Annotated in this window: 95 protein-coding genes and 5 pseudogenes (1 of these 100 running past the window's edge); 58 read left to right on the plus strand and 42 right to left on the minus strand. The window is 70.4% G+C overall.

Going from position 1 to position 115343, the window contains the following annotated elements:
* The 3 genes from ACFQVC_RS22620 to ACFQVC_RS22630 all read left to right on the plus strand — a co-directional run.
* A partial coding sequence (locus ACFQVC_RS22620; RefSeq protein WP_381831789.1) for a heme-binding protein occupies positions 1–119 on the plus strand: 119 nt, incomplete at its 5' end.
* Between the two features lie 241 nt (positions 120–360).
* On the plus strand, positions 361–957 hold the full coding sequence (locus ACFQVC_RS22625) for an ankyrin repeat domain-containing protein (RefSeq protein WP_381833194.1): 597 nt from the start codon (positions 361–363) through the stop codon (positions 955–957).
* A gap of 191 nt (positions 958–1148) precedes the next feature.
* Entirely contained in the window at positions 1149–1736 is a 588-nt protein-coding gene (locus ACFQVC_RS22630; protein WP_381833916.1) for an ankyrin repeat domain-containing protein, read from the plus strand.
* A gap of 67 nt (positions 1737–1803) precedes the next feature.
* Here the strand turns inward: ACFQVC_RS22630 and ACFQVC_RS22635 are convergent, their stop codons facing one another.
* The 3 genes from ACFQVC_RS22635 to ACFQVC_RS22645 all read right to left on the minus strand — a co-directional run bounded on the left by ACFQVC_RS22635 (position 1804) and on the right by ACFQVC_RS22645 (position 4636).
* Positions 1804–3081, minus strand: a complete 1278-nt coding sequence (locus tag ACFQVC_RS22635) for an RICIN domain-containing protein (RefSeq protein WP_381833197.1) — start codon at positions 3079–3081, stop codon at positions 1804–1806.
* Positions 3082–3306: 225 nt separating this feature from the next.
* The gene (locus ACFQVC_RS22640) at positions 3307–4092 is read right to left on the minus strand and encodes an SDR family NAD(P)-dependent oxidoreductase (protein WP_381833200.1); all 786 of its coding nucleotides are present in this window, start codon (positions 4090–4092) and stop codon (positions 3307–3309) included.
* Positions 4085–4636 carry a cupin domain-containing protein gene (locus ACFQVC_RS22645; RefSeq protein ID WP_381833203.1) on the minus strand — a complete coding sequence of 184 codons (552 nt, stop codon included), beginning with the start codon at positions 4634–4636 and terminating at the stop codon, positions 4085–4087. The genes ACFQVC_RS22640 and ACFQVC_RS22645 overlap by 8 nt, the downstream gene beginning before the upstream one ends.
* Before the next feature lie 353 nt (positions 4637–4989).
* Here ACFQVC_RS22645 and ACFQVC_RS22650 point away from each other — a divergent pair, with 353 nt between their 5' ends.
* Positions 4990–6150 (plus strand): sensor histidine kinase, encoded by a 1161-nt coding sequence (locus ACFQVC_RS22650; RefSeq protein ID WP_381833919.1) that lies wholly within the window; start codon positions 4990–4992, stop codon positions 6148–6150.
* Between the two features lie 31 nt (positions 6151–6181).
* Here the strand turns inward: ACFQVC_RS22650 and ACFQVC_RS22655 are convergent, their stop codons facing one another.
* The gene (locus ACFQVC_RS22655; protein ID WP_381833206.1) at positions 6182–6640 is read right to left on the minus strand and encodes a protein kilB; all 459 of its coding nucleotides are present in this window, start codon (positions 6638–6640) and stop codon (positions 6182–6184) included.
* Between the two features lie 71 nt (positions 6641–6711).
* Positions 6712–7130 (minus strand): annotated as a pseudogene (locus tag ACFQVC_RS22660) (GNAT family N-acetyltransferase); the annotation flags it as partial.
* A gap of 415 nt (positions 7131–7545) precedes the next feature.
* Here ACFQVC_RS22660 and ACFQVC_RS22665 point away from each other — a divergent pair.
* The 4 genes from ACFQVC_RS22665 to ACFQVC_RS22680 all read left to right on the plus strand — a co-directional run bounded on the left by ACFQVC_RS22665 (position 7546) and on the right by ACFQVC_RS22680 (position 12365).
* Entirely contained in the window at positions 7546–8523 is a 978-nt protein-coding gene (locus ACFQVC_RS22665; RefSeq protein WP_381833209.1) for a hypothetical protein, read from the plus strand.
* Entirely contained in the window at positions 8520–9869 is a 1350-nt protein-coding gene (locus ACFQVC_RS22670; RefSeq protein WP_381833212.1) for a hypothetical protein, read from the plus strand. Before ACFQVC_RS22665 ends, ACFQVC_RS22670 begins: the two co-directional genes overlap by 4 nt.
* Positions 9870–10080: 211 nt before the next feature.
* Entirely contained in the window at positions 10081–11238 is a 1158-nt protein-coding gene (locus ACFQVC_RS22675; RefSeq protein WP_381833215.1) for a hypothetical protein, read from the plus strand.
* Between the two features lie 176 nt (positions 11239–11414).
* A complete protein-coding gene (locus ACFQVC_RS22680; RefSeq protein ID WP_381833218.1) occupies positions 11415–12365 on the plus strand; it encodes an FKBP-type peptidyl-prolyl cis-trans isomerase in 951 nt (316 codons plus the stop codon).
* A 105-nt stretch (positions 12366–12470) separates the two neighbouring features.
* Here the strand turns inward: ACFQVC_RS22680 and ACFQVC_RS22685 are convergent, their stop codons facing one another.
* Together ACFQVC_RS22685 and ACFQVC_RS22690 are read right to left on the minus strand one after the other, a co-directional pair.
* Positions 12471–14984, minus strand: coding sequence for an L-type lectin family protein (locus ACFQVC_RS22685; protein ID WP_381833221.1), 2514 nt, complete (start codon positions 14982–14984; stop codon positions 12471–12473).
* A 210-nt stretch (positions 14985–15194) separates the two neighbouring features.
* Positions 15195–16670, minus strand: a complete 1476-nt coding sequence (locus tag ACFQVC_RS22690; protein ID WP_381833224.1) for a catalase — start codon at positions 16668–16670, stop codon at positions 15195–15197.
* 256 nt (positions 16671–16926) lie between these two features.
* Here ACFQVC_RS22690 and ACFQVC_RS22695 point away from each other — a divergent pair, with 256 nt between their 5' ends.
* The 3 genes from ACFQVC_RS22695 (at position 16927) to ACFQVC_RS22705 (ending at position 20125) form a co-directional block, all read left to right on the plus strand.
* On the plus strand, positions 16927–17169 hold the full coding sequence (locus tag ACFQVC_RS22695) for a hypothetical protein (RefSeq protein WP_381833227.1): 243 nt from the start codon (positions 16927–16929) through the stop codon (positions 17167–17169).
* Positions 17170–17452: 283 nt separating this feature from the next.
* Positions 17453–17992, plus strand: a complete 540-nt coding sequence (locus ACFQVC_RS22700) for a GNAT family N-acetyltransferase (protein ID WP_381833230.1) — start codon at positions 17453–17455, stop codon at positions 17990–17992.
* Positions 17993–18544: 552 nt separating this feature from the next.
* Positions 18545–20125, plus strand: coding sequence for an InlB B-repeat-containing protein (locus ACFQVC_RS22705; protein WP_381833233.1), 1581 nt, complete (start codon positions 18545–18547; stop codon positions 20123–20125).
* A gap of 54 nt (positions 20126–20179) precedes the next feature.
* On the opposite strand, the gene ACFQVC_RS22710 is transcribed toward ACFQVC_RS22705, so the two are convergent.
* Both ACFQVC_RS22710 and ACFQVC_RS22715 read right to left on the minus strand, forming a co-directional pair.
* Positions 20180–22027, minus strand: a complete 1848-nt coding sequence (locus tag ACFQVC_RS22710; protein ID WP_381833236.1) for an APC family permease — start codon at positions 22025–22027, stop codon at positions 20180–20182.
* Between the two features lie 187 nt (positions 22028–22214).
* A complete protein-coding gene (locus tag ACFQVC_RS22715) occupies positions 22215–23054 on the minus strand; it encodes a hypothetical protein (RefSeq protein WP_381833238.1) in 840 nt (279 codons plus the stop codon).
* 100 nt (positions 23055–23154) lie between these two features.
* On the opposite strand from ACFQVC_RS22715, the pseudogene ACFQVC_RS22720 reads away from it, so the two are divergent.
* From ACFQVC_RS22720 to ACFQVC_RS22735, 4 genes and pseudogenes are all read left to right on the plus strand, one after another.
* Positions 23155–23598: pseudogene (locus tag ACFQVC_RS22720) on the plus strand (aldo/keto reductase); the annotation flags it as partial.
* A pseudogene (locus ACFQVC_RS22725) lies at positions 23580–23747 on the plus strand (oxidoreductase); the annotation flags it as partial. The pseudogenes ACFQVC_RS22720 and ACFQVC_RS22725, both read left to right, overlap by 19 nt.
* Before the next feature lie 154 nt (positions 23748–23901).
* Positions 23902–24336 (plus strand): nuclear transport factor 2 family protein, encoded by a 435-nt coding sequence (locus ACFQVC_RS22730; protein ID WP_381833241.1) that lies wholly within the window; start codon positions 23902–23904, stop codon positions 24334–24336.
* A gap of 74 nt (positions 24337–24410) precedes the next feature.
* Positions 24411–25756, plus strand: a pseudogene (locus ACFQVC_RS22735) (acyl-CoA carboxylase subunit beta); the annotation flags it as partial.
* A gap of 1146 nt (positions 25757–26902) precedes the next feature.
* Here the strand turns inward: ACFQVC_RS22735 and ACFQVC_RS22740 are convergent.
* On the minus strand, positions 26903–27625 hold the full coding sequence (locus tag ACFQVC_RS22740) for an IclR family transcriptional regulator (RefSeq protein ID WP_381833244.1): 723 nt from the start codon (positions 27623–27625) through the stop codon (positions 26903–26905).
* 513 nt (positions 27626–28138) lie between these two features.
* Here ACFQVC_RS22740 and ACFQVC_RS22745 point away from each other — a divergent pair.
* Positions 28139–29257 (plus strand): HesA/MoeB/ThiF family protein, encoded by a 1119-nt coding sequence (locus ACFQVC_RS22745; protein ID WP_381833246.1) that lies wholly within the window; start codon positions 28139–28141, stop codon positions 29255–29257.
* Positions 29258–29271: 14 nt separating this feature from the next.
* Positions 29272–30495, plus strand: coding sequence for a hypothetical protein (locus ACFQVC_RS22750; protein ID WP_381833248.1), 1224 nt, complete (start codon positions 29272–29274; stop codon positions 30493–30495).
* 30 nt (positions 30496–30525) lie between these two features.
* Here ACFQVC_RS22750 and ACFQVC_RS22755 read toward each other — a convergent pair whose 3' ends face one another.
* Both ACFQVC_RS22755 and ACFQVC_RS22760 read right to left on the minus strand, forming a co-directional pair.
* On the minus strand, positions 30526–31311 hold the full coding sequence (locus ACFQVC_RS22755; protein WP_381833251.1) for a hypothetical protein: 786 nt from the start codon (positions 31309–31311) through the stop codon (positions 30526–30528).
* A 61-nt stretch (positions 31312–31372) separates the two neighbouring features.
* A complete protein-coding gene (locus ACFQVC_RS22760) occupies positions 31373–32428 on the minus strand; it encodes a DUF6528 family protein (RefSeq protein WP_381833254.1) in 1056 nt (351 codons plus the stop codon).
* Between the two features lie 368 nt (positions 32429–32796).
* Here ACFQVC_RS22760 and ACFQVC_RS22765 point away from each other — a divergent pair, with 368 nt between their 5' ends.
* Both ACFQVC_RS22765 and ACFQVC_RS22770 read left to right on the plus strand, forming a co-directional pair.
* Complete coding sequence (locus ACFQVC_RS22765) at positions 32797–33495, plus strand: TetR/AcrR family transcriptional regulator (RefSeq protein ID WP_381833257.1); 699 nt, start codon at positions 32797–32799, stop codon at positions 33493–33495.
* Positions 33496–33504: 9 nt separating this feature from the next.
* Positions 33505–34071: a cupin domain-containing protein gene (locus ACFQVC_RS22770; protein WP_381833260.1), complete on the plus strand. Its 567-nt coding sequence runs from the start codon at positions 33505–33507 to the stop codon at positions 34069–34071.
* Positions 34072–34093: 22 nt separating this feature from the next.
* Here ACFQVC_RS22770 and ACFQVC_RS22775 read toward each other — a convergent pair whose 3' ends face one another.
* Complete coding sequence (locus tag ACFQVC_RS22775) at positions 34094–34453, minus strand: DUF1801 domain-containing protein (protein WP_381833263.1); 360 nt, start codon at positions 34451–34453, stop codon at positions 34094–34096.
* A gap of 118 nt (positions 34454–34571) precedes the next feature.
* On the opposite strand from ACFQVC_RS22775, the gene ACFQVC_RS22780 reads away from it, so the two are divergent.
* The 5 genes from ACFQVC_RS22780 to ACFQVC_RS22800 all read left to right on the plus strand — a co-directional run bounded on the left by ACFQVC_RS22780 (position 34572) and on the right by ACFQVC_RS22800 (position 41089).
* Positions 34572–35456: an alpha/beta fold hydrolase gene (locus ACFQVC_RS22780; protein WP_381833266.1), complete on the plus strand. Its 885-nt coding sequence runs from the start codon at positions 34572–34574 to the stop codon at positions 35454–35456.
* 48 nt (positions 35457–35504) lie between these two features.
* The gene (locus tag ACFQVC_RS22785) at positions 35505–36434 is read left to right on the plus strand and encodes an NADP-dependent oxidoreductase (RefSeq protein ID WP_381833269.1); all 930 of its coding nucleotides are present in this window, start codon (positions 35505–35507) and stop codon (positions 36432–36434) included.
* A gap of 225 nt (positions 36435–36659) precedes the next feature.
* Entirely contained in the window at positions 36660–37463 is an 804-nt protein-coding gene (locus ACFQVC_RS22790) for an SDR family NAD(P)-dependent oxidoreductase (RefSeq protein WP_381833272.1), read from the plus strand.
* 155 nt (positions 37464–37618) lie between these two features.
* Positions 37619–38641, plus strand: a complete 1023-nt coding sequence (locus ACFQVC_RS22795; protein WP_381833275.1) for a PP2C family protein-serine/threonine phosphatase — start codon at positions 37619–37621, stop codon at positions 38639–38641.
* A 234-nt stretch (positions 38642–38875) separates the two neighbouring features.
* The gene (locus ACFQVC_RS22800; RefSeq protein ID WP_381833278.1) at positions 38876–41089 is read left to right on the plus strand and encodes an ATP-binding protein; all 2214 of its coding nucleotides are present in this window, start codon (positions 38876–38878) and stop codon (positions 41087–41089) included.
* A gap of 12 nt (positions 41090–41101) precedes the next feature.
* Here ACFQVC_RS22800 and ACFQVC_RS22805 read toward each other — a convergent pair whose 3' ends face one another.
* Together ACFQVC_RS22805 and ACFQVC_RS22810 are read right to left on the minus strand one after the other, a co-directional pair.
* Positions 41102–41941 (minus strand): endonuclease/exonuclease/phosphatase family protein, encoded by an 840-nt coding sequence (locus ACFQVC_RS22805; RefSeq protein ID WP_381833281.1) that lies wholly within the window; start codon positions 41939–41941, stop codon positions 41102–41104.
* A gap of 50 nt (positions 41942–41991) precedes the next feature.
* Positions 41992–43545 carry a serine hydrolase domain-containing protein gene (locus ACFQVC_RS22810; RefSeq protein ID WP_381833284.1) on the minus strand — a complete coding sequence of 518 codons (1554 nt, stop codon included), beginning with the start codon at positions 43543–43545 and terminating at the stop codon, positions 41992–41994.
* 108 nt (positions 43546–43653) lie between these two features.
* Here ACFQVC_RS22810 and ACFQVC_RS22815 point away from each other — a divergent pair, with 108 nt between their 5' ends.
* Entirely contained in the window at positions 43654–44874 is a 1221-nt protein-coding gene (locus ACFQVC_RS22815) for a sensor histidine kinase (RefSeq protein WP_381833287.1), read from the plus strand.
* Positions 44865–45512, plus strand: coding sequence for a response regulator (locus ACFQVC_RS22820; protein ID WP_381833290.1), 648 nt, complete (start codon positions 44865–44867; stop codon positions 45510–45512). Before ACFQVC_RS22815 ends, ACFQVC_RS22820 begins: the two co-directional genes overlap by 10 nt.
* A 16-nt stretch (positions 45513–45528) precedes the next feature.
* Here the strand turns inward: ACFQVC_RS22820 and ACFQVC_RS22825 are convergent, their stop codons facing one another.
* The 8 genes from ACFQVC_RS22825 to ACFQVC_RS22860 all read right to left on the minus strand — a co-directional run bounded on the left by ACFQVC_RS22825 (position 45529) and on the right by ACFQVC_RS22860 (position 54644).
* Positions 45529–46113 (minus strand): TerD family protein, encoded by a 585-nt coding sequence (locus ACFQVC_RS22825; RefSeq protein WP_381833293.1) that lies wholly within the window; start codon positions 46111–46113, stop codon positions 45529–45531.
* A 103-nt stretch (positions 46114–46216) separates the two neighbouring features.
* Positions 46217–46792, minus strand: a complete 576-nt coding sequence (locus tag ACFQVC_RS22830; RefSeq protein WP_381833296.1) for a TerD family protein — start codon at positions 46790–46792, stop codon at positions 46217–46219.
* A gap of 121 nt (positions 46793–46913) precedes the next feature.
* On the minus strand, positions 46914–47924 hold the full coding sequence (locus tag ACFQVC_RS22835; protein ID WP_381833298.1) for a PDR/VanB family oxidoreductase: 1011 nt from the start codon (positions 47922–47924) through the stop codon (positions 46914–46916).
* Positions 47921–48256: a hypothetical protein gene (locus ACFQVC_RS22840; RefSeq protein ID WP_381833301.1), complete on the minus strand. Its 336-nt coding sequence runs from the start codon at positions 48254–48256 to the stop codon at positions 47921–47923. Before ACFQVC_RS22840 ends, ACFQVC_RS22835 begins: the two co-directional genes overlap by 4 nt.
* Positions 48253–49326, minus strand: a complete 1074-nt coding sequence (locus ACFQVC_RS22845; protein ID WP_381833303.1) for a Rieske 2Fe-2S domain-containing protein — start codon at positions 49324–49326, stop codon at positions 48253–48255. The genes ACFQVC_RS22840 and ACFQVC_RS22845 overlap by 4 nt, the downstream gene beginning before the upstream one ends.
* Positions 49327–49526: 200 nt before the next feature.
* Positions 49527–50387 (minus strand): IclR family transcriptional regulator, encoded by an 861-nt coding sequence (locus ACFQVC_RS22850; RefSeq protein WP_381833306.1) that lies wholly within the window; start codon positions 50385–50387, stop codon positions 49527–49529.
* Between the two features lie 88 nt (positions 50388–50475).
* Entirely contained in the window at positions 50476–51690 is a 1215-nt protein-coding gene (locus ACFQVC_RS22855; protein WP_381833309.1) for a glycosyltransferase, read from the minus strand.
* A 116-nt stretch (positions 51691–51806) separates the two neighbouring features.
* Entirely contained in the window at positions 51807–54644 is a 2838-nt protein-coding gene (locus ACFQVC_RS22860; protein ID WP_381833312.1) for a type 1 periplasmic-binding domain-containing protein, read from the minus strand.
* 534 nt (positions 54645–55178) lie between these two features.
* Here ACFQVC_RS22860 and ACFQVC_RS22865 point away from each other — a divergent pair.
* From ACFQVC_RS22865 to ACFQVC_RS22875, 3 genes are all read left to right on the plus strand, one after another.
* Complete coding sequence (locus ACFQVC_RS22865) at positions 55179–56483, plus strand: cytochrome P450 (RefSeq protein ID WP_381833315.1); 1305 nt, start codon at positions 55179–55181, stop codon at positions 56481–56483.
* Between the two features lie 191 nt (positions 56484–56674).
* Positions 56675–57646, plus strand: coding sequence for a threo-3-hydroxy-L-aspartate ammonia-lyase (locus ACFQVC_RS22870; protein WP_381833318.1), 972 nt, complete (start codon positions 56675–56677; stop codon positions 57644–57646).
* Between the two features lie 258 nt (positions 57647–57904).
* Positions 57905–58654 carry a PepSY domain-containing protein gene (locus tag ACFQVC_RS22875; protein WP_381833321.1) on the plus strand — a complete coding sequence of 250 codons (750 nt, stop codon included), beginning with the start codon at positions 57905–57907 and terminating at the stop codon, positions 58652–58654.
* Between the two features lie 5 nt (positions 58655–58659).
* Here the strand turns inward: ACFQVC_RS22875 and ACFQVC_RS22880 are convergent, their stop codons facing one another.
* The 3 genes from ACFQVC_RS22880 to ACFQVC_RS22890 form a co-directional block, all read right to left on the minus strand.
* Entirely contained in the window at positions 58660–59214 is a 555-nt protein-coding gene (locus tag ACFQVC_RS22880; protein ID WP_381833324.1) for a DUF3291 domain-containing protein, read from the minus strand.
* Between the two features lie 48 nt (positions 59215–59262).
* A complete protein-coding gene (locus ACFQVC_RS22885; RefSeq protein ID WP_381833922.1) occupies positions 59263–59976 on the minus strand; it encodes a helix-turn-helix transcriptional regulator in 714 nt (237 codons plus the stop codon).
* A gap of 105 nt (positions 59977–60081) precedes the next feature.
* Complete coding sequence (locus tag ACFQVC_RS22890; protein WP_381833327.1) at positions 60082–61290, minus strand: MFS transporter; 1209 nt, start codon at positions 61288–61290, stop codon at positions 60082–60084.
* A 161-nt stretch (positions 61291–61451) separates the two neighbouring features.
* On the opposite strand from ACFQVC_RS22890, the gene ACFQVC_RS22895 reads away from it, so the two are divergent.
* The 3 genes from ACFQVC_RS22895 to ACFQVC_RS22905 all read left to right on the plus strand — a co-directional run bounded on the left by ACFQVC_RS22895 (position 61452) and on the right by ACFQVC_RS22905 (position 64491).
* Positions 61452–62360 (plus strand): LysR family transcriptional regulator, encoded by a 909-nt coding sequence (locus ACFQVC_RS22895; RefSeq protein WP_381833330.1) that lies wholly within the window; start codon positions 61452–61454, stop codon positions 62358–62360.
* A 65-nt stretch (positions 62361–62425) separates the two neighbouring features.
* Positions 62426–63100 (plus strand): TetR/AcrR family transcriptional regulator, encoded by a 675-nt coding sequence (locus ACFQVC_RS22900; RefSeq protein WP_381833333.1) that lies wholly within the window; start codon positions 62426–62428, stop codon positions 63098–63100.
* A complete protein-coding gene (locus tag ACFQVC_RS22905; protein ID WP_381833336.1) occupies positions 63097–64491 on the plus strand; it encodes a phenylacetate--CoA ligase family protein in 1395 nt (464 codons plus the stop codon). The genes ACFQVC_RS22900 and ACFQVC_RS22905 overlap by 4 nt, the downstream gene beginning before the upstream one ends.
* A gap of 49 nt (positions 64492–64540) precedes the next feature.
* Here the strand turns inward: ACFQVC_RS22905 and ACFQVC_RS22910 are convergent, their stop codons facing one another.
* Positions 64541–65821 carry an MFS transporter gene (locus ACFQVC_RS22910; protein ID WP_381833339.1) on the minus strand — a complete coding sequence of 427 codons (1281 nt, stop codon included), beginning with the start codon at positions 65819–65821 and terminating at the stop codon, positions 64541–64543.
* 340 nt (positions 65822–66161) lie between these two features.
* On the opposite strand from ACFQVC_RS22910, the gene ACFQVC_RS22915 reads away from it, so the two are divergent.
* From ACFQVC_RS22915 to ACFQVC_RS22945, 7 genes are all read left to right on the plus strand, one after another.
* Entirely contained in the window at positions 66162–67526 is a 1365-nt protein-coding gene (locus ACFQVC_RS22915; RefSeq protein WP_381833342.1) for a DUF6002 family protein, read from the plus strand.
* Between the two features lie 244 nt (positions 67527–67770).
* A complete protein-coding gene (locus ACFQVC_RS22920; protein ID WP_381833345.1) occupies positions 67771–70251 on the plus strand; it encodes a lantibiotic dehydratase in 2481 nt (826 codons plus the stop codon).
* A gap of 27 nt (positions 70252–70278) precedes the next feature.
* On the plus strand, positions 70279–71466 hold the full coding sequence (locus ACFQVC_RS22925) for a hypothetical protein (protein WP_381833348.1): 1188 nt from the start codon (positions 70279–70281) through the stop codon (positions 71464–71466).
* Positions 71463–72803 carry a hypothetical protein gene (locus ACFQVC_RS22930; RefSeq protein WP_381833351.1) on the plus strand — a complete coding sequence of 447 codons (1341 nt, stop codon included), beginning with the start codon at positions 71463–71465 and terminating at the stop codon, positions 72801–72803. Before ACFQVC_RS22925 ends, ACFQVC_RS22930 begins: the two co-directional genes overlap by 4 nt.
* Before the next feature lie 60 nt (positions 72804–72863).
* Complete coding sequence (gene gntD / locus ACFQVC_RS22935) at positions 72864–73889, plus strand: guanitoxin biosynthesis L-enduracididine beta-hydroxylase GntD (RefSeq protein WP_381833354.1); 1026 nt, start codon at positions 72864–72866, stop codon at positions 73887–73889.
* 44 nt (positions 73890–73933) lie between these two features.
* Positions 73934–74599 (plus strand): methyltransferase, encoded by a 666-nt coding sequence (locus ACFQVC_RS22940; RefSeq protein WP_381833357.1) that lies wholly within the window; start codon positions 73934–73936, stop codon positions 74597–74599.
* Positions 74596–76707, plus strand: coding sequence for a S9 family peptidase (locus ACFQVC_RS22945; protein WP_381833360.1), 2112 nt, complete (start codon positions 74596–74598; stop codon positions 76705–76707). The genes ACFQVC_RS22940 and ACFQVC_RS22945 overlap by 4 nt, the downstream gene beginning before the upstream one ends.
* A 126-nt stretch (positions 76708–76833) precedes the next feature.
* Here the strand turns inward: ACFQVC_RS22945 and ACFQVC_RS22950 are convergent, their stop codons facing one another.
* On the minus strand, positions 76834–77307 hold the full coding sequence (locus tag ACFQVC_RS22950) for a carboxymuconolactone decarboxylase family protein (RefSeq protein ID WP_381833363.1): 474 nt from the start codon (positions 77305–77307) through the stop codon (positions 76834–76836).
* A 292-nt stretch (positions 77308–77599) separates the two neighbouring features.
* Between ACFQVC_RS22950 and ACFQVC_RS22955 the strand changes: the two genes are divergently transcribed.
* The 4 genes from ACFQVC_RS22955 (at position 77600) to ACFQVC_RS22970 (ending at position 81854) form a co-directional block, all read left to right on the plus strand.
* On the plus strand, positions 77600–77836 hold the full coding sequence (locus ACFQVC_RS22955; protein ID WP_381833366.1) for a hypothetical protein: 237 nt from the start codon (positions 77600–77602) through the stop codon (positions 77834–77836).
* Positions 77837–78478: 642 nt separating this feature from the next.
* Positions 78479–79081, plus strand: coding sequence for an RNA polymerase sigma factor (locus ACFQVC_RS22960; protein ID WP_381833369.1), 603 nt, complete (start codon positions 78479–78481; stop codon positions 79079–79081).
* Positions 79078–80790: an IclR family transcriptional regulator domain-containing protein gene (locus ACFQVC_RS22965; RefSeq protein WP_381833372.1), complete on the plus strand. Its 1713-nt coding sequence runs from the start codon at positions 79078–79080 to the stop codon at positions 80788–80790. Before ACFQVC_RS22960 ends, ACFQVC_RS22965 begins: the two co-directional genes overlap by 4 nt.
* Positions 80791–80888: 98 nt before the next feature.
* Positions 80889–81854, plus strand: a complete 966-nt coding sequence (locus tag ACFQVC_RS22970) for a nitronate monooxygenase (protein ID WP_381833375.1) — start codon at positions 80889–80891, stop codon at positions 81852–81854.
* Positions 81855–81927: 73 nt separating this feature from the next.
* Here the strand turns inward: ACFQVC_RS22970 and ACFQVC_RS22975 are convergent, their stop codons facing one another.
* Entirely contained in the window at positions 81928–83133 is a 1206-nt protein-coding gene (locus tag ACFQVC_RS22975) for an endonuclease/exonuclease/phosphatase family protein (RefSeq protein WP_381833925.1), read from the minus strand.
* A 23-nt stretch (positions 83134–83156) separates the two neighbouring features.
* Positions 83157–83852 carry a M15 family metallopeptidase gene (locus ACFQVC_RS22980; protein WP_381833378.1) on the minus strand — a complete coding sequence of 232 codons (696 nt, stop codon included), beginning with the start codon at positions 83850–83852 and terminating at the stop codon, positions 83157–83159.
* A gap of 87 nt (positions 83853–83939) precedes the next feature.
* On the opposite strand from ACFQVC_RS22980, the gene ACFQVC_RS22985 reads away from it, so the two are divergent.
* Together ACFQVC_RS22985 and ACFQVC_RS22990 are read left to right on the plus strand one after the other, a co-directional pair.
* Positions 83940–84635, plus strand: coding sequence for a response regulator transcription factor (locus ACFQVC_RS22985; RefSeq protein WP_381833381.1), 696 nt, complete (start codon positions 83940–83942; stop codon positions 84633–84635).
* Between the two features lie 10 nt (positions 84636–84645).
* Positions 84646–85737, plus strand: coding sequence for a sensor histidine kinase (locus ACFQVC_RS22990; RefSeq protein ID WP_381833383.1), 1092 nt, complete (start codon positions 84646–84648; stop codon positions 85735–85737).
* A gap of 54 nt (positions 85738–85791) precedes the next feature.
* On the opposite strand, the gene ACFQVC_RS22995 is transcribed toward ACFQVC_RS22990, so the two are convergent.
* Positions 85792–86295, minus strand: a complete 504-nt coding sequence (locus ACFQVC_RS22995) for a GNAT family N-acetyltransferase (protein WP_381833385.1) — start codon at positions 86293–86295, stop codon at positions 85792–85794.
* 229 nt (positions 86296–86524) lie between these two features.
* Between ACFQVC_RS22995 and ACFQVC_RS23000 the strand changes: the two genes are divergently transcribed.
* From ACFQVC_RS23000 to ACFQVC_RS23010, 3 genes are all read left to right on the plus strand, one after another.
* The gene (locus tag ACFQVC_RS23000; RefSeq protein ID WP_381833387.1) at positions 86525–87736 is read left to right on the plus strand and encodes a kynureninase; all 1212 of its coding nucleotides are present in this window, start codon (positions 86525–86527) and stop codon (positions 87734–87736) included.
* Positions 87737–87764: 28 nt separating this feature from the next.
* Positions 87765–88334 (plus strand): HXXEE domain-containing protein, encoded by a 570-nt coding sequence (locus tag ACFQVC_RS23005; RefSeq protein ID WP_381833389.1) that lies wholly within the window; start codon positions 87765–87767, stop codon positions 88332–88334.
* 165 nt (positions 88335–88499) lie between these two features.
* Positions 88500–88685 (plus strand): hypothetical protein, encoded by a 186-nt coding sequence (locus tag ACFQVC_RS23010; RefSeq protein ID WP_381833392.1) that lies wholly within the window; start codon positions 88500–88502, stop codon positions 88683–88685.
* A gap of 90 nt (positions 88686–88775) precedes the next feature.
* On the opposite strand, the pseudogene ACFQVC_RS23015 reads toward ACFQVC_RS23010, so the two are convergent.
* From ACFQVC_RS23015 to ACFQVC_RS23025, 3 genes and pseudogenes are all read right to left on the minus strand, one after another.
* A pseudogene (locus ACFQVC_RS23015) lies at positions 88776–89660 on the minus strand (xanthine dehydrogenase family protein molybdopterin-binding subunit); the annotation flags it as partial.
* Positions 89661–90028: 368 nt separating this feature from the next.
* Positions 90029–90544 carry a hypothetical protein gene (locus tag ACFQVC_RS23020; RefSeq protein WP_381833395.1) on the minus strand — a complete coding sequence of 172 codons (516 nt, stop codon included), beginning with the start codon at positions 90542–90544 and terminating at the stop codon, positions 90029–90031.
* A gap of 165 nt (positions 90545–90709) precedes the next feature.
* Positions 90710–91768, minus strand: a complete 1059-nt coding sequence (locus ACFQVC_RS23025) for a vWA domain-containing protein (RefSeq protein WP_381833399.1) — start codon at positions 91766–91768, stop codon at positions 90710–90712.
* Positions 91769–91920: 152 nt separating this feature from the next.
* Between ACFQVC_RS23025 and ACFQVC_RS23030 the strand changes: the two genes are divergently transcribed.
* The 3 genes from ACFQVC_RS23030 (at position 91921) to ACFQVC_RS23040 (ending at position 96655) form a co-directional block, all read left to right on the plus strand.
* On the plus strand, positions 91921–92700 hold the full coding sequence (locus ACFQVC_RS23030) for a class I SAM-dependent methyltransferase (RefSeq protein ID WP_381833402.1): 780 nt from the start codon (positions 91921–91923) through the stop codon (positions 92698–92700).
* Between the two features lie 257 nt (positions 92701–92957).
* Positions 92958–94838: an FUSC family protein gene (locus ACFQVC_RS23035; RefSeq protein WP_381833405.1), complete on the plus strand. Its 1881-nt coding sequence runs from the start codon at positions 92958–92960 to the stop codon at positions 94836–94838.
* 248 nt (positions 94839–95086) lie between these two features.
* The gene (locus ACFQVC_RS23040; RefSeq protein ID WP_381833408.1) at positions 95087–96655 is read left to right on the plus strand and encodes an oleate hydratase; all 1569 of its coding nucleotides are present in this window, start codon (positions 95087–95089) and stop codon (positions 96653–96655) included.
* 87 nt (positions 96656–96742) lie between these two features.
* Here the strand turns inward: ACFQVC_RS23040 and ACFQVC_RS23045 are convergent, their stop codons facing one another.
* Entirely contained in the window at positions 96743–97237 is a 495-nt protein-coding gene (locus ACFQVC_RS23045; protein ID WP_381833411.1) for a hypothetical protein, read from the minus strand.
* A 181-nt stretch (positions 97238–97418) separates the two neighbouring features.
* Positions 97419–98558: an SGNH/GDSL hydrolase family protein gene (locus tag ACFQVC_RS23050; RefSeq protein WP_381833928.1), complete on the minus strand. Its 1140-nt coding sequence runs from the start codon at positions 98556–98558 to the stop codon at positions 97419–97421.
* A gap of 148 nt (positions 98559–98706) precedes the next feature.
* Here ACFQVC_RS23050 and ACFQVC_RS23055 point away from each other — a divergent pair, with 148 nt between their 5' ends.
* The gene (locus ACFQVC_RS23055; protein ID WP_381833414.1) at positions 98707–99141 is read left to right on the plus strand and encodes a VOC family protein; all 435 of its coding nucleotides are present in this window, start codon (positions 98707–98709) and stop codon (positions 99139–99141) included.
* Positions 99142–99156: 15 nt separating this feature from the next.
* Here ACFQVC_RS23055 and ACFQVC_RS23060 read toward each other — a convergent pair whose 3' ends face one another.
* Positions 99157–99378, minus strand: coding sequence for a DUF1707 domain-containing protein (locus ACFQVC_RS23060; RefSeq protein WP_381833417.1), 222 nt, complete (start codon positions 99376–99378; stop codon positions 99157–99159).
* A gap of 105 nt (positions 99379–99483) precedes the next feature.
* Between ACFQVC_RS23060 and ACFQVC_RS23065 the strand changes: the two genes are divergently transcribed.
* The 6 genes from ACFQVC_RS23065 to ACFQVC_RS23090 all read left to right on the plus strand — a co-directional run bounded on the left by ACFQVC_RS23065 (position 99484) and on the right by ACFQVC_RS23090 (position 108672).
* Positions 99484–100359, plus strand: a complete 876-nt coding sequence (locus tag ACFQVC_RS23065) for a helix-turn-helix domain-containing protein (RefSeq protein WP_381833420.1) — start codon at positions 99484–99486, stop codon at positions 100357–100359.
* Between the two features lie 173 nt (positions 100360–100532).
* A complete protein-coding gene (locus tag ACFQVC_RS23070; RefSeq protein ID WP_381833423.1) occupies positions 100533–101504 on the plus strand; it encodes a phytoene/squalene synthase family protein in 972 nt (323 codons plus the stop codon).
* Positions 101505–101506: 2 nt separating this feature from the next.
* The gene (locus tag ACFQVC_RS23075) at positions 101507–103342 is read left to right on the plus strand and encodes a hydroxysqualene dehydroxylase (RefSeq protein WP_381833426.1); all 1836 of its coding nucleotides are present in this window, start codon (positions 101507–101509) and stop codon (positions 103340–103342) included.
* 40 nt (positions 103343–103382) lie between these two features.
* Positions 103383–105149, plus strand: coding sequence for a hydroxysqualene dehydroxylase (locus ACFQVC_RS23080; protein WP_381833429.1), 1767 nt, complete (start codon positions 103383–103385; stop codon positions 105147–105149).
* On the plus strand, positions 105146–106909 hold the full coding sequence (locus ACFQVC_RS23085) for a hydroxysqualene dehydroxylase (RefSeq protein ID WP_381833432.1): 1764 nt from the start codon (positions 105146–105148) through the stop codon (positions 106907–106909). Before ACFQVC_RS23080 ends, ACFQVC_RS23085 begins: the two co-directional genes overlap by 4 nt.
* Positions 106906–108672 carry a hydroxysqualene dehydroxylase gene (locus ACFQVC_RS23090; RefSeq protein WP_381833435.1) on the plus strand — a complete coding sequence of 589 codons (1767 nt, stop codon included), beginning with the start codon at positions 106906–106908 and terminating at the stop codon, positions 108670–108672. The genes ACFQVC_RS23085 and ACFQVC_RS23090 overlap by 4 nt, the downstream gene beginning before the upstream one ends.
* A gap of 215 nt (positions 108673–108887) precedes the next feature.
* On the opposite strand, the gene ispG is transcribed toward ACFQVC_RS23090, so the two are convergent.
* From ispG to ACFQVC_RS23115, 5 genes are all read right to left on the minus strand, one after another.
* Positions 108888–110015, minus strand: a complete 1128-nt coding sequence (gene ispG, locus ACFQVC_RS23095) for a flavodoxin-dependent (E)-4-hydroxy-3-methylbut-2-enyl-diphosphate synthase (RefSeq protein ID WP_381833438.1) — start codon at positions 110013–110015, stop codon at positions 108888–108890.
* Between the two features lie 5 nt (positions 110016–110020).
* Entirely contained in the window at positions 110021–111787 is a 1767-nt protein-coding gene (locus ACFQVC_RS23100) for a 1-deoxy-D-xylulose-5-phosphate synthase (RefSeq protein ID WP_381833930.1), read from the minus strand.
* 8 nt (positions 111788–111795) lie between these two features.
* Positions 111796–112764 carry a 4-hydroxy-3-methylbut-2-enyl diphosphate reductase gene (gene ispH, locus ACFQVC_RS23105; protein WP_381833441.1) on the minus strand — a complete coding sequence of 323 codons (969 nt, stop codon included), beginning with the start codon at positions 112762–112764 and terminating at the stop codon, positions 111796–111798.
* 18 nt (positions 112765–112782) lie between these two features.
* Positions 112783–114552, minus strand: coding sequence for a hydroxysqualene dehydroxylase (locus ACFQVC_RS23110; protein ID WP_381833443.1), 1770 nt, complete (start codon positions 114550–114552; stop codon positions 112783–112785).
* A gap of 252 nt (positions 114553–114804) precedes the next feature.
* Positions 114805–115343, minus strand: the 3' portion of a protein-coding gene (locus ACFQVC_RS23115) for a polyprenyl synthetase family protein (RefSeq protein ID WP_381833447.1). It continues 592 nt past the right edge of the window; only the last 539 of its 1131 coding nucleotides appear in the window; the start codon falls outside the window, past its right edge; it ends in the stop codon at positions 114805–114807.

The raw sequence follows: 115343 nt of genomic DNA on the forward strand, positions 1-115343 counted from the left end.
GCGGCGCCCCCGTGACCGCCAAGGACGCCCCGATCGCGGGCATCGGTGTCGCGGGCGCCCCCTCCGGCGACCAGGACGAGAAGTTCGCCCAGGCCGGCGTCGCGGCCCTCGGCAAGTAACACCCCCGAGCGCGTACCCGCCGATGTCTCATCCGGTTCAGCCCCCGACATGAGTACGCAGCGTGATGCGCCCGCCCATGCCCCGGCGGCGCGCGGAATCCCCCCTTCCGTGCGCCGCCGGCCGTTTCTCCCCGCCCGGATCCGCGCAGGCCTCCGGACGGGCGTCGGCATAGCGGTGCGTACGACAGCGAGGACGACCCTGTCCGCCCTGCGCGATGCGACGTCCCTGAGGAGTAGCCCCATGCCCCCTGCCGACCGCGACTTGCTGTTCGCCGCCGAGAACGGTGACGTCGACGCCGTCCGTGCGGCCCTTACCGCCGGCGCACCGGTCGATGCCCGCAGCGTCCACGGCCGCAGCGCGCTCCTGCTGGCCGCGCTCGCGGACCACGTCGATGCCGCGGCAGTGCTTGTCGCCGCGGGTGCCGACGTCAATGCCGCCGACGACCGTGAGGACAGCCCCTGGCTGGTCACCGGCGTCACCGGCAGCGTCGCCATGATGGAGACCCTGCTCCCGGGGCGCCCCGACCTGAAGCGGCTCAACCGCTACGGCGGCACCTGCCTCATCCCCGCCGCCGAACGCGGTCACGTCGCCTATGTACGGGCTCTGCTGCAGCAGACCGATATCGACGTCGACCACGTCAACCGCCTCGGCTGGACCGCCCTGTTGGAGGCGGTCATCCTCGGCAACGGCGGCCGCGCCCACCAAGAGGTCGTGGAACTGCTCATCACCGCAGGAGCCACCCCCAGCCTCCCGGACGGCGACGGCGTCACCGCCCTCGAACATGCGGAACGCCGCGGCTACACCGAGATCGCCGGCCTGCTGAGGGCCGTACGGTGAAGCGCGCGGCACTGGGTCTCACAGCGGCGGCCGCCGTCCTCCTGGCCGGCTGCACCAGCACTGAAGCATCCAAGAGCGCAGCTTCCGAAGCCTCCAACAGCGCAGCTAGCGAGGGCAGTTCGCCGTCCTCGTCCGCTCAGGAGTCACGGCCCGGCGAGGACCCCCGGGCCGCTCGGGCGGCGAGCGCCGCCCTGCTGGAGGCCGCGCGGGAGGGCGACACGCAAGCCGTGCGGGAGGCCATCGGTCGCGGCGCGGATCTGGAGACCCGCGACGACCGGCGCCGTACACCGCTGCTGCTCGCCGCGACCGGCGACCACGTCGAGGCGGCGAAGGCGCTGGTGGAGGCGGGCGCGGATCCGGACGCGCGGGACCAGCAGAACGACACGCCCTGGCTCGTGACCGGCGTGACCGGCGGCGCGCAGATGGCACGCGCCCTGGCCCAGGCGGACCCGGACTACACCCTCCTCAACCGCTACGGCGGCACCTCCCTCATCCCGGCGGGCGAGCACGGCCACGTGGATTACGTACGCGAGGTGCTCACCAACCCGGGCATCCACGTCGACGTCGACCACGTCAACAACCTCGGCTGGACCGCCCTGCTGGAGGCGGTCATCCTCGGCGACGGAGGCAAGGACCACCAAGAGGTCGTCGAACTCCTCCTGGAGGACGGCCACGCGGATCCGGACCTTGCCGACAAGAGCGGCGTGACCCCGCTCCAGCACGCCGAGCGCCGCGGCTACACGGAGATCGCCGAACTGCTGCGCACCGCCCAGGGCTGAACGGGGAGCGGTTGGTCACGCGTGGCAGCGGCACCTCCGGGCACCGTGCGGGGCCGCCGTCCCTCGACTAGGTCGCACCGACGCTCGGTGTCGTCCACTTCTGATGGGCGGCGCCGGTGCAGGTCCAGATCTGCAGCCGGGTGCCGTTGGCGGTGCTGCCGCCGGTGGCGTCCAGGCACTTGTTCGCCTGCGGGTTGACGATGTCGCGGGCGGCGGGCACCGCCCACTGCTGTGCGCCGGTGCCGTTGCAGTCCCACAGCTGGACGGCCGTGCCGTCGGCCGTGCCGCCCGAGGCGACGTCGAGGCATTTGCCGAGCGCCCGGATCGTTCCGTCGCCGCCGATGGTCCACTGCTGGGCCGCGGTGCCGTTGCAGTCGTAGAGCTGCACGGGTGTGCCGTTGGCGGTGTTGGCACCGGCCACGTCCACGCACTTGCCGCCGATGCCGGTGATGGGACCGCCGCCCGGCTGGCCGGTGTCGGTGGTGACGCGGACGTAGTCGACCAGGAGCTGCTGGGGGAAGACCGTGCTGCCGTCGGGGTCTCCGGGCCAGTAGCCGCCGACCGCGAGGTTGAGGATCAGGAAGAAGGGCTTGTTGAACACCCATTGCCTGCCGCCGAGGTCGGCGGGCGTGCGCCGCTGGTAGACGGTGCCGTCGACGCTCCAAGTGACCGCGTTCGGACTCCAGTCGACGGTGAAGGTGTGGAAGGCGTCGGCGAAGGCCTGTCCGCCGGGCAGCGAGTACGCGCCGCCGATTCCGCCGGAGCCCGAGTAGCCGGGGCCGTGGAGCGTGCCGTGGACGGTGGACGGTTCGAAGCCGACGTTCTCCATCACGTCGATCTCACCGGAGTTGGGCCAGCCGACCTGGCCGATGTCGTTGCCCAGCATCCAGAACGCGGGCCACATGCCCTGTCCGCGCGGAATCTTCATCCGCGCCTCGACGCGGCCGTACGTCGTGGTGAACCTGCCGGCCGTGTTCAGGCGGGCGGAGGTGTACTCGCACCTTCCGTACCAGCACTGGTAGTTGCCCGGATTCTCGCGGCGGGCGGTGATGACCAGATGCCCCTGGCCGTCGAGGGCGGCGTTGCGGGTGCCCGAGGTGTAGTACTGCCGCTCATGGTTGTTGACGTTGTCACCCGTCTCCATCTGCCACTTCCCGCCGTCGACGGCGCTGCCCGCAGGGCCGTTGAAGTCGTCGGAGAACGTGACGGCCGCGGGCGCGGAGCCGGACACGGAGGTGGGTGTGGGCGTGGGCGCGCCCTGCGCAGGTCCGGCGGACAGCGACGCGAGGGCGAGGAGCGAGACGAGGGGCACCAGCAGGCGTCGGGGTAATCGAGCGGAGTCCATAACTCTCACTTCCAGGATCAAGTCGAAGAAGCCTGGTTGCGGTATGCCGATGACAGGCGGCAGTAGGCGCATGCGGAACCGGACGGTTGCTGCTGCGCGAACGGGGGGCGGGGCCGGACAGGCACTGCGGAGCGCTTAGTTCACGGCGTGATTTAAGAAGTGAACGAAAGACCTGTCAAGGGTTTGGTACGGACCAGCTTCGCTGGGTGGGGCTGGTTCAGGCCGCTACCAGGTCGGGTGTGCGCCCACTCCCCCGTCGACCACCAGGTCAGTGCCGGTGATCCAGGCGGCCGCGGCAGAGGCGAGGAAGACGCAGGCGCTGCCGATGTCCTCGGGGCGGCCGAGCCGGCCGAGCGGGGCCGCGGCGGTCCAGCGGCGCACGCCCTCGGGCCAGGCGTCGGAAAGGCCGGGGCGGTCGATCAGGCCGGGTGAGACGGTGTTGACGCGGATGCCGTCGGCCCCGTACTCCAGGGCCGCCGAGCGGGCGAACATGATCAGGGCGGCCTTGGCGGCGCTGTAGTGGGCGTGGCCCGGGGCAGGTTGGGTGCCTTCGATGGAGGCGATGTGCGTGATGGTGCCGCCGCCGCGCGCACGCATGACGCGGGCGGCCGCCTGGGTGCAGCAGAAGGCGCTGGTGGTGTCGGCGTCGTACAGGGCGCGCCAGTCCGCGGCGGTCAGCTGGGCGAGCGGGGTGACGGGCTGGATGCCCGCGTTGTTGACCAGCGCGTCCAGACGTCCGTCCTGCCAGGCGGCGGCCTCCTCCACCAGGCGTTCGCAGTCCGCCTCGTCGGTCAGGTCGGCGTGCAGCGTGAGGGCCCGGCCACCCGCGCCCGCGATCTCCTCGATCTCTTCGGCCAGGGCCTCGGCCTGTGACTTGGCCCGGTGGTAGTGCACGACGACGGACGCTCCGGCCTTGGCGAACTGCCGGGCGATGCCGCCGCCGATGCCGCCGCTCGCACCGGTGACCAGGGCCACCTGGCCGGTGAGGTCGGGCAGTTGGGGGTCACGCATCAGCAGCTCCTTGCTCGGATCGGGCGGGCATGCGCAGGGGCATGTCCGGGCGGCACAACTTGCGTATACGGGTGGCCTGTTGCGGGAACCGGGCGCACAACTCCGCGGCGTCCGCCCCCTCGTAGTCACCGGGCAGGAATCCGGGCGCCATGGTGGTGCCGAACAGCGACCACCGCCCTCCGGGTGCGACCCTCGCGCCCATCCAGGTCCCTGCGGGTACAACGGTCTGCACTTCAGCGCCGCCACCGTCCGGCCCGTCGGCGCCGAGCGGCACCACCCGGTCCGTTCCGTCCGGCGCGAGCAGCAGAAGCTCCAGCGGGTCCCCCCGGTAGAAGTGCCAGATCTCGTCTATGGGAAGCCGGTGGAGGGCGGAGAAGTCGCCCTCGTCCGCGGTGAGCAGCATCATGATCGACGTGCCGGCCGGACGCCCCTGCGCGTCCACGGGTCCGGCCCAGGTCTGGCGGAAGAGGCCGCCTTCCACCGGCAGCGGCCGCAGTCCGTAACGCGCCGCCAGTTCGGCGGGGGTCGTCTCCGTACGCGGCATGCTCGCACCCCTCCCTTGCGCCCGCAGTCGCGCGACGGACGTGCCCGCCGGTTCCCCACGAGGCGTCTGCGGCAGCGTACTGAGGTACGTGTGCGCACGGTTCCGTTTTCGGCCGCACCAGTGCGGGTCCTCACACCCCGACGCCGCGCCGACGATGCATCTGGGCGCTGATGACGACGAGTTCACCCACAGCGGCTCACCCCCAATCCGGCCCAGTCAGTGGAGAATGTGAGTGTTTGCACGGTTTCGAGCCCACGGATCCGGTCCGTGGCTGGTGAGAGAGGCGGTACGGGGTGCGTGCGAGAGAGCAGCTGCCCGCCGGTGCCCCGGATGCCCGCTGGCTGGCGTACATCATGCACGGGGCGTTCTTTCTGCTGCTCGGCACCGCCATGGCCCGGTTCATCCAGCGCCACGGCGACGACGTGCAAGCCCACTCGGTGATCGCCCTGGCGGTGCTGCTCGCCGTGCTGTACGTGGCGGGCAACGGCCCGGGCGTGCCGGCGGTCCCGGACGTACCGGTGGCGTGGCCGTCGGCCCGCCGCCTGGTGTGGCTGGCCGCGGTGGTCGTGGTGTGGGCGGTGCTCGTCGAACTTGCCCCGAGCTTCGCCTGGGTCGCGGTCCCCCTGATCTACGCGGCGCTGCGCACGCTGCCGCCGCTGGCCGCGTACATCCTGGTCGGCCTCCTGTCTCTCTTCGTGGTCTTCGCGCAACTGGCCCTGGCGCCGCGTTTCAACCTGGACCTGGTGGTCGGCCCGCTCGCGGTCTCCGCCTTCGCCACCGCGGTCTTCAGCCATATGCAGCGCCAGGCCGCCCATCAACGCACCTTGATCGATGACCTGATCCGCACCCGGCGCGAACTGGCCGCCACCGAGCGCCGCGCCGGCACCCTCGCCGAACGCCAGCGCCTCTCGATGGAGATCCACGACTCCCTCGCCCAGGGCCTGTCCAGCCAGCAGATGCTGCTGCAGGCCGCGGAGCGGACCTGGGACTCGGACCCGGAGAAGTCCCGCGGCCACATCCGTACCGCCGCGTCGATCGCCGAGCACAACCTCACCGAGGCCCGCCGCTTCGTCCACGATCTGGCCCCCGCCGACCTCGCCACGGGCGGCGGCCTCCCCGCTGCGCTGCGCACCCTCGCGGCCCGCGAGAGCGACGACCACCTGACGGTCCGCGTCCATATCGACGACCCCACCGGCGCCGCACTGCCCGAACTGGTGCAGTCGGCGCTGCTGCGCATCGCCCAGGGCGCGCTGGCCAACGTACGCCAGCACTCCGGTGCGACCACCGCCGCGCTCACCCTCACCACCCTCGACGACCAGGTCGTCCTGGACATCGCCGACAACGGCCGTGGCTTCGACGTGGCGACGCTCCCGGACCTTCCCACGGGCGTACGCGGCCACGGAGTGCCGGCGTCCCGCGCCCGGGTGCGCCAGCTCGGCGGCACCCTCACCATCGAGTCGACGCCCGGCGAGGGCACCGTCCTCACCGCCGCCGTCCCGCTGCACCGGCCCTGAGCGCACCCGGACCAGGACACGGCCCGGCCCATCAGGCCATGGCGCGGCCCGCGGCGGCGACCAGGTGGTCGGTGGCCGCGATGGCGCTCTCGCGACGGGCGGCGAGGGCAGCCCGGTCGGCGGCGTCGCGCAGGTCGAACACGGCCAGGGCGGCCTGACGAGCCGGTTCGGCGAGGGCCAGTTCGAGGACGGAGACCGCGACCAGCGGGCTGGTGACGGCGGAGCGCGTGGCATGGGAGTTGGCGCGGGCCGCCTCGAGAACCTCCTGGCCCGCGCCGTTCAGGCGCAGCTCCTCGCGGTGCCACATGGCCCGCCGGTGGTCACCCAGAGCGGCCACCAGCTCGGCGAGCGCCACGCGCAGCGCTTCGGCCCGCCGGTCGGCACGGGCGGCGTTCCTGGCGTTTCGTTCGCCCCTGATCTGCAGCAGCCCGGTGAGCGCACCGCCGAGCCAAGTGCCGAGCACCGCAATGATGCTGGACCACAACCACATCGCGAAGTCCTCCTCAGGGAGCGGTAGTCATGACGGGCGGGTCGATCGGTCGAGCCGTCGTCCCCGCACCCGGGCGTCCGCACCATGAAGACGTCGATCGGGTCCTGGGCCTCCACGGTGAACCCGTGGCGCTCGTAGAGCCGCCGGGCGGCGCTGCCCTGCAGGACGTTCAGGCGGACCGGCTCGCCGTCGGCGTCCAGCCGCTCGAGCAGGGCGCGCAGAACAGCCGAACCCAGGCCCGGCCCTGGAGAGTTGGGGCGAGATAGAAGTGCTCCAGCCACTGTCCGTCCTCGGCCGGCCGCAAGGTGACGCAGCCCGCGAAGGTGCCGTCGGCCACGATGACCGACGTATGCCGCGGGGAGAAGGAGTCCCGCAGCCGCCGGCGGACCCGGTCCTCGTCGAACCTGCCGAGCCGCTCCAGATCCGGGCGCATCACGACGGCCCGCAGCTCCGCGATCGTCTCGACGTCCGCCGGCCGCGCGGGGCGCATGGTCCACTCCCCGCGCTGCTCCGGTCTGCGGCCGGCCGGCCCGTATCTCGTTCGCCTTCGTTCCCGTATCCACGGCCGGATCATGTCAACGGCCCCTCACACCACCGCACCACCCGCATCGGCCCCTCAGTGTGCCCAGCCGGTGAACGGCCGTCACGGCGCGTGCGTGGAGCGGTTGTTGGCGCATGGCCTTCTATGGCGAGGGTGTCGAACGCTCCAAGACCACGGCCCGGAACCGGTCGGAGAAGGCGGAGAAGGAGGTCCGGGTCCGGGAAGACCGGGCGCGCACCTGCCGTGGCATCCGGTCGGCGCCCCGCATCCCCCAGCTGGGCTCACTCTGCGTGCAGGCGACTACTCATGGTGATCGGCTGACAGTGCGTCACACGCATGTCAGCCCACGTGAGGAATCCGCATCATGCACCGGAAGAACCCAGCCGCACCACGCGCCCTCAGCCGCGTACTGCTCGCCGCCGCCCTCGGACTCGCCGTGAGCGCCACCGTCGCTCCCCCCGCCCATGCGGCCGACATGTCCTTCGAACCGGGACCGGTGGACTCGCCGCACTACTGGGGCAAGATCATCGAAGGGGAGGATGCCCAGGCCCATGCCTGGCTGGTGCGCAGCAGCCAGCTTCCGGGAGCGGCGGACACCACCCTCGTACAGGCGCACTCCCACGACAAGAAGCTGCCGCGCACCGTGAACACCGGGGCTGCTCCCGCCGACCTTCGGGCGGGTCAGTTCCCGCTCGGGCGGGCCACCGAGGGAATCGCCGTGGCCGTGGACGGCAAGCTGCCGCCCAAGAAGCCGGGCGGGGATCTGGTCGATGCGAAGGGGGCGGTCTTCGCGGGGGTGACCGCCAAGTCTCTTGACATCGGGCTGCCGTACTGGACGGGCGGGCAGGGCACCCCCGCCCTGTCCCCGATTGGCCTCCACCTGGAGAACGTGTCGACGACGGCCACCGCGGCGCCGGGCAAGCCGGTGGCGTTCAAGCGCAACCCAGTGAAGGGCTATCTCTCACTGCTCGGCCAGAAGATGATCGAGGTACCCAAGGACTTCCCGGTGGGTGAACTTCCGAACTTCGGCGGCATCATCTCCCCCAAGAAGGGCACGACGCCCGCCATCAGCCTTGTCCTCAACGAGCAGGTGAGCACCGACGCCAAGGGGCAGCCGACGCTGGGCAAGGACGGCAAGTACGCCTTCGACGAGCAGGCGTCCAGCGGCTACACCAACGCCTTTCACTTCACCCTGCTCGGCACGAACGCTGCTGATCTGACGGTGGGTCATGCCGCCGCGCTGAGCAGCGCTCCCGTGACCGCGCCCGGCAAGACGGGTGCGGCAGGCAGGACGGGTGCGGCGGGCAAGGACGGACGCCCGGCGAAGGGGACCAGGTCATGACGGCCCGGCGCAGCACCACCACCGCCCGTACGGCCGCCGTCACCGCATGCCTGACCGCGGGCGCCCTGCTCGCCGGCTCGGGCCCGGCCGCCTCGCACATCGTCGTGCCGCCCGGAGATGACGGGCCCGGCGACTGGGGCACCGTCGTGTCGACGGACAAGGGGCTCGGGGCCAACGCCTGGCTCGCGCGCATGAAGGGCGTGTCCAAGGTGGAGCCCACGCCTTTGCGTGAGGCGGCGTTCCCGGCCCGCAAGGGCGCGCCGGAGGATGTGGTGTCGGCGAAGGACATCACCGAACTCAAGGCCGGGGACGTGCCCATGGGCCAGGCCTCGGCCGACTTCGTGCGCGCCCGTGGCGACAGGACGCCGCCGGAGAAGTACAAGGGCGACCCGGTGGACGCCCCCGGCGCGGCGACGGCCGACATCGGCAGCGGCCAGGTAGCGCTCGCCATCCCCTCGCCCGGGTCGAGCGACAAGAAGAACCCCGACTTCCTCACTATCGACCTGTCGGGGCTCGCCATGTCGGCGGTGACCCGGCCGGGCAAGCCGATCGAGTTCACGGCGATGGCGAAAGAGGCCAGCATCGGTTATGGCCCCAAGAACAGGCAGAAGACCATCGATCTGGGTGATCTCGGCGAGCCCAACCGCAAACTCGTCCTGCCGCAGGGCGCCGCCGATGACAAGGCGATGGCCACCGTCACCGTCAACGAGATCCACACGACCGACCAGGACGGCAAGGTCACCCTCAACAAGCGCGGGAACACGACGATCCTGCCCGAGTCCACCTGCGGTTACGCGAACGCCGTGCACGCGAGCCTGCTCGGGCCCGAGGTCGCGGATGTGACGGTGGGTCACGTCGCGGCGTGCCGCAAGCCGGACAAGAAGGAACAGAAGCAGCAGAAGAAGGCCGCCGAACTGCGGGCCCTCGCTCGCGCGGCGGACCGGGTGCCCTGCTACGAGGACAACGCGCCAGGCTGCGATGCCAAGGTCACGCCGAACTACAAGGGGTCCCGGCCGCCGTTCCCGCCGCCGGGCGAGATCGAGCTCGACATCCCCGACCTCACGCCGGAAGAGGCGGAGAAACAGGGTGTCCCGTTGGTCGCCAAGGCCAAGGCGGAGATCAGGATGCCGACGCTGCTCGACACGGTCGCCAGCGCCGCGAACTCGTTCTTCGGCTTCCTGGGCTCGATCGGCCAGGGGATCATCAACACCGCCGACAACATCATCAAGGGCGGGATCCAGGTGATCTCCGACGCCGGAAAGTTCGTCTGGGACGGCGTCAACCACATCGCCGGCGTCATCGGAGAGGCCGGCAAGAACTTCTTCGGCTGGCTCGGGTTCAAGTAGGTCCCCGGCCCGCACGACCCCTCCCCTCCTCAGCGGCCCGGAGCCTCCCCGTGAGCGCCGGGCCGCCCTCATTGAGTACCGGATGGGGGCCCCATTGAGTACCGGATGGGGGCCCCTGACGTGCAAATGTCACGGTACGAAGTGATCTTTATACGGACAGTAGCGATCCTTTTGCTGTCGTCCTGCCCGCTTCACACACAAGGAGAGAGCCATGGGAACGTGGCGCAACTCAGGGCCGCGCATGGCGGCGACGGCGGGCCTTGGCCTCGCCGCGCTGCTGTGCTCCGTGATGCCGGCCCAGGCGGAGAACGCCGAGAAGGACCCGGTCACCGATTCCGATCAGTGGGGTGTGGTGCTCGACGACACCAAGGACTGCGTCCAGGCTGACGCCTGGGTCGCGCGCCTCAAGGGCGTCGCGGGCATCATCGACATCCCGCTGTTCGAGTCGCACTACCCAGGGATCCCCCGGGCCGGTCACACGCAGGCCGGCGGCGCCGATCTGATCAACCTCACCGACAGGAACGGTGTCGGCCTCGGCAAGGCCTCCGCGCTGTTCACGCGCGCGATGGGTCACCAGACGCCGGCGGAGACCCAAGGCGGCAAGTTCAAGGACTTCCGCGGCTCCAGCTACGCGGAGGCCGGACTCGGCACCATCGAGGTCGGCCTGCCGCTCGACACCAAGAAGCCCAAGAACGACGGCGGCCGCTACGGCCTGCTCGGCGTCGAGGTCGGTGTCATCGACGTCAGTGCCTGGTCCAAGCCCAAGCAGGCGATCGAGTTCACCGGCGGCGCGGCCGGCGGCTCGCTGAACCTGGCCGGCGTGCAGGTCCTGAACGTGCCGCCGCTGTGGGGCGTCAACGTCGGCCTCAGCCTCCCGCCGGACCACCCGGAGCTCCCGTGGGTCTCGGTGATGACCAACGAACAGGTCACCACCGACAAGAAGGGCGTGCCCACCAGAAAGGCCGGCACCAACAAGTACCAGTACGACACCAATGCGACCAGCGGCTACATCAACGCCATCCACCTGAGCCTGTTCGGTACGAACGTCGCCGACCTCTCCCTGGGCCACGCCGCGGTGATCCGCGACAAGGAGAAGACGGACAAGTACGCGAACCCCTACATGTCGCCCAACGAGCAGCAGGCCTGGGCCACCACCGGCGGCAAGGCGATGCCCCGTGACGTGCGGGAGGCCCGGGCGCTGCCCAAGGGCACGAGCAAGATGCCGCGAAGCGCCAAGGAAGCGGGCGCGCTGCCCAACCGCTCGCAGGACCCGAACAAGCGCTACTGCTCGCCGTTCGCGCCGCCGAAGCACCTGGCCCCCGCGCTGAAGGCCAAGATGGCGAAGACGGAGCTGTTCAAGAACTGCTGACCGGGTGAGGTCTGCCGCCCCTGCCACAGGGCCCGAACCGCACCATCCCCGGCACCCTCTGCCGTCCGCCGAACGGGCGGACGGCAGAGGGTGTCCCTGTTTCACTACCCACCGTCCACCGTCTCCTCCGCAACGCTCGGGAGCGTCGCAGCCATCCGTACCCGAGGAGACCCACCGTGCCATCGCCGCCACGCGCCCGCGCCCTGCTCGCCGCCCTGGCCCTCACCGCGTCCCTGACCGCCGGGTGCGCAACGCCCTGGTCGGACAACGCCCCGCCGGAGGTCAGCTGGGTCAAGGGCCCCGTGGGCCAGCGCCCGACGGTCACCATCCCGCACGAACCCGCCCCCAAAAAGGCCCGGGCCACGGTCCTGCACGAGGGCGAGGGCCCCGAGCTGCGCAAGGGCCAGATCGCGGTCGCCGAGGTAGACATGTGGATCTGGGAGCAGCGCAAGCGGTTCATGAGCACGTACGACCAGCAGCAGCCGACCAGCGTCACCTTCGACGGCGAGCATGTGGCCAAGACCTGGGACCAGGCACTGATCGGCAAGCGGGCGGGCAGCCGGGTACTGATGGTCGCACCGGCCACGCACGGCTTCGGGCCGCACGGCATGTCACCGGCCAACGTGACGCCCACCGACCACCTCGCGGTCGTCTTCGACCTCATCGGCGCGTACGAGCCGCACCAGCAGATCCCCGAGCGCCCCGGCGCACCCGTGGCGGGCTTTCCCGAGGTGAACGTCCCCAAGGGGCAGGAGCCGACCGTCCGTTGGGGTGACAGCCAGGCACCCGAGAAGCTGAGAAGCGGTGCTCTGGTGGCCGGTGACGGGGCCCGGATCGAGGACGGCGACAAGGTGGTCGTACAGGCCACGTCGTGGGTGTGGAAGGACAAACAGCCCTTCAACTCGACGTATCTGCGCAAGACGCCGAACGGCTTCCTGATGAAGGAAAAGGCACTGCTGCCCGGTTGGTACGAAGCGCTCGCCGGTCAGAAGGTCGGCAGCCGGGTCGTGATCGCTGTGCCGCCGAACCAGCGCCCGGGCTTCAAGTTCACCAAGGGCGGTATGGCCACTCCGCCGGGCAAGCCGGTGCTGCACGTCATCGACATCCTGGACCGCATCCCCGGCTGAGCCTTCGCTTCCCCGTACGCGCAGTGGGGCCGTGCAGGAGACCAGCTCCTGCACGGCCCCACCTCTTGCGGGTGTTGCGGGTGTTGCGGGTACTACGTCAGCCGGTCACTGCGGGCAGATGCGCCCCAGCGTGCGATCGGCGGTGCCCTCCTTGGCCCAGCCACCGCAGTCCGGGTCCTGGTTGCCGGCAGCCACGAGCGTGTTGATGTCACGGACCTTCGGGCGCAGCTTGTTGCCCTTGTCGTCCTTGCCGCCGTTGGTCAGGTCCGGCGTCAGGAGCGTGCTCTTGAGGGTGCCCGAGCTGTCCTTGTCGACATCGGAGACGACCTTCACCGGCGAGGTCTTCCCGCCGGCCGGGAGCGGCTTGAGGTGCTTGCACGCGAAGCTCTTGCCCTTCTTCGTGCTCTTGACCTCGTCGACCAGCTTCTTCAGCGCGTCCTTCGACGGGCACTGCCAGTCCTTCGCGTCGGCCTGGACCTCGGTGGGGAAGGGGCCCTGCGGGCCGACGTTCCAGCCGAAGGTGAGTTCACCGTCCTTGGTGGGCCTGGAGTGGTCGCCGTTGCTGTAGGTGATCTCGTGCGTGACCGCCTCGCCCGCCTTGGCCGTCGCCGGCTCCTGGGTGACCTCGGGGGTGAGCACCGGATCGGACAGCGCCGGGTCGACGGCGTCGATGGCGATGAGGTTCTCCACGGGCTTCTTCGAGGAGCCGGTCGTGGTCGCCTTGCCCTCAAGCTTGCTGCCCTTGAAGTCCTTGCTCACGATGCCGTTGATGGCGAGCGGCGTGGTGTGCTTGCCGCCGGCCAACGGCAGGCGCTCCTCCTGGAGTTCCTTCTTCAGCCTGGCCTTCTCCTCCTCCGTCATGTCGAGCTTGTCGACCTGCTCGTCGGTCATGCCCTTGTAGACGCACTCGAAGGGGCTCTTCTTGAGCTCGGCCTGGGCCAGCTCCTGCCGCTTCTTGGCGTCGGCGTCGGCCGGGTACTCGGGACACTCCCAGCCAATACCCGCGGCGCCGGTGACCTCGAAGTCCTTGGGGATCTCGACCTTGGTCCGGATCGGGCCGGTCTCCGTTCCCGCGCCCTCGGCGTTGGAGGTGACCATCTGCAAGGACGCGGGGCGGCCCTTCTCGACCTTCTCCGGGGTGATGGTGGAGGTCAGCGCGGGGCCCTTCTGGTCGGCCCCTCCTCCACCGGCGATCGGCAGGTTGATGTCACCGCCGCCGTTCGGGTCCTCACGGTCCTTGTCCTTGTCGCCGAGCCCGCCGGTGACGACCGCGTCGCCCGTGGCGTCCGCCTTCGGCTTCACCGGAATCTCCACCGCCGGCGTCTTGTCGCCGGGCTGGAACTTCTTCTTCTTGTCCGGGGTGAAGGTGCACTTGACCGTGGTGCCCTCGGCCTTGGCGCACTTGTCCCAGCCCGGACCCGGCTTGATCGGCCGGGACGTGTCGAGGTCGATCTTGTCGCCGAGGTCGAAGACGGCGTCGAACGGTTCGTCCGTCCAGCCGGCCACCTTGTTGTTCTCGGCCGTACCCAGGAGCGTGCCGGGTTTGCCTGCCGTCAGCGGCTCCTTGGCCTTCAGATCGGTTCTGATGCTCGCGGGCAGATTGCGGAGCTTGGCGCCCCAGACCTCGTGGATGTTGGTGGAGTCACCGGTCGCGGCCGAGACACCGAACAGCACGCGCTCCGGCACCGGAACCTTGGTTCCGCTCTTGATCTCCGTCGGTGCGATGACCTGCTTCCAGTTCTTCTGACGCCCGGTCATATCCATGTCGACGGAGACATATCCCTTGGTCGAGACCCGGATCCGCACGGAGCGCTGGGCCTCCTCCCGGGTCTTGGCCTCCGTCACGCTGATGGTGCCGCCCGGGATCTTGTCCTTGAGCTCCGTCTGCCCGAAGCGCGGGTTCCCGCCCTTCGTCGGGCCCGCGAGGCTCACCATCTGCGGCTTGCGGACCTCTCCGGGCCTGCCGTCGACCAGCCCGAGGCCCGTGGAGAAGTTGCCGAACTCGTCCAGGCCGATGGCCAGGTAGCCGCCCTCCAGGCCGTCGTAGCCGAGACCGCCGCCGAGGCGGCCCGCGGGCGCCCGCTTCTTGCCCTTGCCCTTGTACGCGTCGGCGTCGAGCAGCATCAGGGCGATACCGTCGGCGCCCGGCGCCCGGTTGCCGCCGTAGGCGGCGAAATTCATGACGAGTTCAAGGCCGTCCTTGGAAGGGCGGGCGTCGGTGCTGCGCGCGACTCCGCTCTGGGCCTTCTGCGCCCCGGTCAGCCGCAGGGCGCCCTTGCCCTTCGGGTCGAGACCCTTGCCCTGAGGCGCGTCGAGGCAGCCCATGAGCGGGCCCTTGTTGGTACCGCTGGCCGCCGTCAGACAGGGCCAGCCGGTCTGCGGCTCACCCTTCTTCGGCCTCTTGGAACCCACCCAGGGATCGACGAGCTTGTCCGTGGTGAACGGCTCGCCCGAGATCTCGTCTCCCGGCTCCGGCTCGGGCACGGGAGCCGCGACCGCGACCAGCGGGGTCAGCAGCGAGATGCCCATGGCGGCGACGGCGGTCAGGCACACCGTGCGCAGAGCCGGCCTTGCGCCGAGTCCCCCCGGCCGACTGAGCCTGTGCTTTGTCTCCTTCATTCCTGCCTCCTCGGACGCACAGCGCCCGTCGACCCGTTGATTACTGACAGTGCCCGACGAATACTCAGAGGCACCGTTCTCCTCATCAGAACAGCTTCACGGGGACTCCGCGATCATGTACGCCCATCCGGGACCAGGAGCCTTCACCCAGTGGGGGCAGGCACAGGTACGGGGCCGGGCGATGCCCGGCCCCGTCTGACCCTGGCCCACTCAGGCAGAGAGAGCGCCGATCGCCTCACAGGCCTTCCGCACGCCCGCGCCGTAAGCCGGGTCGGCCTTGGTGCAGTTGGCGATGTGCTTCTCGACGGTCTCCCGCCGGGCGCCCTTGATCGCCCGTGCGGTGTTCTCGAACAGCGCACGCTGCTGTTCGCCGGTCATCAACCGGAACAGGTCACCGGGCTGCTCGTAGTAGTTGTCGTCGTCCTCGCGGAAGTTGAAGCGGCCGGCCGTGGACCCCACGGTCTGCGGCGGGTCCGCGTACTCGGGCTGCTCGGGCCAGCGGCCGAAGCTGTTCGGCTCGATGCCGGGCACCCCGCCCTGGTTGCCGTCGACCCGCATCGCCCCGTCACGGTGATAGGTGTTCACCAGTTTGGCCGCCCGCGGATAGTTGACCGGAATCTGGGAGTGGTTCACCCCGACCCGGTACCGCGCCGCGTCTCCGTAGGAGAACAACCGGCCCTGCAGCATCCTGTCCGGGCTGAACGAGATTCCCGGTACGAGGTTCGCCGGAGTGAAGGCGGCCTGCTCCACATCGGCGAAGTAGTTGTCCGGATTGCGGTTGAGCTCCAGCTCACCGACCTCGATCAGCGGGTAGTCCTTCTTGCTCCACACCTTGGTCAGGTCGAACGGGTGGAAGCGGTACCCCTCGGCCTCGGCCTCCGGCATGACCTGGACACTGATCGTCCACTTCGGATACTCGCCGCGCTCGATCGCCTCGTAGAGGTCGCGCTGACCGGACTCACGGTCCCCGGCGACGACCTGCGCAGCCTCCTCGTCGGTGAGGTTCTCGATGCCCTGCTGGGTACGGATATGGAACTTGACCCAGTACCTTTCATTGTCGGCGTTGATGAAACTGAAGGTGTGGGAGCCGAAGCCGTGCATGTGCCGGTAGGACTTCGGGATGCCGCGGTCGCTCATCACGATGGTGACCTGGTGCAGCGCCTCGGGCAGATTTGCCCAGAATCCCCAGTTGTTCTCCGGATCGCGCAGGTTCGTACGCGGGTCGCGCTTGACGGCCCGGTTCAGGTCGGGGAATTTCAGCGGGTCGCGGAAGAAGAAGACCGGGGTGTTGTTGCCGACGAGGTCCCAGTTTCCCTCCTCGGTGTAGAAGCGCAGCGCGAAGCCGCGGATGTCACGCTCGGCGTCGGCCGCACCGCGCTCCCCCGCCACCGTCGAGAAACGCAGAAACACCTCGCATTCGTTGCCGACCTTGCCGAAGATCGCGGCCTTGGAGTACCGCGTGATGTCATGCGTGACACGGAACGTGCCGAAGGCGCCGGAGCCCTTCGCGTGCATACGCCGCTCCGGGATGACCTCGCGGTCGAAGTGCGCCAGCTTCTCCAGGAACCAGAGATCCTGCAGCAGCATCGGCCCGCGCGGCCCTGCCGTCAGGCTGTCCTGGTTGTCGGCGACGGGTGCGCCGGCCTCAGTGGTCAGCGGTTTGGTGTTCTCCTCGAAGGCCATCATCGTCCTTTGCGTTGCGGAGGCTCGCGATCTGGTTGTCGGCGTCTTCTGTTCCCCGAAATCGATCCCGGGGAAATCAGAATTCCGCAATTCCCCTCCGACGCTGCGGGAGACGCACGCAAAGGGATCAAGGTCAGGCCGCAAGCTCCATCGCGGGGTCGCCGCTTCCCCCGGCTGGCTCGCTCTGCGTGCGGACCGCCCCGCTCGATGATCGGCTGACCGGGCGTCATGCAGTGAGCCCACGGGAGGTACGCGCGCCATGCACGGGAGACGATGGAGCGTCGCAGTCGCCGGATCGCTGGTTTTCGCGTTGAACTGCTGCCTCTGCGCCCCCGCGGTCGCCTCACCGCAGCGGACCACCATGTACGCGGCACCGTGCAAGGGCACCGAGGTCCTGGACGAGGACCTGAGCGCCGGACAGCTCCTGAAGCTCGACGCCGGCGCGATGGCGGACTGCGAGTTCTCGCGGCTGGAGAACCTGCTCAGCATCGCGCCCGGCTGACCACCCGTCGACGCGCAGGCGGGTCGGACGGCCCGGATTGTTCACCGCAAGTACCCGCCGGCGCGGGCGACTTGGGGGGGGTGAACCAGGTTGAAGTGAGGGAAGGCGTACGACACGAGACGCTCTGCGCGTCCGGTGGTCATGGGCGCCGGTTGCCGACGGTAGCTGACGCGCCGTCAATCACCTGGTGTCCGCCGCCCTTGCGACGGATGAACGACCGGTGACCACGAGGCGCTCGGACGTCAGCACGGGGCGGCCGTGCGGGATCTGCGATTCTGCGGCCATGGACCACCTGACTCCCTTGACGGGCGGCCGCGTAGAGATGCGCCCGCTGACCGCCGACGCCCTGACGGCCTGGACCGCGGGCGATCGTCCCGCCCTTGAGCGCCTCACCGGCGCGGTCTTTCCCGACCCGCCCGCGCCGCCCCCGCTGATGGAGGACGCCCTCCCCTTCATGCGGGACCGGATGCGCGAACACCCCGACGAACTGGGCCTGTGGGCCTGGCTGTGCGTACGGACGGCGAACGGCAGGGCCGTGGGGTCGGCCGGGTTCGGCGGACACCCCGACGAGGACGGATTCCTCGTGCTCGGCTACGCCGTCTACCCGGACTGCGCCGGGGCGGGCCTCGCCTCGGAAGCCGCGCTGCTGCTGGCCGACTGGGCACTCGGCCGGCCCGACGTGACCGGCATCCGGATCACCGCACAGGTCCACAACCCCGCGTCACTGCGGGTGGCCGCGAAGGCCGGATTCGTCGCGGTGGGCCGGGCACAGGATCCGGAGGCCGGTGAAGTGGTCATCCTGGAGCGGCGCGTGAGCAAGTGAGCGACGCCTGATCGCTCTTCGCCGAGCCGACGCACCCTCAAACTGGCACTCCTGCCTGCATTACGACGCTCTACACCTGTTCCGCCGGGAAAGCCCACCATCGCGTGCTGCACCGTGTCCTTCCGCTTCACCTCCCCGCACAGGTCGTTCACTGAGCATGGACTCCACGGTGCCGCCGCCCACCGCCGCAGGCGCACAGCTACTCGGTGCCTACTGGCTGGATTCGCCCTTCTTGCGTCATGTCCGCTGCGCCTGCGCGCTGCCCGCACCGCCGCAGGAGAGCGCGGCAACGGACAGCGCACCTGCCCAGCGGGAGGCGGTGCTCGTCCGGAGCGGGCGGTGAGGGGCACGCCTGCGGCCGCTCGCCTCCGCTGGTCGGCCCGGCCCGCGCGCAACGGCGCGGTGCGGGCCGTCCCTCCGCCCAGCCCAACACGGAGCGCACCGATCCGGTGAATCGGCAAGGCACTCCACCTCGAGAGCAAATGCGGTGGCGCCGGCCGGGCGTACTGGTCACGGCAACCGTCCGCGCAGCACCGTACGAAAGACCCGCCGATGCGCCGCCTCACCCTGACCGGCCTCTGCGCGCTCACCGCAGCGCTCCTGACCGCCGCGCCTCTCGCCGCGCCCGCCTCGTCCCTCACCGCGACCGCCTCCTCCGCGACCGCCACCTCAGGCCCCGACCCCGACCGCCCCTGGGTCGTCCGCTCCACCACACTCGCCCTCAGGCCCGAGTACTTCACCCCGCTGTGCCACCGGCCCGACGCCGGGCTGCCCGAAGAGCTCGGCTTTCGCGTGCCGCTGCGCCCCGAGGGTGTGGTGTTCCAAGCGGTCGCGGACTACTCGTCCGAGGACAAGGACGGCACGGTCTTCTGGTCGGGCCATCACAAGGGACATCCGGAACGCCAGGTGTTCATCCATGTCACCCACGCCTGCGATGGCGGCCCCGTCTCCCTGTACGGCAGCGCCGATCTGGGCCGCTATCAGTACAACGCCCGCCCGGTCGACGGCCGGCCCGGCGTCGCGGTCTTCGAGGAGATCGACCCGGCCGAGCTGCCGTCGTCCGAGGGCGACGACGTCGACATGGACCCGGCCGCACCGACGCTCGCCATCCGGCCGGATCGGCCAGGAGCCGGCGTGGTCCTGAAGAAGGCCACCCCGCAGGCGCCCGCGGTGATCGATGTCGTGGTCGGCTTCACGCCCCTGGCCGCCGGGCAAGCGCGGGAATACGGCAGCCTGCAGTCGACCGGGGCCGATATCGAGCACCGCATGAACACCTCGCTGTCGGACAGCGGCGTGCCCGCCCGCATCAACGTGGTCCACGTCGAGGAGTTCGAGGACTACACGGGCCACGAAAGCACGGCGAAGGTGCTCGACCACCTCAAGGACGCCGACGACGAGGAACTCGGCAGGCCCGCACAGAAGTTGCGCGACCGGCTCGGCGCCGACCTCGTCACCGTGGTCACCGACTGGGGCTCCGGCACGGGCACCTACCCCTTCAGCGCCGCCGACCTGCCCGGCCCCGGCACCGACCACAAGGCGTTCTCGGCCGTGGGATTCGACTCCATCAGCTCGCACAGCAGCAGTCACGAGCTGGGCCATAACCTCGGTCTCGCCCATGACCGGGGTACCGCACTCAACGGCGGGACGGGGTCCGCCATGGCCCTCAGCACGCGGTTTCCTTACAACACCGGCTGGATCGCGCCGGACAAGTCCTTCCGCACGATCATGGCGTACGGCGAGTACTGCGACGGTTGCGAGCGCATCGGCCGGTTCTCCGACCAGCGGCAGAAGTGGCACGGCCGGCCGCTGGGAGACGAGAAGAACGACAGCGCCGGCGTCCTGCGCGTGACCACACCGTTGATCGCCGCCTACCGGCGCCCCGCCAAGCCGCCGAAGCGCCATGCCCTGAAGGTCGGCCACACCCCCAAGTCCGGGGGTTCGGTGCGGCCCCGCGTCTGGGGCCCGTACCGTCCGGGCGACCGGATCAAGGTCATGGCCGAGCCCGAGAAGGGATTCAGGTTCACGGGCTGGACCCTGGACGGAAAGAAGTCCCGGCACACGGGCCCGGAGCTGATCCTCACGATGAACAAGCCCCGCGCGCTCACCGCCCGCTTCGCCCCGAAGGTTCGATGACCTGGAGCCGTACGGCCGGGGAAGATCACGCTCTTGTGGCCGTCACGGGGCTCATCAGCGCCCGCTCAGCCGGAAGCGCAGGCGGCAGATCGCCGCGTCGGTGTCGCGGCGTACCGCGTGGGCGACCACCGCTCCGCGCTGGTTCTGCAGCATCCGCTGCCACACCCGGGACGGCTCGACCTCGGGGATCAGGACCGTGACCCGGGTACCGGGGTGGTACTGGTAGATCTTTCGCACGTACTCCGCGATCGGGCGGCCGACCGTTCGGTGCCCGGACTTCAGCTCCACCAGTTCGACGCCCGGGTCCCACAGCTGCCAGTCGCGGCGCAGCGCGGACGCCGACTCGCGGTCCTCCGGCTCCAGGTGGGTGACGGTCACCGCGCGCACCTCGTCGCCGAGGGAGACCGCGGCGTTCAGCGCCTCGGCGGTCAGCCTGGACAGACCGGAGACCGGGACGATCACCAGGGAGCGGTCGCGGTGCGGGCAGTCCGGGACCCGGCCGAGGTCAAGCCGCTCGCCGATGGCCGTATAGGCCCGGTGCACGGTCTCGAAGGAGACGACCAGAAGCGGCAGGGCGACCACGATCAGCCAGGCGCCGTCATGGAATTTCGTGGCCGTCACGACGACCGCCGAGACCCCGGTGAGCAGCGCGCCGAGGCCGTTGAGCACCGCTTTGCCGAGCCACTTGGGGCCGCGCTCGCGGCGCCAGTGCCGCACCATTCCGGTCTGGGCGATGGTGAAGCCGACGAAGACACCGATCGCGAAGAGCGGCACCAGGGTGTTGGTGTCGCCGCCGGAGAAGAGCAGCAGGGCGGCGGAGATCGCGGCCAGCGCGAGCACTCCGTGGCGGTGGACCTGGCGGTCGGCCTTCAGGGCGAAGACATGCGGCAGGAAGTTGTCCCGGGCCAGGAGCTTGAGCAGCACCGGCAAGCCCCCGAACGAGGTGTTCGCGGACAGCGCGAGCAGGATCATCGTGGCGAACTGGATGACGTAGAAAGCCCAGTTGTGGCCGAGGGAGGCGTCGGCGAGCTGGGCGAGCACGGTGACGCCCGCGACCGGCTGGAGGCCGAAGCGGGAGATCAGGACGGCGAGGCCGATCAGCATCACACCGAGGAGCACGCCGAGGGCGATCTCCGCGTGCTGGGCGCGGCGGGCACGCGGTGTCCGGAAGGACGGCACGGCGTTGGCGATGGCCTCGACTCCGGTGAGCGCGGAGCAGCCGGACGCGAAGGCCTTCAGCAGGAGCAGGGCGCCGACCGTGGTGGCGTTGTCGGCGAGGACCGAGGCATGGCCCTGGGCCGTGGCCGTGGAGACGGGAGCGCTGCGGAAGAGTCCCACCAGGATCATCGCCAGGATCGAGACGACGAAGACCGCGGTCGGGGCTATGAAGGCCTTGGCCGATTCGACGATGCCGCGCAGGTTCACGGCCGTGATCAGGACCAGGACGCCCAGGCACAGCCACAGGCGGTCGCCGTACAGCCCGGGGAACGCGGACGTGAGCGCCGCGACCCCGGCCGTGGTGGCGACGGCCACGTTCAGGACGTAGTCGAGGACCAGGGACGCCGCCGCGACCAGGCTGGTGCGCCGTCCCAGATGGGTCCTGGCCACCGCGTACGAGCCGCCTCCGTCGGGGAAGGCGGCGATGACCTGGCGGTACGACGCGACGAGCACCGCGAGCAGGGCGGCGATGGCGAGCGTCACGGGAAGCGTGAAGCCGAGTCCGTATCCGCCGGCCGCGGCGAGGACGAGGACGATCGCCTCGGGCCCGTAGGCCACGGATGCCATCGCGTCGAGCGAGAGCGCGGCCAGACCGGTGAGGGCCGTGAGCCGGTGGCGTTCACCGGTATCCGGCGGCTGCTCGTCGGCGATGGCCGTGGCCGGCTCCGGGGCCAGAACAGACATGTGCGCACTCCTTCTTGGGCAGGTCCGCACAGGTTCCGTCCCGGTGCGGACCTTTGTGCGCACCCCTTGCGCTTTCTTCGCGCCCGCGCGCTCATTCCTTGCGGGATTCATACGACGCCCGCCGCACCCGCCGCACCCACCGCGGACCGGACTCCCCGCGCAGCCCCCTGCGGGACAGGCGCAGCGCTCAGCGGGACAGGAAGACCGAAGCCGCGCCCGCCAGGAGCGGGCCGACGACGACCAGGTTGCTCTGAATGTCGCTGAAGGCGGTGCGGTCCACCCCCAGTGCCGTCTCCAGGCGAGCACGCTTGTCCAGGGCATCGGCCAGTTCGTCGGGGGCCAGTGTCCCCAACGGGTGGCACAGGTCGACCAGTTCGCGGCCGCGCTGACGCAGCTTCGCCGCCGTGGGCGAGTACACCACCGCGACGAGGGCGGAGTTGCCCGCGCCGAAGACCAGGGTCGTCTCGATGCTGCTCTGCTGGGTCATGCGCTGGCCCGTGGCCTCCGCGATCACCAGTAGCGCAATGATCCCGCCCATGACCGTCAGCAGGGACTGCAGCAGCCGGCCGGCCGCGATCAGGGTCCCGAGTTGGTGACCCGGCGAGGCCGAAGCGACGTCGGCGCGTACGCGTACGACATGACCGACACCGATGATGGTGGCCGCACCGGGGGCCAGTCCGAGGGCGGCGAGCACGATGAGCACCAGAGCCCGCCAGGCCCCGGCGACATCCCCGCGCAGCGCGAGGACGAGCACCACGGCGCTGACGGCGTAGACGAGAACGAGCGGTCCGACGGCCACCCGCGGCGGCACCTCGCCGAGCCGGGCGAGTTCCGCCCAGCGCCGCAGACCGTGGACGAACGCCGCCCCACTCGCCGCCGCCAGCGCGACGGCGGCGCAGCTCCAGATGAGCCAGGCACTGGAACCGCGATGTGCGGAGGTCAGCACCACTGTGAGCCCCACCGCGCCGGCCACGGGCACCGTCACGCCCACGAGGTACGGAAAGGGCGGATGACTCCGAACACTCACGGGCCGCCCCCTCGTCTCATCCACCCGCCGCCCGTCGATCACCCCGGAATCCAGTGGACCCCCACCACCTTCGCACCAACCACGCATCATCCGCCGCGCCCTGCATCCCTACCCCGAGGGGCTGGTCATCTCCACCAAGGGAGGCCTGCTGCGCAGCGGGCCCGACGACTGGACCGGCGAGAGCGATCCCTACATCACTCCGCTGGGGCGGCCCGCATATCTGCGCCAGCAGGTCGAGTTGAGCCTGCGCAACCTCGGCGTGGAGCGCATCGACCTCTACCAGCTGCACAGTATCGACCCCGCCGTGCCCCTCACCGACCAGTTCGGGGAACTCGTCCGCCTCCAGGAGCAGGGAAAGATCCGCCACATCGGCCTGTCGGGACAGCCAGGCGTGACCGTCGACGACCTCACCCGCGCCCGCGCGCACGCGGACATCGCCGCCATCGAGAACCTCCACAACATCGCCGACCGGGCCGGCGAGGAAGCGCAGCGCCATGCCGAGGAACTGGGCATCGCCTTCATCCCGTGGTTCCCGCTCGGGCACGGCGGACTCGTCGCCCCCGACGGCCAACTGGCCGCCATCGCCCGCGAGTACGGCACGACCGCCTCCCGACTCGCCCTGCCTGGCTGCTCCACCACTCCCCCGCCACCCTCCCCATCCCGGGCACCACCTCGCTGGAACATCTCGAACAGAACCTGCGGGCAGCCGACCTCTCCCTGACCGACGGCGAGATGTCCGCCATCACGGCCGCCGTGGACGCGGCCCGGATCCCGGTGTGGCGCCCCGAACCCGCGCCCGCCGAACCCTCACCCATCCACTGATCGCCGCACCCCGACGGGAGCCGCCATGTCCCACCCCCACAGCGACGACGGCGCCGCACCGCCCATCCACTCCAACGCCCGAGCCCTGCACGTCCTTTACCAGGATCTGACGCGTATCGCCGCGTACGTCGCCGACGACGTGGTGCTCCACCCGGCCACCCGCGCCGTCGCCCCGGACGCCACCGATGTCGTGGGCAAGGACGCCGTCGAGGCATGGGAGCGCGCTCTGGTCGCCTCGACGGCCGGCACGCTGGTCATGGACGTCCAGCAGATCGCCGCCAACGACCACTTCGGCACGGTGCTCGACACCCTCGAAGCGCGCTTCCACGGCACGCCGACCGCTCAGCCCTTCTGCGGCCTGTGGCGCTTCGAGGACGGCAGGATCACCGAGCACTGGGAGAACATCTACGACCCGCACCTGCTGAACTCCCTGACCGGCGAAGGGGGACACCAGCCGTGACCTATGACGCACCAGTCCCCGCCCACCGTGCTCCCGACCTGCTCGGTACGTCCGTGGCGGCCAGGGCCGAGGCCATCGCCGCGCTGAAGGATGAGGCCAGAGAGCATGCCGGGGGCGAGGACGGCACCGCACGCCAGCACGAGCGCGGCAAGCTGACCACCCACGAACGCCTCGAACTCCTCCTGGACAGGGCTCGTTCCAGGAACTGCAAGGTCTGCGCCGCCATCAGACGACCGGCTTCGGCCTGGAGAACAAGCGGCCCCACTCCGACGGCGTCATCACCGGCCGGGGCACCGTCGACGGACGCACCGTCTTCGTCTACGCGAACGACTTCCGCGTCATCGGCGGCTCGCTCGGCGCCACCCACGCCGCGAAAATCCACAAGGTGATGGATCTCGCCGAATCGGTCGGCGCCCCGCTGATCAGCCTCAACGACGGCGCGGGCGCCCGGATCCAGGAGGGCGTCGCGGCCCTGAACGGTTTCGGCGGCATCTTCCTGCGCAATGTCCGCTGCTCCGGTGTCATCCCGCAGATCAGCGTGATCCTCGGCCCGTGCGCGGGAGGTCCGGCCTACTCCCCCGCACGGAGCGACGCGATCTTCATGGTCCGTGGGGTCGGGCAGATGTTCCTGACCGGCCCCGACGTCGTACAGGCCGTCACCGGAGAGACGGTCGCCACCGACGAACTCGGCGGCGCCGATATGCACGGCACCTGCTCTGGGCTCGCCCAGTTCGTCTACGACGACGAGGAGAGCTGTCTCGACGAGGTTCGCCGGCTGCTCTCCTTCATCCCGTACAACAACCGCTCCGCGCCGCCGGGTTACCGCTGCGAGGACCCCGTCGACCGCCCCAACGACCGTCTCGTGGACCTCGTGCCCGCCGTCAGCAGCCGCAGCTACGACATGCGGGAGGTCGTGGAGGAGATCGTCGACGACGGCGACTTCTTCCAGGTGCACGAGGCATGGGCCCGCAACATCCTGTGCGGCCTGGCCCGCATCGGGGGCCAGACCGTGGGTGTCGTCGCCAACCAGCCCCTCCATCTGGCCGGTGTCCTGGACATCGACGCCTCGCAGAAGGCCGCCCGCTTCATCCGCCTGTGTGACGCGGTCAGCATTCCGCTGCTCACCCTCGTCGACGTTCCCGGCTTCATGCCGGGCACCGAGCAGGAGCGCGGCGGAGTCATCCGGCACGGCGCCAAACTCCTGCACGCGTACTGCGCCGCCACCGTGCCCCGGATCCAGCTCATCGTGCGCAAGGCGTACGGCGGGGCCTACATCGTCATGGACTCACCCGCGATCGGCACCGACCTCGCCCACGCCTGGCCCACCAACGAGATCGCGGTCATGGGGCCCGAGGGCGCCGCGGAAGTCGTCTTCAGACGTGCCATCGCCGAGGCCCCCGCCGCCCCCGCCTTCGGCGCAGGAGGCCGACGGCCCCTACCGTCCGCCTCTGGCCTGGACTTCCGGAACGCTTCCTCCGCTCACCTACCGCACACAGCGGCCGAGGTGACGAAGCCGCCCAGGTTCTCATCATCCGTGCCGAGCACCGCGTCGGCGCTGTGCGGCAGACACTCCACCGCCTCGACCTTGTGCCCCTCGAACCTGCCGAGGACGGCCGCCGATTCGTCCATACGCAGCCGCACCCGCCCGCCCTCGCCGTCGGCGGAGACCCGGCCCGCGGCGCTCACCGCGGAGTCGAACGGCCCGTCGTCGCCGGCGTCGGATGCCGAACTCACCCTGATCCGCCCGGACCCGGTCACCGCGATATCGGAGACATGCCGCACCCCATCCGCCTTGGGGTACGGGGCCCGGAACCGCTCCTGCCGTACGGAGCCGAACACGGGCGCCCCGTACCGGTCGAAGGAGAACCGCGCGGCGAACACGGTCGCGGGGCGGTCCGCCCCGGCTCCCCGGTCGGCCCAGACCGCGACCGTCCTGCCCCGCTGCACAGTGAGGGCGAAGCCCTCGAAATCCGCGCCCTCGTTGATAGCGGGCAGCGGTGACACATCGAGGACCCGCACACTGCCGTCACCCGCCCGCAGGTGATAGACGAGACCCCGGCCGGCCAGCGCCACATACTCACCGCTCGCACCCGGAACGGCCTCCAGCGCCTCCAGGTCGACCGGCTCCGCACCCTCCCAGTCGACGGGGGTCACGGAGGCACGCCCCGACTCCCCCGGTTCATAGGCGAGTTGGCCGAGCCGGCCCTCTCCGGGCTTCTTGTTGTCCCGTACGACGAGCGCCCCTATCCCCTCGGCCGACCGCCCGGTCAGGGCCAGACCGCTGATGCCGGTCCTCGCGTCGTCACCGACCTGCCGCCATCCGCCGCCGGACGCGGAACCCGCGTGCACGGCTGCGGGTGTGGACGCCGGCACGGCTTCGGGTGCGGGTGCGGTCAGAGCGAGGGTCGCCGCGACGGCAAGGAACAGGGGCTTGTGGCTCAGCGGCATGGAAGGCCTTTCACATACGGACAAGGAAGCTTGACGCGCGTAGAACGACGTTGGCGGGACCGTAGCGATCATCACGAGGAGAGACAAGGGGGTACGTCGAGGTCGCACCGCCGCCATCTCAACTGCCGGTCGGGGGCGACGCATTCGAGGTGGCCGTGCGCGGATACGTCACGCGGCGCACCGTCCGCGCCGGGCCGCGCAGTCCCGCGCTCACGGCCCGTCCGGCCAGCGTCACCGCCTGGGCCAGCTGCCTCAGATCCTGTGCGGGCTCGACCATCGCGCACAGCGCGGCGACCGCATCGCCGCGCGCGGAAGTGGTGACGGGTGCGGCGACACAGCACACGCCCGGCACCAACTCCTCGCGGTCCAGAGACACTCCGGCGTCGCGGATGGCCGCGGCCTGGCGGCGCCAGGACACCGGCAGCGGACCGAACGGCGCGCCGCGCGGTGCGAGCGCCACCAGGAGCTTGCCCGCGGCGGTACTCCACGGCCAGGTCGCGCCGGGCTGCAGCGGCGCCAGATGTTCCACGGTGCCCGGGATGCCGTGCACCGCAAGCGTCCGCCCCTCGCGCAGCACACAGATCCCGACCGTGGCGCCGGTGACGTCCGCGAGCCGCCGCATCGGAGCGGCCGACGCCAAACGCAGCCGCGGATGGGGACGCCAGCCCAGGCCGAGCCGGAAGATCCGCGGCCCCATCCGGTAACTGGTGCCGTGCTGTTCCACCACGCCCAGCGCCACCAGCTGCTCAAGGAGCCGGTACACGGTGGTCTTCGGCAGCCCGCTCCGTGCCGTCAAAGCCGTCAACCCGGCTTCCTCGGTCTGCTCGATCGCCTCCAACAATGCGAATGCGCCTTCGAGAACCCCTCGCCCAGGCGTTGTGTTTTCATCCGAACCCCCTGCCGCAGCCCTGGCCACGACGGCCCCCTTCCAGGGTCGCCTCCAAACGAGAGAGCCAGCAAAAGGCACGGGCGTAAACAGTTCCTAAATGACCGCTCAGCAAACGGACTTCGCGCGTCCGGTCCGCTCAGCAGACCGGGGCGCGACAACGCCTGCGCCCGCACCCCATGCTCTGTTCGGCCGGGGCGCTTTACCGCATCTGTCCTGGTCCACACGCTGCCTGACCTCGGTCGGACGCAGCGGTAAAACAGCCCAAGAATGTGAGTCACCGAGAGGAGGTACGTGATGAAGATTGCCATCCGTCGCCTGGAGAAGATCGAGACGACCCAGCCGACTTGTGACCCGTGCGACTGCTGATTCTCCCTCCCTATCCGGTGCGGAAGGCGAAGGCGCCGACCTTTGCCTTTCGCACCGGTCCAGGTGGGGCACCCGCCACCTTCCGGAAAGAGGACTTGAATGCAACGGCCACGTGTAAAGCGCGTCTTTCCGCCCATCCCCATCGGCGGTGGAAAGATACGCATCGGCTGGTACGACTTCGGAATCGCCGCCGAACTCGACGACGACGAGCAGGGCCACACCTGGCACCTGCTGCAGTTGCTCGACGGAGAACACTCCCGCGAACAGATCGTCCTGCGCATGCAGGACTTCGACGCCCAGGTCAGGCCCGAGGAAGTGGACGCCGCGATCGGCCAGCTCGCCGCCGGGGGCTTCCTGGAGGACGCCGCCGTCGGCCCCGACCCCGCGGTCTTCTCCGCGCCGGAGGCCGAACGCTACCGGCGCAACTTCGAGTTCTTCTCGCACTTCCATTTCCCGCCGCTGACCGGGTACGACTTCCAGGCCCGGCTGAAGACCGCCCGTATCGCCGTCGTCGGTATGGGCGGACTCGGCTCCTACGCCGCCCTGGCCCTGACCGCCATGGGCGTCGGCGACCTGGCCGTCATGGACTGCGACACCGTCGAGGCCATCAATCTCAACCGGCAGGTGCTTTACACCGACGCGGACGTGGGACGCGCCAAGACCGATGCGGCCGCCGAACGCCTCAGCCGCATCAACCCGCATGTGCGCGTCACACCACACCGCGCCGAGATCGACGGCCCGGATGCCGCACGCGCCGCGTTCCACGACCGCGACCTCGTCATCTGCGCGGCCGACCGGCCCCGGGTCCGTATCTACGAGTGGTTCAACGCCGCGTCCGTGGCCGCGAACACCCCCTGGATGCGCGGCGGCAACACCGGCCTCACCGTCAGCATGTTCCTGCACGACCCGGGCCGCACCCCGTGCTTCGCCTGCGTCCAGCGCAGCACCCACGAGGAACTGCCCTGGTATGCGGCGGCCTCGCGCTATATGACCGAGGAGCTGGCGACCGGCACGTTCAATCCGTGCACCGCGCCCGTGGCCGGTCTGCTCGGCAGCATGGTCGCACTTGACGTCGTCAAACACCTGACCGGCATCGCCGAACCCGCGGCGCTCGGGCGGCGCCTGATGGTCGACCTCGCCCGGATGGACGTCAGTTACAGCGAAGAGAAGCCGCGCCGCGCCGACTGCACGGTCTGCGGCCACCTGCCCGGCCGATGAGTACGGAGGACCCGATGCCGACCCCACCGCTCGCGGACGACGCCCGCGTCACCCTGCACCCGCTGCACATCGGCGGCCCGGAGGACGGACTGCGCGAAGTGGGCCGTCCCGAGACCGGAGTGTTCATCGCCCTGCCCGAAGAAGGCGTCGCTCTGATCGCCTGGCTGCACCAGGGCTGCCCGCTCAGCGAGGTCCGCGCGCACTTCACCGAATCCTTCGGTGTGGCACCGGAGTTGGACGAGTTCATCGAGGGCCTGGCCGACTGCGGCTTCGTCAAGGACATCGACGGTCTGCCGGTCGGCGCGGCGCCGGCGAGTCAACCGGCCGGTGGCTGGCGGCTGTTCGCCACCCTGCCGACGCGCTGGTTCGGCTGGCTCCTGAGCTCCCCGAGCCGCGTCGCCTACCGGCTGCTCTGGGCCGCCCTGCCCGCGCTGCTCATCTGGCGCCCCGACCTGCTGCCGCGCCCGAAGGACACCCTGCTCGTGGACGGCGTCATGCTCAACGCCGTCATCGTGGCCCTGCTCGCCTGGGCCATGGTGTTCCTGCACGAACTCGCGCATCTCGTCACCGCCCGCGCCCGCGGGGCCGTGGGCGCGCTGTCCCTGAGCCGACGCATGTACTTCCTGGTGGCCCAGACCGACATGAGCGGCGTCCGCGCCCTGCCACGCGCCGAGCGTTACGCCCCCTACCTGGCCGGCATGACACTCGAAGCCGGAGTCCTGCTCACCTGCCTGCTGCTGCGGCTTGCGGACGCAGGCGGCGGGCTCCCGGCCACCCTGGCGTACGTCGTCACCATCCAACTGCTGTTCCAGTGCGCCTTGTTCCTGCGCACGGACCTCTACTTCGTCCTCACCAACCGGCTGCGCGCGGGCAACCTCGCCGATGACACCCGTCAGGTTCTGCGGGCCCAGTGGCGCCGGGCGACCGGCGGGCCGCCCGTCGACCTGGGCGCCATCCCGGCACGCGAACGCCGCCTCGTGCGCTGGTATCTGCCGTTCTACGCGGCCGGAGTCGCCGCGGCCCTGGCGGACCTCGTCCTGCTCATCGTGCCCGCCCTCGTCACCATGTGCCGTCGCGCCGCCGCCGAGCTCGCCGGCCCCCACCTGCTGCACCAGGCGGAGGCCGCGGCCTTTCTCGCCATCGTCGCCTTCAACCTCGGTTCGGTCACCGTCATCGCGCTGCGTCAGCGCCGCCGCCAGGCGGCCGCAGCAGCGGCAGCAGCCGCAGCGACGGCATGACGCCCCGCTCCGAAGACGCGCTACCGGCACTCACTCAAGGGTGTTGACCTGGTGGAGGTAGACGGCCTTGCCGCCCCCGTAGGGGTCGTCCGGGCTGTCGCCGCTCATCTGGTAGTAGAACTCCAGCGGGTCGCCCTCGTTGAAGCCGAGCTCCCCGTCCTGCTCCATCTGGTCCAGCTTGGCGAGGAACTTCTGGGCGTCCACTTCCTTGGCGCCCAGCTCCTGCGCGAGACGCCCGGCCACGACGACCTTCAGATGCTTCTCGTCGACGCTCATATTGGTCGTGTGGTTGCCGCCGCCCTCCAGCTTGAGCACGGGGTGGGAGGCATCCGCGCAGTCGTAGCCGCCGATGTGGACGCCCAGGAGGTCGTTGCCGACGGCGTCGTCGTCCTTCATGTGGGCGACGAGCCTCATGTACGGGCCCTTGCCGTTGTTCGCGCAGACGGGGCCTGGCGGGGTCTGCCGGTCCGCGTAGTCGCCGCCGGCGCCTCCGTTGCCGCCGTTGCCGCCGGAATTGCCGTCGCCGCCACCGGTGTTGGCGCCCTGGTCCGCGCCCGGCCCGGTCTGGTCGCCCGAAGGCTGCTCGGCGCTCGGACCGCCGCCGGAACCGCCGGGCTTCTCACCGGGATTCGCGGTCCCGGAAGCAGAGGCGGAAGCGGAGGCGGTCGTGGACGGCTCGGCACCCTCCCCGCCCGCGTCGCCTCCGCCGGGCTCACAGGCCGTGGTGGTCAGCGCCAGTGCGGCGGCGGCCCCCAGGAGGCCGATCTTCCACTTCTTGCTTGTCGTTCCGTACATCGAATCCCCGTTGGTCGTCATGGTCGTCTCGGTACTGACTGCGGTGCGGGTCACGGACCCTGTGGAGCTGTGGTGAGGGCGGCTAGGGCTGGAACCAGCGGGCCTTGTAGATACGTCCGTAGCCGCCCGTCTTGAACATCCCGCCGGGCAGCAGGAAGTCGACGCGATCGGTGAGCTGGTCCGACCGGTTCGCGGCGGTCACGGCGATCCGGCCCGTCGTGGGGTTGGTCGTCACGGACTTCACACCGACCCTCTTGGCCAGCCGCGCCGAGCCCGGGTAGGTGTTCACCCAACGCCGCGCTCCCGGGGCGCGGTCCGGATCGTACTGGTGCACGCGCGAACCCGTCGCCACCCACAGCCTCTTGGTGCCCGGCACCGGGCTCAGATCGTGACCCGCGTGCTCCCCGGCCGGCAGCGCGCTGCCGATGGCCTTGTCCTGGACCAGCTTCGGCCGGGCCGCCGTCCCGCCGATGCGGTACGCGGTGAGGAACTTGTCCCCCAGCGCCCACAGCAGTTGCCGATGGCCGTCCCAGTGCACTCCGTGCGCCTTGCGCAGCGGTTCCCTGTCGGTGGCCGCGCTGGTGTTCTGTCCCCGCCTGACGGGATACAGCGCGATCCCCTCCCGGCCCGCCGGTGAGGCCACGGCCACCATGCCGCGCGGGCCCTTGGGGATCAGCTCGATGCTGTGCGGGTTCTGCGGGTCACCGACGTTCGCCGCCCAGTAACGCCGCTTGGAGCGGAACTCGACGACCGCCGCGAGCCCTCTGTTCCCGGTGGTCAGGACCAGCCTCTTGCCGCCGAAGCGGCGCAGCTTGGCCTCGTTGGCCCCCCATAGTCTCGGCTGCCGGAGGTTCTCGTATCCGCGCACATCCCGCGGATTGAAGGACCACTTGGGGTTGAGCGCCTTGAGCCCGCCCGTCATCGTCATGATCAACTGCGGAGCCGCCGCAGTCCCGGCGTCCTGGCCGCTCCGGCCGATCACACCCGCGTCGGCCGCGCTCTGTTCGCCCTGCGAACCGCGCGGCGGTTCGTCGGACCCCGTGGCCCCCTCCGTCCCGGTCCCGCAGGCCGAGACCAGCGCCATCGCGGCCACCAGGCTCGCACCGAGCACACCGAGCCGCACTTGTCCCCCGAGCACGTTCATCCTCATCCCCCGTCGGTTGCGCGCAGCCCGGAGATGCTCACGACGGGCCGCTGATCAACGACTCTAGGGACCAGGTCCGCGCCCCGGCGTCCTCCGCCCGTTGGACCATGGGTGAAACCCTCGCGGTAGGCGGCCGGTTCCTACAACTTTCGCGGTACGAGGGTGAGCTGCGTCGCGCACCCGCGGCGCCGCAGGCCCCCTATGCAGCTTTGCACTGCTCAGTGCAATCGCTGCACCAATCGGTTGAGTTACTGCACCACCGAGGTTAAGCTCGCCCTCCCGATGGCACCGTTCGGGGCCAACTCACCGTCAGGCACTGGGCGTTGGCGTCTGGACGATGTCCCATGCGAGTGGAGGTACGGGTGACCGAACCGCGCTACGACCAGGACCTCGGCACACCGGAGACATCGACCGTCAAGGCCGGCGGCCGACCCGACAAGCGCCGTGCCATTTCGGAGGCCGCGCGGCGGGTGTTCGGGCAGCAGGGGTACGCCCGCGCGAGTGTCGACGCGATCGCCGTGGAGGCGAACGTCGCCAAGCGCACCATCTACAACCACTTCACCGACAAGGAGGCGCTCTTCCTCTCGGTCGCCGTGGAAGGCGCCGACGCGGTCACCGAGGCCGTGCGCGTACTGATGGAGCGGCATCTGCGGAAGATCGTCAACCTGGAGGAGGACCTGACCGCCTTCTGCCTGGACCGGGCGAACGCGATCACCGAGTTCCCCGACCACTTCGCACTCGTCCGCACCATCCACGCGGAGGTGACCAGGCTGCCCGCCGGGGTCCTGGAGAAGTGGATGGCCCACGGTCCGCCCTCGGCACACCAGCGACTCGCGCCGTATCTCCGCAGGATCGCCGACCGGGGACTGCTCGCGTTCGACGACGCGGAGAAGGCGGCGAACCGGCTCAACACGCTCACCATGAACGACGTGCTGATCCGCTCCTTCTACGGGGCCCTCCCGCTCCCCGGATCCGCAGTCGAAGAGATCGTCCATGACGGCGTACACGCGTTCCTGCGCCTCTACGCACCTGCTCCATCCGCGCCCGAAGAACGGATCTGAGGAGTATCGATGTCTTTCCTGTCCCCCGACTACCCCGAGATCATCTACAACGGCGACGAGGGCGAGATCAACGCCTCGTTCCGTCCCGCCGGCACCCCTGCGGACTTCACCGTTCCCGGCGGCGGAGAGTTCCATTACCTCTCCACGAAACTCAGCACGGACGGGCTGTTCGGCCTCTACAAGAACCGTATGGGCCCGCAGCCCGGCGGAACCAGCACGCACTTCCACAAGACCATGTCCGAGGCCTTCTACGTCCTGTCGGGCGAGATCCATGTCTTCGACGGGGAGCGCTGGTTCGACGCCGCGGTGGGCGACTACCTCTACATCCCGCCAGGCGGCGTGCACTCCTTCGGAAACATATCCGGCGAACCGGCGGAGTTCCTGATGCTGTTCGCACCGGGAGCCGCGCGCGAAGGCTACTTCGAAGGGCTCGGCGAGGTCGCGGGCATGAGCGACGAGGCCCGGGCCGAGTTCTTCCTGCGCCATGACAGCTTCTTCCCCGACATGGCCAAGGGCCCGGCCTCCGAATCGTGGGAGACACGAGCCGCGGTGCGCAAGTCCTTCAAGACCCGGTGAGCGTAGGGCCGGAGCGGGCCGCTCAGCGCTCGCGCCGCCGGGCGAGCGCCGCGTCGATGAGCTCGGCCAGTTCCGGGCGCGCCAGCTCCTCCGCATGGCGGAGCTTGACGTGACGGTGCACCTTGCCCGCCCCCTCCAGCAGACCTGCGGGGTCGGGCAGGGTGGCGCCGCCCGCGATGCCCAGGGTGACGTGCGCCTTGGCGGGCGCCACCGTGAACACCAGGCCCTTGTAGCCCGTGCCCGTACCGAAGCCGATGTCGTTCCCGTCGACCGTGACCACCGCGTCCGGGAAGCGCCGCAGGATCAGCTGACACACGGACCGTCCCAGCTCGGCGATCTTCGGCTCACGGGCGGCCAGGACCTGCTCCACACTCTCGATCATGCGTCCAGGCTGCCACGGACAGCGCGGGGCGGCTGTCGAACGGGCCTTGGCGCGGCGTCGTAAAGGGCGCCTCACGGGGCATACGGGCATGACCCGCCGTTCACGCTCTGGAGGAACCATGCCGGCCGAACTCGTCCCCGTCGCCCACCGCACCCTCGACGTCGACGGGGTGAGGACCTTCTACCGGGAAGCGGGGCCGCCGGACGCACCCGTCGTCCTGTTGCCGCACGGGTATCCGTCGTCCTCCTTCATGTACCGCAACCTGCTGCCCGTGCTCGGGGACCGGTGGCGTCTGCTCGCCCCGGACTTCCCGGGCTTCGGATACAGCGAGACACCCGACCCGGCCCACTACCGCTACGCGTTCGCCGCCTACGCCGACTTCCTCGAAAGCTTCGTCCGCACGCTCGGCGTCGGCCGCTTCGCCCTCTACCTCTTCGACTACGGCTCCCAGGCGGGTCTCCAGCTGGCCACCCGGCATCCCGAGTGGATCACTGCCGTCGTCATCCAGAACGGGGACGCCTACGAGGCGACGCTCGGCCCCAAGTACGACCACCTCAAGGAATTCTGGTCCGACCCGAGCCCTGAGCGGCGGGCCGCGCTCGCGGAGGCGGTGACAGAACGCGGGCTGCGCGAGGAGGTCATCGGCGAGGTGCCCGCGCCGTACGCCGAGCGCATCAGCCCGGACCTCTGGGAACTCTCGGCACCGCGGCTCTGCCGGTCCCCGAACCGCGAGATCATGGTCGATCTGTTCGCGGACATCCGCAGCAGCGTCGACCGGTTCCCCGCGTACCAGTCCTATCTGCGCGGGGCGCGGCCAGCGGCCCTCATCGTGTGGGGCCCGCACGATGGCTATATGCCCGAGGAGTCGGCCCGCGCCTATCTGGCCGACCTGCCCGATGCGGAGCTGCACCTGCTCGACGGTGCCGGGCACTGGGCCCTGGAAACCCATCTGCACGAAGTCACGGGCCTCATGCGGGAGTTCCTGGGCCGAGAGCATCCCTGAGCACTTCACAGCGGTCAACTGCCAGCAGAGTATGGGCAGATGCCAATCATGCGAGCGATCAGCCAGCGGTCCATCGGCGGCCCCGAGGTGCTGGAAGTGGTGGAGGTCGAGCGGCCCGCTCCCGGTCCCGGTGAGGTCCTGGTGCGGGTGCGCGCCGTGGGTGTCAACCCGGCGGACCGGAAGGTGCGGTCCGGGCATGTGCGGCTGTTCGGGGATCCGCCGTTCACCCTGGGGCACGAATTCAGCGGTGTGGCGGTCGAGTCGGGCCGCGATGCCGACAGTTTTCGGTCCGGTGACCAAGTGTTCGGCTGGGTGACCCCGCCGCACGGTGCGTATGCCGACTACGTGGTGGTGCCGCAGACCTCACTCGCCGCCGGGCCGACGACTCTGGACCACGTCCATGCCGCCGCGCTGCCCATCGCCGGGCTGACCGCGTGGCAGGCGCTGGTGAAGGTGGCTCAGGTGCACGCGGGGCAGCGTGTGCTCGTCCACGGCGCGGCGGGCGGGGTGGGGCACCTCGCCGTACAGATCGCCAAGACGTGCGGCGCCTACGTGATCGGCACGGCACGGGCGGCCAAGCACGGCTTCCTGCGGGAGTTGGGCGCCGACGAGCTCATCGACCACACGGCGGAGGACTTCACCCGCACCCGGGACGTGGATGTGGTCCTCGACACCGTCAGCGGCGAGACCGGCCTGAAGTCCCTGGCCACGCTCAGTCCCGACGGTGTGGTGATCGATGTCGTGGGCATCGGCTTCGACCGTACGGCCGTGAAGGAGCGCGCGGCGGCGAGCGGGCTGCGGTTCGTGGAGTACAACCTCGATCCGGGCCCGGGTGATCTCACCGCCCTCGCCGACCTCGTGGACCGTGGCGGGGTGCGCCCGTCGGTGCAGGAGACGCTGCCGCTCACGGAGGCCGCCAAGGCGCACGAGCTCGGGGAGAGCGGGCGGGTGCGAGGGAAGGTCGTACTGGTGCCGTGACCGGCGCGAGGTCAACTGCATGCGCAAGCTCCGGGCGCCCGCCTGGCCCGGGGCACTCGGTTCGAGCGGATCCAAGGCCCACGACCGCCCCCTTGTCAACCACCGCCACCCGAAGGTGAGTTGTTCGGGAAACCGGCGCGGACGGCCACCCCGGCATCCCTAATATGTGCTCCACATCACACCGGACGGCCCTCGTCCGGTGCGCTCTCGTGCGAGGAGACGGCCATGAGCTCATACGACCTGACCGGGCGAAAAGCGCTGGTGACCGGCGGCGCACAGGGCCTGGGCGCGGGCATCGCCGAGGCGCTGGCCGCCGCGGGCGCAGCCGTCGTCATCGGTGACGTGCAGGAGGAGGCCGGCCGGGCGGGCGCGGAGGCGCTGCAGAAGTCCGGCGCCACCGCGGGCTTCGTACGCCTCGATGTCACCGACGAGGAGGACTGGGAAGCCGCCGTCGCCATGTGCGTCGAAGAACTCGGCGGTCTGGACATCGTCGTCAACAACGCCGGAGTGGAGATCTCCGGTCTGATCGGCGACCTCGATCCGCACGATGTCCGCCGGATGCTGGATGTGAACGTCGTCGGTGTCGCCCTGGGCCTCAAGCACGCCTTTCGCACCATGCGCCCCGGTGGCCCCTCGGGCCGGGGCGGCGCCATCGTCAATGTGTCGTCGGTGGCGGCCACGATCGCCTTTCCCGGCATCGGGGGGTACGCCGCGACCAAGTCGGCGGTGGACCGACTGACCCGGGTGGCCGCCCTGGAGTCCGGCAAACTGGGCTACGGCGTACGGGTCAACTGTGTGTATCCGGGCCTTGTCCCCACCGCGATGGGCATGCAACTCGCCCAGGACATGCAGGACTTGGGCCTTTGGCCGAGCGCCGAGGCCGCCGTGGGCGAGGTCGTGGGGCGCACCCCGCTCGGCCGGCTCGGCGAGGTCGCCGACATGGCGGACGCGGTGGTATTCCTCGCCTCCGATGCCGCCCGTTTCATCACGGGGGCGGGACTTCCGGTGGACGGCGGAATGGGAATGTAAACCCCGGCGGCAACGGAATCGATGCGCGCCGGGGTGGAATTGGAGCACGGCGGGGGGCGAGTTGGCGCATTTCCCATCGTCATAGGCTCCCCGCCGACTACGCTCTTGGCCCCAGCATTCCTGGTCGCCGCCAGATGGTCGCCACCTGATGGCCGGTGCACCTGACCGAAGACACCCCGGCAAGCAAAGCTGACACCGTGACCAATGCACCACGCGACACCTCATGGCTCTTGCCCGCTTCAACGGGGGCATGGGCCGCGGTAAACATTGCCGCGCTCACCCATGGGCGATTCTGCGCTTTCCCCGGCAGTATCAAGATTGCTCTGGGAGCGACGGCCATCGGACTCACCTTCCTCATATTCCGGCGCCAGAAGCGCGCCCTCCGAACCGCCCGGACCGTCGCGGACGCCGTACAGCACGGCATGCTGCGTCCGCCGCCGGTCAGGGTCGGCGGACTGCGCACCGAAGTCCGCTACATGTCGTGCGAGGAGGGCGCATCGGTCGGCGGCGACGTGTACGACGCGGTGGACACCCCCTTCGGCGTGCGGATCCTGATCGGCGACGTCATGGGCAAAGGGCTGCCCGCCGTCTCCACCGCCATGGACACCCTCGGCGCCTTCCGTGAACTCGCCCAGCATGAAAAGACATTGACCGGCGTGGCGCAACGGATGGACGCCGTCCTTGCCCACCGTGCGGGCTGCGAGCAGTTCGTCACGGCGCTCCTGGTCGCCATCTCGGACGGTGAGGGCAGCGCCGAGCTCGTGTGCTGCGGACACCCGCCGCCCCTGCTCATCCGCACGCGCCGGTGCACCTTCATCGACGCCCTGCCCCCGGCCCCGCCGCTCGGACTCCTCCATCTGACCGGCTCGTGGTGCCGGGCCAGCAGCGTGCCGCTCGCCGACGGCGACCGGCTCCTGCTCTATACCGACGGTGTCACCGAGGCCCGTGACAAGGAGGGCGTTTTCTACCCTCTGGCAGAACGAGTGAGCCGGATACATGACGCCGACCCGGTGGCCTTCCTCGATGCGCTCACCGAAGATCTGATCCAGTATTCAATGGGCAGGCTCCAGGATGATGCCGCGCTCCTGCTGGTCGATTACGGAGATTCCCGGACAGGAATTGACCAGCCGCGAGCAGGAAAAGACACCCAACTCCGCGACGCTTTAGACCGATCGTGAGCGAGTGAGCAACTCGGCGGCACCGATACGCCTGCGCCGTCACAGATATATCCACCCGGAAACAGGGCACGCCGAAACCACGGTGGATATTTTGCGCCGTACTCCGCGTGAGCCATACGCACGTACGCACCGCCGGCCGCACACACTCCGGAATATCCATTTCGACGAGACGAGGCAACCGTGTCCGACCGACCTCCGGGAAGAATCCCGGGCAACAGCGCCGGAAACCTCCCCGTGGCGGACAAAGGCTTCGTCGGCCGCCTGGAAGAACTCGCGGCACTGCAGCAACTCTGCGCCCACTCACGGCTTGTGACACTGACCGGGCCCGGCGGTGTCGGCAAGACCCGCACCGCACTGCGTACAGCCAACCGAATCGCGCCCCAATTCCCCGACGGCACTTGGCTGGTGGAGCTTTCCAGCCTGCAGGACGGCGAGATCCTCTGCCACACCGTCACCGCGACGCTGCAGGCCACCGACCACACCACCCGGCCGCAGGAGGAGGTGCTCGCGGACCATCTCGCAGACAAACGTCTCCTGCTCGTCCTCGACACCTGTGAGCACCTCATCGGTCCCGTGACCGAGCTCGTCGAACTGCTTCTCGGCGCGGCCCCGCACCTTCACATCCTCGCCACCAGCAGACAGCCCCTCGGCGTCGACGGCGAACAGACCTTCGTCCTGGGCCCGTTGGGAACCACCGACGAGGCACCCGAGCTCTTCGTCCAACGCGCGAGCACCACACTGCACGGCTTCGCCGCCACCCCGGGCGACCGGGCGACGATCGAGAAGATCTGCGCGCGGCTCGACGGCATCCCCCTCGCAGTGGAGCTGGCGGCCGGACGGCTGCGCACCGGAACAACCCTGCAGGAGCTGCTCGACGGGCTCGACGACCGCTTCCAGATCCTCGGCGACGAGGACACAGACGGCTACGACACGGACAGCTACGGCACAGACGGCTACCGGGAGGGCGGGTATTCCGGTGCCACGGACTGGGACACCCCGGGGCCGGAAGGCGTACCGCCCAGCGGGGCATGTCTGGAGGACCTCTCCCCCGGCGGCGTGGCGTCCGGTGCGTACCGTGAGCCCCGGCACAGCACACTGCGGACCACCATCGGCTGGAGCCATGAGCTCTGCCCGCCGCGTGAACGCCTGCTCTGGGCCAGGCTCGCCGTCTTCCCCGGAGACTTCTCACTCGCGGCCGCCCGCCATGTGTGTGCCGACGACGCCCTCGCCGAGCAGGACATCCCCGCGCTGCTCGGCGGCCTCGCGGGCAAGTCGCTGCTGCTGCGCGAGCCAGGTCCGGACGGTGAGCGCTTCCGGCAGCTCGACACCGTCCGCGCCTACGGCATCGAGTGGCTGCGGCGCCTCGACGAGGAAGTCGCACAGCGCACCCGCCACCTCGCCTGGTGCCAGAACTTCGCCGAGCGGGGCGAGCACGACTGGTTCGGCCCGGGGCAGACCGCGGTCTTCCACGCCACCAGGCGTGAGCACACCCACCTGTGCACCGCCCTGGACTTCGCTCTGACCACACCCGGGTACGAACACGCCGGGGCTCGCCTGGCCGGCACACTCTGGTTCTACTGGGTCGGCTGCGGACTGCTCAGCGACGGCCGCTACTGGCTCGACCGTGCGCTCGACGCCCTGCACGCTCCGGGCTCCCGCGACCGGCTCAAGGCCCTGTGGGTCAACGGCTATATCGCCATCCTGCAGGGTGACTCCGAAACGGCCGTCCGTATGCTCTCCCACTGTCGCGCCGAGGCCCTGCGCGCCGGTGACGACACCGCGTTCGCCTACGCCACGCACCGGCTCGGGTGTGCCGCCCTCACCCGTGACGAGCACTTCGTGGCGCAGCGCTTCTTCGAGTCCGCCCTCAACCGCTACCGCGACCTCGGTGAACTCAACAGCAACGTCATGATGGCCCGGATCGAACTCGCCATGACCCTGGCCTTCCAGGGCGATCTGGCGACGGCCGTCGCGCAGTGCAACGAGGCCAAGCGGCTGTGCGAACGGCACGGCGAGCGCTGGGCGAAGGCATACGCCCTGTACGTTCTGGCCTTCGCCGCCTGGGCGGGCGGCCGGCACGAGGAGGCCACCGGCCTGGCGCAGGAGTGCCTCGCCATCAACCACGAGTTCCGCGACCTCGTGGGCATGGTGCTGCCCATCGAATTCATCGCCCTGCTGCACACGTCCCAGGGCCGAAGCCGGCAGGCCGCGGTACTGCAGGGCGCCGCCCGGAGCATCTGGGCCAAGGTGGGCCTGCCGCTGTTCGGCTCGGCCCACTTCAACGCCCCGCACGAGACCGCCCTCACGCTCGCGCTCAAGGATCTGGGCGAGGTCGCGTACGCCGAGTGCTTCGCCCGCGGCACCCGGCTCAGCATCGACGAAACGGTGGAACTGGCCCTGGCGCAGGGTCCGTCGGCGCAACCCGAACCTCGGGCCGCCAGGGCGTAGCGTGACCGGGCTTCACGTCGAGTCGACGTCGGTGTGCACCAGGTGGTGGTCGGAGTACGGGGTGGGGTGCACAGCGTGTCCGAGCCGGGTGATGCCGCGTAGGAAGATGTAGTCGAACTTGCTGTACCAGTCGGTGGTCGGCTCGCAGATGCCGGTGGACGAGGGCTGGCACTGCGGGTCCGTGTCCGTGGCCAGTTCCCACATCGGAGCGAGTTCGGGTGCGTCCGGCACGGCGTTGAAGTCGCCCAGGGCGATGGCCCGTTCGTGCCGGGAGACGGCTGCGGCGAACGCGCGGATCTGGCGGGCCCGCACGGCTTCCTGACTTCGCTGGGCGAGGTGCGTGTTGAAGAGCCGCACGGGCCGGTCGCCCACCTGGGTGGTGACTGCCATGTACCCACGGTCCTCGGATCCGCCGTCGGGGTACTCCACGGCGACGCGGTCCGTCATCGGCGACGCGGAGAGGACCGCCTGACCGAAGCCTCCCGGATTCCACGGCACTCCTCCGCAGCGGCCCCAACTCTGCAGCACCGTCGCGTACTCGACGTGGTAGTCGAGGCCGTAGAGGCTCTCCAGGTAGTCCCGGATCCTCGCGACATCACGCGCGCACGCTTCTTGCAGACCGATGACCTGGGGCGCATAGGTGGCGATCACCGCTGCACGGTCGGCATTGCTCTCCTCGCAGGGATTGCACATGTTCCACGTCATGACCCGGTTCGGTACGACCTCCTTGGCGGCGTCCACAGGCAGCGCCCGGGCCAAGGGAGCACCGGCTGGCGCACTGGGGCCGACGAGCACCATGCAGGCCAGGATCATGGCGCCTGCGAGCAACCGCATGCCCCTTCCGACCACCATCGCCTCCTCCGTGGGGATGCACGTGGCATTCGACGTCCCCACGCATGAGGTTATGCGACGGCTTCGCGTCGGCGCCGTCCCAGGACCCTCACGGCGCGTGAGGTGATCACCGCGGTGGAGGCGAGGGCCCCCGCCGCCGCGCAGACGACCAGGGCCGGCCAGGCGTAGGTGACTTGGTCCAGGGTCCCGGAGCGGTTCATCAACAGACCGACCAGTGCGGCGAGTTGGGTGAACAGGAGGATGGGGAGCACCTGGGGAAGGATCCGCAGGGCAACGCGCCACCACGACTTGCGCGCGGTGCGGTCCGCCCAGCGGCCGGCGCGCAGGACGCCGCGGATTCCCAGGCCCGCGGCAAGGAGTGTGAGGGCCGCGAGGACCCAGTCGCCGGTCATCGAGAACGGCGCGGCCACTTCGGGCTGCTTCCCCTCGGCCAGGTCGACGAGACCCTGGATGATCTGCGGTGCGTCGTCGCCGGAGAGCATGCCGGTGTTGGTGATGACCGCGATGCCGACCTTGCTTTCGGGCAGCAGTGTCGCCATGGAGTTCTGGGTCAGGAGCTGGCCGGTGTGCTGGATCTGCCGGGGGCCGCTGTCCTGGCGGTTCTGCGACCAGCCCATCGCGTAGTCGGTGTCCTTCGGCGTGGACGGCGGGGTGTGGGTCATATCGATGGTGCGGGCCGCGGCGATCCGCCGGCCGTCGGCTGAAACTCCCTGGTTGTTCTGGGCGATCAGCCACTGGGACAGATCGTCGGCCGTCGTGACCACACCGTGGCCGCCTGCCGAGAACCAGCGCGGGTGGGAACGGGCGAACACCTCGCCGTAGGCGCGGACGTATCCCCGGGCCTGGTCGGGCATGTCCTCGGTGCTGTCGACGGAGGCGGTGTGCGTCATGTGCAGCGGCTTGAAGAGATGCGCGGAGAGATAGTCGGCGAAGGGCCGTCCGCTGACGACCTCGACGAGGCGGGCCGCCACGAAGTAATTCGGGTTGTGGTAGCGGAACTTGGTGCCGGGTGCGGCGGCCAGCGGGGCCTCGCGCATCGCGGCGACGGCCTCCTTGAGCGTGTGCGGCTGGGTCCGGGTCAGATCCGGGTAGGCCGAGTCGGCCATGCCCGAGGTCTGCGTCAGCAACTGCCGCACGGTGATCTTCTCCGCGCGCCGGTCGGCCATGGTGAACTCGGGCAGATACCGGCGTACGGGCTCATCCAGATCGACCTTGCCCGCCTCGGCCAGCTGCATGACGGCGAGTGCGGTCATCGACTTGGACAGCGACGCCACCGGCAGACGCGTCTGCCCGGTCATCGACTGCCCCGACGCGGTACGGCCGTACCCCGCGCTGTGCACGACCCGGTCGCCTCGGGTCACGGCGACCGCGGCCCCCGGAAGGCCGGTCTGTTCCAGATAGTCGCGTACGTAGCGATCGATCGAAGCCGGCTCCAGCGAGGCGGCGGGCTGTGCGGCCGATGCGGTCGGTGCGGCCGGGGACAGCGCCCCCATCACCGTGGCGACGCCGAGCGCGGCCAGCAGGGCACCTGACCTGCGGCGGGGACGAAGGCGAAAGCGAAGACGGGGACGAGGACGAGGAGTTGAGGACGTCGGCGTTTTCATGGCGTCAGTGGACCGTCCCGGCACCCCGCGGCACATTGGCGTACACGGGAGTCCGAAGGTAGTGCTGGCACTACCGCGTCAAGATCCCGGTCCGGCTAGGGTCGCGGAGTGCGACATCGAACCGCCTGGCAGGCGCTGGGGCAGAATCCGCTGAGAGTGCTCGGCTCGAGCTGGCCCTGGCGGTCCTTCGCCTACCTGCTCTCCGGGGTGGCCTTCGGCGCCGTCGCCACCGCACTCCTGGTGGCCGCGCTGGTGGCGGGCCTCGTGTCCCTGGTCGTGGTCGTCGGGGCGGTCATCCTGCTCGGCGTCGCCCTGTCGGGAATCCCCGTGTCCCGCTTCGAGCGGTGGCGGCTGCGCCTGGTGGACCTGGACCCGGTGGCGGACCCGCACCGGGCCCCCGCGCACAAAGGCCTGCGCGCCTGGGTGCGCACCCGCCTGCGGGAACCGGCGACCTGGCGGGCGCTGGGCTTCACCGCGGTGTCGGCGACGGCCTTGTGGTGGATGGACTTCCTGGTACTGGGCTTCGCCCTTGCCGTCCCCGCGCTGCTCATGACATCGCCCGTCGATGACCCGGACGCCTGGCCCGTGGCGGTCGTCGGGCTGTGCCTGCTGTTCGCCGCGCCGTACACCATCACCGCCTGGGCAGGCGCCAGGGCCGCGGTCACCCGGCTCATGCTGGCGCCGCGCGACAGCGAACTGGGGCGCAGGCTCACCGATGTGCGTGCCTCCCGGGCGCGCCTGGTCGACGCCTTCGACGCGGAACGCCGGCGCATCGAACGGGACTTGCACGACGGGGCGCAGCAGCGCCTCGTCTCCCTCAACGTCATGCTCGGACTCGCCCGCCTCGACGTCGAGGACGGCTCGCCGCTGGCCGGGCAGCTCGCCCGTGCCCAGGAGCAAGTCACCCTGGCCGTGGACGAGTTGCGCGAGCTCAGCCGGGGCGTCCACCCCAAGGCGCTCACCGACCACGGTCTCGCCGCGGCGGTCGAGAATCTCGCGGCACGCTCCGCGCTCCCCGTCACCGTCGACATCGGCCTTCCCCACCGCCTGCCCCTCGCGGTGGAGACCACGGCCTACTTCGTGACCGCCGAGGCCCTCACCAACGCCACCAAACACAGCCGGGCGCCCCGGGCCGAGGTGCGTGCCCGTCTGCACACCGACATCCTGACGCTGACCATCAGCGACGACGGCATCGGCGGCGCGGACCCGGAGGGCGGCACCGGACTGACCGGGCTCGCCGACCGGGTCGCCGCCGCGGACGGGCGCCTGCGCATCTCCAGCCCGCAGGGCGGACCTACACTGCTGCACGTGGAGCTGCCGTGTCGCTGACCGTCGTACTCGCCGAGGACTCCCCGCTCATGCGGGACGGTCTGGTCGGCGTCCTCACCCGCTTCGGCCATCAGGTGCTCGCCGCCGTCGGCACCGCGGACGCCCTGCTCGAAGCGGTCCGTACCCACACCCCGGACATCGTCGTGACCGATGTCCGGATGCCTCCCGACAACACCGACGACGGACTGCGCGCCGCCATCGCCCTGCGCGACGAGCACCCCGCGTTGCCGATCCTCGTCCTCAGTCAGTACATCGAGCAGTCCTACACCGCCCAACTGCTCGACCTCGGCAGCGACAGCGGAGTCGGCTATCTCCTCAAGGACCGGGTCAGCGCCGTCGGTGAATTCGTCGACGCGGTCACCCGGGTCGCGGCGGGCGGCACGGTCGTGGACGCCGATGTCGTACGCCAGCTCCTGAACCGTCGCCACGATCCCCTGCAGCGGCTCACCCCACGCGAGCGCGAGGTCCTCGCCCTCATGGCAGAGGGACGCGCCAACGCCGCCATCGCCCGCGAGCTGTATGTCACCGAGGCCGCGGTCAACAAGCACGTGAGCAGCATCCTGCAGAAGCTGGAACTCCACGTCGACGGCGAGGGGCATCGCCGCGTGCTGGCGGTCCTGGCCTACCTCAGGGCGTAGGGACAGCGGTCGAGCGTCACAAATGGGCGGCGATGACGGGGATCAGGTCCTGGAACGTCCGGCCGGTGGCGGGTTCGCCGATGGCCTTCAACTGCCAGCCGGCGCCCGCACGGTGGACCTTGGCCATGATCTGGGCGGTGTGGCTGCCGCCTCCGGTGAGGGTGTAGCGGGCCAGCTCCTGGCCGTTGGTCTCGTCGACGAGGCGGCAGAAGGCGTTCTGCACCTCGGCGAAGGTCTGGCCCGTGAAGGAGTTGACGGTGAAGACGATCTGGTCGACGTGGGCGGGGACCCCGGCGAGGTCGACGAGGATGGTCTCGTCGTCACCGCCGTGGCCCGCGCCGCCGACGAGGTTGTCGCCGCTGTGCCGCACCGATCCGTCGTCGCTCGTGAGGTGCTGGAAGAAGACGACGTCGATGGGCTTCTGGCCGGCGAAGAGCACGGCCGATGCGTCCAGGTCGATCGCGCCGCCGCCGGTGAGCCTGGCCAGGAAGCCCTTGCGGCGTGCCGCCTGCCAGCCGAGCCCCATACGGACGGCGGTCAGGGAGCTGCCGTCGGACTTGCTGAGGCTGATCTGCTGGCCCTTGGTGAGGTTCACGGACATGAGGAGAGTTCTCCCTTGGCAGTACGACGTGTGTCGTGGGGTCCCGCCGCGCCCTCGGTGAGTTCGCTGTGCACCGCGAGGCCCGGCGGGGACACCGGGAGGGTCAGACGTTGACGCCGAAGTCCTGGGCGATGCCCCGAAGGCCGGAGGCATAGCCCTGCCCGACCGCGCGGAACTTCCACTCCGTGCCGTGGCGGTAGATCTCGCCGAAGACCATGGCGGTCTCCGTGGAGGCGTCCTCGGAGAGGTCGTAGCGGGCGATCTCCTGGTTGTTCGCCTGGTTCACGACGCGGATGAAGGCGTTGCGGACCTGGCCGAAGGAGTGGCTGCGGCTCTCGGCGTCGTGGATGGAGACCGGCACGACGATCTTTGCGACGTCGGCGGGTACGGCGGCCAGGTCGACCTTGATCGTCTCGTCGTCGCCCTCCCCCTCGCCGGTGAGGTTGTCGCCGGTGTGCTCGACCGAACCGTCGGGGCTCTTCAGGTTGTTGAAGAACACGAAGTGCTGGTCGGAGAGGACCTTGCCGGACTCGTCACAGAGCAGCGCGGACGCGTCGAGGTCGTAGTCGGTGCCGGTCGTGGTGCGCACGTCCCAGCCCAGGCCCACCAGGACGGCGGTCAGTCCCGGGGCCTCCTTGCTCAGGGATACGTTGCCGCCCTTGGCCAGGGAAACTCCCACTGCTCTCCTCCTCATTGGCTGCTGACCGGACCGGTTCGCGGCCCGGACGTCAAAATCTACAGCAATGTAGAAGCAGCGGACAGGGCACCCCTGCCTGCGGGGCTCCGAGCCGGCGCGCACGTCAGAGGTCGAGGACCAGTCGCGGGCAGGCGGCGCGTGAGACGCACGGGAACATCGCGTCGTGGGCAGCCTGTTCCTCGGGGGCGAGCAGGGAGTCGCGGTGGTCGACCGTGCCTGACAGGACGCCGGTCTCGCACGTTCCGCAGGTGCCTTCCCTGCAGGAGGACAGGATCGGCACGCCCGCCGCCTCGAGCGCTTCCAGGGCGCTCTGCCCGGCGGACACCTCGACCGTGCGCCCGGAGCGGGCGAGTTCGATGACGAACGGCTCGTCACGGGTGTTCGGGGCATTCGGGGCCGGGCTCTTGGGAGCGAATCGCTCCACGTGCAGCGCGCCCGCGGGCCAGTCGGCGCAGTGTTCCTGGACGGCCTGCAGTAGCCCTTCGGGGCCACAGCAGTAGATGAGGGTGTCCGGCTGCGGAGCGCCCAACAGCCGTTCCAGGTCGAGCAGTCCGTGTTCGTCCTGTGGGCGCAGCGAGACCCGCTCGCCATAGCCCTCACGCAGCTCCTCGTAGCACGCCATCGTGGAGCGGTCGCGACCGCCATAGACCAACTGCCAGTCGGCGCCGCGGTGTTGGGCCTCGGCGAGCATCGGCAGGATGGGGGTGATGCCGATGCCGCCCGCGAGGAAGAGGTACCTGGGCGACGGCACGAGCGGGAAGTTGTTGCGCGGGCCCCGCACCCGTATCTCCGCGCCCTCGGCGACGTGCTCGTGCACGAACCGTGAGCCGCCCCGCCCGTCCGGCTCCCGCGCCACCGCCAGCTGCCAACGTGCGGCGTCTGCCGGGTCCGAGCACAGCGAGTAGGGACGTACCAGGTCCGGGCCCAGGACGAGGTCGACGTGGGCGCCCGGACTCCACGCGGGCAGATCGGCGCCCGACGGGTGGGTGAGGGTCAGGCGTACGACGTTGTCCGTGAGGTGTTCCTTGGCGCTCACAGTCAGGGTGAGGTCCGCTTCGGAGGCGAGCGGGGTGGCGGTTGTGGCCCTCGTGCCCGGCGGGCTCGTGGTCGTCACGGTGCTCCTTGCAGGGATGTTGTGGGTTCCAGCGCCGTGCGGCGGCTCGCCGTGGGCCGCGGCAGGGACGGCCGGTGCTCCGGGGCGGCACTCCGGCCCGGCTCGGGCCCGGGTCGGGGGCGGAGGGCTGCGGGGTCGCCGCCCGGTGTGTCGGTGGCGTCGGCGCGGTGGTCGTCGGGATGGCCGAGGAGCCAGTCCCACAGGGGCACCGGGTCCTCGAACTCCCGCTCCGCGCCGCAGTGGCAGACGGCGAGAAGCCGGTCGGTGCCGAGGAGCCAGTGGATGCGGTGGACGCGCTCGCCGCTCAGGGCGGGCGGGTGCAACGGGTTCACCGGGCCGCCCCCGCGGCCGGAGCGGCCGCGCGGGTCTCGCCCTCCTGCGCCAGGCGGGCGAGGATGCGCCGTGCGGCCAGGCCGCCGGTGTCGATGTTGATGCTCAGCTCCTGATAGCCGGGCTTCTCGGTGTCCAGGGACTTCTGCAGCACGTTGAGGGCGTCGACGTCCTGCATCACCACGGTGTGGTTGTTCGCGTGCAGATAGTCGGTGACCTTCTGGTCGTCGAGGGCGAAGTCCCGGGCGACGGCCCAGAAGTCGTACGTCGTCTTCTGCGTGGACGGCGTGATGGCGTAGACGACCTCCACGTGGAAGGCCTCCGGGTCGCTGCCGTCGGCCGCCGGTGCCGCCGCGCCGGCCGGGGCGACGCGCGAGTGCAGCAGGTACAGGCACGGGGCGTGGTACTCGATGTCCTGCCAGCGGGTGATACGGCCTTCGATGCCAGTGGACTCGGCGTAGAACGGCGGGCACGCGGCGTCGTCCATGTGCCGGCTGACGTGGACGATCCCCGCGCCGTCGTCGACCTCGGTGGTGATGGGCGTCTCGGCGACCTCGGGGGTGCCGATGTAACCGCCGTGCAGATACGTCTCGTGGGAGAGGTCCATGAGGTTGTCGACCAGGAGGCCGTAGTCGCAGTCGATCGGTTCCATGCCCGAAACCACCGTGTACGCGGACGAGTTGAGCCAGGGCGCGCGCGGCGGCACGGTGGCGCCCGGGTCGCGGTCGCCGATCCACACCCACACGAACGCGTCCTGCTCGACGACCGGGTACGCGGCCAGGCGGGCCGTGCGCGGGACGCGCTGCTGGCCCGGGACGAAGACGCAGCGGCCGTCGGTGCCGTAGGTGAAGCCGTGGTAGCCGCACATCACCCGGTCGCCGTCGAGCCGGCTCGGTGCCTGCGACAGCGGGAAGCGGCGGTGCACGCAGCGGTCGGAGAGTGCCACGGCCTGCCCGTCCTCGGTGCGGTACAGCAGGATCGGCTCGTCCAGGACGGTACGGCCGAGGAGTTCGCGGCCCACCTCACGGGCGTAGGCGGCGACGTACCACTGGTTGCGTGCGAACGCGGTCATGGGCTGCTCCTTCGCGGCGGTGCGCAGGCGGGTGCCTCGGCTGTGGGGCCCATCGTGCAGAGGTCCACGCCGCCCACCCAGCGCGCTTTCCGTATGCCGGGAAACGCGTCTGGCGTCATGCCGGGAAACGCGTCTGGCGTCCGGGGTGCGCGAGGGCGCCGCCGTCCGGGCAACTCAATTCGGCCTGGTTCAGGGGTGGTTCAGGACCCGGAGGCGCCCATGGCCCGCGACATCGCCCGTGCGCTGGTGCCGACGAGCCCGGCCAGGGCTCGTGGCGAGGTGGTGCCGTGGCGGACGACCAGCGACACGGCGGCGACCACCTCGTCGCGCTCGCCGCGCACCGGGGCGGCGACCGACAGGGCGTCCATGGTGACCTGGCGGTCGCTGACCGCGTACCCGTGGGCGCGGATCTCGGCCAGCATGGACCGCAGCGTGCGCGGGTCGGTGACGGTGCGTTCGGTGAAGCGCTCGAAGGGGCCGGCGAGGACCTGCTCCTGCACGTCCTGCGGCGCGTGGGCGAGGAGGACGAGGCCGACACCGGTGGCGGTCAGGGCGAAGCGCCCGCCGACGCGGGTGAGGACGGGCACCGCGCCGGATCCGGCGATCCGCTCGACGAAGACCACCTCGCAGCCTTCGCGCACCGCGAGCTGCACGTTCTCATGGGTGATCTGGGAGAGGTCCTCCAGGAAGGGCAGCGCACGCTCCCGCAGGCCGAGGCCGCGCGGCGCCAGGGAGCCGACTTCCCACAGGCGCAGGCCGATCCGGTAGCGGCCGTCCGCGCCGCGCTCCAGGGCGCCCCAGGCGATCAGGTCGGCGAGCATCCGGTGCACGGTCGACACGGGAAGCCCCGCACGCCGCGCCAGTTCGCTCAGCGTCATCGCCGGATGCCGTGCGCTGAACGCCCCCAGGATCTGCAGCGCACGGCCCAGGACGGGCCCGGTGCCGGGACCGGAACCACCGCCTCGGCCCGCCGCACGCCCTGGCTGCTGCGCGCCGTTTGTGCGCTCCGGCTGCTGCGCGCCCCCTGCGGGCCCCGGTTCCCGTGCCGGCCTCCGCTCCACGCCGCTCCCGCCGCCTCGACCGCTCCGCTGCGGCGGACAGTGTGCAGGACCAGGAGGTGTCTGTCGAGAGGCGCCCCCCTGACAGGGGTCACGCGTCAAACTCGGCGCCGATATGCGCGAGCACCGGGGCGGCGCCGTCCTCGGTGGCGAGGTGGCGGGCGAGTTCGGCCGCGCGACGGCTGTGGACCGGATCGGTCACGGCGGCGGTGATCGCGGCGCCGAGGGCTTCGGCCGTGAGGTCCTGGAACGGCAGGGACCGGGGGGCGACTCCCAGCTGCTGCAGCCGGGATGCCCAGAAGGGCTGGTCGGCCATGACCGGGACCGGCACGGCGGGTACTCCCGCGCGCAGTGCGGCACCGGTGGTGCCCGCCCCGGCGTGGTGGACCACGGCGGCCGTGCGCGGGAAGAGCCAGTCGTGCGGCACATCGCCGACGGCCATGATGTCCGCGCCGCCGCCGCTCAGTTCGGCCCATCCCGCCTGGACGACCGCCCGCACGCCCGCCCGTGCGACCGCCGCGGTCACCAGTTCGCTGAGCCGTTCCCCGTGGCCCGGTGCCATGCTGCCGAACCCGATGAACACCGGGGGCGGACCGGCCTGGAGGAAGTCGGCCAGTGCGGCCGGGGGCTGCCAGCCGTCCGGCCGGCAGGGCCACCAGTAGCCCCCCACTTCGGCGTGGGACGGCCAGTCCTCGGGGCGCGGCACCACCAGCGGGCTGTATCCGTGGAACGCCGGCCGGACGTCTCCGTGCCCGGCCGGCACGCCCGACGGCAGGCCGAGGCGGGTGCGCAGCCGGGCCGTGGCGTCGGCGAAGAGTGCTCCCGCACGGCTGATCACCGTCCGGCCCGCGGCGAGATTGCCCTCGGGTCCCTGGTCGCCGTCGCCTCGCGCGTTGGGCAGCGGGAACTCCCTGGTGGCGAACGACGGTGCGAGGTAGGTGCCGATGACCGGGACCCCGAACGCGTCGCCTGCCGTCCGGCTGAGTGGCGCCGGGCCGAAGGCGGTGAGCACCAGGTCGGCCCCCTCCCCCACGGCTGCCGCCACCCCGCCGGCGAGCCCGTCCACGTACGCCGTCATCACGGCGCGGACCTCCTCGGGCGACGCCGCCCGTTCTCGGGCCCGGATCAGCTCCTGCGGGTCTCCCGGCATGGGCCGGCACTCGAGACCGCACCCCTCGACGAGTGCGGCCAGGGACGGGTGAACGGCCACGGCCACCTCGTGCCCCACGTCCAGGAGCCGACGCCCCAGGCCCGTGAAGGGCGCCACGTCTCCCCGTGAACCGGCGGTGATGATCACAATCCTCATGCAGTGATTGTCCACGGCGCGTGCCGCCCGATCACGGCAGGCACCTTCCTGCCCGCCTGCCGCCCGCCCTCGCCTGGAACTGGAAGCCGCCTGCGCTGCGTACTCCTCTCGTCCTGTCAGCGGTTACTGTCGGCCGGGCAGGCCTGGCGGCTTTCGGGGATCCAGTGCGTGCGCGCGGGTTCGTTGAGTTTGAAGGCCCCGCAGCGCAGCGCCACGGTCAGCCCTTTCGCGGTGGGGTGCAGGATGACCAGGGCCTTGTTCAGCGGCGGCTTGGCACCGTAGCGCTCGGGGAATTGCACGACGCCACTGGCTCCCTGGAAGGAGAGTTCCTCGTCGAGCTTCGACTTGACCAGTTCCGTGTTGGCCGTACCGGGACGGTTATGGCCCGAAGTGCTGTTGTAGGCACGGTCCGTGGCCAGGGACAGCGTCTTCAGGGCGTCGTGCGCCAGGGCGACATGGCCGTCGTTGAGCCAGGGGTCCCGGGCCGTGAAGGCCTGGACGTAGAGGCGGAAGAGCGTGCCGGCCTCGTCGCTGTTGTCCTGATGCGTCTCGGGCAGGACGTGCACGGTGTGGTAGAGGCTGAGCCATTTCTCCATGTACGGGCGGTACTTGCCGCGCAGTGCGGTGCTGGTCAGGTCGTTGCTGCCGAGCACGGTGAGGGGCAGCCCCGCGCACCCGGAGTCGGGGCCGTAGCGCTCCACGAACGCCGAGAAGTGGCGGACGCGCGCCGCCCAGTACACGACGGTGGCCGGGTTCTTCTTGACCCTGGCGCACACCGTGCGGGCGATGTCGTCGGGAGTCACACCTGCGCTCTGCTCGGACAGGGCCAGCTTTTCGGCGCCTGCGCCGAACTTCTTCGCGAACATGGTGCCGAGTTCGTCGCTGAACAGGTCGTTGGGGTCGTGGACGACGAGGGCGTGGTCGGCCGTCGTGCACTGTCCCTCGCCCGTGGAGATGGTACGGGCGTGGCGCGCGAACTGCGCGGCCACGGTCGACTCCCGGCTGTTGCTCGGGGCCATGGGGCGGTAGTACGTCAGATCCGCCTGCATCGCGTCGGCCGTCGCCGTCGTGGCGATCACGGGTATCTGCCCGTCGTTGAGGATCTTCGCGGCCTGCCGGGTGACACTGCGGCTCTCGGAGAAGCCGACGACGCCCACCACCGTCCGGTGGTCCTTGCTCTCCTTGTGGCGTTCGGCCTGCTTCACCACGGATTTCGCATGTGCGGGAGCATCGGCGAACTTCTCGCCGGTGTCGCGCACGTCGACGTAGACACGCACCCGGTCCCGGTCGTCGACAGCGGCCGCGTTCAGCCGCTGCTGGGCCAGCCACAGTCCGCGCAGTTCGGGAATCGCGCCGTTGTCGATGGCTTCCTCCCGGTCCTCGGGCACCGTCGCGCCCAGGTAGACCACCCTGCGGACCGGCTTGTCGCGGCGCTCGGCCTTCAGCGCCTGGGAGTTGAGGGCGTCGATCGAGGCGCGGATCGCCTTGTACTGCTCCGCCGGCGTGTTTCCGTCGGCATCAGCGCTGCCGGCCGGCTCCTGTGCCCCTTGCTGTGCGGCCGTGACCGCCTGCCCCCGGAAGCACTCCGGTTCGGCGGGACCACCGGAACCCCCGGGCAAGAACCGGACACTCGTCACGATCAGCGCTCCGACGACGGCCGCGGCCATCAGCGAGGCCTCCGTGGCCGGCCTGATGCGCGGCCAGGGCCTGGGCGACTCGACGGGCAGGACGTGCAGACCGCCACCGATCCACCTGCCGCGCAGCGGCACCAGCAACGGCTCCACCACGGTGGGCAGCGGCGTCGGGCTGAAGCGATCCGCTCCGTCGCGCAGGTTCGCGCATCGGGCCCAGTGCCGCCGCGGCAGGTCGTAGTCGGCGGGCCGGCCCGCGGCGACCACGACCACGCCCCCTGCCCGCAGCTGCGCGGAGGCACTGACACAGGCGCGCAGAAAGCGCCCGGCCATGGCGGGGTAGGAGCGCAGCCGTACATTCCACTCCTCCACCGACGCCTGCGGGCCCGGGCGGGCCGGGACCGGCGGGAGGTCGAGGAACAGCACCCGGCGGGTGCGGCGCCTGCGCGACCAGGGTCCCCTTCCGGGCCGGGCGGCCTGAAGATCCGCGAGAAGGGCACGCAGCAGCAGCTCTTCCAGGTCCTGTCGTGCCTCGTCGGCGGCGGCGCCGAAGCCTTCGGTGGCCTCGTCGCCGTGAGGCACCAGGCGGGCGGACTCGCGCTGCAGGAGTTCCGCGACGAAGTGGAAGAGCGAGTGCTCGGTGGTGCCGAGCCGGCGCCACTGCTCGTACCAGTTGCGCCGGTTGGGCCGGCCCGTCAGCCGTCGTGGCTTCAGCAGCCGCCGTGACCACCAGGCGGCCCAGCACCAGCGGGGGAAGGTGTAAAGCACCTGCTGCCCGAAGAGCGCGATCAGCGTGCCGACCGGCGCCAGCACGCCCTCGAAGGACACATCGCGCACACCGGCCAGCCAGTGCAGCACGCCGCCGTCCGCCTCCTCCGCGCGCAACGAGTAGGTACGGTCGCGCAGTTCGCGCGCGGTGGGGTGGCGGCCGGGATCGGCGCGGAACTCCTCGGTGACGTCCCGCATCAGCCGCAGGTTGCGGCAGGACAGCCGGGCCCCTTTGGGCGGGGTGCTGCCGCACAGGCTCGCTGCCGCCTGCAGGGTCAGATACTCCTTGCCCGGTGACTCCGGCGGCCTCCGCGACAGACGGGCGTACGGCGTGGCCGTGTGTTCTCCGGGCACGGCAAGCATGTGCTCGAGGCCGGTCAGGACCTGGTCGGTCCGCTCCCCGATCAGGGACACGTCCTCGGTGTCCACGTCCAGGGCCACCAGTGGCAGCCCCTCGCTGCGCAGGGCACGCCGCCAGTTCGGCGGCGCGACGGCCTGCCGGAACGCCTGGGTGAAGTGGTGCGATCCTTCGCCATCCGGGAATTCCCATGCCATGGCTGCCTCATCAGGGTTGCGACACGGATTTGGTGGGGTCGTGCCTTCGAAGGCGTGGCTCGGCGCACCTCTCAAGGGGCGTGGATGCGCCGCGAGTTGATGCATCGTCACCGTAGAGGATTGTGGAACAATCCAACAAGAGAATGCGTGAATGTTCGCTCGGAAACGGTCTCCGTACGGCCACCCCCGGGCCAGGGCGGTGCGACGCCGTCCGGGCCGGGAGCGGAGTCAACTCGCCCACGCCTACACGCTGTTGGGGCGCCGGATCACCGCCGGGCGCGGAACCCCGTCCGCCGCGCGCTCGCACCGCCGACGGGCGCTGTGAGCCTGACGCAAATCCGTCGGAGCCCGCCCGTTGACAGAACCGGCGCGGCGGTACAAGGAAGGTGAGGCAAGGAGGCCAGACGGTGCGGCACCCGGAGCTCAAGGAACTCCCCCGGGTGTGCGGCTCGTACCTTCAACGACGTCATATCCCGACGCAGGGACGGAGGAGCCACATGAGGGACGAAGGCGCCAGGACGGTGGAGGTGCCCGATGGCTCTGCGTGAGGGCGCCGCTTCCGTGACCCAGTGGGCGATCGCACAGCGGCTGCCCCGCACGGTACTGCGGCTTGCAATGCTGCGGGGCGACCCGCTCGCCCGGCTCCTGCTCCAGCCCGACCGCCGCCAACCGACCTCGGCCATGGACGGGATACGGCACCGGGGCGAGCTGGTGTTCACCTCGCCGGGACTCGCTGCGGCAGCGGGCCATGCCGCGGCCAACTCGGTGCTGCGCAGCGATGCGTTCGGCGTGGGCGGCGGGCATGGTGAACTCCCGCCGCTGCTCCGGCGGACCCTTGACCGGGTGATGCGCGAGAGGGCGCGTGGGCCGATCGATCCGCCGTCGATGCTCGCCGTGGACCCGCCGCAGCACACCCGCTACCGCAAGCTGGTGTCACGGGCCTTCACGGCACGTCAGGTCCGGTCTCTCGAGGAGCGGGTGACCGGGACGGCGACCCGGCTGCTCGACGAGCTCCAGGCCGAAGGGGTGCGGGAGTTCGATCTCGTCACGCGGTACGCGTCCCTGCTTCCGGTGGCGGTGATCGGTGACCTCCTCGGGGTGCGCGAGGAGGACCAGGAGGATCTGTTGCGCTGGGGCGACTCGGCGGCACTGCTGCTCGACCCGGGACTGACGTGGCGGGGGTACCGGCGGGGCGAGCGGGCCGTGCAGGCGATGGCCGACTGGTTCGCCGGGCACGTACACCGGCTGCGGGCCGACCCGGGCGAGGACCTGCTGAGCAGGCTCGCGGCGCTGGAAGGCGACGACGCGCTGGACGAGCTGGAACTGCGCGCGGTCGGCCTGCTCGTGCTGGGGGCGGGATTCGAGACGACGGTGAGCCTGATCAGCAACGCGGTGATGCTCTTCGGCCGCCACCCGCGACAGCTGGAGACCGTCCGGGAGGATCCCGCACTGTGGGAGAACGCGGTGGACGAGGTGCTGCGTCACGACTCCCCCGTGCAGCTCACGCTGCGGACCGCGTACCAGGACACGGTGGTGGAGGGGGTGGAGATACCGCGGGGGCAGTCGGTGGTGGTGCTGCTCGCCGGCGCGAACCGCGACCCCGCCGTGTTCGACGCTCCCCACGTCTTCGACGTGACACGGAAGAACGCATCCGAGCATCTGGCCTTCTCGGCCGGTGTGCACTATTGCCTGGGGGCGAGCCTGGCCCGGCTCGAGGGAGCGGTGGGTCTGCGCCTGCTCTACGAGCGCTTCCCCGGACTGCGGCCCGTGGGCCGCGCCCGTCGCCGCGAAACGCGGGTCCTGCGGGGGTACGCGCACCTGCCCGTGACGGTGACCTGACTGACGGAAGCCGCGGTGGGCGCCGGTCGTGCCGGGCGTGGGTGCAGGCAGGCACGGGCATGCGACGCCCACCCCGGCTCGGCTGTCACCACCGGGAGCACCGGGAGCACCGGGAGCACCGGGAGCACCGGGAGCACCGGGAGCACCGGGCATCAACGCCCTGGCCCTGCCTGCCGATTAGGCTCACCGGCATGGTCATGACTTCGCCGACGTACGACGATGTGGTGCGCGCTCACGAGCGCATCGCCGGGCACGCCCACCGCACCCCCGTCCTCACTTCCCGCCTCACCGACGCCGAGTTCGGCGGGCGCTACTTCTTCAAGGCCGAGAACCTCCAGCGCATGGGCGCGTTCAAGTTCCGCGGCGCCTACAACGCGCTGTCCCGGCTCACGCCCGAGCAGCGGCGAGCGGGTGTCGTCGCGTACTCCTCCGGCAATCACGCCCAGGCCGTCGCGCTCTCCGCGCGTCTCCTCGATGTCCCGGCGACCATCGTGATGCCCCACGACGCGCCGGCCGCGAAGCTCGCCGCGACCAAGGAATACGGCGCCGACGTCGTCTCGTACGACCGCTACAGCGGGGACCCCGAGGAGATCGCACAGGCGCTTTCCGCCGAGCGCGGGCTGACCTTCGTCCCGCCCTACGACCATCCCGACATCATCGCCGGGCAGGGCACCGCGGCGAAGGAACTCTTCGAGGACGCGGGCGAGTTGGACGCCCTGTTCGTGCCGCTGGGCGGCGGCGGACTGCTCTCCGGGACGCTGCTGGCCGCCGGGGCGCTGGCGCCGCGCTGTGCGGTGTACGGGGTCGAGCCCGAGGCCGGCAACGACGGACAGCTCTCGCTGCGGCGCGGCGGGATCGTTCACATCGACACCCCGCAGACCATCGCCGACGGCGCCCAGACGCAGCACCTGGGCGCCCACACCTACCCCGTCATCCGCGACCGGGTCACGGATGTGCTCACGGCGACCGACGCCCAACTCGCCGACTGCATGCGGTGGTTCGCCTCCCGGATGAAGGCCGTCGTGGAGCCCACCGGCTGCCTCGGCCTCGCCGCCGCCCGTGAGCGCAGTGCCGAACTGCGCGGCAAGCGCATCGGCGTGATCATCAGCGGCGGCAATGTCGACCTGAACCGCTACGCCCAGCTCCTCACGGCTCCGCACTGACGCCACGCGCCGGGGCGTACAGGAGCGGACATGAGCGGACATGAGTCGGTGCCTCTCGTGGCGACGGTACGAAAGTCGCCCCGGCAGGGCCTTCGGTCCCTTGCCGCACCCCGGTCGCGCCCTGCCCCAGAAATGCGGTCCCTGCAGGTGAGGCCGCCCTCAGGGCGACTTCAGGTCGGCTTCAGGTTGCCCGGGAAGAGTGTTCTCGTCGCAGCCGAACGGCAGCGACAGCACAGGACCGCTGGGAAGGACCCATTCATGAAGCGCAACATCGTCATCGCCACCACCGCTCTGGCCGCGGCCGCCCTCATCGGCGGCGGTACCGCGATCGCCTTCGCGACCGGCGACGACGGTGCGTCCACCGCGTCCTCGGCCGGGTCCGACAGGGCCGCCGCGAAGACGGCGAAGGGTGACGACCGGGGCGGCCGGGACGACAGGGGCGGCAGGAGCGGCACTGCCAACCAGGTCGACCGCGACGACGCGGCAGCGGCCGGCTCCGCGAAGCTGACCGCCGCCCGCGTCATCGACGCCGCGCTCAAGGCACAGCCGGGCACCGCCGTCTCCGCCGACCTGGACGACGACGGCGACGACGACGAGGAGGACGGTGCCAAGGTCGGCGCCGCGCACTGGGACGTCGAGATCCTCGGCAACGGCTCCACCTGGTACGAGGTGAAGGTCGACCCGGCCACCGGAAGGATCCTGGGCAAGGAGACCGACCGGGACGATGACGACGACGCCCGCGAGGCCCGCTCCACCCTCAAGTCCGCCTCCGTGAACGCCAAGCAGGCCGCCGAGGCCGCCGCCGCGAAGGGCGTCGTGACCTCCGTCGACCTGGACGAGGCCGACGACGACCGCCGGGACGCGCACTGGGATGTGGAGACCACCGGCGCCAAGGGCGGCGAAGGCCGCGACTGGCACGTCCACCTGAAGACGGCGAAGGTCACTCCGGACCAGGATGACCAGGACGGCCACGACGGCCAGGGCAAGGACGACGACCGGAACGACTGATCCGGCTATACCGCCGCCGCGTCCCCGGCCGGCGCCGGCCGTACGCTCCCGATGACCGGCGCCGGCCGAGCGGGCGCTACGGACGGAAAGTGCTCGACGCCTTCCGCGGCGGTGGAGGACGAAGCGAAGGTGAACGCGCGCGGCGACGGCCCGTTGGCGCGCAGGTCCGCCAGCCGGTCCAGGGCCTCGCCGACGGTCGGGATGTGACCGGCGGGGACCCACCAGAGCACGAGGTGCGCCTCGACGTGCCGCTCGAACCACTCGCGGCGCCCTCGCATCATCTCCAGATGCCCGCTGCGGTAGGTGAAGTCCCACAGCGCCTCCTGGGACTCCCACACCGACAGGTTGACGATGACGTTCTCGCCCGCCGGGCGCAGTCCGGTGGCGTCGGCCGCGCCGTCCTCCACCAGGCGCCATACAAAGCCGGGCGCGTCGTCGGCGGCTGCGTTGACCGGGTCGAGCATCTCGACGAACGGTGCGATGCGCGGGTCGTCGAGCGGGTGGAGGAGCGTGGCGACATTGAGCTCGGCGAGGTGGGCGGCAGGCGCGGATGCGGTCATGGCCTCATCCCAGCACGGCCCGCTTTTCTATGTCAATAATGATTAGTTTTAGAACTTTGCGGCACTCGCCTCCACCACTACGCAGCACTCCCCCGGCCGGGCATCCATACGGGCACGGACAGGACCGTCCGTGCCGAACAGCCCCTCCAGCAACGCGAGATTCATCCCGCAGACGAGCGGCGGGAAGCGTTCGGCGACGGCATGGAAAGGGCAGTTGCGCATACGGACGACGCGCGCGGCCGCCCCGGCCGCGCTGTCGGTGCCCTGAACTGCCTCGACGTCTTCCGCATCTCCGGCGTCTTCGAAGTGCGGTTCGTAGCCGCGGGCGGCCAGCATCTCCAGTGCCTCGTCGAGGCCGCCGCAAGGCGCCGCCGAGCCGCGCAGATCCTCGCCCCGGCGGCGTGCCGCAGCGAAGAGCCCCGCGTCAAGGCCGGCCTGCTCGGCGGCCTCGGCGAGCAGCTCGGCGGCGGTGCGGTAGTCGCGGGCGGGCAACGACACCACTCGCTCGGCCCGCACGCGCGTGTAGACCTTGGCGGGCCGGCCCGCCCCCGGGCCGGAGCGGCCCGTCAGGCGGCGGCTTCCGACGTCCAGGAGCCCGGCCTCGGCCAGCTTGTCCAGGTGGTGCGCGGCGAGGGTACGCGCCACCCCGGCCGCCTCGGCGGCCTCGTTGCGGCCGACTTCGCGGCCCTGCGCCGCCACGTACTCGTACAAGCGGCGCCGCACCGGATCCTGCAAGGCCGCGATCGCGTCGATGTCTTCCACGTCTCCCACCCCGCCAGTCTAGGAACAACACTGGTTGGAGATAGAAAGCGGGACGCGGACCGGCGTCGCAACCCGCGTCCGGACCGCACGGACCGCTCGTACCGCTCAGAGTTTCCCGCTGGACGGCGCGCGGCCGGTCGCGGCTGTCAGGAGCGCCCCGAGCGCCAGCGCGCCGCCCAGCCACATCGCCGAGGTGATGCCGATGCCGTCGGCGGCCTGACCGCCCACGAACGCGCCCAGGGCGATGGCGCCGTTGAAGACGCCGACGAACAAGGAGGAGGCGCCTTCCCGGGCTTGGGGTGACGAGGCCGCCAGGATCCAGGTCTGCGTACTCACCGAAACTCCGCCGTAGCTGAGTCCCCACACAGCCATCAGTACGCCTGCCACCGGAAGCGACCCGCCGACCGCCGGAAGCAGCAGCACCGTGGCCGCGAGGACGGCGCTGATCACCATCAGCGTCCTGCGGGGTGAGCGGCCGGCCCCCGCCCCGGAGATGAAGTTGCCCACGACTCCGGCGATTCCGTAGACCAGGAGCAGCGTGCCGATGGTGCCCGCACCGGCCCCGGAGACATCCTCCAGAACCGGCCGGACGTAGGTGTACGCGGCAAAGTGCCCGGTGACCAGGAAGGCCACCACGATCAGACCGGTGCGCATCTGGGGTTCGCCGAAGAGCCGCAGCACACCGCGCAGTGGAACGGCCTGCTCCGCGGGCAGCCCGGGCAGGAACACCGCCATCGCGACAAGGACGAGGAGAGCGAGACCCGCGGCCGCCATGAAGGCCGCACGCCATCCGGCGAGTGCGCCGACGTACGCCCCGGCCGGGATGCCGAGCACCGATGCCACGGCGACACCGCTGAAGACCACCGAGGTCGCGGGGCGCACCGACTTCGGCGGCACCAGACGCACGACGATGCCCGACGCGATGGCCCACACACCGCCCATGCCGATGCCGACCAGGACTCGCGCCACCACCATGACACCGAAGTCCGGCGCCCACGCGGCCCCGAGGTTGCCGGTCAGCAGGACAGCCATCAGGACGCACAGCACGAGGCGCCGGTCGAACCGGCCGAGGAGGGACGTCAACAGGGGCGAGGACACCGCGGCCACCAGGCCGGTGATGGCCAGAGTGAGCCCGGCGAGACCTTCGGTGACACCCAGCGACGTGCGCATCGGGGTGAGCAGCCCGACGGGCAGCAACTCGGCCGTGACCACCGTGAACGTACCGGCGGCCATGGCCACCACGCCCAGCCATTCCCGTGGTGTGGCCCGTTCCCGCTCGGCCGGTTTGTCTGTCACTTCTTCCACGTGCGTCATGGGCCAAGCCAATCGATCATGAGCCGCCGGAACAATGGCGAAGGTGTCATCCTTGTATGAGCTGGGCTCATCGATCGGAGCGATCACCGGCAGAGCGAGCCCATCGCCCCCGTCGCATCCGTCGATTCCGTCGATTCCGTCGAACCTGTCGAGAGGTATCTGTGGGCCAGCTGGAGATCCGCGAGGTGGAAGCCTTCCTCGCCGTGGCCGATGAGCTTCACTTCGGTCGGGCCGGCGAGCGCCTTTACGTATCCCAGAGCCGCGTCAGCCAGTTGCTGCGGGCGCTGGAACGCAGCGTCGGCGCCCGCCTCGTCGAGCGCACCAGCCGCCGCGTACGCCTGACGCCGCTCGGCGAAAGCCTGCTCGCGGACCTGCGGCCGGCGTACGACGCTCTGCAGGCGGCCGTCGACGACGCCCGCGCCACCGCCCGTGGCATCGGCGGCGTCCTCCGCATCGGCTTCCAGGGCACCATCAGCGATCAAGTCATGGACGCCATCCGCCTGTTCCACGACAAGTGTCCCGACTGCACCACGGAGATCGTGGAGATCCCCTTCTCGGACCCCTTCGGTCCGCTCCGGCGCCACGAGGTGGACATCGCGGCCGTGCTCCTGCCCGTCGAGGAGGACGACCTCGTGCTCGGGCAGGTCTTCTCCAAGCAGCCGCAGACGCTCGCGGTGGCAGCCGGCCACCCCTTCGCGCGGCGCGACACCCTGGCCGCAGAGGATCTGGCCGGATACCCGCTGATCAGCGTCCAGGGCTCCGCGCCGGAATACTGGCGCCTCGCGCAAGCCCCGCACAGCACCCCCGGCGGCCTCGCCGTCCCGCCCGGACCCACGGTGAGGACCCTGCAAGAGGGGCTGGCCCTGGTGGCGGCCGACCGGGGGGCGATGCTCATGTGCCGCCCGAGCGCCGAGTACTACCGCCACCGCGGCGTCGCGTTCATCCCCGTCGCCGGACTCGAGGATTCCTTCCTCGGGCTCGTATGGCACCGCGACCGCGAGACGGCCCGAACGCGCGCTTTCTCCCAGGCACTTGCCGGCTGCGGCGAGGGGCTCGGCGCGGGACTCTGAGCAGGCGCCGTTCCGGGGACACCCCGAACAATTACAATACAGAGCAGAGCTGTATTGTAATAACCATGAAGGTGGGAGACAGCAGCAGTGGACACGCTCAGAACGGACCCGCGCGCGCCCCGGGACGACCACGAAGCGCCGCGGCCGACGAGGCGGTCCTCGGCGCAGCGCTCGACCTGCTGATCGAGCGGGGCGCGGGGCGGGTCAGCGTCGAGCAGGTCGCGCGCCGGGCCGAGGTCACCCGGGCCACCGTCTACCGGCGCTTTCCGACCCTCACCGAACTGCTTGTGCGGGCGATCGAATGGGAGTACCGGGACACCGCAGCGGGCGCGTTCGACTGGCCGGACACCGACGCGATGATCACGGCGTGGGCAGAGCAGCTCAGCAGCCTTCGCGCGCGCAGTCTCGTCCGCCGCCTCTATGCCACGGTCGACGACCTGCCCGAACTCCTCGCCGCCTACCAGCGAGCTCACGGAGCCCACCGGGGCGAGGCGGTGCGCGCCACGCTTGAACGGGCCCGCGCCGCCGGGCAGTTCCCGCCGGACAGCGACCTCGAGGTGCTGCAGCACATCCTCAGCGGCGCGGCGCTCCAGCATCTCGCGGCCCACCCCGGCGCCGTCGGCACGGCCGACCTCAAGACCTACTTGCTCGCCGTCCTGCGCCAGGCCGGATACCGGCCGTCCCGCTCCAGGGCGGCGCGCCGAGGACGGGACGAAGGACAGGACAGGAGGACGCGATGACTCCGGAGGGCAACGACAGCGCGCGCAGCGCCGGTTGGCTCGGGCGGGATGTCCGCCGCGCCCGCAAGCAGGGCGAAACCGCGCTCGCGCGCCGACGACGGGACCGCCTCGCCGCCATGGTCACGCACGCCCGTGCCACATCTCCGTACTACCGCGAGCTCTACGCCGGTCTGCCCGAGCGCATCGAAGACGCCTCGCTGCTGCCCGTCACCGACAAGAACCGGCTCATGGAACGGTTCGACGACTGGGTGAGCGACAGCCGGGCCGGCCTCGACCAGGTGCGGGCGCTCGCCGACGACCCCGGCCGGATCGGGGAACGCTTCCTCGGGTCCTACATGGTGGCCACCACCTCGGGCACCAGCGGACGGCGCGGCCTGTTCCTGCTCGACGACGGATACCTGAACGTGGCAGCCGCCCTCAACACCCGCGCGCTCACGGAGTATCTGGGCCCCACCGGCCTCGCCAGGGCCACGATGCGCGGCTGGCGCTACGCCCAACTCGTCGCCACCGGCGGGCACTACGCCAGCTTCTCGTCGTACTCACGCCTCATGCGCGAGGGCGGATGGCGCGCCAAGGTGCTGCGCGCCTTCTCGGTGCACACGCCCTTGCCCCAGCTCGTCGACCGTCTCAACTCCTACCGTCCCGCCGTCGTCATCGGCTACGCCAGCACCGTCATGCTCCTCGCCGCCGAGCAGGAAGCCGGCCGCCTGCGCATCGATCCGGTCCTGATCCAGCCCGCGGGCGAGACCATGACACAGGCCGACACCGACCGCATCGCCCGCGCCTTCGGCAGCACGGTGCGTACGTTCTACGGCGCGACGGAGTGCGTCCACCTCAGCCACGGCTGCTCCGAAGGCTGGTACCACGTCAACAGCGACTGGGCCGTGGTCGAACCGGTCGACGCCGACTACCGTCCGACACCGCCCGGCGAGTACTCGCACACCGTCCTGGTCAGCAATCTCGCCAACCGGGTGCAGCCGTTTCTGCGCTACGACCTCGGCGACAGTGTCATGCTGCGCCCCGACCCCTGCCCGTGCGGCAGTCCGCTGCCCGCACTGCGCGTCCAGGGCCGCGCCGGAGACGCCCTCACCTTCCCCACCGCGCACGGCGCACCGGTCCGTCTCAGTCCCCTGGCGGTGAGCACGCTGTTCGACCGCACGCGCGGAGTCGAGTTGTTCCAGGTCGAGCAGGCCGGCCCCAAGGCACTACGCGTGCGTCTGCGCGTCGCCGCCGAGGCCGACCAGGACCGCGTCTGGCAGGACGTCCAGCAGGAGTTGAGCCGACTGCTCGCGGACAACGCGCTCGACGACGTCACCGTCGAACGCTCCGACCAGGCACCGCAGCAGTCGCCCGGCGGCAAGTACCGCACGGTCATCCCGTACGCACCCTGACCACGCCGCCCAGGGGCAGCCGAACTCGTGACCTGAGGTTTTCTGTTGCTCACGCCTCTCCGGCCGTCGGAGAGGGGGCCGCCGACGAGGGCAGGGTCCAGGCGAAGACCGCGCTGAGGGCGATGGCCGAGACGGCCATCAGCAGGCCCGCGCGGACGTCGAACGACGCCGTGACCAGGCCGGCGGCCATGGCTCCGGCGGGTGCCCCCACACCGGAAGAGAGCATGCGCCGCGTGGTGTTGACGCGGCCCTGCAGGGGGCCGGGGGTGACGGTCTGGGCGTAGGTCACGGTGTTGACGATGACCATCAAGTACACGGTTCCCCAGGCCGCGATCGTCGGCAGGGCGAGTCGCCAGTCGGAGGCCAGAGCGGTCAGCAGGCCGAGGGCCGTGCTGGCCGGCAGCGCCACACGCATGATCTGGACGGCCCCGGCCCTTCGGAGCAGACGCGGAAGGGCGAGCGACCCCAACACGCCACCGACACTCCATGCCGTGAACATGAGCCCGATGCGGGGGTCGGACTCCTTGATCCCGAGGCAGCGGTCGGCGAAGATCACGAGTTGTCCGATGAAGGCGCCGCCCGCGAACGACTGCAGGCATCCGGAGACGGTCATGGCCTTCAACTCGGGCTGACCCCACAGGAATCTGAGTCCCTCTCTGATCGACTCAAGAAATCCAGGTCGTTCGACTGCGGCCGACGCGGAGTCGCCGGGCATGTTCGTCAGCGCCCGGATGAGCAACGCCGAAGCCAGAAAAGTGGCCGCGTCCAGGGCAAGCACTCCGGTGGGACGAAGGGCCGCAACCAGGAGACCCGCCATGGCGGTTCCCACGATGCGGACAGTGGTCTCCGCGCCCCAGATCGCGCTGTTGGCCTCGGGGATCTGGGCCTTGCCCACCACCGTCGGCACCACCCCGTATCCAGCCGCATCGAAAAATACGTACAGACTTGAGGACAGGAAAGCGGCAATGACGATATGAGCGGCGCTCAGCGAAGAGAAGGCCGCTGCCAGCGGGATACTCGCCAGGCAAAGGGCGTTCAAAATATCGGCAGCCACCATGAGGCGGCGACGGTTCATCCGGTCGGCAAGCGCCCCGGCCAGAAGACCGAAGAAGACGTAGGGCATCGCCTCGCCGGCCGCGACCAGGGAAACGAGTAGCGGAGACCCGGTTTCCCTGTAGACCAGGATCGGCATGGCCACGTAGGAGACGGCAGATCCTGCGCCGGACAGGACTCTGGAAAGCCAGAACAGGCGGAAATCCCTGTTACGGAAGAGGCGTTGTGGCTGCGCGTCCTCGTCCCGGTCGCTGATGTCCGGCGGTGGTTGTGTCATGAGAGTTTTTAGTCATGCCTGTGGCCGTCTTGTCAACGCCTCCGGCCGCCCGTCCGGCATCGCCCTCTCCCGCCGCCCGGATCGTCGCCATGCCGTTACGGCACCACGGCCACCCCTGGTCAACGGGCCCACTCGCCGGCGAGACCGCACCGTGCCGACCGGGTCGTGACCAGGTGGGAGGCGGTTGAGGCTTCTGTGGGTTGATCCAAACCACCGCGGAAGTTGTTGTATGTGACATGGACCACACCTCCCTTGTGGTGGGTCCGGAGGTCTGGTGGCATCGCTCCCGCCAGACAGGATCGATACTTCGCCACGGGGAGTGCCAGTGCAATCAGAGGCAATGCGGGGAATTGCAGAAGAGGTCCGGGTCGAGAACTCCATCGACCGTTACTATCCCTACATTGCGCCGGCCGCGAAGATGCTCCTCGACGAGGATGCGGCCCACCCTGGTGAGTTCAGTCCAGGCCCTCAACTCCCGGCCATGACCCCGGAGTTCCGCCAGTTCTTTTCCACGTCCCGCCTCGCTTATGCGCCGTTGGGCGACTATGCAGGGAAGCGTCTTTCCTTTCTGAACCTGGCGCAGAATCCGGGTACTCGCACAACGAAGACCTTTGCCTCGCTGGTGGTGGTCGCCCGCGCTGTGCGATTTATTCAGGAGACGGGTCAGCGGGTCATGATTCTGACCCCGTCATCGGCCAACAAGGCCACCGCAATGCGCGATGCGGTGCTGAATGCCATACGCCTGAACTTGGTCACGCCCGACCAACTCAGCGTCTCCGTCGTCGTTCCGGAAGGCTCGACGCCCAAGCTGTGGGAATCCGACCTCAGCCGTGACCTGGAGCTGAAGGATCGCAACCCGGTGTCGGTGTACCCGGGAGCCGAACCAGCCCACGTAAAGGCACTGGCCCGCCATGTGGTCGAGGAGCACGCGGCAGCCTTGAAGGATTCCACCGGCGTGAACCTCTGGTACACGCTCGGCCTGAACAACTACATGGCCGCCGACGTGGTGCGTGCCTTCGCCGAGGCGGATCTCTTTCCCTCCGCCGCGCCTCGTCTGCACGTCCATGCGGTGTCCAGCGCCTACGGACTGCTCGGTCACGCGCAAGGTCACGCCCTGCTGGACGAGTCCGTGCGCGATTCGATGGCACATCCCCGCTATTTCCTGGTCCAGCACCTCGGCGCACCGGACATGGTGCTCAGCCTCTACCACGATTCCACGAGCGCGGATCTGGTGCCCTCGTACGGCTACAACGAATCGACGGGGCTCTACGAGCAGCAGGCGGATCCCAGGTTCCCGTACACGACGATGAACCCCGGCGAAACGCTCGACACCACCTTCTACACTCGAAACCCGCCGACGTCGCCCCGGATGAACAAGCTGATCCAGACGCACGGCGGTGGCGGCATCGTCGTCTCCCTCCATGAGTGTCTGACGAGGTATCCGCAGGTCAGGGCCCTGCTGCGACCGGCGGGCGTGGAGCTGCCCGCCGACCCTCGGGATCTTCGCGAATGGTCCCTGATCATGGCGATGACCGGGATCCTCAACGCTGTCGACCGTGGTCTCGTCCCGGAGGAGGACATCCTCGTGCACGGGTCGGGCTGCTACAGCAAGCACGACTACACCCCCCTGCCCCCGGCCGCCCTGCACCGAGTTGAGACCGGAGAAATGCTCAAGGACGTGGTCTTCAAGGCCGCGCAAGCATGAGGACCGGCTCAGTTACCCGGTGACGGGCGCCCTCACGCCGTGAGTGGCCCCCATACACACGTGGCTGACGTACTCAACCGTGTCCGAAGCCCTCACGCCGGAGTGACGCACGCGCTCACACGCCACGCCGGCTCCTGGAAGGCCCGCCATGAACATCCCCTCGTCGTCGGCAGCACCTCAACCCGCCACAGCAGCCTCCGTTCTGGGCGGGGGCTGGGTCACATTGCCGCACTTCGCGCTCCGCATGTCCGGATTTCCCTTCGAGCTGATGCAACTGCTCGTATCGGACGACGCGACCGGGGCGGCACAACGGCTCGTCAGGGCGCGTCGCGCCGTTGAGCGAGCTGTGGCCGCGTCGCACTCGGCCGACCTGCTCGCGACCGCGCGCAGCCGTGCGGACGGCGCGGCCCTGCGCGCGGTGCGCAAGCGCAAGTTGCCTCCTCCGCAGATCCGGTCCGAGGTTGGTTCCGAGGAAATCCGGGCCATGCTGGAGGAGTTCGCCGGGCTGCTCGACGAAGAGGCGCACGCCAACGAGCGGTTCCTGGAGCTGTTTCCGCTGGAGGAGCTCGCGACGTCCGACCGGGTGCTGACGCTCTTCCAGGAGAGCGCGCAGCTGAGAGACGCCCTGCTGGTCTCCAACGAGAGTTCAGAGCCGGTACTCGCGAACTGGATCGCCAAGACCCGTGAACCCGGGTGGCGTTGGCACAAGGACGACCGCCCCAGGATCGACACGCTCGTCCGGCATCTCCAGCGGGCCTGCGCGAAGAACGACACCACCGGCCATCTGGGCCCCTTCACACTGGGCGTCTTCGCCCCCGGAAGCCGTGGCATGTCCGCGGAGTCCGTGCCGCTGCGACGCCACCCCCTGCTCTCGCGCTGGGCGGGGGAGGCCATCGCGGCGGCCATGCGAGAGGACCCGGAGGTGCTCAGGCAGTGCCGCCCGCGCCGGGCGCCAGGCGCGGCCGTGTCCGGCGACACCCTGACGGTGTTCTCGATCGATTACACGGCGAAGGTCCAGGACGTCGGGGAGGCCACCCGCATCCGTCCGCCGGTACCTCTTGACGCCCTCGACCTCTCCGTCTTCGCTCAGTGCGACGGCGACCGGACGACCGCCCAAGTGGCACGGGAAATCGACCCCAGGTACCGGCCGGGCGATCCGCTGCCCCAGGCCGTGCTCGACTCGTTCGCGCGACTGGAACAGCTGGGAGCCGTCCTCGTGGGACCCGAGCTCCCCTACGGTGTGCCCGACCCGCTGCCCGAACTCGGCGCGTACGAAGGCGATCCGGAGGCGGTCGCCTGGCGCGGCATGCTGCGTCAGGCAGCCCGGCACCTGGGCGACTTCGGCGCGGTGGAGAGCGGCACCGTCGAGCGGCGCGCCGCGCTCGATGCCCTGAAGTCCGACTTCGAGACCTACACGGGCGTTCCGGCGGAACGAGGGCGGGGCACGTTCTACGGCGATCGCAGTGTGCTGCACGAAGACTGCTCGGGACGGTACGCCGACCTGTCCATAGGACATCCTGTGACGGAGTTCCTCGCCGACGAACTCCCGGTCGCCTACGACCTGGCCATGGCGGCACCACGGCTGCGGATCGCCGCCGAGTCCGAGTTGCTCGGCGACTGGTTCGCGACACGGTTCCGGGGGCGCTCGGAGGTCACCCTCTACGACTTCCTCGACGGATTCGTGGCGGACTCCGAGGAGCTTGCCGCGCCGTACGCGAAGATCGACGACGAGGAGACGGACTTCCTCGACCGGGTGGAGAGCGCCTGTCTCTCCGGGGGCACGTACGGGGATGCGGAAGTGACCGTGAGCCCCGACGTGGTGCGCGAGCTTGTGGCCGCGACCGGTGCCAGCCAACCGGTGCTCTGCAATCCGGACTTGATGATCGCGGCCGAGTCGCCCGCCCATCTCGCCACCGGCGACTTCTATGCGGTGATCAGTGAATTGCACGCCAACGAGGAGTCCCTGAGCCACGGCTTGTTCGGCCCGACCCTCGATGAGCGATATCCCGATTTCGCGTACTCGGTTCTCGACGGGTACCGGCAGCTACTTGCGGCGGACGAGGACATCGCCTGCGTCACCCTCGCTCACCGCAACAAGTCCTATATCCGCGTGCCGTTGGACACCGTCGAGATCGAGGCGAGCGGGCGCTCCCCCCGCCCTCGTGAACAGGTCTTCGGCCTGGCCGACCTTCGGGTCACAAGGGTCGAGGGGACCTTGCGACTGCGCCGCCCGGGCAGCGAGCGCTTCCTGCGTATGGCCGCGCTGCCCTACGCCTGGCTGGGGGTGCGGCACAACCCGTTCGTCCCCTTCGGCTTCGCCCGGTGCCAGGGCGGCAAGCTCCTCGCAGGCCGGCACCATGCGCACATGCCCCGGATCCGGATGGGCCCGGTGGTGCTCCAGCGGCAGTCCTGGAGGGTCGCCGCCCCGGATCTCTCCGCACGGCACCGACGGGATGCCTTCTTGAAGGTGCAGGAGCTGCGGCAGGAAGTCGGCCTGACCCGCCATGTCTACGCCAAGATCCCCGGGGAGACGAAGCCCGTGTACTGCGATCTGGACAGCCCGCTGCTGGTGCGGCAACTCACCCGTCTGGCAGGACAGGCGACCGGACCGGTCGAACTGTCGGAGATGCTGCCCGGTCCTGAACACCTGTGGGTGTCCGACCAGGACGGCCACTACACATCCGAGCTGCGTTTCGCCGCATTCTCGGTTCCGGCACCCCACTGACCTACCCATGACCGAGGACAGAACGCCATGTCAGCAGTGACTCCACCCCCGCGCGCTGCGCTGCACCGCAGGCTGCGCATGCACACCGGATACCGCTGGCGCAACAGCGGCCACCCCGTCCTGACCCGGTTGCGTACCGCGCTGGACACCCGCGACGGTGCCGTGTTTCCGGCCGTCAGCTCGTCCTTGGGGAACCTGTCCGTCTCGTACTCGGGTCTGCCCGAAGGGCTCGCCTACACCCTCGAATTCACCGAGCTGCGCCGAGAATCGGGGAACGGGCAAGCGGCACGACGTACGGAGTCCGAGATCTCGGGCAAGGCACTCGGCGACCCTGACCGGCTGCCGGATTCCGACATCACCATTGTCGGCACCAGTGCGGCCAGGGCGCGGCAGTTGCCGACCGACGCCTCGCTGATCGTGCCCATGCGCGTCCACTTCGTCATCGACACCGGCGACGGCGGTTCCGACGCCGTACGACGCAAGATCTCCAAGCGTGAACGCGAGCAGTTCAGACGGGCTGCGCGGCAGCATGAGTGGACGTGGGCCGTCGAACACGATCCGGCCTGGTTCGACGTGTTCTACGAGCGGCTCTACCGCCCCACAATGCGCGCACGCCACGGCGCGCGGGAGCGCACCGAGACCAAGGACGTCTCCTACGAGTGTCTGTTCCGCGAAGGCCGCATGTTCAGCCTTTCGCAGAACGGCGAGCGCGTCGGGGGAGCTCTCTGCCACTGGGACGCCGCCTCCCGCACCCTGACCCTCCGGCTGCTCGGGGTGGTCGACGGTGCGAAGGAGCACTACGACAGCGGGGCCTTCAAGGCCATCTACCACTTCCTCATCGGATGGTCGGCCGACAACGGCGTCCTTGCTCTCGACTTCCAGGGCACGGAACCCTTCCTGAGCAAGGGCACTTACCAGTGGAAGCGCCGGTTCGGGACTCGGGTGGTTCTTCCGCCAAACCATTTCGGGAACAAACGGCTGTGGTTCCAGGTGCGCAACGACACACCCGAGGTGCGGGACTTCCTCGTGGCCAATCCACTCCTGGCGGAAGGGGCGGACGGCGCTCTGGAAGCCGTCTACTTCTACGACGCCGACCGAGCGGCCCGTATCGACTACTCGGCGAAATCCCCTGGTGTGGAACGGGCCCGGCACATCGACCTGGACACATTCCTCGCCAACGTTCCCAAGGGCCTTGCCAGGAGGGCACACTCATGACGACACAGCCGACACAGTGGTACGGATCCGAGCCGATTCCACTCGGTTCACGGCAGCCCGCTCCCACTCTGATCGACGGGCTCACCCAGGCGATGGACGACATCGCCTTCCCGATGTCCCCTGCCTCCCTGCGCCCCGTGGTTCTCCCGAGAGAGTCCTACCAGGAGATGTTCACAGCGGCGGCCGCGCTTCTCCGCCTGCTGCGCCGGACGCTGTTGGAGGCCGCGCCCACGGCAGCCGGCCGGATCGCCGCGCTCGGCGCCGACGAAGAGATGTATCCGCTCTTCATCGATGGCGCCGTCGAAGAGGACTTCGCCACCTGTATCGCCCGCCCCGATGTCATGGTCGACGCCACGGGGCCCAAGTTCGTCGAGTTCAATATCGGCGCCGGGATCGGTGGTGTGGTCGACACCTCGCTGAACTCCGCAGCGTGGATCGAGGCGTATGGCGGCCGTGAGCTGGCACCGTTCACCGGTCCCGACCCGCTCGCCGTACGCGACCAGATATTTGTCAGGGCCGTCCGGGAGCTCGGTGTCAGGCCCGGCGTGGCCATCGTCGGCACAGCCCGGGACCTGAACGGCAGCAGGACGACGCGCTATTACGACGTTCAGGTCGACTCGCTCAGGAGCCAGGGGCTGAAGGCGGAGTTCTTCGAGCCCGAGGATCTCCTCGCCGGACTTGGCCTGCCGGGCCGCCCTCGCTACGACATCGGCCTGCGGCATTTCACCATTCCCGAGTGGCGCGGACACGCGATCGACCTCACTCCGGTCCGCACGGCTCTGGACGCGGGATGCACCCTGATCGCGACACAGACCGCGTATCTCATCTCCAACAAGAAGGTCCTCGGCTGGGTCTCCGAGGGGCAGCCCTGGATGTCGGCCCGCGACCGCGAGACAGTCGAGCGCTACCTTCCGTGGACGCGTGTGGTGAGCGATCGGAGCACACACTGGCGGGGCTCCAGGCGCTCCCTTCCCGAACTGCTCCTCGACAGCCCCGAGGAGTTCGTCCTCAAGCCCGCCATCGGCATGAAGGCGCAGGACGTTCTCGTCGGTCGCCACTGCGACCGCGAACTGTGGAACAGCACGGTGAGCCGGGCCATGGAGCGCGAGGACCACATCGTCCAGGAATACGTGCGTCCCGCTCCATACCCCATGGAGTTCGCGGAAGCCGAGGGGACGGGCAGTTACGAAGCCGAGGTCTTCCCGGTGTTCAGCCCTTACGTATTCGACGACCGACCTGGCGGTTGCATGGTCCGTTATCTGCCGCCCGGCCGGCACGGGGTCGTCAGCATTCACGGGCACGGCGCGTTGCCGACCGTAGCCCTCGCCCGGCGCTGAACCGCGCGCAGGGCGCCTGGCCGTCGGCCGCTCAGAACCTCCGTACCGAAGGAATTCGTGATGTACCGAATCACCCTCACCCCCGAAGAAGCCGCAGAATGCCGTGCGTTGGCCGCGGAGCTGGCTCAGGAGCACGCCTCGGTTGAATCCCAGAAGTTCTTGGACAACGCCGCCGTGTACGCACAGGAACTTCCCCGAGGGCTCCGTACCGGACTCAACGAGTTCCGCCTGAAGGAACCGGAGGTGGTGTGTGTGGTCAGCGGGTTCCGGGTCGACGACAACACCATCGGGGCCACACCGGAACACTGGAAGAACCGGTCGGCCCAGTCGCCCACCCTCGAAGAGGAACTGTTCTTCCTGCTCTGCGGCCAGCTTCTCGGCGACCCCATCGCGTGGGCGACGCAGCAGGAAGGCCGCATCATGCACGATGTCATGCCGATCAAGGGCCATGAGATAGGGCAGTTGGGCACCGGCAGCAGCACCCCGCTGGAGTGGCACACCGAGGACGCCTTCCATCCCTACCGTGCCGACTACGTCGGTTTGATGTGCCTGCGTAATCCCGACGCCGCCGAGACCACCTATGTCGGAATAGCAGATCTGGACCTGGACGAGCAGACCAGGGAGACCCTGAGTGGCGCGTTCTTCCCGCTGATTCCCGACGACGCACACCGGCCGGAGAACCGGGGTGAGCCAGGGGCCGACGCCCCCGTGGCGGAACTGCAGGAACGCAGCTACGCGCGGATCCGGCGCATGCTCGACGAGCCGGAGCCGGTACCGATTCTCTTCGGCGACTCCGCCGACCCCTATCTGCGTGTCCACCCCTACTACATGGCGCCGATCCAGAACGAGGCGGCACGTACTGCCATGACGGTCTTCTCCGAGAAGGTCGAGACGCGTATGCGTAACGCCGTGCTCCAGCCGGGCCAGGTCATCTTCATCGACAACTTCAAGGCGATCCACGGGCGGCGCCCGTTCCAGGCGCGTTACGACGGGAAGGACCGCTGGCTCAAGCGCATCAATGTCACGAGGGATCTCCGTAAGTCGCGTGACGCGCGTACGGCCGCCCACGAGCGCGTCATCTACTGACGGCCGGGTTCGCACTCGGCCACTTCCCTCTACCTGGAGAAAGAATGCCCAGCTATTTGAAGGCGTCGTACGGTTCGGTCTCGGTTTCCTACACGGAGGACCTGGACGGCGGCGGAAACACTTTCGGCCGGACCTACGAGGCGTTCGTCAGACAGCACTTCGGAAGTGTCGAGAGCGTCTTCGAGTGGTGTGCCGGGCCCGGTTTCATCGGCTTCTCGCTCCTGGCGTCCGGTCTTTGCAAGACCCTCGACCTCGGTGACGTGAATCCCGACGCCGAGCGTGCGGTCGAGGCGACCGTGCGGGAGAACGGCCTGGACGGACAGGTACGGTTCCACCTCTCCGATGGCTTCACCCAGATCGCCTCCGATCTCCGGTGGGACCTGATGGTCGGCAACCCGCCGCATGTCAACCAGGCCGCTCCGGCCTCGGAGTACCAGCACAATCACTCGGCGCTGATCTGGAAGGACACGGACTGGTCCATCCACCGGGACTTCTACGCCGCTGCCCCGCGTTTCCTGCATCCCGGAGGATCGGTGATCATCCAGGAGAACTACCGCTTCTCACAGCCGTCGGACTTCACGGACATGATCGAGGGCGCCGGTCTGGAGACCGTCGGCACCTTCGGCTGCGGGCCCGGATTCGAGGACTACTACTTCCTGTGGTCGCGCCTGCCGGAGATGCATTCCCGGGCGGAGAACCCGTCCCGATGAGTACCGCCGACGCGTTTCTCGACCAGTACCTGCGCACCCACCGGTTCCAGATCGGTGTGCCCACGTCGTTCACGGTGTCGCCAGACGGGCAGCGCATCCTGTTCCTGCGCTCGCAGAGCGGGACCGAACCCACCTCGTGTCTCTGGCAGTTCACCTTCGACACAGGCGAAGAAGTGCTGGTGGCAGACCCCGCGCAGGCTTCCGCAGCCACGGGGGACGGTGCCGGGGCCGCGTCCGAAGCCGACGCATGGATGCGGGAGCGAACCCGCGAACGCTCCCGGGGGATCACCGGCTACGCGACCGACGCGGCCGTGTCGATGGCGGTGTTCACGGTCAACGGCCGGATCGGCACCAGCCAGTTGGAGAGTGGAACGACCCGCTTCCTCGACGGTCTCCCGCCGGCTTTCGACCCGCGCCTGTCCCCCGACGGCAGGCACATCGCGTACGTGCACGCGGGCGAGTTGCGCCGTGTCGCCGCCGACGGCTCCGGCGACCGGCTCGTGGCCGCGCCGGATGGCGAACATGTGACGTACGGCCTTGCGGAGCATGTGGCCGCCGAGTCGATGGGACGCCTGCGCGGCTTCTGGTGGTCTCCGGACAGCGAGAAGCTGCTGGTCGCGCGCGTGGATACGGCCAGGGTCCAACGCTGGTACATCAACGATCCCGCCCAGCCGGCCGTGCCGCCCCGGGAGATCTCCTACCCCGCGGCGGGGACCGAGAACGCCGATGTCTCCCTGTGGATCTTCGGCCCGCGCGGGAAACCTGTTCCCGTCACCTGGGACCGCGGGGCGTTCGAGTACGTCGTGGAGGTGAACTGGGACCGGGACGAAGAACCCCTCGTGGTCGTCCAGGACCGCGGCCAGCGCCGCATGCGCGTCCTGCGGGTCGCGACGGACACGGGCCTGACGCGGGTCGTGCATGAGGAGACGGACGCTGCCTGGGTCTCCGTTGTACCCGGCGTTCCGGCCATCACCGCATCGGGCGGCCTGGTGTGGGCGGCCGACCGCGAGGGCACCCGCCGTCTGCTGGTCGACGGCTCGCCGGTCACCCCGCCGGGGCTCCAGGTCCGGGAAGTCGTCGGCACGGACGGGGACACTGTCCACTTCCGTGCCTCGCGGGAGCCGACGCGTACGCACCTGTGGAGCTGGTCGCCCGCCGAGGGACTCGTGCAGGAGACCCGGCTCCCGGGCGTGTGGAACGGGCGGGCTGGTGGCGGGACGGTTGTGTCGTACGGTCGTACGCCGGACCGCGCCGGCTGGTCGGTGGCGGCACACCGGCGCACCGGCGCAGTCTGCACCCTTCGCAGTCTGGCCGAGCAGCCGATGCTCACCCCCAACGTCCGGCACTTGACCGTGGGGCCACGTGAGTTGCGGGTCGCCGTCGTCCTGCCGTCCGGGGCGGACCCGGCGCGCCCCCTGCCCGTGCTGATGGATCCCTACGCCGGGCCGTACCTACAGCGCGTCACCGCGGAACAGGACGGATACCTGCTGCCCCAGTGGCTCGCCGAACAGGGATTCGCCGTCGTCATCGTCGATGGCCGGGGCACTCCGGGCCGCGGCCCGGAGTGGGAGAGGACCATCCACGGGGACATCGCCACCCCGGTCCTCCAGGACCAGGTCGACGGCCTGCACGGGGCCGCCGACGCCCTCAAGTGCCTCGATCTCGGCAGGGTGGGCATCGGCGGCTGGTCCTACGGCGGCTTCCTGGCCGCGTTGGCCGTGCTCCGCAGGCCCGATGTCTTCCATGCCGCGGTGGCTGGTGCTCCGGTCACCGATCAGACCCTCTATGACACCCACTGGCGCGAGCGGCACCTGGGCCACCCGGAGCGTGAACCCGGCAACTACGCACGGTCGTCACTGCTCGAAGATGCGCCCGACTTGGTCAGGCCGCTCATGCTCATCCACGGAACGGCGGACGACAACGTGGTGAGCGCCCATACGTTCCGGCTGTCCGAAGCGCTGCTCCGGGCGGGCCGTCCGCACACCGTCCTGCCGATTCCAGGCAGCGCACACATGGTCGCCGACATCGATATCCAACGGAGCATTCTCAAGATCCAGGTGCGCTTCCTGCAGGACGCCCTCGCCGGAGACCCCGTCACCGTTACTTAGAATCGGCGCCAGGCACTCTCCGGCTTCGGGCAGCACCTGCGTCCGCGCCGCTACCAGGCACGCCGCGGCGCCCGCCGGGGAAGCCGGTGTCGAAGGGGTCCGGCACGGATCCGGACCCCTTCGCCGTCAGCCGAACTGGCCGGGCTGGTAGTCACCGGCGGGCATCTGGAGCATGACGTTGCCGCGGTTGAAGGCGTTGATCACGGTGATGACACCCACCAGGGCCCCGAGTTGGTCCTCGTCGTAGTGCTTGGCGGCGTTCGCCCAGACTGCGTCCGGGACGCCGCCTGCCGCGTCGGCGATACGGGTGGCTTCCTCCGTCAACTCCAGGGCCGCACGCTCCGCGTCGGTGAAGACCGTGGCCTCCCGCCAGGCCGCCACGAGGTTGAGGCGCTCCGCGGATTCCCCGGCGTGCACGGCGTCCTTGAAGTGCATGTCGGTGCAGAAACCACAGCCGTTGATCTGGCTGGCGCGGAGCTTCACCAGTTCCTGTGTCGAGACGGGCAGAGTCGACTCCTCGAGCACCTTGCCTGCCGCGATGATGTGCTTGAAGACCTTGCCGAGGACCGGGTTGGTGAAGGGGTTCAGGCGTGCTTCCATGATGCGCTCCCATGTCGTCGTCTTGCGCCTACACACCTATGACGGACCGGCCCGGCCGGTTGTGACATGGCCTCCTGTGACCTGCGTCTCCCTCCGCTGCGGGCGGCCGCCGCAGGCCGCACGTGCCGCAGCCGCAGTGGCTCAGCAACGCGATTACCTGGGCGCCCCGGCACAGACTCCGGGAAGCGCACCTGGACGAGGTCGACGGAATCCCACCCGGAGCAATCCGCCCGCGTGACCGCTGCGAACCTTTCGCGACCGACAACCCATCAGGGACAACAGGGAGTCAGCCATGCAGCGGAAAACGACTACTACCACCACACGGGGCCGCAGGCGGGCCCAAAGGCTCGCCGTCGCTGTCGCCGCCACCGGTGTTCTCGTGGGCGGCGGGGTCCTCTCGGCGGGTTCGGCCGGCGCCGCCACCTTCTGTGGCGAGACACCGGCCGGCGGCTACGCGTGCATCATCGGACAGGAGGACGGATCGTTCAACTACTACAACAGCGACGGGGAGATCGTCTACAACTGGTGACGCTGCACCACGCCGTCTGACGGGCCCGCAAAGCCCCTGGTAGATGGGTTTTCGACCAAGAGAACCTCCGCTACCGGGGGCTTCGTGTGCTCGTCTGCCGTCCGGCGCCTCCGCCCCCGTCTCCGCCCCGGCCCCCGTCTCCTCCCCCGCCTCCGCCCCGGCCCCCGTCTGCGGAGGCGACCGGTCCGGTCGCATTACCTCTCTCAACTCCCTTGCATCACCGGTCACTTCAGCGTCCACAACGGTCAGTTCTGGTTGTTTGTGATCTCGGAGGGAGAACGGGGGCCCGTTTGTCGTCGGGTGGGTAAGGCGCGCTGCGCTTCCTATCGGACAGATGGAGATCAATTCAGATGACGGCGTCCTTCGAGTGGATCGGGCTCGCCTCGGTCGTGGTGAGCGGGCTGGTTCCCGTAGTTGCCGCCCTGGTTTCCGGCTGTCTTGCGCAGCGGCGGGACCGGGAGCGGACGAAGCCGGGTGTCTCTGCTGGGGAGCAGCGGCACCCGGCTTCGTCCGGGTCGGACGTGCAGGGGGAGGAGGTCGTGCGGGTCGAGGTCACCGGCGCCCGGGACGTCGCGGTCGCCGTCGGCGTGGTGGCGGGGCCGGTCGTGCACGTCTTGTGCACATGCCGAAGGAGCGGGCTCCGTGGTGAGGGATGAGGCGCGAACGGACAGCGTCGTCGTGGACGGCAGCCTGGGGCAGCAACTTCTGGACTATTACGCCACCTTCATGGCGCAGATGCCCGGCACCTTGCGGAGGAAGACGGGTGGGACGCTGTCGCTCCACGCCTGTGAGGACGTGGCGCAGGAGGCGTTCCTCAGAACGGCGCGCCGTCTGCAGTCCGGTCAACTGGACGAGGACGTCAACGTTCCGGCGTATCTGGCGACAGCCGCGGTGAACCTTGTCCGGACCCGCCTGCGTGCGGAGCGGCGCCTTGAACTGACCGGGGAATTGCAGGCGTTGCTGCCCGAACAGCGGCGCGGGGACGCACCGGTGGACGACACCGACGCCCTGGAAGATCTGGTGTGGTCGGCGATCGAGGCGATGCCGCCGAGCCGGCGCCGGCAGGTGGTGCAGCTGCAGAGCCGCGGGCATACGGACCTGGAGATCGCGGCCATTCTCGGGATGCGCGCCGACCAGGTCTACCGGGAACGGTACAAGGCAGTGGTCGATCTCCGGCGGGCGCTGCGGGATTTCATCAGGGACCAGCATCAGAACAAGACGCGATGCTTGAAGAAGGACAGGTGAAGGGTGTGAGCTGCTTCAACAAGGACAGTGGCGACCGCCAGGCGCCCCTGCTCCCTGCCGGGCTCGTGGAACTGATGAGCACGCTGACCGGACCGGCGGACTTCTGGGACCGCCCCGACGGGGACTTCGGCATGCCCGCCGAGTCCGTGGAGCCCGACCGCGCGGCGCGGCAGCGGGCGAACTCGCTGTACCGCCTCGGATCCCGTGCCCTGGGCCGCGGTGACCTGCACGACGCGGTGAGCTGGCTGGGCGACGCGGTGTCGGCCGGCCATCCCGGAGCGCTGTTCCGGCTCGCCGTGGTGGCGTTGCGGGCCGGCGAGGACTGGGAGCAGGACGCCTGGTTCCTGGTCGCCGAGGCCGCACGCCTCGGGCACGGGGACGCGGCCCGGCTGGTGCGTGCCCTCGGCCACCGCCGCCCCGACGCGGAGTCGGAGGTGGCGCGAGCCGAGGACGGCGAATACTTCGATGAGGCCCGCCAACTGCTCGGTGTCAGCGAGGAGATGCTGGTGGCGCAGGCCCCGGAGGATCCTTCGAAGGAACCGGGAGGGCTCGGTGCGGCTGTTCATCAGGTGCCGCCCGGTGCCGGTGCGTCCACCGAGGCGGGGCCGTCGCGGCTGTTCCTGGTCACCGCTCCCCCGCTCCCCCCTCTGTCGAGCGCGGCACGCCCCGACAGCGCGGTCCGCCCCGACAGCGCGGACCGCCAGGACGGCACGGACGACCGGAGCCGCCCCACCGCGGCCGCCCCGGACCGTGTTCCCGTGCTTCAGCTCCCCGACCTCCGCGCGGCCGACGTACCTCGCACGGCCCTGGCGGGCGATCCGCGAAGGGCGCTCGGCGAGGAGCCGTGGTGGTCGGCGAACGCGCTGCGCCCCGCGGTCCTCAACAACATGGCGCGCAACCTTCCGGCCCGCACCACGACACCGCACTCGTGGCAGGCGGCGCAGCGGGCCAGGGACCTGGTCCACCTCATCAACGGCGCGGACGGCATCGACACCCGCACGCTCGCGCACAGGACCCGCCTTTCGATGAACACCACCACCCGTTTCCTGGACTGGCTCCGCGACCAGCACCTCATCACCACGGTGGGCGGCGCCCACCATCCGGGGCCGTTGATGAGACTGACCACGCAGCCCAACCGCGAGCTGCTCCGACAGACCCTCGCCGACCTGCGCGACAACCTCGACGCGGCGGTCTACCTCAGCAGTTACACCGACGGGGAGATCCACATCCACGAAGCCGCCTACAGCCACACCGCTCCCGCGGTGGACGAGTGGGCGCCCTTCACCGACACCGGCCATGCCAGCGCGGTCGGCAAGTGCCTGCTCGCCCAGCTCGACTTCGACTCCCGCATGGCGCACCTGTCCCGCTATCCCTCGGTCCAGCTCACCGAGCGGACCATCACCAACCCCCGTGATCTCCTTGAGGAGTTGGACGGCCACGGCCCGCACGCCGCGCAGTTCGATCTCCTCGAGTACTCCAGAAAGGAAGTCTGTGTCGCCTACTCGCTCGGCCTGCCCGGCCGGGCGTCCGGCATCGCCCTGTCCTTGCCCGCACAGCAATACGGCCGTCTCATCACCGCGGCCCGCTCCCTCAGCAAGCGCGCGACCGGCATCCTGCTCGCCCATCTCATCGCCGACGACACCGCCGCACACAGCGCGCGGCCAGGGAGGGACGACATGGCGCCCGAGCCACGCCGCGCCCTGCCCTGACCACGCCCGGACCTGACCGCGCCCATCCCTGACCGCGCCCATCCCTCACACCGCGCCACCACTTCCCCGCAAGCGGGCCGGGCGTGAGGATTGCGGTCATGGCGTTGTCGACGGCGTTCACGGAACTGTTCGGTGTGGAGCATCCGATCGCCCTGGCGCCGATGGGCGGGTCGGCCGGTGGCGCCCTGGCGGCGGCCGTTTCGCGCGGCGGCGGTCTCGGGCTGCTGGGCAGCGGGAACGGAGCGCGGGACTGGCTGGCCCGCGAACTGCCGGTCGTGGCCGACGAGGGCGCCGGTAAGCCTTGGGGCATCGGCTTTCTGACGTGGGCGATCGACGACGGTGCGGTGGCGCGGGCACTCGAGTACGGCCCGTCGGCGGTGATGCTGTCCTTCGGCGATCCCGGCCCGTTCGTGGAGCGCATCCGCAGTACGGGCACGGCGCTGATCATTCAGGTCACCGATCTGGAGGAGGCCCGGAGGGCGGTGGATCTGGGCGCCGATGTGATCGTGGCGCAGGGCACCGAAGCCGGCGGGCACGGCGCCCGGCACGGACGGTCCACGCTGCCGTTCGTGCCCGTCGTGGTGGACCTGGCGGCGCCGGTGCCGGTGCTGGCGGCCGGCGGGATCGCCGACGGCCGCGGCGTGGCGGCCGCCCTGGCGCTCGGCGCCGCCGGCGCACTGCTCGGCACCCGCTTCCAGGCCACGGCCGAAGCCCTGGTCGCCCCCGCGACCGCCAGGGCGATCGTCGAGGGCCGCGGGGAGGACACCGAGCGCAGCAGCGTCCTCGACATCGCGCGCGGCTCGCGGTGGCCGGCGCGCTACACCGCCCGCACCCTCGCCCACCCGGTCCTCGACGCATGGCGGGGCAGGGAGGACGAACTCGCAGCCGACCCGCATGCCCGGGAGGCGTACCAGGACGCCGTGGCACGCGGCGAGATCCCCGCTCTGCCGCAGTGGGCGAGCGAGGCCGTCGACCTCATCGACGACCTTCCGTCCGCGGCCGATCTGGTGGCCGACCTGGCCGCCGGGGCCGAAGACGCGCTGGCCCGGGCCGGCAGACGCTGACCAGCACGACCGCGACCGCGGACCGAGGATCCGCGCAGTGGGGGACGGAACCGGTGCCGCTACGCGGCGGTGTTCACCAGCGGATCCCTGCCGCCACCGGCAGATGGTCGCTGCCGGTGGCCGGCAGCACCCACGAGCTTTTCGGCTCCACGCCGCGGACCAGGATCTGGTCGATCCGCGCCACCGGGAACTTCGCCGGCCAGCTGAAGCCGAAGCCGTCCCCGGCCTCGGCCTGGGCCGAGTGCAGCTGTGAGGTGAGGCCGGTGAACGAGCGGTCGTCCATGGTGCCGTTCAGGTCGCCGAGCAGCACCATCCGCTCGTTCTTCTCGGCGGCGAGGGCCTTGGCGAGCGCCCGCGCGTTCCGGTCCCGTGAGCCCGTCCAGAAGCCGTCCCGGGGAGTCACGCGTACGGACCCCAGATGGGCCACGTACACCGCGAGGGGCCCCTGGTCCGTGGCCACCGTGGCGCGCAGCCCCCGGTTGTCGGCGAGCTTCACTTCGGCCGGTTTGGCGGCCCCGAGCGGCCCGACGTCCTGCTCGGTGTCGACCGGCCGGGTGTCCGACAGCGGCAGTTTGCTCCACAGGCCGACCGTGCCCTGCACCGTGTGGTGCGGATACGCCTTCGCCAGTTCCTTCTCGTACGTGCCCTTGTCCTGCGGGGTGAGCTCCTCGAGGGCCAGCACGTCGGCGCCGGAGGCGGCCAGGTCGCGGGCGGTACCGGCCGGGTCGGGGTTGTCGGCGCTCACGTTGTGGCTGACCAAGGTGAGGTCGCCGCCCGCGTCGGACTTGTCGCCGAGCAGCCCGCCGAAGAGGTTCAGCCACACCATGACCGGCAGCAGCAGCGCGCCCACCGCGGAGGCGGAGCGGCGCCACAGCGCCCCGGCGAGAAGCACCGGGATGAACAGGCCGAACCACGGCAGGAAGGTCTCCACCAGGCTGCCGATGTTCCCGACCCGGTTCGGGATCGTCGCGTGCAGCAGCATGACCAGGCCGAGGAGCAGCGCAAGGACCGCGAGCACGAGGCCGCGCCTCCAGGGCTCGGGCCGGGAGCCGGCGCGGATCGCCCGGCGGACGCGTTCGCGCCGGGTCCCGGAGCCGGTGCCTCGGCGGCCGACAGCGTGCTGCCCGGTGCCCAGGTGGCCGGCGGCGTCCTGCCCGGTGCCGAGGTGACCGACAGTGTCCTGCCCGGTGCCCAGGTGGCCGGCGGCGTCCGGTTCGGCCTCCGCCGCGTGCACCGCGTGCGCCGCGTGCGCCGTCTCCGCCGCGTCCGCCCGCACCATCGTCTGTCCTCGTTCACTGCCGGTCACTGCTGCATCCTCGGGTCCTGGGTGGGGTCGGCGTACATCCGCGGACAGCCGCGATCGCTCGCGTCGCTGCGCAGTTCGTAGTGCCAGGGTTCGTTCTCGTAGATCTGGCACAGGCCGTACGCGGCGCCGTGCTCGGACAGCCAGGACGTGGCGGCGGACCGCCCGATGTCGACGGCGTCCCCCGACACGTGGGGTGACGTCTGCGCGGTGGCCACCCATCGGGCGGCCTCGGCTTCGGACCCGTATTTCGAGACGGCCTTACGAAGAAGCTGGTCCTGGTACTCCGGGGAACGCCAGCCGCTGTTGACGTAGAACTCGACTCCGGCGCCCGACGCGGCCGTCGCCGCCCGGCGCAGGGCCGTGCGCAGATCCGGGTCGAGGTGGGCCACGGCCGGAACCTTGTCGTCGAAGACCGTCACGCCGTCGGGCACGGCACCGTCGGCCTCGCCGAGCGCACCACGGCGCTCACTGCGGTCCAGATGCGCGGACGGACCGTTCGGCGCGGACGGACCGTTCGGGGAGGACGGTGGCGCGGCCGTGCGGGACGGTGCTGCGCTCGCGGAGGACGACGGCGTCGGCCCCTGGCAGCCGAGAGCCGCGGTGAGCGCTGCGATGACGGCTGTCAGGCCGATGACCAGGAGCCCGCGTATCCGGCGGCTCCTCGTTCGTACAGACGGAGAGGTGTGACTCATACCGCCAGTGAAGACAGCGCGACGTTGCCGGCGCGTATGTGGTTTTCGATATGCCGACGATATGTGGCGACCCGTAGCGTTGACGGCATGCGTGTGCTGATTGTCGAGGACGAGCCCTATATGGCAGAAGCCATCCGCGATGGCCTGCGCCTGGAAGCGATCGCGGCCGACCTCGCGGGTGACGGTGACACCGCTCTGGAACTCCTTGGCATCAATACGTACGACATCGCCGTCCTCGACCGCGACATCCCCGGACCGTCCGGCGACGAGATCGCCAAACGCATCGTCGACTCCGGCAGCGGAATGCCGATCCTCATGCTCACCGCGGCCGACCGTCTCGACGACAAGGCCTCGGGATTCGAGCTCGGCGCCGACGACTACCTCACGAAACCCTTCGAACTCCGGGAGCTCGTCCTCAGGCTCAGGGCGCTCGACCGCAGACGCGCCCACAACAGGCCTCCCGTGCGCGAGATCGCGGGCCTGCGCCTCGACCCGTTCCGCAGAGAGGTCTACCGGGACGGCCGCTTCGTCGCGCTGACCAGGAAGCAGTTCGCCGTGCTCGAAGTGCTCGTCGCCGCCGACGGCGGTGTGGTCAGCGCCGAGGAACTCCTGGAACGCGCCTGGGACGAGAACGCCGACCCGTTCACCAACGCCGTACGCATCACCGTCTCGGCCCTGCGCAAGCGCCTCGGCGAACCCTGGATCGTCGCCACCGTGCCGGGCGTCGGCTACCGCATCGACACGCAACCGGAGGCCGGGCATGCGGGAGACGCCCGTGGATAGGGCGCCAGGGGTGAGCGTTCGCCTCAAACTCACCCTCAGCTACGCCGGGTTCCTCATGGTGGCCGGGTCTCTGCTGCTCGCGGCGGTGTGGGTGTTCCTGCTGCGTTACGTCCCCGACCGCGCGATGCTCTACGACCCCGACGACCGGCCCGACGGCATCTTCCCCATCCGGTCCGTCCTTTTGGGCGTCTTCGCTCCGAGGGCGGCCGCCGTGATGGTGTTCCTTCTGCTGTTCGGGCTCCTGGGAGGGTGGATCCTGGCCGGCCGTATGCTCGCCCCGCTGAATCGCATCACGGCCGCCACGCACATGGCCACGCACGGATCGCTCTCCCACCGGATCCGGCTGCCGGGCCGCAAGGACGAGTTCCGCGAACTCGCCGACGCCTTCGACGGCATGCTCGAGCGGCTCGAAGCGCACGTCGCCGAACAGCAGAGATTCGCAGCCAACGCCTCGCACGAACTGCGCACCCCGCTGGCCGTCTCGAAGGCGCTGCTCGACGTGGCCCGCACCGATCCGAACCATGTCACCGGCGAAGTCATCGACCGCCTCCACGCCGTCAACGCCCGGGCGATCGACCTCACCGAGGCACTGCTCCTGCTCAGCCGCGCCGAGCAGCGGACCTTCACCCGGGAACACGTCGACCTCTCCCTCATGGCGGAAGAAGCCACCGAAACCCTCCTCCCCCTCGCGGAAAAGCACGGCGTGACCATCGAGACCGGCGGCGACATCGCTCCTACGACGGGATCGCCGGCGCTGCTGCTGCAGCTGACCACGAACCTCGTGCACAACGCGATCGTCCACAACCTGCCCGGACGGGGCACCGTGTGGGTCACCACCGGCGTCCGCCCCGAGACGGTGGTGCTGACGGTCGAGAACACCGGCGAGAAGCTCACCCCTCAGCTGGTCTCGACGCTGACCGAACCCTTCCAGCGAGGCACCGAACGCGTACGCTCCGATCACGCCGGCGTCGGTCTCGGCCTGGCCATCGTCAAGACCATCACCCAGGCACACGACGGCACCCTCACCCTCACCCCGCGCCCTGCAGGCGGGATCCGCATCACCGTGGAACTGCCTACGGCGGCCCCGCACAGCGACCGGTGACGAGCAGCAAAAACATTCATGGCCGGGCAGCCGGGCGGCCGGGGCCGCTCCGCGTCACGGCAACGAGCGGGTGAGCCAGGCCACTTCGCCGTTGTCCTCCATGGAGACGTGATCCCGCTCGAACCCGAGCTTCTCAAGGACACGCAGCGACGGTGTGTTCCAGGTGCCGACGGTCGACCAGAGCCGTTTCCGCCCGGTCGCCACAGCGGCGTCGAGCACCGCGCCGGCCGCCTCGGTGGCGTAGCCACGCCCATGCACGCGCTGGAAAAGTTCGTACGCGATCTCCGGTTCCTCAAGGGTGGTGCGGCCGATGATCAAGCCGCAGTAGCCGATGAAGTCCCCCTCGTCACGGCGCTGGATGGGCAGCAGGGCGATCCCCGTCTTCGCCGTGGCGGCGAGCAGTTCCCCGATGGACGACCGGATGCGCTCGACCGTGGGCGTGCCGTTGCCGCGTTCGGAGAGGAGCGCGCAGAACTCGGCAGCGTCCGACTCCTCCCACGGCCGCAGTATCAGCCGCTCGGTCTCCAGGTGGAATGACATGGTCTCGTACGTGGACATGGGCCCAACTCTGCCTGATGGCCGTCCCCAACTGCGGCTGGGGGCAGGGCTCTACCGACGTCTCCCACCGGGACCGGAGGCTCTGCGACCCCGCAAACCCGACGATCGGCTACTTCGCCTTGTGATCGAAGTAGGCGCCCTGTTGTGTCCGCACCGGCAGGTGTTGGGGACAGCTTCACGCGACGGCCCTCTACCGGGGGGCGCTGCCAGAGGAAGCGCGGTGAGAGCTATGCAGGACACCCAAGTCGCCGGGGCGCTCGCGACGACGGCCGCCGAGCTGGACGCCCAGGACGAACTCGCCTTTCTGAGACGGCGGTTCCACCTGCCGGACGAGGAGGTCTACTGCGAGAGCACCTGTCTGGGTCCGCTGCCCGTCAACGTGCCCCAGGAGATGGCCCGCACCGTCGCGCAGGAGTGGGGGCGCGGCCTGCTCTCCTCGTGGTGGGAGGCCGGCTGGTGGGACGCGCCGCGCCGGGTCGGTGACAAGGTGGGCCGGCTCGTGGGCGCCGCCCCGGGCCGGACCGTCGTCGGTGACTCGACGACTGTGCAGTTGTTCAACGCACTCGTCGCCGCGGCCCGGCTGCGGCCCGAGCGGCGCACCCTCCTCGCCCCCACGACGCAGTTCACGACCGTGCGTTACATCACCGACTCCGTGGCCCGTCTTCTAGGACTGCGGGTGCGGAGGGTCGCCCCCGCGGAACTGTCCGCCGCCCTGGGCGCCGAGGGTGACGACGTCGCCGTACTCGTCCACGAAGCCGTCGACTTCCGCACCGGCGAGGCCCACGACCTGGCCGGGCTCACCCGCGCGGCACACGCCGCCGGTGTCGTCTGTCTGTGGGACCTCAGCCATGGGGCCGGCGTGCTGCCCGTCGGCCTCGACGTCCACGACGTCGACTTCGCCGTGGGGTGTACGTACAAGTACCTGTGCGGCGGGCCCGGAGCACCCGCGTTCCTCTACGTCAACGCACGGCACCAGGACGCCGTCGACCAGCCGCTGCCCGGCTGGACCGGACATGCGGAACCCTTCGCGATGCGGGACGTCTACCACCCGGCCGAAGGCATCGACCGCGGGCGCATAGGCACCCCGTCGATCCTGTCGATGATCGCGCTCGAGCATGCGCTCGACGCCTACGAGGGCGTCACCATCGAGCAGATCGGTGCCCGCGGCCGCTCGCTCACCGGGTTCTTCCTCACCTGCGCCGACGAGTTGCTCACGCCCCAGGGCGTCGGCGTCGCGACCCCACGGGAGCCGCAGAGCCGCGCCGGTCACATGGCGGTACGCCACCCTGACGCCGAGGACATCATCGGCCGCCTGCGCAAGCGCGGCGTCTACGCCGACCGCCGCCCGCCGGACCTGATGCGGTTCGGCCTGCACCCGCTGTTCTGCACGCACCGGGAAGTGCTGCGCGTCGTCACCGAGATCACCGAGGTGATCGCCTGAGCGAGGGGTACTGGCAGACTGCCCGGTCATGAGCGGATACGGAACGAGCCCGGGCAGCAACGGCGTTGGGGCCGGAGTGACATTCGGGTTGCTGGGTGCGTGGGCGCTGCACGATGCGGAGGAAGTGGCCCTGGTGCCGCCCTGGGCGCATGCCCGGGTGCCCGAGCTGCGAGAACGCTTCCCGCGGGTGCCCGGGCGGATATGGCGGCAGCTGGAGTCCGTCGACCGGCGTGAGTTCACGCTCGCGGTCGCCGGGATGGGCGTCGTGGTCGCCGCGGCCGCTGCCGACGGACACCGTACGGGCGGGCGCTCCGCCTTCTACCAGTCCGCACTGAACGGATTCGGGCTGCACGGTCTGGTGCATCTGGCGCAGGCCGCCGCCGTGCGCCGGTACACCCCGGGCTCGGTCACCTCGCCGCTGGTGGTGATCCCCTTCACGCTCTGGGCCCGAGGCCGGCTGCGGGACGCGGGGGTCCTGCGTCCCACGCGCCCCCGCGATGCCGTGCAGGGCCTGGCGCTTGCCGCGGCGGCCACGGCCGGGGCGCATGTGGTGGCGCGGCGGCTTGTCCGCCGGGTTCGCGGCACCTCCCGGTCTTGATCCTTCGCGTGACGCACCGGAACGAGACGCACCGGAACGAGACGCACCGGAACGAACTGCCTCCCCCGTGCGGCGGATACGGGCGCGACCTCCGGATGATGTCCGGGCACGGGATGGACGGCGACGATCAAGGCACAGTCATGACACACCGATTGGAGCCTCACCGTGTTGAAGTGGACGCTGCGGGCGGCCGCCGTCCTTGCCGTCGTCGCCGCGATCGCCGTCCCCGTCGCCGTGCCCGCGTCCGAAGCGGTGGTCGCCGCGCCGGCTGTCGTCTCCTTCGCGTCCGCCCCGTCGGAGCATCCCGTCGTCCTCAAGGGAGCCCCGCCGCTGTCCGGTTGGAAGCCCTGAGCTTCAGCGCGGGCTCAGTGAAGCCCTGAGCTTCAGCTCGGGCTCAGTGAAGCCCTGGGCTTCAGCTCGGGCTCAGTGAAGCCCTGAGCTTCAGCTCGGGCTCAGCGTGGTCAGGACGCGGTCGGGGGTCAGCGGCAGCCGCCGGAAGCGGACGCCGGTGACGTGGTGGACGGCGTTGCCGATGGCGGCGGCCGTGCCCACGATGCCGAGCTCGCCGACGCCCTTGCTGCCCATGGGGTTGAGGTGGCGGTCGTGTTCGTCGATCCAGTGGGCCTCGATCCCGTGGACGTCGGCGTGCACGGGGACGTGGTACGAGGCCAGGTCGCTCTCGGGGAAGTCACCGAAGTCCGCGTCCATGGTGCTGTGTTCGGTCAGCGCCATGCCCAGGCCCATGGTCATGGCGCCGATGAACTGGGAGCGCGCGGTGACCGGGTTGAGGATGCGTCCCGCGGCGAACACACCGAGCAGACGGCGTACGCGTACCTCGCCGGTGACGGCGTCGACCTGTACCTCGGCGAAGTGGGCGCCGAAGGCGTGCCGGGCGTAGGGCGGGTCCTGGTTGGCGGAGGCGGTGGTGTCCGCCGTGGCGGTCAGACCGCCCTCGGGGATGCCACGGTGATCGGCTGCCTTCTTCATCAGCGTGGTGCAGGCGTCGTGCACGGCCCAGCCCCAGGAGGCGGTGCCCGACGATCCGCCGGCCAGCGGCGCGTCCGGCAGATCGGAGCTGCCGATCACACAGGTCACCGCCGACAGCGGCACGTCCAGGGCGTCGGCGGCGACCTGTGCCAGGACGGTACGGGCGCCGGTGCCGATGCCGGTGGCGTTGACCTCGATCAGATAGCTGCCGTCGGGGCGGGCGGTGGCGCGGGCCGTGCTCGGGGCGACCTGCGCCGGATAGGTCGCGGCGGCCACGCCGGTGCCGAGCAGCAGGGGCCCTTCGCGGCGCGGGGTGCGCGCCTCCTGCCAGCCGAAGCGTGACGGTCGAACGGATCGCGCCGCCCCGGCGGTGCCCGTCCCCAGGGCTTCCGGGTCCGGGGTGCGGGTCCGCCGGATCCTGCGGGTCAGCGGGGCTCTCGGGTCCGGGGTGCGGGTCCGCGGGATCCTGCGGGTCCACGGGATACAGGCCGGGTCCGGTGCCGCCCTGCTGCGGTGCACCGGGTGCTGCGGCGCCGTCGTCCCGCGCGTCTTCGGTTCCCCTTGCCACCGTGGGCTCCTTCGGGCTTGTGTCGAGGCGGTACCAGGACCTGGTAACCGGCCTGGGGCCATTCACCCGTCCCGGCATGCCGGAAAAACGCCTCCGTCCGGCCTCGCGGATTCCGGTGATCTGCGCTGCGTACGGCGTCTCAGTCGTCGGCGATCTGCACCAGCAGCGCGAAGTGCCTGCCGTCCGTACCCGCGAGCAGACTGTCGAACAGTGGCGTGAGCCCGTTCACGGCGCCGCATTCGGTGTCGTGATTGGTCCACCAGGCGGCATCCGGGCCGAGCAGGGACACCACCCGGCCCGCCGCTTGCGCGGCCACCTCGGCAGACAGGTGCCGGTGGCCCGGCCAGAGCAGGTCGACGGCCGCGACCTGGGCCAGGAACGCGGCGGCCTCGTGCGTCTCCACCGGTTCCAGAGCGGCGCAGACCGCCGGGACCGACGGCGGCGCGTACCCGGACAGGAAGCGCCGCCATTCCTCATCCGCCGCGACTTCGGCCAGGAGCCCGCGGATCCGAGCAGCCAGCTCCGGCAGACCGGGGTCCGGCTCGGTGAACCGCCGGGCCGCCGTGTACACCCGCAGAGGCGTGGACAGCTCCGCCATCCCCGCTTGCAGGCCGGCCAGGACACTCATGGACTTCACGGACTTCACGGACTTCATGGCGGGATTCTGCCGTACGCGGCCCACTCTGCTCGGTCCACCCGCACAGGCCGGGGCAGCACCGGCAGACGGCAGCGGCGGAACGCCTGCAGAATTCCGCAAGAACGTGGGGCCGAGGGCGAGTTCACCTTCGGACCCCACGTCCTTACGGCCGCACTTCCAGATTCAGAGCATGATGAGCAGACGCGTCTTCGGCTTGAGTTTCCTGTTCACCGACCGGCTCTGTACGTACACCTCCAGCTTGGGGTTGTTCCCCGCCTTCACGGAGACGGTTCCCTGGATATTCGAACCGAAGAGGAGGCTGCGCGCGGCGTCGCCCGTATAGGCGCGGTCGGTGTCCTTCTCGACGACGATGATTTCCTTGTTCTGCTGGACCTGAACCCGGGCGCCCAACTGGTAGTAACACGCACCGCGTTCATATGTCACACCAGGATGCGAGTTCACGAAGGGGCGGATCTCCACTTCCTTGTCGACCTTCAGGAGACGGTATTTGTCCGCCGGAATCGGTTCGAGATTCGCCCGGACCTCGTCGAGCGATATGTCCTGGCCGACGGCGAAGAGGTTCTTCGTGCCACGCACGCCTTGCTCCCGCCCCCGGAGGAAGCTGGTGGCGGCGGCGCGCACGGTGCCGATCGCCTCCTCGACGCCCTGCTGGGAGTCCGCGTCCCAGACGGCGATGTTGCCCGCCGGGAAGCCGTAGTTCTGGGCGGTGCGCTTGGCCAGGGAGTTCGGGACGAGGATCGCGGACGTCCAGTGGTCCCGAAGCCCTCCCATCTTCGCGGTGATCTTGTCGAGCCAGGGCCCGAGGATGGTCATGTCGCCGTCGTGCCGCCTGTCGCCGCCGGAGGCATTCTCCTCGCCGTCCGTCACCACGATCTGGAGGAAGCTGTGCTCCCCGTATTCCTCCCAGATATGCCCCAGGTCGTCCAGGGACTTGAGCGAGGCCTCAATGAGGGCCGTGGCCCCGTTGTTCACCTGGTACAGGCCACGCATGGACGGCAGATGCTTCACGTCCATGTCCCACACCAGATTCTCCACCCTGTGATCGAAGGAGTAGAGGCTTATCCGGGTCTCGTGGCCGAGGCTGTCCGATTCGGCCTTCAGTCCCGCCACGAACTCGTCCACAACGCGGATGAGTTGACTCTGGTGCTTACGCATGGAACCCGAGCAGTCCACCACCAGCGCGACGTGGTTCACCTTGTGCTGAATCCTGTTTGCGGACACGTTTGTGTTCCCCCTCCGAGGTTCCCCGAGTGATGCTTTCACTCTATGGGGAGGCACTGACAATGGCCTTTGCTCGGGCCCGCACGGCTACTTGCACGCGAGAGATCCGCGATCGCTCCGCCCACCACCTGCGGCACGGCTACCGTGACCGTGTGGATCAGGATGAACTGCTGCGTCATTCCTCGTCGTTCGGCGCGGCGGCGGGCGCCTACGCCGAGCACCGTCCGGACTACGCGCAGGCCGCGGTGCGTTGGGCGCTCGAGCCCGCGCCCGGCCCGCGCGTGCTCGACCTCGGCGCCGGCACGGGCAAACTGACCGCCACGCTGGTCGCGCTGGGTGCCGAGGTCATCGCGGTCGAACCCGACCCGGCCATGCTGACCGAGTTGCGCCGCGCTCTGCCGGAAGTCCATGCCCTGTCCGGTGGTGCCGAGGCGATCCCGCTTCCGGACTCCTGCGTCGACGCGGTCCTCGCCGGCAACGCCCTGCACTGGTTCGACATGGCCGTCGCGGGACCCGAGATCGCCAGGGTCCTCGCGCCCGGCGGCATTCTGGCCGGCCTGTGGAACCTCATGGACGACGAGGTCGACTGGGTCGCCGGGCTCGCCCGGGTCAGCGGGAGCGCGGCCATCGGCCCGCGTGACACGCCGGCCGGCTGGCGCGCCGAGACGACCGGCATGCACCTGCCGAAGAGCGGCGTGGCCGCCCGGTTCGGCTCGCCGGAGCAGGCCCAGTTCCCCCACGGGCAGCGCCGCACCGCCGACTCTCTCGTCGCAACTCTCGCAACCCGCGCGGGGATGCTGGTCATGCCGGAACAGGAACAAGAAGCCACGCTGGGCCGGATCCGTGCCTTCCTCGCGAGCACACCGGAGACCGCCCGTGGCGAGTTCACCCTGCCGATGCGGACCGGAGTGCTGCGCGTCCGGCCCCTGTGAGAGCCATCGACCGCCCGACAACACCCGCTTGAGCACTGAGCGCTCCGCGGGATGTCCGGTAGGGCACCCGCCCGTGCGTCGTGCCTTGTCGCTCCCCCAGCTACCGCTGGGGGTACCCCCAGCGCGGCGGAGCCGCACATCGACACAGCCCCGCGCCCCTGTGGGACACAACGAAGGGCCGGACCCTGCAGCCCGGCGGGCGCCGAGCGGCGCAAAGGCAGCTGTTCGCCGACAATCCCAAAACGGGAGGTGTACGCATGACCGGCGGCCTGCAGTGGCTCGAGCACACGGTCCGGATCCGTCCGGTGCCGGCGGACCGTGCCCTGGTGCTACGCGGCGCGGTGGGCATGCTGGTGCCGCTGGCCGTGGGGCAGGCGGCCGGGCGCCCGGACCTCGGGGCGGCCGCAGCCCTCGGTGCCTACGGCGCGGCCGTCGACGACAGCTCCGCTCCCTGGCGCACCCGCGCCCTGACCCTGGTGCTGCCACAGATCGGCGGTGCCATCGGACTCGGCCTGGGCCGCCTCACCCACGGCCAGGCATGGGCGCAGATCCTGCTGGTCGCCGTAGTCGCGCTGGTCTCCGGTCTGGTCTCGACCATCGGCCGCATCAGCGACATGGCCACCCTGGTGCTGCTGCTCGCCACCGCCATGGGACTCGGTCTGCCCACCGGCCCGCCCTGGTGGCAGATGCCGGGACTGTTCCTGCTCGGCGGTCTGCCGCTGATGCTGCTGTCGCTCGCCGACGCGCTGCGCCATCCCGGACGAGCCGAGCGGCGGTCCGTCGCCGACGCGGTACGGGCCGTCGCCGAACTCCTTGACACCGCCGACGCCGACACGGCCGCCGCCGACGCCGACACCGCCACTTGGTCCGATCGCCGTCACGCTGTGACCGCCGCGATGGACGCCGCGTACGACACAGTGCTGGTGCGCCGCCTCACCGCGCCCCGGCCGGGCAGCACCGCGGCCCGGCTCGCCGGCCACCTGAACCACCTGGTCGAAGTGATCGCCGCCGCCCCCGCCGTCCGTACCCCCGCCACCAACCCGCCTCCCGCGTACGCCGACGCCGTACGCCACATCGCCGACGCCATCGAGACAGGCGCCATCAAAACAGGCGCCATGGAAGCAGGCGCCAAGTCACCACTCCCCCAGCTCCCCGAACTCCCGCCCGCCCCGCAGGACCCGCCCCTGCGCGAGCTGCACGCAGCCGTCATGGGCCTGGCCGCATCCGTCACCGCTTCCGAGGACGATCCGGTCCGTCACGTCGCGCCGCACCACGTGGCACCGCGGCCCCGCCCGGCCCGGCGCCTGGTCTCGGCGCTCACCGAGCGGCTGCACGATCCTGTCGCCCGCCGCCACGCCCTCCGGCTGGCGGTATGCATGGCGGCCGCCCAGGCCGTCGCCGCACTGAGCGGTCTGCCCCGCTCCGGCTGGCTCGTACTGACCGTCGCCCTCGTGGTCCGCCCCGGCCTCGGCACGGTTCCGGCCCGGCTCGTCCTGCGCGCCGCCGGCACCACCGCCGGTGTCCTGATCGGCCTAGCCGCCGTCACCTTCCTGCCCTCCGGCTGGTGGCGCATCGCCGCCACCGTCGTCCTGACCGGACTCCTCCAGGCGTACGCCCGCCGCAATTACGCCCTGCAGACCCTCTTCCTCACCCCGGTGATGCTCCTCCTCGCCGATCCCCTCGGCCAGGCGGGCTCAGCCGTACCCGAGGCCCGTCTGCTCGACACCGTGATCGGCTGCGCGCTCGCCTTCGCCGTCGGCTACCTGCTGTGGCCCGAGGACACCCATGCCCGGGTCGACCACCGCCTCGCCACCGCGTACGACGCCATCGCCGACTACGCCGATTCCCTGGAGCGCTCCGGCGACCCCGGAACCCTGCACACACTGCGCCGCCGCATCCACCACGACCTGGCCGGCGTCCGCACAGAACTGGCCCGCCTGCACACCGACCCCCGCCACCACCACACCCTGCAGTCCTGGCGCGACGACCTCGCCCACGCCGAAGCCGTCATCACCCGCCTCACCGCCATGAGCGCGGCGATCCACTCCGGGGCGACACCGGACCCCACCGCGGCCCTCCGCGACCTGGCCGACCATCTCCGCGAACGAGCGGCTCATCTGCGGCGCCCGAAACGGTGAACCACCAACGGGGCAGCCACCCGCCGGTCCAGTGCACCTGGCTCCAGCGCACCTGGCTCCAGCGCACCTGACTCCAGCGCACCTGACGCCGGGCGGGCCCTGCCCGGGGTGGTCACTCGTCCAGCCCTCCCCCGCTGCGCGGCGGGCACCGGACGGCAAGTCTGGGAGGACCCCGACGACCGACGGCCGTCAACAGCCGTGCGGGAGGCGGGATCTCATGTCGGCACGGAGCACGAGGAGCGGCGTTCATGGCCAAGGCGTATCTGGTGGGCAGCGGTATCGCGTCCCTGTCGGCGGCGGCGTTCCTGATCCGGGAGGGTTCCTTCGCGGGCACGGACATCGTGATTCTGGAGGAGCAGGACCGTACGGGCGGCAGCCTGGACGCGGCGGGCTCGCCGGAGACCGGCTACACCATGCGCGGCGGCCGGATGTTCGAGATCCACTTCGAGTGCACCTACGACCTGCTGTCCTCGATCCCGTCCCTCGACGACCCGTCGAAGTCGGCCACCGACGACACCTTCGCGTTCCACGAGGACTTCGCCTGGGACGACCACGCGCGCCTCGTCGACGAGAACGGCAAGGTCGTGCCGTCGCACTCGATGGGCTTCTCCGAGCGGGACCGCCTGGAACTGGTCAAGTGCGTGGGGACCCCGGAGAAGCTGCTCGACGGCAAGCGGATCACCGACTGTTTCAGCGAGGGGTTCTTCCAGACGAACTTCTGGTGGATGTGGTGCACCACCTTCGCCTTCGAACCGTGGCACAGCGCGATCGAGTTCCGCCGCTATCTCAACCGCTTCATCCATCTGTTCAAGACCTTCGACTCCATGTCGGGGATCTACCGGACCCGGTTCAACCAGTACGACTCGATCGTGCGCCCTCTGCTGAAGTGGCTCACCGACCAGGGTGTCACCATCCAACTCGACACCCAGGTACGGGACTTGAGCCTCGCGGACGGCGACGCGCTCACCGTCGACGCCCTCACTTGGACGCGTGGCGGCAGCGACGAGACGGTCCCGGTGGGCCCGGAGGATCTCGTCCTCGTCACCAACGGCTCGATGACCGCCAACTCCACGCTCGGCTCCACCGACACCGCCGCCGCCCTCGACACCTCCGGCACCGGCGGCTCGTGGCGGCTGTGGGAGACCCTGGCCGCCAAACGGCCCGGCCTGTTGGGCGACCCTGCCGTCTTCAACACCTCGATCGACGACTCCACGTGGGAGTCGTTCACGGTCACGACGAAGGACCCCACCTTCTTCGAGCTCATGGAGAAGTTCTCCGGCAGCGAGGCGGGCAAGGGCGGTCTGATCACCTTCAAGGACTCCGGCTGGCTGCTGACCATCGTCCTCAACCACCAGCCGCACTTCCACGAGCAGCCCGAGGACACCTTCGTCTGGTGGGGTTACGCCCTCTTCCCCGACAAGCAGGGCGACTTCGTACGCAAGCCCATGCGCGAGTGCACCGGCCGCGAGATCCTCGACGAGGTCCTGCACCACCTGAAGTTTGAGCAAGGGCCGCAGATTCTTGAGAACTCGATCGTGATCCCGGCCCTGATGCCGTACATCACCAGCCAGTTCCTGGTCCGCTCCGCCGGGGACCGCCCCCAGGTCGTCCCCGCCGGCTCCACCAACCTCGCCTTCATCGGCCAGTACGCCGAAGTCCCCGACGATGTCGTCTTCACGGTGGAGTACTCCGTACGCACCGCCTGGACCGCCGTCGCCACGCTCCTGAACCTCGACAAGCAGCCCCCGCCCGTCTACAAGGGCGGCCACGACCCCAAGGTCCTGGTCGAGGCGCTGGCCACCATGCACCGCCGCTGAACACATCTCCGTGAGATCCGGGCCCGGCCGTCAGCACCGCGGCCGGGCCCCCTCGCCCGCGCGGCGGTTACCGCTCTCTCCCCCAACTCACGCTTTGCGGGCGGCTTTCTCGGCTGCCCGCACTTGGGCGGCGAACTCCTTGGCCGGCAGACGCTCCAAGGTCCCACCATGGCGCCGGGCCAGATCGTCGGCCGGCTGATGCGATTCCTCGTACAGATCGGCCACGAGCATCGCCGTACCCTCCTCGACCCGGCTGCTCAGAAAGATCATCCCGGCCCAGCCCTCCTCCTCGCGGGCCCGCTCGACCGCATCGGTGACCGCCGCGGCGTTGGCAAGGCCGAGGAGCGCCCCGACCGGACCGGCGAGCAGCCCGAGCAGGCCGCCGGCCACGCCCGCGCCCACCGTGTACTTGGTGGTGTCCTCCGCATGGCTCTCCGGCACGTCCACCATCCCGTCGGGCGACCGCTCCAGAACCCCCACGTACGCGAGTCCGGGCAGGACCACCTTGGCGTTCTGGAACGCCTCGCGGCAGTCCTGCGGATCGGTGAAGGACATCAGCAGCACGTTGTGCTCGTCGGCCATGACGGCTCCTTGGCGTAAAGGGGAGTGCGCCATTCCAGTGCACCTGGCGTCAGCCGTCCCCGCCAGCGGAACTGCTCCTCATGCCGCACGGGAACCGCCTGGCCCGGCCGACGCAGCACCCCTCGCACCCGCCCTCCGGTGAATGTCATACGTCGGGAGCGCCCGGGAACGACATGCTCCCTCAGTTGAAGGGGCCGCCGTCCGCGAAGGCGTGGGCGGCGAAGCGTTTTCCCATCCGGCGGTACGCGGCGGCGGTGGGGTGAAGGCCGTCGGGCAGGTCGTGCGCCTCGTCCGGGCCGAGCAGTTCACGGCCGTCGACGTAGTGGAGGTGACGGTCGTGTGTCCGGCGGGCCGTCACGATCCGTTCCAGCTCGGCGCGGACCACGGACAGCGTCAGTGCGCCACGCGCCGCTTCCGCCGGATCGCCCAGGGCTGTGATCTTCCCGTCCGGGCCCATTGCGGTCGGTCCGGGTGTGTCCTCAAGTGCCGGGCAGCTCACCGGGGACGTCAGCAGGAGCGGGGTGTCCGGATGGCCGTCCCGGACCGTGTCCAGAAAGCCGTGCACCGCCGGGCCGAACGTCCGCAGCCGGAAGGCGGCCAGACTCACGATGTTGATGCCCACCTTGAAGCTGATCAGATCTGCGGGCAGATCGCGGATCGTCCGGGCGACATAGGGGTCGAGCAGCGCGTTGCCCGCCTGGCTGAGGTTGATCACCTCAACTCCCCCGAGTGCGGCCGCCACCACCGGCCAGGTACCGGTCGGGCTGTCGGCCTCGATGCAGTGGCTGAGGGAACTGCCGTGGTGCACCCAGCGGCGCCGGCCGTCCGGCAGCGGCGGCAGTACGTCGCCGTCGGCGCGCAGTGCCACAAGTTCCGTGGGGGTCTGCTGCGGCAGCCACAGCTCGACCTCTTTCATGCCGCTCTGCAACCCGGTGAACCGCACGGTCCCCGGCTCTCCCGGAATCAGCCGCTGCTCGGCCCCGGGGCCCGCCATCCGCAGCACGTTGCCCAAGGGCGCCCGGCGGCGCTCGGCCAGAACGCCGTTCACCACGAGATCCAGCATGCCCGTCGGGCGGGGACGAGGGTCGGTGTCGAGCTGCCCTGTAGAGGTCAGCACCTCGAACTCCAGCTCACGAGCATCGGTGCGGAACACCAGCCGCACACCCGAAGGCATCACGGTCACCCCGTGGACCGACGGGTCCTGGTACTGCTCCGTGGTCCACGCGGGCAGCCGGCGCGGCATCACCCCGGCCTGCGTGGCCTCCAGGTCCAGCGCACCCCGTATCTCCACCGGCCCGCCCACCAGCGGCACCGCCCGCATCGCCACGTCAACGCTCCGGATCTCACTCGCCGCCACGAACTCAGTGATCATCGGCTTTCGAGTGCCACCAATTCAACCTGCACCAAGGAAATGTGACGTCCAAGGTACCGGTGAGCAGGTGTTGTGCACCCGCCGCTATGGTGGCGCGATGTCGTCGATCAAGCAGTTCCAAGTCACCTTCGACTGCGCGGACCCCAAGCGCGTCGCCCGGTTCTGGTGCGAGGTGTTGGGATACGTCCTGCCGCCACCGCCCGAGGGATTTGCCACATGGGAAGAGTTCGATCGCTCCCTGCCGCCCGACCATGAGGATGCATGGTTCGCCTGCAGTGATCCCTCAGGTGTGGGCCCGCGACTGTTCTTCCAGCGCGTTCCCGAGGGCAAGGTCGTCAAGAACCGGGTGCATCTCGATGTGCGGGCCGGCACCGGTCTCGTAGGTGAGGAGCGCCTCGCCACACTTGAAGCCGAGTGCGCCCGGCTGGTCGCGCTCGGCGCGGTACGTGTACGCCTGCTGCCCGCCGACGAGGAAAACGAGTCGTGCATCGTGATGCAGGACATCGAGGGCAACGAGTTCTGTCTCGACTGAGTGGCCGTGAACGGGTCATGACGGCGGGGTCTGGGCCCGTCGGAGTTCGATCCGGACTACCTCCTTGGCCTCCGCTCCGGCGACGCCGCCCGTGGCCGACACGGGCGGCAAGTCGGCGGTGAGCGTGGCCAGTTCGGCCGGAGTCCGCGCCGACAGGGCGGTTGCCAGGCGCTCGTGCTCCTGGGGCCCGTTGACGCCCTGCTCCAGGGTCGGCCGCAACGGCACCGCAGGCGCCACCCATCCAATTCCTGTAACTCCCGTACGCCTGGACCTGCCTGTTACCAGCGGATACCATGACCGTACATCTAAGTCTGCGATTCCTTCGTCAACTGGATGGCGGTAATGAGGACTGTCTCTCCACGCACCGCAGTTCGACGATTAGAGCCCGGCTCCGGGCCGGTCGAAGTGGCGTACCGGGAGCCTCATCCGCGGCTCAGAGAGCTGGGCGTGCGGTGGTTCGGGTATCGCGAGCACGAGGCGTCGCAGGCCACCCGGCGGCATGTTCCCGGTGCGCGCGTCGGCCTTGTCTTCGGTTTCGGGGACGGCTTGCGGGTCACCGAGCCGTCCGCCAACGGCGGCACGACGTCCGTGCACCACTCCTTCATCGCCGGGCCGCACGCGACCGCCCTGGAGTCGACGAGCCTCGGCCGGCTGAGCATCATGCAGCTGGAACTCAGTCCGGCGTGCGCGCACGCGGTGTTCGGCGTCCCGCTGCATGAACTCTCCAACGGCGTGGTGGATTTGCGCGATCTCATCGGCCGTTCCGCGGACGAGATCTGTGAGCGGCTCGCCGAGGCGCCCGACTGGGACGCCCGCTTCACGCTGCTCGAGCAGGTGCTCACCGCCCCTCTCGACCAGGCGCGGGACCGGGATCACACCGTGCTCTCCGTCTGGGACGCACTGCGCCACTCGCATGGGCAGGCGCGTATCTCCGAACTCGCTGACCGGGCCGGCTGGACCCGCCGTCATCTCGACCGCAGATTCCTGGACCGGATCGGGCTGCCGCCCAAGACGATGGCGCGGGTCCTGCGCATCCAGCGTGCTCTGGATCTCATCAGGACGGACAGCGACCTGAGTTGGGCCACGGTGGCGGCGGAGTGCGGGTACTACGACCAGGCGCACTTCAACCGGGAGTTCCGCGGCATCGTCGGCTGCACGCCCACCACTCTCCGAGCCGAGTGGGCCGCCCGGCCGGCCGGTGCCGTACAGCTCGGCTGATGCCGCCGCGGTCCCGGCCGCCGGACGTTTCCGCCGCTGGGCGAAGTCCGTACCCGGGGCCCGGGCCCGGATCCGGGCCGAGGTCCCATTCGTACAAGACCGTTGTTAGGGACGTTCATAGTGTGACCCCTGCCCGCAGCCGGGCGAGTGGCCGACGGACTCGGAGGGACACCGTGATCGACGAACCTGCCACGCTCACCGCCGCCTACGAAAGGTGCCGGAAGCTGCACGCGTATCACGGCCGCTCGTTCTACCTGGGGACGATGCTGCTCCCGGCGTGGAAACGGCGCCATGTCAGCGCGCTGTACGGCTTCGTGCGCGTCGCGGACGACCTGGTCGACGACATGTCGCTGAACCTGACCGGCCGGCAGCGGATGGAGGCGGTGCAGAGCTGGGGCGGGCTGCTGCGGGCGGGCCTCGCGGGCGAGCCGGTCGACGACCCGGTCCTGCCCGCCGTGGTGCACACGGTGCGGGCCTTCGGTATCGACCCCGCCGACCTCTTCCTGTTCGTCGACGCGATGGCCATGGACACGGCGTTCGCCGGATACGACACATACGAGCAGCTGTGCGGCTACATGGAGGGTTCCGCGGCGGCGGTCGGACGCGCCATGACCCCGATCGGTGAACCGAGCGACCTGATGGCGGCCAGGGAGCCGGGCAGACAGCTCGGGTACGCCTTCCAGCTCACCAACTTCCTCAGGGACGTGGCCGAGGACCTCGCGCGAGGGCGGGTCTATCTGCCGGCCGAGGACCTGAAGCACTTCGGCGTCACCCAGGACGATCTGGCGCAGGCGGAGTCCCCGCACCGGGTGCGTGAGTTGATCGCCTTCGAAGTGGACCGCGCCCGGGCCCACTACCGCGCGGCCGAGCCCGGCTTCGACTTGTTCCCGCCCGCATCCCGGCAGGCCTTCCGGGCGGCGGCCGACCTGTACGGGGGCATCCTCGACGAGATTGAGCGGGCGGGCTTTAACGTCCTGAACCGGCGGGTGCGGGTGCCGCGCCACCGCCGGGCCGTGCTGTTCGCGCGGCGTCTGGCCCGCGCCCATCTCGCCCACCGGCGGGAGCTGCGCGTCCCGATGCCGACGATCTCTGAGTCGGCCGAGCGGATCGCCACGCCCACGCCCAGGCTCCGGGCCGAGGGCTGATGATGACCGACTCACCCGCCCCCGCAGCGGCATCCGGCCCGGGGCCGACTCGCCGCGGTCTGTTGGCCGGTGCCGCCGGTGCGGTCGCGCTCGCCCTGCCCGCGACAGGTGCGGCCGCAGGCGTGGCGACCGCCTCGAGCCGCCGTACCGGTGCGCCGGCGGCTCGAGGCGGCGGCCGGACCGTCGCCGTGTTCGGCGGCGGAGTCGGCGGGCTGACGGCGGCGCACGAACTGGCCGAGCGCGGCTTCGACGTCACCGTTTACGAACGGGGCGGCTGGGGCGGCAAGGCCCGCAGCATGCCCGTACCCGGAACCGGCACCGGCGGCCGCGCCGACCTGCCGGGCGAACACGGCTTCCGGTTCTTTCCCAACGCCTACCGGCATCTGCCCGACACCCTCGGACGCATCCCCTTCCCCGGCAACCCGGGCGGAGTCCTGGACAACCTGACCGCCGCCACCGCGATGGCCTTCGGGCGCTCCCACGCCCGGCGCGATCTCGTCGTGCCCTTGCGGGAGGCGGCCCGGCCCGGCGCGCTCACCCCGGACCTGCTGGTCCGGGCGCTTACCGGCTTCGCGGCCCAGGCGCTGCGGCTGCCGCCGCATGAGGCGGCGTTCTTCGCCAACCGCGTCACGGTCTTCCTCACCAGCGGCAACGCCCGCCGCTTCGGCCAGTGGGAGAACACCAGCTGGTGGGAGTACACCCGGGCCGAGGAGATGAGCGCTGACTACCGTGCCCTGTTCACCATCGGCCTGACCCGGAACATCACGGCGATGAAGGCGGAGATAGCCGGCACCAACACGCTGGGCTGGGTGTACGAGGCCTTCGTCTACGGCCTGTTGGGCATCGGATACGAGGGACCGTTCAACCGCGTACTGGACGCGCCGACGAACGAGGCATGGATCGACCCATGGCTGCGCCACCTGTCCTCACTCGGCACCCGGCTACGCCTGGGCCGCACCCTCGAACGCCTCAACTACGCCCAGGGACACATCGCTTCGGCCACCGTCTGCGAGCCCGACGGCACCCGCGCCACCGTCACCGCCGACTGGTACGTCCTGGCCGTCCCCGCCGAGCGCGCCGCGCGACTGCTCAACTCCGCGATCCTGGCCGCCGATCCACGCCTGTCCGGCGTGGCCCGGCTGCGCACCGAATGGATGGCCGGGCTGCAGTTCTATCTGCGCACCCGGGCGCCGGGGATCCACGGGCATGTGCTGCATGTGGACACCCCGTGGGCCCTGTCCTCGGTGGGGCACGCGCAGTTCTGGCACGGCCGTGACTTCCCCCGGCGTTACGGCGACGGCAGCGTCGAGGACTGTCTGTCGGTGTCGATCGCCGACTGGCACCGCCCGGGAGTGGTCTACGGCCGCCCCGCCCTGCAGTGCACGGCCGCCGAGGTCGCCCGCGAAACCTGGTCCCAGCTGCGGGACTCCCTCGACGTGGCGCTGCCGGACTCCGCGCTGCACTCCTGGCACCTCGACCCGGCCATCACGGGCCTGGGCACACCGAGCCCCGCCAATGAATCGCCCATGCTGACCTTTCCCACCGGCAGTTGGCGTCACCGCCCGGAAGCGGCCACCGCGGTCCCCAACCTGTTCCTGGCCGCGGACTACGTGCGCAACGGCATCACGTCCATGGAGGGCGCCAACGAGGCGGCACGCACTGCGGTGAACGCGCTGCTCGCCGAGTCCGGATCGCCCGCCGAGCCGTGCCGCCTGTGGCCCCTGTACGAACCGCCCGAGCTGGCTCCGCTCAAGGCCCGCGACGACGCCCGTCACCGGCTCGGGCTGCCCCACGCACTCGATCTGCCCCAGGGGCGATCCGCCCGAGCCGGCACCTGACCAAAGGGCCCGAGTCAGCACCTGACCAAGGGATGAAGCGATGACGCATCAGCTGCCCCGCCGCCGGCTGCTCGCCGGCGCCGCGGCCGCCACGTTACCCCTGCTCGGAGCCGCCCCCGCCCCGGCCGTGAGACGCCGAGCGCACCGGCCGACCGTCGCCGTCCTCGGCGGCGGCGTCGCCGGTCTCTCCGCCGCCCACGAGCTCGTCGAGCGCGGCTTCGACGTCACCGTCTACGAGCACAAGTCCTTCGGCGGCAAGGCCCGCAGCATGCCGGTGCCCGGCACCGGCAGCGGCGGCCGCGCCGACCTGCCCGGTGAACACGGCCTGCGGCTGTTCCCCGGCATCTACCGCAACCTGCCCGACACCCTCAGCCGCATCCCCTTCCAGGGCAATCCCAGGGGGGTCCTGGACAACCTCACCATGGGCCGGGTGCTGCTGATGTCCCTGTCCGGCGGCCGCGACGATCTGATCCTGCCGCTTCGGCAGGCCGCAGATCCCGGTGCTCTCACCCCGGATCTGCTCGTGCGCATCCTCACCGGCTTCGCCCTCGAAGTGCTGCACCTGCCCCCGCACGAGGCCGCGTTCGCCGCCAACCGCGTCGCGGTCTTCCTGACCAGTGGCAACGCCCGCCGCTTCGGACAGTGGGAGAACACCAGTTGGTGGGAGTTCATGCGCGCCGAGACGATGGGCGCCGACTACCGCAACATCTTCGCCATAGTCCCGACCCGCAATCTGCTGTCCATGAAGGCCGAGGTGGCCAGCGCCAACGCGATCGGCCGGGCCATCGGCGAGCCGCTGATCCTCACCATGCTCGGCATCGGCTACCACGAGCCGTACGACCGCCTCCTCGACGCCCCCACCAATGAGGCGTGGATCGATCCCTGGCTGACACACCTCTCGGGCAACGGCGCCCGCCTGCGCCTCGGCTGGACCGTCGAGCACCTCAACTACGCCCAGACCCGTATCACTTCAGCCACCGCACGGGACCCCGGCGGCGCACGCCGCACCATCACCGCCGACTGGTACATCCTCGCCGTACCCGCCGACAAGGCCGCCCAGCTGCTCAACCCCGCGATCGTGGCCGCCGATCCACAGCTCGCGGGGGTGGCCCGGCTGCGTACCGAATGGATGGCCGGGCTGCAGTTCTATCTGCGCCGCCGCTCCCCGATCGTGCCGGGGCACATGGTGTTCCCCGACACGCCCTGGGCCATCACCGGTGTCACACAGGCACAGTTCTGGCGCGGCCGCGACTTCAGCCGGCACTACGGCGACGGCACCGTCGCCGACTGCCTGTCCACCTCCGTGGGCGACTTCGAGAATCCCGGGATCCTGTACGGCAAACCCGCCCGCGACTGCACCCCGCGCCAGCTCGCCCACGAAGTATGGGCACAGATCAACGGTGCGCTCGACAGCCCGATCCCGGACAGCGCCCGGCACTCCTGGCATCTCTCCCCGGGCCTGACGGGCCTGGGCACCCCGCACGCCCGCCACGACGAGCCGCTGTTGGTGCACCCGCCGGGGTCCCGGGCGCTGCGCCCGGACGCGGCGAGCGCCATCCCGAATCTGTTCCTGGCCGCCGACTACGTCCGCACGAATATCGACTGCGCCTCAATGGAGGGCGCGAACGAGGCGGCCAGGCTCGCGGTCAACGCCCTGCTCGAGCGGTCCGGTTCGGGTGCCGAGCCCTGCCGCCTGTGGTCGCTGTACGAACCGCCCGAGCTGGCCCGGCTGCGGGCGCACGACGACATGCGGTACCGGCGCGGCCTGCCCCACGTGTTCGACCTCCCCGAAGGGGCAGTGGCATGAGTCACCAGGTCTCCCGCCGCAGCGTGCTGGCCGGCACGGCCGGTGCCGCCGCACTCACCCTCGCCGGGCACACCAGGAGCCAAGCCGCACCGGCCGCCCGCCGCCCCACCGTCGCCGTACTCGGCGGCGGGGTCGCCGGCCTGTCGGCCGCCCAGGAACTGACCGAGCGCGGCTTCGACGTCACCGTCTACGAACGGGGCGCCTGGGGCGGCAAGGCCCGCAGCATGCCCGTGCCCAAGACCGGCACCGGCGGCCGCGCCGACCTGCCCGGCGAACACGGCCATCGCTTCTTCCTCGGCACCTACCGGCATCTGCCCGACACCCTCAGCCGCATCCCCTTCCCGGGCAATCCCAGGGGTGTTCTGGACAACCTCACCGCCGTGCCCACCGTGCACCTCGCCCGGGCGGGCGGCCGCCCGCCCGTCGTCTTCCCGCTGCGTGAAGCCGCCGTCCCCGAGACGCTCTCGCCCGACCTGCTGCGCACGATCGTGCTCGGCTGGCTGCGGACCGCCACCCATCTGCCGCCCCACGAAGCCCTGCGCCTCGCGCACCGGATCCTGGTCTTCGTCACAAGCAGCGAGGAACGCCGGTTCGGGCAGTGGGAGCACGTCCCGTGGTGGCGTTTCATGCGCGCGGAGGGCACCGGCGACGAGTACCGCGATCTGTTCGTGGTCGGTCTGACCCGGAACCTGAACGGGATGAAGGCCGAGGTGGCCAGCGCCAACGTGGTGGGGCGCACCATGGAGTCGGTGCTCCTCAACCTCCTCGGCCACGGCTACCGGGATCCGGTGCTGCGCGTCCTGGACGCGCCGACGAACGAGGCGTGGATCGACCCCTGGCTGACCCATCTGTCCAGCAGCGGTGCGGTGCTCCGGCTGGGCTGGGGTGCCGAGAAGCTCAACTGCGCGCAGGGGCGCATCACTTCCGCCACCGTCCGCGGCCCCAACGGCACCTCACGGCAGGTCGGCGCCGACTGGTACGTCCTCGCCGTCCCGGCCGAACGCGCCGCACCGCTCATCGACCGGGCGGTCCTCGAAGCCGACCCGCGCCTGGCCGGCATCGCCCGCATCCGCACCGAGTGGATGGCCGGCCTGCAGTACTACCTGCGCGAGCCGGTGGACATCGGCCCGGGACACCTTCTGCACGTGGACACCCCATGGGCGATCACCTCGGTGAACCAGGCTCCCTTGTGGCCCGGCCGGGACTTCGGCCATGACTTCGGCGACGGCTCAGTACGGGACTGCCTCTCCGTCGTGATCGCCGACTTCGAGCAGCCGGGCATCCTCTACGGCGAACCCGCCCGCGACTGCACGCCGCGCCAGCTCGCCCGCGAGGTCTGGGCGCAGATCAACGGGACGCTGGAAAAGCCGCTGCCCGACCGCGTCCTGCACTCGTGGTTCCTCCCTCCGGGCCTGCGCGGCCTCGGCACCCCGCACCCCGCACACGACGAGCCGCTCCTGGTCAATTACGTCGGCGGCTGGCAGAACCGGCCCCCGGCGGGCACCGCGCTGCCGAATCTGTTCCTGGCCGCCGACTACGTACGGACCAGCTTCGCCACCACATCGATGGAGGCGGCGAACGAGGCGGCACGGCACGCGGTGAACGCGCTGCTCGCCGCGGCCGGATCGCGCGCCGAACCCTGCCGGCTGTGGCCGCTGTACCAGCCGCCCGAGTTCGAGCCAGCCAAACGGCAGGACCGCATCCGGTACCGGATGGGCCTGCCCAACGCATTCGACCTGCCGGAAGGGCGCAACTCATGAACCGTCAGCCGTCCCGCCGCGGAGTGCTCTCCGGCACCGCCGCCGCCGCAGCCGCGCTCACCCTCCCCACCGCGGCGCCCGGCCGTGCGACCGCCGCCCGCCGGGCCGGGCGCCCCACGGTCGCTGTCTTCGGCGGCGGCGTCGGCGGCCTGTCCGCCGCCCACGAGCTGGTCGAGCGTGGCTTCGACGTCACCGTCTACGAGCGCAAGTCGTTCGGCGGCAAGGCCCGCAGCATGCCGGTGTCCGGCACCGGCAGCGGCGGCCGCGCCGACCTGCCCGGTGAACACGGCTTCCGCTTCTTCCCCGGCATCTGCCGCAACCTGCCCGACACCCTCAGCCGCATCCCCGTCCGCGGCAATCCGCGCGGCGTCCTGGACAACCTCACCACGCTGCGGACCCTGACGTTCTCCCTGTCGGGCGGCCGGCGGGACCTGGTGCTGCCGGTCGGCGGGCGGCACCGCCCCGGGCCGCTGAGCCCCGAGCTGCTCGGCCGTATCGTCGCCGGAGTCGCCGAGGAGGCTCTGCACCTTCCGCCCGCCGACGCCCTGATGCTGGCCAACCGTGTGCTGGTCTTCGTCACCAGCAGCGAGGAACGGCGCCTGGGGCAGTGGGAGGACGTGCCGTGGTGGACCTTCCTGAGAGCCGACGAGCGCAGCGCCGACTACCGCAACATCTTCGCCGTCAGCTTCACCCGGCTCCTCGCCGCGATGAAGGCCGAGATCGCCAGTGCCAACACGGTCGGCCGGATCGCCGAGGGCTTCATGTACAACCTGGTGGGCATCGGCTATCCGGACCCCTTCGACCGGATTCTCGACGCCCCGACGAACGAGGCCTGGATCGACCCCTGGACCTCCCACCTCACCTCCCAGGGCGCCCGGCTCAAGCTGGGCTGGAGCGTCGAGAAGCTCAACTGCTCGCAGGGGCGCATCACTTCGGCCGGCGTCCGCGGCCCCGAGGACACCACGCAACAGGTCACCGCCGACTGGTACGTTCTCGCCGTCCCCGTCGAGCGCGCCGCGCGTCTGATCGACCGGGAGATCCTTCAGGCCGACCCGCGCCTGGCGGGTATAGCCCGCCAGCAGACCGACTGGATGACGGGCATCCAGTTCTACCTGCGCCGCCCCGCGCCGATCACGCCCGGACACATGGCCTATGTGGACACTCCCTGGGCGGTCAGTTCCATCAGCCAGAGCCAGTTCTGGCCCGACCGCGACTTCGCCCGGGACTACGGCGACGGCACGGTCACCGACTGTCTGTCCACCGTCGTCGCCGAGTGGACCAAACCCGGTGTCCTGTACGGCAAACCCGCCCGCGAGTGCACGGCCGGACAACTCGTCCGGGAGACCTGGGCCCAGCTCAACGGCGCGCTCGACACGCCACTCCCCGACGACATCGTGCACTCCTGGCACATAGACCCGGCCGTCACGGGCCTGGGCACTCCACAGCCCGCCAATGACGAGCCGCTCCTCATCCACCCGACCGGCAGCTGGCGGCACCGGCCCGACGCGGACACGGCGATCCCCAATCTGTTCCTGGCCGCCGACTACGTCCGCACAGACATCAACATCGCCTCGATGGAGAGCGCCAACCAAGCGGCGCGCGCCGCGGTGAACGCCCTTCTGGAAGCCGCCGGTTCGACCGCGGAGCGCTGCACCCTGCACGAGCTGCACCGGCCGCCCGAGTTCGAACTGGCCAAGCGACAGGACGCGGCGCGCTACCGGGCGGGCCTGCCCAATCTCTTCGACCTGCCGCCGTCCTCCTGATTCCTGAAGCGGAGCCTTCCCGCCGGTCCGGCGGGAAGGCTCCGTGTCATCATGACGGCGCTGCTTCGGAGGGGTACGGCGCTGCCTCATGAGGAAGCCCGGAAGTCCGGAAGCCCAGAAGTCCGGTGTGCCGCCTGGGCCGGGGCGAGGCGACCCGGCTGCTGACACAGCCGCTGCCGGGCCCCGGACTCGGACCCGGCAACTCACCTCCCCCCTCAGACGCCGGCGGCACCCCCCGATGCGTCGAGCAGCTCTTGTGCCTCCTCGATCAGGGCCTCGACGATCCTGTGCTCCGGGACCGTCCGCGTCACCTCGCCCCGTACGAAGATCTGCCCCTTGCCGTTGCCCGCGGAGACGCCGATGTCCGCCTCGCGGGCCTCGCCGGGCCCGTTGACCACACAGCCCATGACTGCGACGCGCAGCGGGACGGGGAAGCCGTCGAAGGCGGCACTGACCCGCGCGGCCAGCTCCCGCACCTCGACTTGAGCGCGCCCGCAGGACGGGCAGGACACGATTTCCAGGCGGCGCGGCCGCAGGCCGAGCGCCTCGAGGATGGCGCAGCCCACCTTGACCTGCTCCACCGGATGCTCGGTCAGCGAGACCCGTATCGTGTCGCCGATGCCCTCGCGGAGCAGAACACCGAACGCGGTGGCGGACTTCACCGTGCCCTGCATGGCCGGGCCCGCCTCGGTCACCCCGAGGTGCAGGGGGTAGTCGCACCGCTCGGCGAGGATCCGGTAAGCGTCGATGGTCACGACCGGGTCGTGGTGTTTGACGGAGAGCTTGAGGTCCCGAAAGCCGTGCTCCTCGAACAGCGCGCACTCGGACAGCGCCGAGGCCACCAGCGCCTCGGCGGGGGCAGTGCGGTACAGGACGCGCTGCCGCGGGTCGAGGGAACCGGCGTTGACGCCGATCCTGATGGGGACGGCGGCATCCGCCGCGGCCCGGGCGATCTCGGCGACCTTGTCGTCAAAGCGTCGGATGTTGCCCGGGTTGACGCGCACCGCGGCGCATCCGGCGTCGATGGCGGCGAACACATACCGCGGCTGGAAATGGATGTCGGCGACGACCGGCACGGGCGACTTGCGGACGAGGTGAGGCAGAGCCCTGGCATCGTCGCCGGACGGCACCGCGACCCGCACGATGTCGCACCCCGCGGCGGTCACCTCGGCGATCTGCTGCAAGGTGGCGTCCACGTCGGCGGTGACCGTGGTGGTCATCGTCTGCACGGACACCGGATGGTCGCTGCCCACGCCGACGGCTCCCACCCGTAGTTGCCGGGTGGGGCGGCGAGCGGTCGTGCTCCGGGGCGGCGGCGCGGGCATGCCGAGCTCGACAGGCATCGTCCTCACCCCACCATCGCGGGCAGGGGCCGAACGACCGGCTCCGTGGCCGACCGGACGATGTCGGCCGCTGAAAGTCCGCACTCCAGGAGCACCTCGGCGCGCTTGCCGTGCGGCAGAAACCTCGGCGGTATCCCCAGAGTGCGTACGGGAGTCCACACGTCGGCCGTGCGCATCTCGTCGGCGAGGGCGCTTCCGGCGCCGCCCGCCCGGCAGCCGTCCTCCACGGTGACCACGAGCCGGTGCCGGGCGGCGAGCGCGATCAGGGCCGCGCTGACGGGCTTCACCCACTGCGGGTCGACGACGGTCACGCCCTTGCCGTGGTCGGCGAGTTGCCCTGCGGCCTCCAGACACGGCCGGGCCATCGCCCCGACCGAGACGATCAGCACGTCCTCGGCTCCGGTCCGGCGCAGCACGGCGAGGCCGTCCGTGGTGGCGGCCGCGGGGATGTCCGGGCCCGCGTCGCCCTTGGGGAAGCGCACCACCGTCGGCCCGTCGGTCACCGCGACCGCCTCGCGCAGCCGGTCCTTGAGGGTGCGCGCGTCCCGGGGTGCGGCGATCCGCAGTCCGGGGACGACCTGGAGTACGGACAGGTCCCACATCCCGTTGTGGGAGGGCCCGTCCTCGCCGGTGACCCCGGCCCGGTCGAGAACGAAGGTCACCGGGCAGCGGTGCAGGGCCGTGTCCATGAGCAGCTGATCGAAGGCGCGGTTGAGGAAGGTCGCGTAGAGGGCCACGACCGGGTGCAGGCCTCCCAGGGCGAGCCCGGCCGCCGAGGCGACCGCGTGCTGTTCGGCGATGCCCACGTCGAAGACGCGGTCGGGGAACTTCGCCGCGAAGGCGCCAAGGCCGGTCGGGTCGAGCATCGCCGCGGTCAGCGCCACGATGTCCGTCCGCTCCGCGCCGAGTTCGACCAGTTCCTCGCCGAACACCGAGGTCCATGACCGTCCGGTGGTGTGCAGCGGCCTGCCGGTGGCTGGGTCGAGGGGGCGCACCGTGTGAAAGCGGTCGGTCCCGTCCAGCTCTGCGGGCCGGTAGCCGCGGCCCTTCTGGGTGAGGCAGTGCACGACCACGGGGCATCCGAGGCCCGCCGCTTCCCGCAGGGCGGCTTCGAGAGCGGCGATGTCGTGTCCGTCGACCGGCCCTATATAGCTCAGGCCGAGTCCGGCGAAGAAGCCTCCCGCCGCGGGCCGCAGGGCGAGCCGCTGCGCGATGGCGCCGGAAGTGGGCGCGTAGGACCGGCCGTTGTCGTTCAGGACGACGATCACCGGCCGGTCCGGCGCCGCGGCGATGTTGTTCAGTGCCTCCCAGGCCATGCCGCCGGTCAGCGCCCCGTCGCCCACGACCGCCACGACGGCGCGCCCGTGGCGGCCGCGCAGCCGCTCGGCCTTGGCCAGGCCGTCCGCATACGACAGCGCGGTCGAGGCATGGGAGTTCTCGATCAGGTCGTACGCGGACTCCGCGCTGCTGGGGTAGCCGGAGAGCCCGCCGCGCCGGCGCAGCCGGTCGAACCCGGCGATCCGGCCGGTGAGCATCTTGTGGACGTAGGCCTGGTGGCCGGTGTCCCACAGGATCCGGTCCTGTGGCGCGGCGAACACCCGGTGCAGGGCGATCGTCAGTTCCACGACGCCCAGGTTCGGCCCCAAGTGGCCTCCCGTACGCGCCACCTTGGTGATCAGGAAGTGGCGGATCTCCTCGGCCAGCTGCGGCAGCCGCGCCGTGTCCAGCATCCGCAGGTCGTTCGGACCGGTGATCGTTTCCAGCACGCCCATGTGCTCGTTCATGGTGTGTCTCCCGTCGAACGCAGCGGGGGTAGCGCGAAGGCCACACTCTCCTCGGCCACCGCGACGTGCTCGGTACGGCCGTATCCCAGCGCCCGCAGCCGCGCGAGGAGTTCGTCGACGAGGCTCTCCGGGGTGCTGGCGCCGGAACTCACCCCGACCACGGACACGTGGTGCAGCCAGCGCTCATCGAGGTGCCCGGCGTCCGGTACGAGGTGCGCGGGGGCCCCGCAGGTCCGGGCGACCTCCACCATCCGCCGCGCGTTGCTGGAGTTCTCCGAGCCGACGACAAGGACCGCGTCGCACCGGACGGCCAGTCGCCGCACACCGTTCTGGCGGTTCAGGCTGGCGTAACAGATGTCCTCGCTCGCGGGGCCCCGGACGTCGCGGAAGCGTTCGCGGACCGCGTCGAGCACGGGGCCGGTGTCCTCCGGGGAGAGCGTGGTCTGGGTCAGCCAGGCCACGGGGGTGTCCGCGGTGAGCGCCGAATCCCCGCTGTTGAGCAGGGGTTCGAGCGCTTCGGGGGACTCGACGACGGTGGTCAGCTCCGGCGCCTGCCCAGCGGTTCCCTCGACCTCCTCGTGCGCCGCGTGACCGATCAGCAGGATGTGCCGCCCGCGGGCGGCGAAGCGGCGTGCCTCCTGGTGCACCTTGGCCACCAGGGGGCAGGTCGCGTCGATGACGCGCAGCCCGCGCTCGGCCGCCCGTTCGCGCACCGACGGTGCCACGCCGTGCGCGGAGAGTACGCACAGCATGCCCCGAGGCACCTCCTGCACCGAATCGACGAACCGCGCGCCCCTGCTCTCGAGACGCCGTACGACATCGTGGTTGTGCACGATCTGCTTGCGGACGTAGACGGGCGGGCCGTGCCGGGCGAGCAGGGCCTCCACCACGCCGATGGCACGGTCGACGCCGGCGCAGAAGCCTCGCGGTTCCGCCAGGAGCACCAGCTTCGTGTCGTCGCTCATCGCAACTCCTTGTTCGGGTCAGGTCGAAGGGGTGAGGTCGAACATGTTGGGCAGGCCGAGGCGGTGGCGGCGGGCGTCCATGTCCCGCAGTGCCTGCAGTTCGGGCGGGCGGTACACGTCCCAGACCCGGCAGGGCCCGGCCGGTGAACCGGCGGCGTCGAGCAGTGCGTTGACCGCTGCTCTGGCGGACTCGTTGGCGCCCTCCATCGACGCGACATCCACCCCGGTCCGTACGTAGTCGCCCGCCAGGAACAGGTTGTGCAGCGCGGTGGCGGCGTCGGGACGGTTGTCCCAGGTGCCGGTGGGGTGGATGAGCAAGGGTTCGTCGTGCCGGGCGTGGGGCGTGCCGAGGCCGCTCATCGTGGGCGGGATGAACCAGGAGTGCACGATGCCGTCCGGCAGGGGATCCTCTCCTCCACCCTTGAGCGATGCCTGGAGCTGGGCCCAGGTGTCCTGGGCCACCTGCCGCGGTGTGCAGGCCACGGCGGGCTTGCCGAACAGCACCCCGGGTCTCTCCCAGTCGCCGATCATCACCGAGAGGCAGTCGACGGCCGCGCCGTCACCGTAGTCACCGGCGAAGTCCCGGTCCGGCCAGAACTGGGCCTGGCTGATGGAGCTGACCGCCCAGGGCGTGTCCACGTGCAGGGTGTGTCCGTGGGTGATCCGGACCGGCCGGCGCAGGTAGTACTGCATCCCTGACATCCACTCGGTGCGCAGTCTGGCGATCCCGGCGAGCCGGGGGTCGGCGGCGAGGACCGGAGCGGTGAGCAGGGCGGCGGCCCGCTCGGCGGGTACCGCGAGGACGAACCAGTCCGCGGTGATCCGCCGCGCGGTGCCGGCCGCGTCCCGCACCGTGGCCGCCACGATGCGCCGCCCTTCGCACTCCAGGCCGACGACCGTGCAGCCCTGGGCGATCCGTACTCCGCACGAGGTGAGGTGGCGGGTCCACGGATCGATCCATGCCTCATTGGTGGGCGCGTTCAGTACGCGGTCGACCGGGTCGGGGTATCCCAGGCCGAGCAGATTGCAGATGATGGCCTCGGCCATCTTTCCCACGGTGTTGGTGCTGGCCACCTCGGCCTTCATGGCGACGATGTTGCGGGTCAGGCCGACGGCGAACAGATGACGGTAGTCGGAGCTCATCTCCTCGGCGCGCAGGAACCGCCACCACGGGATCCGCTCCCACTCGCCGAGCCTGCGCTCCTCACTGCTGCTGAACAGGACGAGCAGCCGGTTGGCGAAGTATGCCGCCTCATGGGCCGGCAGATGCAGCAGCTCCTCCCCCATGCCGGCCAGGATCTTCAGAAGCAGCGCCGGTGTCAGCGCACCGGGACGGGCCAGCTCGCGGGACGGCAGCACGATGCTGCGCCGCCCTCCCGTCAGCGCGAGGCGCAGCGCGGTCCCCGCTCGCAGGTTGCCGTACACGCCGTCGGTGTTGCCGGGAAACGGGATGCGGCGCAGGGTGTCCGGGAGGTTGCGGTAGAAGCCGAAGACCACGCGGAAGCTGTGCTCGCCCGGCAGGTCGTCGCGGCCCCCCGTGCCGGTGCCGGGGAAGGGCATGCTGCGGGCCTTGCCGCCGAGGGCCTTGCGCTCGAACAGGGTGACCGAGAAGCCCCGTTCGGCGAGTTCCTGGGCCGCGGTCAGGCCGGCGACGCCGCCGCCGAGGACGGCCACGGAACGCCCGGAGGACCGGGAGAGCGCCGCCGGGGCCGCCGCCGGGGCCCGGGTGAGAGTGCCGCCCGCGGCCAGCGCGGCCGCGCTCAGCACTTGGCGGCGAGAGACAGTCATGGGGTGCCTCCTGTGTCAGGGTCGGTCGGCGTGCGCCGGACAAGGGGGCGCTCAAGTGGGGGGCCACGCCGCGGAATCGGGAACTGGTGTGGCAGCGCACTGCGGGCCCGCTTCACGGTGGCGCGGTACGCGACATGCCGGTCTCACGTGGTGCGGAACGCCGCAGACGTCCCACGTGGTGCGGAGCGCGCCGCAGGCGTCTCACGTGGTGCCGAGCGCCGCAGGCGTCTCACGTGGCGCGGTACGCGGCTCTCACGTGGCGCGGTACGCGGCGCGGTCCGCCAGCCGCACCAGGGCATCGCGGACCGGCTCCTCCAGGGCGCCGTCCGCGCACACCGCCCGCTTCGCCCGGAGGACCAGTTCGTCGATCATCCGGTTCACCTCGTCGAGCGCCCCCGTACGGACGATCAACTCGCGTACCTGGTCCAGCTGTTCGGCCGTGACGTCCTGTCGGCCCAGGGCGGCATCGAGCAGCTTGCGCCCCGTGGTGCCGGCACGTTCACCGGCGAGCAGCACCAGCATCGTCTGCTTGCCCTCGCGGATGTCGTCACCGGCCGGCTTGCCCGTGACCTCCGGGTCGCCGAACACTCCCAGTACGTCGTCGCGCAGCTGGAACGCCTCGCCGAGGCCGTTCCCGTACGCCGTGTACGTCGCGGCGAGTTCCAGGGGGCCGCCTGCCGCGGCGTGGCCGAGGCGCAGCGGACCCTCCACCGTGTACCGGGCGCTTTTGTACAGCGCGATACGCCGGGCCTCCCGCTCCGTCGGCCGCCCCAGGCAGGGCTGGATCACAT

This window comes from Streptomyces monticola, from assembly GCF_042665355.1.
Lineage (GTDB): Bacteria > Actinomycetota > Actinomycetes > Streptomycetales > Streptomycetaceae > Streptomyces > Streptomyces monticola.

Bases quoted from the DNA above. Each gene is read 5' to 3' on its own strand.
- ACFQVC_RS22875 (WP_381833321.1), top strand. From the start codon at position 57,905: ATGAAGCGCAACATCGTCATCGCCACCACCGCTCTGGCCGCGGCCGCC.
- ACFQVC_RS22700 (WP_381833230.1), top strand. From the start codon at position 17,453: ATGGACCACCTGACTCCCTTGACGGGCGGCCGCGTAGAGATGCGCCCG.
- ACFQVC_RS22980 (WP_381833378.1), bottom strand. From the start codon at position 83,852: ATGAGTCACACCTCTCCGTCTGTACGAACGAGGAGCCGCCGGATACGC.
- ACFQVC_RS22695 (WP_381833227.1), top strand. From the start codon at position 16,927: ATGCACGGGAGACGATGGAGCGTCGCAGTCGCCGGATCGCTGGTTTTC.
- ACFQVC_RS22770 (WP_381833260.1), top strand. From the start codon at position 33,505: ATGTCTTTCCTGTCCCCCGACTACCCCGAGATCATCTACAACGGCGAC.
- ACFQVC_RS22890 (WP_381833327.1), bottom strand. From the start codon at position 61,290: ATGACGCACGTGGAAGAAGTGACAGACAAACCGGCCGAGCGGGAACGG.
- ACFQVC_RS23000 (WP_381833387.1), top strand. From the start codon at position 86,525: ATGCAGGACACCCAAGTCGCCGGGGCGCTCGCGACGACGGCCGCCGAG.
- ispG (WP_381833438.1), bottom strand. From the start codon at position 110,015: ATGCCTGTCGAGCTCGGCATGCCCGCGCCGCCGCCCCGGAGCACGACC.
- ACFQVC_RS22755 (WP_381833251.1), bottom strand. From the start codon at position 31,311: ATGACGACCAACGGGGATTCGATGTACGGAACGACAAGCAAGAAGTGG.
- ACFQVC_RS22685 (WP_381833221.1), bottom strand. From the start codon at position 14,984: ATGAAGGAGACAAAGCACAGGCTCAGTCGGCCGGGGGGACTCGGCGCA.
- ACFQVC_RS23050 (WP_381833928.1), bottom strand. From the start codon at position 98,558: ATGCGGGCGGTGCCGCTGGTGGGCGGGCCGGTGGAGATACGGGGTGCG.
- ACFQVC_RS22920 (WP_381833345.1), top strand. From the start codon at position 67,771: ATGTCCGGATTTCCCTTCGAGCTGATGCAACTGCTCGTATCGGACGAC.
- ACFQVC_RS23075 (WP_381833426.1), top strand. From the start codon at position 101,507: ATGACCGACTCACCCGCCCCCGCAGCGGCATCCGGCCCGGGGCCGACT.
- ACFQVC_RS22650 (WP_381833919.1), top strand. From the start codon at position 4,990: ATGCACGGGGCGTTCTTTCTGCTGCTCGGCACCGCCATGGCCCGGTTC.
- ACFQVC_RS22940 (WP_381833357.1), top strand. From the start codon at position 73,934: ATGCCCAGCTATTTGAAGGCGTCGTACGGTTCGGTCTCGGTTTCCTAC.
- ACFQVC_RS22780 (WP_381833266.1), top strand. From the start codon at position 34,572: ATGCCGGCCGAACTCGTCCCCGTCGCCCACCGCACCCTCGACGTCGAC.
- ACFQVC_RS23005 (WP_381833389.1), top strand. From the start codon at position 87,765: ATGAGCGGATACGGAACGAGCCCGGGCAGCAACGGCGTTGGGGCCGGA.
- ACFQVC_RS23080 (WP_381833429.1), top strand. From the start codon at position 103,383: ATGACGCATCAGCTGCCCCGCCGCCGGCTGCTCGCCGGCGCCGCGGCC.
- ACFQVC_RS22785 (WP_381833269.1), top strand. From the start codon at position 35,505: ATGCGAGCGATCAGCCAGCGGTCCATCGGCGGCCCCGAGGTGCTGGAA.
- ACFQVC_RS22750 (WP_381833248.1), top strand. From the start codon at position 29,272: ATGCCGACCCCACCGCTCGCGGACGACGCCCGCGTCACCCTGCACCCG.
- ACFQVC_RS22865 (WP_381833315.1), top strand. From the start codon at position 55,179: ATGGCTCTGCGTGAGGGCGCCGCTTCCGTGACCCAGTGGGCGATCGCA.
- ACFQVC_RS22845 (WP_381833303.1), bottom strand. From the start codon at position 49,326: ATGACCGCGTTCGCACGCAACCAGTGGTACGTCGCCGCCTACGCCCGT.
- ACFQVC_RS22915 (WP_381833342.1), top strand. From the start codon at position 66,162: ATGCGGGGAATTGCAGAAGAGGTCCGGGTCGAGAACTCCATCGACCGT.
- ACFQVC_RS22625 (WP_381833194.1), top strand. From the start codon at position 361: ATGCCCCCTGCCGACCGCGACTTGCTGTTCGCCGCCGAGAACGGTGAC.
- ACFQVC_RS23040 (WP_381833408.1), top strand. From the start codon at position 95,087: ATGGCCAAGGCGTATCTGGTGGGCAGCGGTATCGCGTCCCTGTCGGCG.
- ACFQVC_RS22790 (WP_381833272.1), top strand. From the start codon at position 36,660: ATGAGCTCATACGACCTGACCGGGCGAAAAGCGCTGGTGACCGGCGGC.
- ACFQVC_RS22950 (WP_381833363.1), bottom strand. From the start codon at position 77,307: ATGGAAGCACGCCTGAACCCCTTCACCAACCCGGTCCTCGGCAAGGTC.
- ACFQVC_RS23045 (WP_381833411.1), bottom strand. From the start codon at position 97,237: ATGGCCGACGAGCACAACGTGCTGCTGATGTCCTTCACCGATCCGCAG.
- ACFQVC_RS22905 (WP_381833336.1), top strand. From the start codon at position 63,097: ATGACTCCGGAGGGCAACGACAGCGCGCGCAGCGCCGGTTGGCTCGGG.
- ACFQVC_RS22670 (WP_381833212.1), top strand. From the start codon at position 8,520: ATGACGGCCCGGCGCAGCACCACCACCGCCCGTACGGCCGCCGTCACC.
- ACFQVC_RS22655 (WP_381833206.1), bottom strand. From the start codon at position 6,640: ATGTGGTTGTGGTCCAGCATCATTGCGGTGCTCGGCACTTGGCTCGGC.
- ACFQVC_RS22635 (WP_381833197.1), bottom strand. From the start codon at position 3,081: ATGGACTCCGCTCGATTACCCCGACGCCTGCTGGTGCCCCTCGTCTCG.
- ACFQVC_RS22880 (WP_381833324.1), bottom strand. From the start codon at position 59,214: ATGACCGCATCCGCGCCTGCCGCCCACCTCGCCGAGCTCAATGTCGCC.
- ACFQVC_RS22805 (WP_381833281.1), bottom strand. From the start codon at position 41,941: ATGGTGGTCGGAAGGGGCATGCGGTTGCTCGCAGGCGCCATGATCCTG.
- ACFQVC_RS23110 (WP_381833443.1), bottom strand. From the start codon at position 114,552: ATGACTGTCTCTCGCCGCCAAGTGCTGAGCGCGGCCGCGCTGGCCGCG.
- ACFQVC_RS23020 (WP_381833395.1), bottom strand. From the start codon at position 90,544: ATGAAGTCCGTGAAGTCCGTGAAGTCCATGAGTGTCCTGGCCGGCCTG.
- gntD (WP_381833354.1), top strand. From the start codon at position 72,864: ATGTACCGAATCACCCTCACCCCCGAAGAAGCCGCAGAATGCCGTGCG.
- ACFQVC_RS22745 (WP_381833246.1), top strand. From the start codon at position 28,139: ATGCAACGGCCACGTGTAAAGCGCGTCTTTCCGCCCATCCCCATCGGC.
- ACFQVC_RS22985 (WP_381833381.1), top strand. From the start codon at position 83,940: ATGCGTGTGCTGATTGTCGAGGACGAGCCCTATATGGCAGAAGCCATC.
- ispH (WP_381833441.1), bottom strand. From the start codon at position 112,764: ATGAGCGACGACACGAAGCTGGTGCTCCTGGCGGAACCGCGAGGCTTC.
- ACFQVC_RS22665 (WP_381833209.1), top strand. From the start codon at position 7,546: ATGCACCGGAAGAACCCAGCCGCACCACGCGCCCTCAGCCGCGTACTG.
- ACFQVC_RS22925 (WP_381833348.1), top strand. From the start codon at position 70,279: ATGTCAGCAGTGACTCCACCCCCGCGCGCTGCGCTGCACCGCAGGCTG.
- ACFQVC_RS22930 (WP_381833351.1), top strand. From the start codon at position 71,463: ATGACGACACAGCCGACACAGTGGTACGGATCCGAGCCGATTCCACTC.
- ACFQVC_RS23100 (WP_381833930.1), bottom strand. From the start codon at position 111,787: ATGGGCGTGCTGGAAACGATCACCGGTCCGAACGACCTGCGGATGCTG.
- ACFQVC_RS22705 (WP_381833233.1), top strand. From the start codon at position 18,545: ATGCGCCGCCTCACCCTGACCGGCCTCTGCGCGCTCACCGCAGCGCTC.
- ACFQVC_RS22730 (WP_381833241.1), top strand. From the start codon at position 23,902: ATGTCCCACCCCCACAGCGACGACGGCGCCGCACCGCCCATCCACTCC.
- ACFQVC_RS23065 (WP_381833420.1), top strand. From the start codon at position 99,484: ATGAGGACTGTCTCTCCACGCACCGCAGTTCGACGATTAGAGCCCGGC.
- ACFQVC_RS22975 (WP_381833925.1), bottom strand. From the start codon at position 83,133: ATGGTGCGGGCGGACGCGGCGGAGACGGCGCACGCGGCGCACGCGGTG.
- ACFQVC_RS22995 (WP_381833385.1), bottom strand. From the start codon at position 86,295: ATGTCCACGTACGAGACCATGTCATTCCACCTGGAGACCGAGCGGCTG.
- ACFQVC_RS22900 (WP_381833333.1), top strand. From the start codon at position 62,426: ATGAAGGTGGGAGACAGCAGCAGTGGACACGCTCAGAACGGACCCGCG.
- ACFQVC_RS22645 (WP_381833203.1), bottom strand. From the start codon at position 4,636: ATGCCGCGTACGGAGACGACCCCCGCCGAACTGGCGGCGCGTTACGGA.
- ACFQVC_RS22690 (WP_381833224.1), bottom strand. From the start codon at position 16,670: ATGATGGCCTTCGAGGAGAACACCAAACCGCTGACCACTGAGGCCGGC.
- ACFQVC_RS22870 (WP_381833318.1), top strand. From the start codon at position 56,675: ATGGTCATGACTTCGCCGACGTACGACGATGTGGTGCGCGCTCACGAG.
- ACFQVC_RS22825 (WP_381833293.1), bottom strand. From the start codon at position 46,113: ATGTCCGTGAACCTCACCAAGGGCCAGCAGATCAGCCTCAGCAAGTCC.
- ACFQVC_RS22640 (WP_381833200.1), bottom strand. From the start codon at position 4,092: ATGCGTGACCCCCAACTGCCCGACCTCACCGGCCAGGTGGCCCTGGTC.
- ACFQVC_RS22810 (WP_381833284.1), bottom strand. From the start codon at position 43,545: ATGAAAACGCCGACGTCCTCAACTCCTCGTCCTCGTCCCCGTCTTCGC.
- ACFQVC_RS22970 (WP_381833375.1), top strand. From the start codon at position 80,889: ATGGCGTTGTCGACGGCGTTCACGGAACTGTTCGGTGTGGAGCATCCG.
- ACFQVC_RS22955 (WP_381833366.1), top strand. From the start codon at position 77,600: ATGCAGCGGAAAACGACTACTACCACCACACGGGGCCGCAGGCGGGCC.
- ACFQVC_RS22910 (WP_381833339.1), bottom strand. From the start codon at position 65,821: ATGACACAACCACCGCCGGACATCAGCGACCGGGACGAGGACGCGCAG.
- ACFQVC_RS22860 (WP_381833312.1), bottom strand. From the start codon at position 54,644: ATGGCATGGGAATTCCCGGATGGCGAAGGATCGCACCACTTCACCCAG.
- ACFQVC_RS23090 (WP_381833435.1), top strand. From the start codon at position 106,906: ATGAACCGTCAGCCGTCCCGCCGCGGAGTGCTCTCCGGCACCGCCGCC.
- ACFQVC_RS22945 (WP_381833360.1), top strand. From the start codon at position 74,596: ATGAGTACCGCCGACGCGTTTCTCGACCAGTACCTGCGCACCCACCGG.
- ACFQVC_RS22775 (WP_381833263.1), bottom strand. From the start codon at position 34,453: ATGATCGAGAGTGTGGAGCAGGTCCTGGCCGCCCGTGAGCCGAAGATC.
- ACFQVC_RS23085 (WP_381833432.1), top strand. From the start codon at position 105,146: ATGAGTCACCAGGTCTCCCGCCGCAGCGTGCTGGCCGGCACGGCCGGT.
- ACFQVC_RS23035 (WP_381833405.1), top strand. From the start codon at position 92,958: ATGACCGGCGGCCTGCAGTGGCTCGAGCACACGGTCCGGATCCGTCCG.
- ACFQVC_RS23055 (WP_381833414.1), top strand. From the start codon at position 98,707: ATGTCGTCGATCAAGCAGTTCCAAGTCACCTTCGACTGCGCGGACCCC.
- ACFQVC_RS22710 (WP_381833236.1), bottom strand. From the start codon at position 22,027: ATGTCTGTTCTGGCCCCGGAGCCGGCCACGGCCATCGCCGACGAGCAG.
- ACFQVC_RS22675 (WP_381833215.1), top strand. From the start codon at position 10,081: ATGGGAACGTGGCGCAACTCAGGGCCGCGCATGGCGGCGACGGCGGGC.
- ACFQVC_RS22855 (WP_381833309.1), bottom strand. From the start codon at position 51,690: ATGAGGATTGTGATCATCACCGCCGGTTCACGGGGAGACGTGGCGCCC.